The 115,343-nt window shown below is 44.4% G+C and carries 101 protein-coding genes (2 of these 101 only partly in view); 43 read left to right on the top strand and 58 right to left on the bottom strand.

Annotated features, from left to right (window positions below):
• Nucleotides 1-312, bottom strand: partial view of an aerobic respiration two-component sensor histidine kinase ArcB gene (gene arcB / locus OAG1_RS03360; RefSeq protein ID WP_338623942.1) — the 5' portion only. The gene continues 2,031 nt to the left of window position 1, outside the view; 312 of the gene's 2,343 nt are visible here — the first part of the coding sequence; its start codon is at nt 310-312; the stop codon falls past the left edge of the window.
• A 699-nt stretch (nt 313-1,011) separates the two neighbouring features.
• On the opposite strand from arcB, the gene folE2 reads away from it, so the two are divergent.
• A complete protein-coding gene (gene folE2 / locus OAG1_RS03355; RefSeq protein ID WP_338623940.1) occupies nt 1,012-1,935 on the top strand; it encodes a GTP cyclohydrolase FolE2 in 924 nt (307 codons plus the stop codon).
• Here the strand turns inward: folE2 and OAG1_RS03350 are convergent, their stop codons facing one another.
• Both OAG1_RS03350 and OAG1_RS03345 read right to left on the bottom strand, forming a co-directional pair.
• Nucleotides 1,936-3,753, bottom strand: a complete 1,818-nt coding sequence (locus OAG1_RS03350) for a diguanylate cyclase (protein WP_084681997.1) — start codon at nt 3,751-3,753, stop codon at nt 1,936-1,938. It lies immediately after the preceding gene.
• A gap of 92 nt (nt 3,754-3,845) precedes the next feature.
• The gene (locus tag OAG1_RS03345) at nt 3,846-4,769 is read right to left on the bottom strand and encodes a TIGR01212 family radical SAM protein (protein ID WP_338623937.1); all 924 of its coding nucleotides are present in this window, start codon (nt 4,767-4,769) and stop codon (nt 3,846-3,848) included.
• A 215-nt stretch (nt 4,770-4,984) separates the two neighbouring features.
• On the opposite strand from OAG1_RS03345, the gene OAG1_RS03340 reads away from it, so the two are divergent.
• From OAG1_RS03340 to OAG1_RS03290, 11 genes are all read left to right on the top strand, one after another.
• A complete protein-coding gene (locus OAG1_RS03340; RefSeq protein ID WP_016403537.1) occupies nt 4,985-5,362 on the top strand; it encodes a DUF2750 domain-containing protein in 378 nt (125 codons plus the stop codon).
• 125 nt (nt 5,363-5,487) lie between these two features.
• On the top strand, nt 5,488-6,774 hold the full coding sequence (gene tyrS, locus OAG1_RS03335; protein ID WP_016403538.1) for a tyrosine--tRNA ligase: 1,287 nt from the start codon (nt 5,488-5,490) through the stop codon (nt 6,772-6,774).
• A 309-nt stretch (nt 6,775-7,083) separates the two neighbouring features.
• Nucleotides 7,084-8,415: an RICIN domain-containing protein gene (locus tag OAG1_RS03330; RefSeq protein ID WP_338623933.1), complete on the top strand. Its 1,332-nt coding sequence runs from the start codon at nt 7,084-7,086 to the stop codon at nt 8,413-8,415.
• 55 nt (nt 8,416-8,470) lie between these two features.
• The gene (gene aldA / locus OAG1_RS03325) at nt 8,471-9,916 is read left to right on the top strand and encodes an aldehyde dehydrogenase (RefSeq protein WP_338623931.1); all 1,446 of its coding nucleotides are present in this window, start codon (nt 8,471-8,473) and stop codon (nt 9,914-9,916) included.
• A 406-nt stretch (nt 9,917-10,322) separates the two neighbouring features.
• The gene (locus tag OAG1_RS03320) at nt 10,323-11,069 is read left to right on the top strand and encodes a hypothetical protein (protein WP_338623929.1); all 747 of its coding nucleotides are present in this window, start codon (nt 10,323-10,325) and stop codon (nt 11,067-11,069) included.
• 184 nt (nt 11,070-11,253) lie between these two features.
• Nucleotides 11,254-11,682 (top strand): GNAT family N-acetyltransferase, encoded by a 429-nt coding sequence (locus OAG1_RS03315; RefSeq protein ID WP_016403542.1) that lies wholly within the window; start codon nt 11,254-11,256, stop codon nt 11,680-11,682.
• A 63-nt stretch (nt 11,683-11,745) separates the two neighbouring features.
• On the top strand, nt 11,746-12,444 hold the full coding sequence (mtnN, locus tag OAG1_RS03310) for a 5'-methylthioadenosine/S-adenosylhomocysteine nucleosidase (protein WP_220718997.1): 699 nt from the start codon (nt 11,746-11,748) through the stop codon (nt 12,442-12,444).
• Entirely contained in the window at nt 12,444-13,391 is a 948-nt protein-coding gene (locus OAG1_RS03305) for a cobalamin biosynthesis protein (RefSeq protein ID WP_338623925.1), read from the top strand. Before mtnN ends, OAG1_RS03305 begins: the two co-directional genes overlap by 1 nt.
• Nucleotides 13,392-13,425: 34 nt before the next feature.
• Nucleotides 13,426-14,277 carry a cobalamin-binding protein gene (locus OAG1_RS03300; protein ID WP_016403545.1) on the top strand — a complete coding sequence of 284 codons (852 nt, stop codon included), beginning with the start codon at nt 13,426-13,428 and terminating at the stop codon, nt 14,275-14,277.
• Between the two features lie 338 nt (nt 14,278-14,615).
• Nucleotides 14,616-16,274: a peptidoglycan DD-metalloendopeptidase family protein gene (locus OAG1_RS03295; RefSeq protein ID WP_338623921.1), complete on the top strand. Its 1,659-nt coding sequence runs from the start codon at nt 14,616-14,618 to the stop codon at nt 16,272-16,274.
• A gap of 8 nt (nt 16,275-16,282) precedes the next feature.
• Entirely contained in the window at nt 16,283-17,389 is a 1,107-nt protein-coding gene (locus tag OAG1_RS03290; RefSeq protein WP_338623919.1) for an anhydro-N-acetylmuramic acid kinase, read from the top strand.
• Between the two features lie 48 nt (nt 17,390-17,437).
• On the opposite strand, the gene OAG1_RS03285 is transcribed toward OAG1_RS03290, so the two are convergent.
• From OAG1_RS03285 to OAG1_RS03265, 5 genes are all read right to left on the bottom strand, one after another.
• Nucleotides 17,438-20,044 carry a carbohydrate-binding protein gene (locus OAG1_RS03285; RefSeq protein WP_338623917.1) on the bottom strand — a complete coding sequence of 869 codons (2,607 nt, stop codon included), beginning with the start codon at nt 20,042-20,044 and terminating at the stop codon, nt 17,438-17,440.
• Between the two features lie 595 nt (nt 20,045-20,639).
• A complete protein-coding gene (locus OAG1_RS03280) occupies nt 20,640-23,768 on the bottom strand; it encodes an efflux RND transporter permease subunit (RefSeq protein ID WP_338623915.1) in 3,129 nt (1,042 codons plus the stop codon).
• Nucleotides 23,768-24,874 carry an efflux RND transporter periplasmic adaptor subunit gene (locus OAG1_RS03275; protein WP_338623913.1) on the bottom strand — a complete coding sequence of 369 codons (1,107 nt, stop codon included), beginning with the start codon at nt 24,872-24,874 and terminating at the stop codon, nt 23,768-23,770. The genes OAG1_RS03280 and OAG1_RS03275 overlap by 1 nt, the downstream gene beginning before the upstream one ends.
• A gap of 188 nt (nt 24,875-25,062) precedes the next feature.
• Nucleotides 25,063-25,422, bottom strand: a complete 360-nt coding sequence (gene erpA, locus OAG1_RS03270; RefSeq protein ID WP_016403550.1) for an iron-sulfur cluster insertion protein ErpA — start codon at nt 25,420-25,422, stop codon at nt 25,063-25,065.
• Between the two features lie 110 nt (nt 25,423-25,532).
• Complete coding sequence (locus tag OAG1_RS03265) at nt 25,533-26,195, bottom strand: DUF6776 family protein (RefSeq protein WP_338623911.1); 663 nt, start codon at nt 26,193-26,195, stop codon at nt 25,533-25,535.
• A gap of 274 nt (nt 26,196-26,469) precedes the next feature.
• Between OAG1_RS03265 and hemL the strand changes: the two genes are divergently transcribed.
• Complete coding sequence (gene hemL / locus OAG1_RS03260; protein ID WP_338623909.1) at nt 26,470-27,753, top strand: glutamate-1-semialdehyde 2,1-aminomutase; 1,284 nt, start codon at nt 26,470-26,472, stop codon at nt 27,751-27,753.
• Between the two features lie 33 nt (nt 27,754-27,786).
• Here the strand turns inward: hemL and OAG1_RS03255 are convergent, their stop codons facing one another.
• Nucleotides 27,787-28,065, bottom strand: a complete 279-nt coding sequence (locus tag OAG1_RS03255) for a hypothetical protein (RefSeq protein WP_016403553.1) — start codon at nt 28,063-28,065, stop codon at nt 27,787-27,789.
• Nucleotides 28,066-28,122: 57 nt separating this feature from the next.
• Nucleotides 28,123-28,494, bottom strand: coding sequence for a YbaN family protein (locus OAG1_RS03250; RefSeq protein ID WP_220719005.1), 372 nt, complete (start codon nt 28,492-28,494; stop codon nt 28,123-28,125).
• 208 nt (nt 28,495-28,702) lie between these two features.
• Between OAG1_RS03250 and OAG1_RS03245 the strand changes: the two genes are divergently transcribed.
• Nucleotides 28,703-28,906, top strand: a complete 204-nt coding sequence (locus OAG1_RS03245; protein ID WP_338623904.1) for a hypothetical protein — start codon at nt 28,703-28,705, stop codon at nt 28,904-28,906.
• A 202-nt stretch (nt 28,907-29,108) separates the two neighbouring features.
• Here OAG1_RS03245 and OAG1_RS03240 read toward each other — a convergent pair whose 3' ends face one another.
• From OAG1_RS03240 to mrcB, 5 genes are all read right to left on the bottom strand, one after another.
• Nucleotides 29,109-29,303 carry a hypothetical protein gene (locus tag OAG1_RS03240; RefSeq protein WP_016403602.1) on the bottom strand — a complete coding sequence of 65 codons (195 nt, stop codon included), beginning with the start codon at nt 29,301-29,303 and terminating at the stop codon, nt 29,109-29,111.
• Nucleotides 29,304-29,322: 19 nt separating this feature from the next.
• Nucleotides 29,323-29,514, bottom strand: coding sequence for a hypothetical protein (locus OAG1_RS03235; protein WP_016403601.1), 192 nt, complete (start codon nt 29,512-29,514; stop codon nt 29,323-29,325).
• A gap of 25 nt (nt 29,515-29,539) precedes the next feature.
• Complete coding sequence (locus tag OAG1_RS03230; RefSeq protein WP_016403600.1) at nt 29,540-29,731, bottom strand: hypothetical protein; 192 nt, start codon at nt 29,729-29,731, stop codon at nt 29,540-29,542.
• 613 nt (nt 29,732-30,344) lie between these two features.
• Nucleotides 30,345-30,998: a dUTP diphosphatase gene (locus OAG1_RS03225; protein WP_338623896.1), complete on the bottom strand. Its 654-nt coding sequence runs from the start codon at nt 30,996-30,998 to the stop codon at nt 30,345-30,347.
• Between the two features lie 9 nt (nt 30,999-31,007).
• A complete protein-coding gene (gene mrcB / locus OAG1_RS03220; RefSeq protein WP_338623893.1) occupies nt 31,008-33,407 on the bottom strand; it encodes a penicillin-binding protein 1B in 2,400 nt (799 codons plus the stop codon).
• 314 nt (nt 33,408-33,721) lie between these two features.
• Here mrcB and OAG1_RS03215 point away from each other — a divergent pair, with 314 nt between their 5' ends.
• Nucleotides 33,722-34,501 (top strand): IclR family transcriptional regulator, encoded by a 780-nt coding sequence (locus OAG1_RS03215; RefSeq protein WP_338623890.1) that lies wholly within the window; start codon nt 33,722-33,724, stop codon nt 34,499-34,501.
• 114 nt (nt 34,502-34,615) lie between these two features.
• Here the strand turns inward: OAG1_RS03215 and OAG1_RS03210 are convergent, their stop codons facing one another.
• From OAG1_RS03210 to hrpB, 5 genes are all read right to left on the bottom strand, one after another.
• Nucleotides 34,616-36,979, bottom strand: coding sequence for a sugar-binding domain-containing protein (locus OAG1_RS03210; protein WP_338623887.1), 2,364 nt, complete (start codon nt 36,977-36,979; stop codon nt 34,616-34,618).
• A gap of 252 nt (nt 36,980-37,231) precedes the next feature.
• Complete coding sequence (locus OAG1_RS03205; protein ID WP_338623884.1) at nt 37,232-38,494, bottom strand: oligosaccharide MFS transporter; 1,263 nt, start codon at nt 38,492-38,494, stop codon at nt 37,232-37,234.
• A 510-nt stretch (nt 38,495-39,004) separates the two neighbouring features.
• Nucleotides 39,005-40,078: a patatin-like phospholipase family protein gene (locus tag OAG1_RS03200; RefSeq protein ID WP_338623881.1), complete on the bottom strand. Its 1,074-nt coding sequence runs from the start codon at nt 40,076-40,078 to the stop codon at nt 39,005-39,007.
• A gap of 240 nt (nt 40,079-40,318) precedes the next feature.
• Nucleotides 40,319-40,831 (bottom strand): porin family protein, encoded by a 513-nt coding sequence (locus tag OAG1_RS03195; RefSeq protein ID WP_152785954.1) that lies wholly within the window; start codon nt 40,829-40,831, stop codon nt 40,319-40,321.
• A gap of 231 nt (nt 40,832-41,062) precedes the next feature.
• Nucleotides 41,063-43,534, bottom strand: a complete 2,472-nt coding sequence (hrpB, locus tag OAG1_RS03190) for an ATP-dependent helicase HrpB (RefSeq protein ID WP_338623878.1) — start codon at nt 43,532-43,534, stop codon at nt 41,063-41,065.
• Nucleotides 43,535-43,669: 135 nt separating this feature from the next.
• On the opposite strand from hrpB, the gene sfsA reads away from it, so the two are divergent.
• The 11 genes from sfsA (at nt 43,670) to OAG1_RS03135 (ending at nt 52,809) form a co-directional block, all read left to right on the top strand.
• On the top strand, nt 43,670-44,371 hold the full coding sequence (sfsA, locus tag OAG1_RS03185; protein ID WP_338623875.1) for a DNA/RNA nuclease SfsA: 702 nt from the start codon (nt 43,670-43,672) through the stop codon (nt 44,369-44,371).
• Nucleotides 44,372-44,702: 331 nt separating this feature from the next.
• A complete protein-coding gene (dksA, locus tag OAG1_RS03180) occupies nt 44,703-45,146 on the top strand; it encodes an RNA polymerase-binding protein DksA (protein ID WP_016403587.1) in 444 nt (147 codons plus the stop codon).
• A 71-nt stretch (nt 45,147-45,217) separates the two neighbouring features.
• Entirely contained in the window at nt 45,218-46,093 is an 876-nt protein-coding gene (gluQRS, locus tag OAG1_RS03175; protein WP_338623871.1) for a tRNA glutamyl-Q(34) synthetase GluQRS, read from the top strand.
• Nucleotides 46,094-46,253: 160 nt separating this feature from the next.
• Entirely contained in the window at nt 46,254-47,552 is a 1,299-nt protein-coding gene (gene pcnB / locus OAG1_RS03170) for a polynucleotide adenylyltransferase PcnB (protein WP_338623870.1), read from the top strand.
• A gap of 2 nt (nt 47,553-47,554) precedes the next feature.
• The gene (gene folK, locus OAG1_RS03165; RefSeq protein WP_338623868.1) at nt 47,555-48,055 is read left to right on the top strand and encodes a 2-amino-4-hydroxy-6-hydroxymethyldihydropteridine diphosphokinase; all 501 of its coding nucleotides are present in this window, start codon (nt 47,555-47,557) and stop codon (nt 48,053-48,055) included.
• Between the two features lie 55 nt (nt 48,056-48,110).
• Nucleotides 48,111-48,905: a 3-methyl-2-oxobutanoate hydroxymethyltransferase gene (gene panB / locus OAG1_RS03160; RefSeq protein ID WP_016403583.1), complete on the top strand. Its 795-nt coding sequence runs from the start codon at nt 48,111-48,113 to the stop codon at nt 48,903-48,905.
• Nucleotides 48,905-49,753, top strand: a complete 849-nt coding sequence (panC, locus tag OAG1_RS03155) for a pantoate--beta-alanine ligase (protein WP_338623864.1) — start codon at nt 48,905-48,907, stop codon at nt 49,751-49,753. The genes panB and panC overlap by 1 nt, the downstream gene beginning before the upstream one ends.
• A gap of 27 nt (nt 49,754-49,780) precedes the next feature.
• Nucleotides 49,781-50,161, top strand: coding sequence for an aspartate 1-decarboxylase (gene panD, locus OAG1_RS03150; protein WP_016403581.1), 381 nt, complete (start codon nt 49,781-49,783; stop codon nt 50,159-50,161).
• Nucleotides 50,162-50,401: 240 nt separating this feature from the next.
• Nucleotides 50,402-50,851 carry a hypothetical protein gene (locus OAG1_RS03145; protein WP_338623862.1) on the top strand — a complete coding sequence of 150 codons (450 nt, stop codon included), beginning with the start codon at nt 50,402-50,404 and terminating at the stop codon, nt 50,849-50,851.
• A gap of 28 nt (nt 50,852-50,879) precedes the next feature.
• The gene (locus OAG1_RS03140; RefSeq protein ID WP_338623859.1) at nt 50,880-51,971 is read left to right on the top strand and encodes a methyl-accepting chemotaxis protein; all 1,092 of its coding nucleotides are present in this window, start codon (nt 50,880-50,882) and stop codon (nt 51,969-51,971) included.
• Between the two features lies 1 nt (nt 51,972).
• Nucleotides 51,973-52,809, top strand: coding sequence for a nitrate- and nitrite sensing domain-containing protein (locus OAG1_RS03135; protein WP_016403578.1), 837 nt, complete (start codon nt 51,973-51,975; stop codon nt 52,807-52,809).
• Here the strand turns inward: OAG1_RS03135 and OAG1_RS03130 are convergent, their stop codons facing one another.
• Genes OAG1_RS03130 through hpt form a run of 4 tightly spaced genes read right to left on the bottom strand, consistent with a single transcriptional unit; the run spans nt 52,810 to nt 55,748 of the window.
• Entirely contained in the window at nt 52,810-53,472 is a 663-nt protein-coding gene (locus OAG1_RS03130; RefSeq protein WP_338623854.1) for a methyltransferase domain-containing protein, read from the bottom strand. It lies immediately after the preceding gene.
• Nucleotides 53,472-54,245: an ABC transporter permease gene (locus OAG1_RS03125; RefSeq protein WP_338623851.1), complete on the bottom strand. Its 774-nt coding sequence runs from the start codon at nt 54,243-54,245 to the stop codon at nt 53,472-53,474. The genes OAG1_RS03130 and OAG1_RS03125 overlap by 1 nt, the downstream gene beginning before the upstream one ends.
• Nucleotides 54,242-55,159, bottom strand: coding sequence for an ABC transporter ATP-binding protein (locus tag OAG1_RS03120; RefSeq protein WP_016403575.1), 918 nt, complete (start codon nt 55,157-55,159; stop codon nt 54,242-54,244). Before OAG1_RS03120 ends, OAG1_RS03125 begins: the two co-directional genes overlap by 4 nt.
• Before the next feature lie 58 nt (nt 55,160-55,217).
• Complete coding sequence (gene hpt / locus OAG1_RS03115; protein ID WP_016403574.1) at nt 55,218-55,748, bottom strand: hypoxanthine phosphoribosyltransferase; 531 nt, start codon at nt 55,746-55,748, stop codon at nt 55,218-55,220.
• 291 nt (nt 55,749-56,039) lie between these two features.
• On the opposite strand from hpt, the gene OAG1_RS03110 reads away from it, so the two are divergent.
• Nucleotides 56,040-56,657 (top strand): TetR/AcrR family transcriptional regulator, encoded by a 618-nt coding sequence (locus tag OAG1_RS03110; RefSeq protein WP_016403573.1) that lies wholly within the window; start codon nt 56,040-56,042, stop codon nt 56,655-56,657.
• Nucleotides 56,658-56,683: 26 nt separating this feature from the next.
• Here the strand turns inward: OAG1_RS03110 and mpl are convergent, their stop codons facing one another.
• Both mpl and OAG1_RS03100 read right to left on the bottom strand, forming a co-directional pair.
• Nucleotides 56,684-58,033 (bottom strand): UDP-N-acetylmuramate:L-alanyl-gamma-D-glutamyl-meso-diaminopimelate ligase, encoded by a 1,350-nt coding sequence (mpl, locus tag OAG1_RS03105; RefSeq protein WP_338623847.1) that lies wholly within the window; start codon nt 58,031-58,033, stop codon nt 56,684-56,686.
• A 67-nt stretch (nt 58,034-58,100) separates the two neighbouring features.
• Complete coding sequence (locus OAG1_RS03100; protein WP_338623845.1) at nt 58,101-58,433, bottom strand: hypothetical protein; 333 nt, start codon at nt 58,431-58,433, stop codon at nt 58,101-58,103.
• A 49-nt stretch (nt 58,434-58,482) separates the two neighbouring features.
• Between OAG1_RS03100 and OAG1_RS03095 the strand changes: the two genes are divergently transcribed.
• The 4 genes from OAG1_RS03095 (at nt 58,483) to OAG1_RS03080 (ending at nt 61,424) form a co-directional block, all read left to right on the top strand.
• Nucleotides 58,483-58,722, top strand: a complete 240-nt coding sequence (locus OAG1_RS03095) for a Kazal-type serine protease inhibitor domain-containing protein (RefSeq protein ID WP_338623843.1) — start codon at nt 58,483-58,485, stop codon at nt 58,720-58,722.
• An 81-nt stretch (nt 58,723-58,803) separates the two neighbouring features.
• Nucleotides 58,804-59,724, top strand: coding sequence for a hypothetical protein (locus OAG1_RS03090; RefSeq protein WP_338623840.1), 921 nt, complete (start codon nt 58,804-58,806; stop codon nt 59,722-59,724).
• Between the two features lie 77 nt (nt 59,725-59,801).
• Complete coding sequence (locus tag OAG1_RS03085; RefSeq protein ID WP_338623839.1) at nt 59,802-60,344, top strand: YtfJ family protein; 543 nt, start codon at nt 59,802-59,804, stop codon at nt 60,342-60,344.
• A gap of 258 nt (nt 60,345-60,602) precedes the next feature.
• On the top strand, nt 60,603-61,424 hold the full coding sequence (locus OAG1_RS03080; RefSeq protein ID WP_338623837.1) for a TIGR03899 family protein: 822 nt from the start codon (nt 60,603-60,605) through the stop codon (nt 61,422-61,424).
• Nucleotides 61,425-61,478: 54 nt separating this feature from the next.
• On the opposite strand, the gene OAG1_RS03075 is transcribed toward OAG1_RS03080, so the two are convergent.
• Genes OAG1_RS03075 through OAG1_RS03065 form a run of 3 tightly spaced genes read right to left on the bottom strand, consistent with a single transcriptional unit; the run spans nt 61,479 to nt 65,717 of the window.
• Nucleotides 61,479-62,231, bottom strand: a complete 753-nt coding sequence (locus OAG1_RS03075; protein ID WP_016403566.1) for a phosphoadenylyl-sulfate reductase — start codon at nt 62,229-62,231, stop codon at nt 61,479-61,481.
• Nucleotides 62,224-63,927, bottom strand: coding sequence for an assimilatory sulfite reductase (NADPH) hemoprotein subunit (gene cysI / locus OAG1_RS03070; RefSeq protein ID WP_338623835.1), 1,704 nt, complete (start codon nt 63,925-63,927; stop codon nt 62,224-62,226). Before cysI ends, OAG1_RS03075 begins: the two co-directional genes overlap by 8 nt.
• A complete protein-coding gene (locus OAG1_RS03065; RefSeq protein ID WP_338623833.1) occupies nt 63,927-65,717 on the bottom strand; it encodes an assimilatory sulfite reductase (NADPH) flavoprotein subunit in 1,791 nt (596 codons plus the stop codon). Before OAG1_RS03065 ends, cysI begins: the two co-directional genes overlap by 1 nt.
• Before the next feature lie 213 nt (nt 65,718-65,930).
• On the opposite strand from OAG1_RS03065, the gene OAG1_RS03060 reads away from it, so the two are divergent.
• From OAG1_RS03060 to OAG1_RS03040, 5 genes are all read left to right on the top strand, one after another.
• A complete protein-coding gene (locus tag OAG1_RS03060; RefSeq protein WP_338623831.1) occupies nt 65,931-67,733 on the top strand; it encodes an ATP-binding protein in 1,803 nt (600 codons plus the stop codon).
• Nucleotides 67,734-67,747: 14 nt separating this feature from the next.
• Complete coding sequence (locus OAG1_RS03055) at nt 67,748-69,097, top strand: sigma-54 dependent transcriptional regulator (RefSeq protein ID WP_338623828.1); 1,350 nt, start codon at nt 67,748-67,750, stop codon at nt 69,095-69,097.
• A 200-nt stretch (nt 69,098-69,297) separates the two neighbouring features.
• Entirely contained in the window at nt 69,298-70,278 is a 981-nt protein-coding gene (locus tag OAG1_RS03050; RefSeq protein WP_338623826.1) for a TRAP transporter substrate-binding protein, read from the top strand.
• A 69-nt stretch (nt 70,279-70,347) separates the two neighbouring features.
• Entirely contained in the window at nt 70,348-70,884 is a 537-nt protein-coding gene (locus OAG1_RS03045; protein WP_338623824.1) for a TRAP transporter small permease, read from the top strand.
• Between the two features lie 24 nt (nt 70,885-70,908).
• Complete coding sequence (locus tag OAG1_RS03040) at nt 70,909-72,306, top strand: TRAP transporter large permease subunit (protein WP_338623822.1); 1,398 nt, start codon at nt 70,909-70,911, stop codon at nt 72,304-72,306.
• Between the two features lie 55 nt (nt 72,307-72,361).
• Here the strand turns inward: OAG1_RS03040 and OAG1_RS03035 are convergent, their stop codons facing one another.
• Genes OAG1_RS03035 through OAG1_RS03000 form a run of 8 tightly spaced genes read right to left on the bottom strand, consistent with a single transcriptional unit; the run spans nt 72,362 to nt 81,968 of the window.
• The gene (locus tag OAG1_RS03035) at nt 72,362-72,808 is read right to left on the bottom strand and encodes an acyl-CoA thioesterase (RefSeq protein ID WP_152785912.1); all 447 of its coding nucleotides are present in this window, start codon (nt 72,806-72,808) and stop codon (nt 72,362-72,364) included.
• 60 nt (nt 72,809-72,868) lie between these two features.
• Complete coding sequence (gene prsR, locus OAG1_RS03030; RefSeq protein WP_016403557.1) at nt 72,869-74,215, bottom strand: PEP-CTERM-box response regulator transcription factor; 1,347 nt, start codon at nt 74,213-74,215, stop codon at nt 72,869-72,871.
• 39 nt (nt 74,216-74,254) lie between these two features.
• The gene (gene prsK / locus OAG1_RS03025) at nt 74,255-76,294 is read right to left on the bottom strand and encodes an XrtA/PEP-CTERM system histidine kinase PrsK (RefSeq protein WP_338623817.1); all 2,040 of its coding nucleotides are present in this window, start codon (nt 76,292-76,294) and stop codon (nt 74,255-74,257) included.
• 54 nt (nt 76,295-76,348) lie between these two features.
• On the bottom strand, nt 76,349-77,419 hold the full coding sequence (locus OAG1_RS03020) for an XrtA/PEP-CTERM system-associated ATPase (RefSeq protein WP_338623815.1): 1,071 nt from the start codon (nt 77,417-77,419) through the stop codon (nt 76,349-76,351).
• Between the two features lie 2 nt (nt 77,420-77,421).
• Nucleotides 77,422-78,885 carry a TIGR03016 family PEP-CTERM system-associated outer membrane protein gene (locus OAG1_RS03015; RefSeq protein ID WP_338623813.1) on the bottom strand — a complete coding sequence of 488 codons (1,464 nt, stop codon included), beginning with the start codon at nt 78,883-78,885 and terminating at the stop codon, nt 77,422-77,424.
• Nucleotides 78,863-79,756, bottom strand: a complete 894-nt coding sequence (locus OAG1_RS03010; protein ID WP_338623811.1) for an XrtA-associated tyrosine autokinase — start codon at nt 79,754-79,756, stop codon at nt 78,863-78,865. Before OAG1_RS03010 ends, OAG1_RS03015 begins: the two co-directional genes overlap by 23 nt.
• Complete coding sequence (locus OAG1_RS03005) at nt 79,753-81,309, bottom strand: XrtA system polysaccharide chain length determinant (protein ID WP_016404017.1); 1,557 nt, start codon at nt 81,307-81,309, stop codon at nt 79,753-79,755. The genes OAG1_RS03010 and OAG1_RS03005 overlap by 4 nt, the downstream gene beginning before the upstream one ends.
• A 17-nt stretch (nt 81,310-81,326) precedes the next feature.
• Nucleotides 81,327-81,968, bottom strand: a complete 642-nt coding sequence (locus OAG1_RS03000; RefSeq protein WP_194164229.1) for an XrtA/PEP-CTERM system exopolysaccharide export protein — start codon at nt 81,966-81,968, stop codon at nt 81,327-81,329.
• Between the two features lie 283 nt (nt 81,969-82,251).
• Between OAG1_RS03000 and OAG1_RS02995 the strand changes: the two genes are divergently transcribed.
• Both OAG1_RS02995 and xrt read left to right on the top strand, forming a co-directional pair.
• Nucleotides 82,252-83,655, top strand: a complete 1,404-nt coding sequence (locus tag OAG1_RS02995) for a TIGR03013 family XrtA/PEP-CTERM system glycosyltransferase (protein WP_016404019.1) — start codon at nt 82,252-82,254, stop codon at nt 83,653-83,655.
• 3 nt (nt 83,656-83,658) lie between these two features.
• Nucleotides 83,659-85,095, top strand: a complete 1,437-nt coding sequence (xrt, locus tag OAG1_RS02990) for an exosortase (RefSeq protein WP_338623806.1) — start codon at nt 83,659-83,661, stop codon at nt 85,093-85,095.
• On the opposite strand, the gene OAG1_RS02985 is transcribed toward xrt, so the two are convergent.
• The 9 genes from OAG1_RS02985 to OAG1_RS02945 all read right to left on the bottom strand — a co-directional run bounded on the left by OAG1_RS02985 (nt 85,072) and on the right by OAG1_RS02945 (nt 94,958).
• Complete coding sequence (locus OAG1_RS02985) at nt 85,072-86,616, bottom strand: hypothetical protein (RefSeq protein ID WP_338623804.1); 1,545 nt, start codon at nt 86,614-86,616, stop codon at nt 85,072-85,074. The two genes, xrt and OAG1_RS02985, sit on opposite strands and share 24 nt — an antisense overlap.
• 80 nt (nt 86,617-86,696) lie before the next feature.
• A complete protein-coding gene (locus OAG1_RS02980; protein WP_338623802.1) occupies nt 86,697-87,656 on the bottom strand; it encodes a polysaccharide deacetylase family protein in 960 nt (319 codons plus the stop codon).
• Between the two features lie 37 nt (nt 87,657-87,693).
• On the bottom strand, nt 87,694-88,884 hold the full coding sequence (locus tag OAG1_RS02975; RefSeq protein WP_338623800.1) for a hypothetical protein: 1,191 nt from the start codon (nt 88,882-88,884) through the stop codon (nt 87,694-87,696).
• Nucleotides 88,881-90,053: a glycosyltransferase family 2 protein gene (locus tag OAG1_RS02970; RefSeq protein WP_338623798.1), complete on the bottom strand. Its 1,173-nt coding sequence runs from the start codon at nt 90,051-90,053 to the stop codon at nt 88,881-88,883. Before OAG1_RS02970 ends, OAG1_RS02975 begins: the two co-directional genes overlap by 4 nt.
• Nucleotides 90,054-90,578 carry a serine acetyltransferase gene (locus OAG1_RS02965; protein WP_338623796.1) on the bottom strand — a complete coding sequence of 175 codons (525 nt, stop codon included), beginning with the start codon at nt 90,576-90,578 and terminating at the stop codon, nt 90,054-90,056. It lies immediately after the preceding gene.
• A complete protein-coding gene (locus OAG1_RS02960; RefSeq protein ID WP_338623794.1) occupies nt 90,578-91,759 on the bottom strand; it encodes a glycosyltransferase family 4 protein in 1,182 nt (393 codons plus the stop codon). The genes OAG1_RS02965 and OAG1_RS02960 overlap by 1 nt, the downstream gene beginning before the upstream one ends.
• Nucleotides 91,760-91,764: 5 nt before the next feature.
• Nucleotides 91,765-92,397, bottom strand: a complete 633-nt coding sequence (locus OAG1_RS02955; RefSeq protein WP_338623792.1) for a polysaccharide deacetylase family protein — start codon at nt 92,395-92,397, stop codon at nt 91,765-91,767.
• A gap of 97 nt (nt 92,398-92,494) precedes the next feature.
• The gene (locus tag OAG1_RS02950; RefSeq protein ID WP_338623790.1) at nt 92,495-93,622 is read right to left on the bottom strand and encodes a glycosyltransferase; all 1,128 of its coding nucleotides are present in this window, start codon (nt 93,620-93,622) and stop codon (nt 92,495-92,497) included.
• A complete protein-coding gene (locus OAG1_RS02945) occupies nt 93,612-94,958 on the bottom strand; it encodes a phenylacetate--CoA ligase family protein (protein WP_338623788.1) in 1,347 nt (448 codons plus the stop codon). The genes OAG1_RS02950 and OAG1_RS02945 overlap by 11 nt, the downstream gene beginning before the upstream one ends.
• 328 nt (nt 94,959-95,286) lie before the next feature.
• On the opposite strand from OAG1_RS02945, the gene OAG1_RS02940 reads away from it, so the two are divergent.
• Nucleotides 95,287-96,489 carry a hypothetical protein gene (locus OAG1_RS02940; protein ID WP_338623786.1) on the top strand — a complete coding sequence of 401 codons (1,203 nt, stop codon included), beginning with the start codon at nt 95,287-95,289 and terminating at the stop codon, nt 96,487-96,489.
• A gap of 29 nt (nt 96,490-96,518) precedes the next feature.
• Complete coding sequence (locus OAG1_RS02935) at nt 96,519-97,964, top strand: lipopolysaccharide biosynthesis protein (protein ID WP_338623784.1); 1,446 nt, start codon at nt 96,519-96,521, stop codon at nt 97,962-97,964.
• A gap of 50 nt (nt 97,965-98,014) precedes the next feature.
• On the opposite strand, the gene OAG1_RS02930 is transcribed toward OAG1_RS02935, so the two are convergent.
• The 6 genes from OAG1_RS02930 to tviB form a co-directional block, all read right to left on the bottom strand.
• Entirely contained in the window at nt 98,015-98,914 is a 900-nt protein-coding gene (locus OAG1_RS02930) for a glycosyltransferase family A protein (RefSeq protein WP_338623782.1), read from the bottom strand.
• A 21-nt stretch (nt 98,915-98,935) separates the two neighbouring features.
• Nucleotides 98,936-99,823 (bottom strand): polysaccharide pyruvyl transferase family protein, encoded by an 888-nt coding sequence (locus OAG1_RS02925; RefSeq protein WP_338623780.1) that lies wholly within the window; start codon nt 99,821-99,823, stop codon nt 98,936-98,938.
• A gap of 62 nt (nt 99,824-99,885) precedes the next feature.
• Nucleotides 99,886-101,295, bottom strand: a complete 1,410-nt coding sequence (locus tag OAG1_RS02920; RefSeq protein WP_338623777.1) for an O-antigen ligase family protein — start codon at nt 101,293-101,295, stop codon at nt 99,886-99,888.
• Entirely contained in the window at nt 101,253-102,308 is a 1,056-nt protein-coding gene (locus tag OAG1_RS02915) for a GNAT family N-acetyltransferase (protein ID WP_338623775.1), read from the bottom strand. The genes OAG1_RS02920 and OAG1_RS02915 overlap by 43 nt, the downstream gene beginning before the upstream one ends.
• 125 nt (nt 102,309-102,433) lie before the next feature.
• Nucleotides 102,434-103,459 (bottom strand): SDR family oxidoreductase, encoded by a 1,026-nt coding sequence (locus tag OAG1_RS02910; RefSeq protein WP_249483383.1) that lies wholly within the window; start codon nt 103,457-103,459, stop codon nt 102,434-102,436.
• A gap of 14 nt (nt 103,460-103,473) precedes the next feature.
• Nucleotides 103,474-104,742 carry a Vi polysaccharide biosynthesis UDP-N-acetylglucosamine C-6 dehydrogenase TviB gene (gene tviB / locus OAG1_RS02905; RefSeq protein WP_016403871.1) on the bottom strand — a complete coding sequence of 423 codons (1,269 nt, stop codon included), beginning with the start codon at nt 104,740-104,742 and terminating at the stop codon, nt 103,474-103,476.
• 176 nt (nt 104,743-104,918) lie between these two features.
• Between tviB and prsT the strand changes: the two genes are divergently transcribed.
• Nucleotides 104,919-107,678: an XrtA/PEP-CTERM system TPR-repeat protein PrsT gene (prsT, locus tag OAG1_RS02900; protein WP_338623771.1), complete on the top strand. Its 2,760-nt coding sequence runs from the start codon at nt 104,919-104,921 to the stop codon at nt 107,676-107,678.
• A 22-nt stretch (nt 107,679-107,700) separates the two neighbouring features.
• Here prsT and OAG1_RS02895 read toward each other — a convergent pair whose 3' ends face one another.
• The 4 genes from OAG1_RS02895 to OAG1_RS02880 all read right to left on the bottom strand — a co-directional run bounded on the left by OAG1_RS02895 (nt 107,701) and on the right by OAG1_RS02880 (nt 112,080).
• The gene (locus OAG1_RS02895; RefSeq protein ID WP_016403874.1) at nt 107,701-108,657 is read right to left on the bottom strand and encodes a PEP-CTERM/exosortase system-associated acyltransferase; all 957 of its coding nucleotides are present in this window, start codon (nt 108,655-108,657) and stop codon (nt 107,701-107,703) included.
• Nucleotides 108,658-108,813: 156 nt separating this feature from the next.
• Entirely contained in the window at nt 108,814-109,728 is a 915-nt protein-coding gene (locus OAG1_RS02890) for a THxN family PEP-CTERM protein (RefSeq protein ID WP_016403875.1), read from the bottom strand.
• Between the two features lie 426 nt (nt 109,729-110,154).
• Nucleotides 110,155-111,057, bottom strand: a complete 903-nt coding sequence (locus tag OAG1_RS02885; protein ID WP_338623767.1) for a THxN family PEP-CTERM protein — start codon at nt 111,055-111,057, stop codon at nt 110,155-110,157.
• Nucleotides 111,058-111,213: 156 nt separating this feature from the next.
• The gene (locus tag OAG1_RS02880) at nt 111,214-112,080 is read right to left on the bottom strand and encodes a ThiF family adenylyltransferase (RefSeq protein WP_338623765.1); all 867 of its coding nucleotides are present in this window, start codon (nt 112,078-112,080) and stop codon (nt 111,214-111,216) included.
• Nucleotides 112,081-112,204: 124 nt separating this feature from the next.
• Here OAG1_RS02880 and OAG1_RS02875 point away from each other — a divergent pair, with 124 nt between their 5' ends.
• Nucleotides 112,205-112,957: a serine protease gene (locus tag OAG1_RS02875; RefSeq protein WP_338623763.1), complete on the top strand. Its 753-nt coding sequence runs from the start codon at nt 112,205-112,207 to the stop codon at nt 112,955-112,957.
• An 83-nt stretch (nt 112,958-113,040) separates the two neighbouring features.
• Here OAG1_RS02875 and OAG1_RS02870 read toward each other — a convergent pair whose 3' ends face one another.
• The gene (locus OAG1_RS02870) at nt 113,041-113,643 is read right to left on the bottom strand and encodes a single-stranded DNA-binding protein (protein ID WP_338623761.1); all 603 of its coding nucleotides are present in this window, start codon (nt 113,641-113,643) and stop codon (nt 113,041-113,043) included.
• Between the two features lie 52 nt (nt 113,644-113,695).
• The gene (locus tag OAG1_RS02865) at nt 113,696-115,060 is read right to left on the bottom strand and encodes an MFS transporter (RefSeq protein WP_338626411.1); all 1,365 of its coding nucleotides are present in this window, start codon (nt 115,058-115,060) and stop codon (nt 113,696-113,698) included.
• Between the two features lie 171 nt (nt 115,061-115,231).
• Here OAG1_RS02865 and uvrA point away from each other — a divergent pair, with 171 nt between their 5' ends.
• Nucleotides 115,232-115,343, top strand: partial view of an excinuclease ABC subunit UvrA gene (uvrA, locus tag OAG1_RS02860; RefSeq protein WP_338623759.1) — the 5' portion only. The gene runs 2,723 nt beyond the window's last position; only the first 112 of its 2,835 coding nucleotides appear in the window; the start codon lies at nt 115,232-115,234; the stop codon falls past the right edge of the window.

Here is a 115,343-nt window from a genome sequence, read left to right as displayed (position 1 = left end):
AAGCTGCAGGTCTCGAGAGCGCATTTTTTCAAGTTTACGGATCATCTTGCTTAAGCGCTGACGCGAGTCTTCAATTTGCTCTACTACCACCGACATAAAAAACACCGCCCACGGGGTAATAATTAAACCAAAAAACACCGAGCGAACTAAATCCACCGACGACACCTGGCCAGTAAGCGCGAAGGTAACACTCATTTGGATTGCCAAAGCCACTAAAATAATGGCGCTAGCTAAGCTTATGGTAAATTTAACTACGCCCAATCGAGATAATAAATGGACGTAATAGGTGGCAAGATTTTTCAGTGGCGTCATTAAGCCAGGTTCCTTTTATAGCGCGAAGCAAGCTAAGTAAATGTTAGGGTCTGTTAATCTTTGCTGATGGTTTTTGCAGCAATTTATTAGCCATTTAGGCAAGGCAGTGAGTGTACAGTTAAGTGGGCTTAATAATCACTCGCTAACGCTGAATAAATGGCTAAGAAATGCTGCCCGAAGGGTTCGGATAAGCAAACTTTACTCTTTGTTAAGCACTTCTTGCTTAGCCCACTAGGCTTCTAAGTGCTCGCCGCGATTAAAGCCCGCTTATCTCGAACAAAATTTCAACACCAAAGATCAACAGACCCTAGCTAATCCATAAAATAAAGATGGTTAATATTAACCTAGCTTTTGTGGTATAACAGCCCATCTTTTTGTGTCATATAAATGCAATGAGCCCTAGGGGCTGTTTTTCTTTCGAGCTGATTTTTGCAGCCATTTGTGGCTTATTTATACAAGGCAGAAGCTTTAATGTGTAGTTAGTCTACATGAGAAGCTGATAACGCAGTAGAAATAAGCCACAAACGCTGCCCGAAGGGTTCGGCTAAAATCGTTGTATGCTTTGTTAAGGCATGTTTACCTAGAATGCTAGGCTTCACATTCCTTGCCGCGCCTAAAACGATTTTTTCGCGAACAAAATTTAACCTCGAAAGATAAACAGCCCCTAGCTCACGCATCCTGTTGTGGAGTACTAAGTGCATGTCTACTGCAATGCCTGACGTAGCAAACTCAAGCCGTGCCCAAACCGAAGGAAAGCTCGATTGGGTAGGTATGAGCCAAATTGAAATGCCCATAATGCTGGCATTTGAAGCACAAGCAGCTAGCCGCGTGAGTGCTAACATTGAGGCCTTTGTCAGCTTAGATGACCCACAAGCCAAGGGCATTCATATGTCTCGTTTATATTTGATATTGGATCAATTATCTAACGAAGGCGTATTGGATTATGCTGGATTACACCGCGTTTTGGATCAGTTTATTGAAAGTCATCAAGATTTAAGTGAGCAAGCGCAGGTTCGCTTTAGCTTCGACTACCATTTGCGCCGTAAATCGCTGTTATCTGGCAAAACTGGTTGGAAGGCTTATCCTGTTGCAATCACTGCCACTCGTCACCAACAACAAACTACTATTGAGCTTGAAGTTGAGGTTCCGTACTCATCCACTTGCCCTTGCTCCGCCGCACTATCACGCCAGCTTATTCAGCAGGCCTTCAAACAACAATTTGCCGATGAGCAAGTTTCAAGTGAAGCGGTGCATCAATGGCTTGGCAGCAGTGAAGGCATTGTTGCTACCCCCCACAGCCAGCGTAGTATCGCTCAGCTAAAAGTTAAAATTGCCACTGAACATCAGGATATTCCCATTATCAGTTTGATTGATGAAGTGGAAAGTAGTTTAAAAACCCCAGTACAAGCCGCGGTTAAGCGCGAGGATGAACAAGAATTTGCTCGCCTCAATGGGCAAAACTTGATGTTCTGTGAAGATGCCGCTCGCCATTTGCAGCACAGCTTGAATAACCGAGCAGACTTAGTTGATTTTTGGGTAAGGGTAAACCACCTAGAAAGCCTACACGCGCATGATGCTGTATGTGTTGTAACTAAAGGTATTGAGCAAGGTTACAGCGCCTAGCTAGGGCGCTGTTTTTGTATCCTCTATAGCGCTGTCTCCGGCGCTACAGTAGCGGGCTTTACCCTGATGTTTAGCACGATAAAGCTGTAAATCTGCCACCCTTACCAGTTCGCCATAATCCACACCTTGTTGAGGAATAACGCTGGCCACACCAATACTTACCGATACAAAGTCGCTCACATCTGAGAATTCATGAGGAATCTCTGCTTCTTTCATATTGCGCAACACGGTTTCGGCGATTTGCTTAGCACCTTCACAGCCAGTATTAGGTAGCAATATGGCAAACTCTTCACCGCCATAACGGGCCACTAAATCGGAGCCACGTTTCACTGAGCGACTGATTAACTTAGCCACTTGGCGCAAAGCTTCGTCGCCCTGTTGGTGGCCATAGTTATCGTTATATTGCTTGAAGCAGTCAATATCCAGCAATAACAAACTTAGCTCTACCCCTTCACGACGATGAGTTAGCCACAACTGCAATAATTTCTCATCGAAACTACGGCGGTTAGCTACTTGAGTTAGGCTGTCGATAAAGCTGAGTTCCTGTAACTGCATAATCGCGTCGGCCAATTGCTGCTCGGTGGCTTTACGCTCGGTAACATCACGAGTGATGAAGATAATGCCGCGCTCGCCACTCACATCATCAAAATAAGGGCCTTTAATCACCTCATACCAAATCTGGTGACCATCATCCAAGTACACTAATTCTTCATACCGGATCGGCTTGCCATCTTCTAAAATTTGACGGTTTTGCAACTGATGTTGTTCTAACTGTTCTTCACTAAGAACCTCGGTAAGGTGTTTGCCCAGCAACTCATCACTGGTAAAACCAAACATTTTGGCAAAAGGTTCGTTCCCGCCAACAAAGTTACCTTTATCATCAATAAAGCCCAATGGATCGGGGGTTGAGTTAAACACGGTGCGAATAAGGTTATTTTGCCGTCCCAACTCTTTCTCGGAGCTGATTCGGTTTTGGTTTTCATGTTCCAGTTTACGGTTAAGCTCGTGCCACTTGGTTACGTCGTAAGACACGTTAAGCACACCTGTCACTTCGTCTTGTTGGTTCTTAAGCGGATAGACATTGTTTTGCAGCAGGATTTGTCGGCTATCTGGGGCACTAAACCATTCGGTATGTTGGCAAGGCTCGCCTGCCAATACTTGGTTGTCATAGGTTTGGCTGCGCTCTAACTCATTTCGGGTTAAAAAATCACTCAGCTTCTTACCAGCAAGCTCACCAGGCTTTAAGCCATGAAAGCCCGCCCATGCCTGATTACAGCCCAGCAAACGCTCATTAGCGTCTTTAAAGTAAATAAATTCTGGAATGGAATTAAGCACGTTAGCGAACAGTTTTTGCTCTTGCTCAATTCGATTTAAATAAGAATAACCTTGGGCGTTTTCGTAAGCATTAATGAACCAAACCTCTCGGCCATTATGCGCAGTTAAGCTAGCGTAAAGAAGCAAAACCCGAGTTTGCTGGGGGAAATTAACCAGCCAGTGAACACCTTCAATACTAGCCGAAGACTGATGGGGCTTTAGTAGTTCTAACAATTGCTCAAGGTGGGCAGAATCGAAGAACTGCCAATGTTTACCATTGTTAGCAAGCTGCAGTAACTCACAAACACGAGGATTAGCAAAAATAACCTGTTTGGCTTCTAGATCAATCATCAGTTGAGCAGCCGGCGACTTCACCATTGCCGCGCGCTGAGCACGCACCTTTCTGCGAGCTAAGGCCCACATAACAATAACAATGACTAGCAGTATGCTAAGTAATGCTATTGTTGCCTGCATCCAGACTGTTGGATAAAAGTTTTCGTGCATCGATTGTCCATTTTTTCTGCAACCGCTGCTACTTTACCTGATTATATGACATAAGAAAATAATCATTTACTAAACAAGCAATTAGCTCACATTTACTGCATCACATTGTAACTTAATGCGCTGCCTTGGGGGCCATCACTGGCCAACTTTTTAGCAATATCTGTGAGGGCTAACCACTTGTTTTGGCACCAATTTGGCGCCAGCAAAACCGGCGGCCGAGCGTGGGCACTTACACGGTGATAAACCACATGTTCAGGGGTATGGCGAATAAGATTTACCGCTTGTTCAACGTAGTGCTGCTGGCTCATGGTATCTAAGCGGCCTGCTCGCCACGCTTTAGCCATGGTGCTGCCCTCAACCACATGTAAAGGATGCAGCTTAATACCGGCAATATCTTCGGCAAGTACCGCCTTAAGTGATTGCATATAATGTTCAGGCTCTTCGCCCGGTAAACCCAAAATAAGATGGGCGCATACTTTTAAACCGTATTGGTGGGCACGAGCTACAGCCTTTTGAAACGCCGCAAAATCATGACCACGGTTTATTTTCTTTAAAGTTTCATCATGGGCAGTTTGCACACCTAGCTCTAGCCACACTTCTTTACCTTGAGCCTGATACTCTGCCAGCATTTCTAACACCGCTTCGGGTACGCAATCTGGGCGGGTACCAATGCATAAACCCACCACAGACTCATCGGCTAAAGCTTGCTGATACATCCCACGTAAATATTCTACCTCGGCATAGGTGCTGGTATAGGCCTGAAAATAGGCTAAATAGCGGATGGCTTTATGCTTTAGCTCAGCCTTGCGTGCATCCAGCTGCTCGCCAATCGACATCATTTGTTGTTGCGGTTTAACAAAAGCATCTACGTTGCAAAAGGTACAGCCACCTTTACCAATACTGCCATCGCGATTTGGGCAGGTGAAATCACCATCAACACTTAGCTTGCGCACTCGCCCGCTAAAATGTTGCTTAATATGACGACCTAAGGTGTTTACATATAAATCTAGCTGCACAGCTTTCACTCTTAAATAAGGTGGGAAAAACCCAAAACGGCGGCTAGTTTACTGGCAGGAGCCAACTAGGTCTTAGTTGTAGATCAAGAGAGCACAAGATTTAAACATTAGATGATCAACAACAGTGCCCACAATTCCCCTTCAGCAAAGATAAACAGCACCTCTTGAAGCTGCTATACTGCGTGCCGCTAATACAGTCGCACCTAGGAATCAACATGAGCTCTCAAGCATTAATCGACGCAAATGACCGTCTAACCACTAAACAGCGTTATCAAAGCTTTATCGAACAAGCCCGTAAGGCCCAACAGGTTTGGACCTTAAGTGACGAACAGGGTTGTTTGATTATCGAAACCGGTGACGAAAAAGTATTACTGCTGTGGAGCGAGCAAGCACTTGCCGAACACTGGGCCAGTAAAGACCACGCCAACTTTAAAGCCCTCGCCATTAGTTTGAGTGACTTGACCGAGAAGTGGCTGCCTGGAATGGCCAACGATGGTTTTGACCTAGCAGTGGCTCCTAGCTTTGCCGGTGAAGGCACAATTGTTGCGCCCTTAGATCTTGCCGACGAGCTTAGCAGCGGAAAAATCAAGTAAGCCGAGTATTTACCGCGCTTAAGTCCACTAAGCAGTTTTTTTAGTAAGGACTTAAGTGTAGAATCTTCGGCTCGAAAATTGTTCATAGCGCCCAAACGGGTACAGAAATACATACAGGTTAAATTATGACGACAACGGTTAATCCATTATTAGAAGATTTGAAGGCGCGCGGCCTAGTTGCTCAATGCACTGCCGACGAAGAACTGGCCGAACACCTTTCTAGTGGAGCCCGCACCCTGTATTGTGGCTTTGACCCAACAGCCGACAGCCTGCACATTGGTAGCCTAGTGCCACTACTTATGCTTAAGCGTTTCCAACAAGCTGGTCACAAGCCCTTAGCTTTGGTGGGTGGTGCAACTGGTTTAATTGGTGACCCAAGCTTTAAAGCCGCAGAGCGTAAACTAAACAGCGATGACGTAGTTACCGGCTGGGTAGGCAAACTGCAGAAGCAAGTTAGCCAATTTATTGAGTTTGGCGACCAAGCAAATGCAGCCAAGGTAATTAACAACCTAGATTGGATTGGCAAAGTAAACGTAATTGATTTCATGCGTAACGTAGGTAAACACTTTAGCGTTAACGCTATGATCAAAAAAGAATCGGTAAAACAGCGTATCGACCGTGATGAGTCGGGTATCTCGTTCACCGAGTTCAGCTACATGTTGCTGCAGTCTTACGACTTTGCCGAGCTTAGCGACAAAGAAAACACCACCTTACAAATTGGTGGCTCTGATCAGTGGGGCAACATCACGGGCGGTATCGACCTAGCTCGCCGCATGTACAGCAACAAAGTATATGGCCTAACAATGCCATTAGTGACCAAAGCCGACGGCACTAAGTTTGGTAAAACCGAAACGGGTACCATTTGGTTAGACCCTAAGCGCACCTCGCCTTACGCGTTCTACCAATTCTGGATTAACACGGCTGATGCCGACGTATATTCGTTCTTGCGTTACTTCACCTTTATTGACGTAGCCGAAATTGCCGCCATTGAAGAGCGTGATAAAGCCGCCCAAGGTCGCCCAGAAGCGCAAGGTATTTTAGCCAAAGAAGTAACTCGTTTAGTGCATGGTGAAGAAGGCTTAGCCTCAGCAATGCGAATTACTCAAGCGCTATTCTCTGGCGACTTAGCCTCTCTCAGTGAGTCAGATTTAGAGCAGCTAGCCCAAGATGGTTTGCCTACCACTCAACTTGAACAAAGCGAAGCTGGTTTAGTTGAGCTACTTACAGCGAGTGAGCTAGCTAAATCAAATAAAATGGCGCGCGAATTTATTGGTAACGGCGCAGTGTCTGTAAACGGCGAAAAGCTAAACGACCCTCAGCTAACCTTGCAAGCCAGCGATGCCTTATACGGTAAGTATTCAGTAGTTAAGCGCGGTAAAAAATTATTCAGTTTGATCATTTGGGCTAAATAATTTTGCTGTTAAGAGCAATCAGCCACGCTGATTGCTCGATTTAATCCCTTCAACACATTCTCCACCACCTTTGCTGTTGTTATCTGCCAGAACAACCTTTTCTACGTATTCCGATGTCACTTCTTGTTGGCTTCAATCACCCTTCATAAACTCCTCATTGCACTGGTATTTTCCCTAGAAAGCTTTAATTCAAATCTAGCTGCACGAAATTAAGTTATCAACCAATTCAAATAAACGTTAACCAGTTTGCAGTTTAAGTTAAAAATGTCTGGCATAATTGGTTTACAAATTTTTACTGTATGAGCCAAAATGCTGTTTAGAAACACTCTATTACTTGCCGCCACTAGCCTGATTTTTTCCCTTCAAGCCAAAGATTGGGCAGACTACGACGTACCTGCAGACCCTGGATTTGGGAATACTTGGGAGTTAATTGACGCCTTTTCTGACGATTTTAACTACCAAGGAAAAAACCAACAGTTTAGTGAAAAATGGAACGACCATTACCATAATGCTTGGACTGGGCCAGGCTTAACCATATGGAGTTCTGACCACTCTGATGTAGTAGATGGAAAACTGGTTATTAAAGCCGCCAGAAAACCAGATACCGATAAGGTTCACCTAGGTGTAGTAACTTCTAAAACGCCAATCATCTACCCAGTTTACATGGAAGCCAAAATTAAAGTGGCTAACCAAGTGTTATCGTCTAACTTTTGGTTATTAAGTGCCGATGACAAGCGCGAGTTAGATATACTGGAGATATACGGCAGCGATCGCGCCAACCACCACAAGCATTCTCGCCATGCTAATACCAACTACCATGTATTTATTCGTGATGAGGAAAGCAACGAAATTATTCGAGACATTGGCTCTCAACAGCATCATTTTTTACCAAACGAAGCGCCTTATCGCGATAACTTCCATCGCTTTGGCGCATACTGGATAGATCCATGGAATGTCGAGTTTTACATTGATGGACGTTTAGTTCGTCGCTTAAACAAAACTTCACTTAAAGACCCAGAAAATCTAGGCCTAGACCGTGAGATGTTCATGATCATCGACATGGAAGATCACGACTGGCGCTCAAGTGTTGGTCACATCGCTAGCGATGAAGATTTAGCCGATGAAACCAGAAACAAGATGCTAGTGGATTGGGTACGTGTTTACGTGCCAGTAAAAGCCGATGTAAGCCAGCAGGAACTTGGCCCAGTAAAACTCCCGACCGATACAGCTGGTTTAAGCTTGCGCCACAGCACTAAGTGTTTTGAAATTAGAAACCCTCGCTCAGAGAAAGGCGCGCGTTATCGCCAAAGCTACTGCAGCCATCGTGGCCAACAGCAGAAGTTTACTTTTACCGAGCAAGTGAGTGAACAGGGCCAGCAAGTCAGCATCAAAAACACCGCAAATGATTTTTGTGTTGCAGCACGAGAAGGCAAACAAGACTTACGCCAACAACGCTGTGATGAGCAATCGGCTGCCCAGTCTTGGCTATTATCAAACAAAGGCCACAATTGGTTCAGCATTAAAAACCTCGCCACTGGAGAATGCCTAGAAATGGCGAAAGGCTCCAAGAAAAATGGCAAAAACTTGTCATTGGGTGAATGTGATGGCTCAGAACATCAAAGCTTTAAATTCGTAAATTAATGGGAAGGCTAGCCGACCAGCTGGCCATTTACTTCGCTTAAACAATAGGTTGTTCATGAAAAATTATCAGATGTACATCAATGGTAGCTGGCTAGATGCAAAATCAGGAGCACGCGCCGAGGTACTTAACCCTTCAACTGAAGAAGTTATCGCCACTGTCGCGAATGGCAATGAAACCGATGCAGAGCTAGCCATGAGCGCAGCAGTAGCAGCACAAAAGCAATGGCGTAAGCTACCTGCTCGCAAACGCGCCGAAAAACTGTATGAGTTAGTGGCAGAGATTAAAGCTAACCGTGACTTCTTAGCCGAGTTGCTGGTGCAAGAACAAGGCAAGTTACTAAAAGTGGCGCGCATGGAAGTAGACGTAACCTGCTCGTTTATTGAATACGCCTGCGAATGGGCTCGCCACATTGAAGGTGACATTGTTGAGTCTGACAACCCTGACGAGCACATTTGGATCCACAAGGTGCCGCGTGGTGTAGTGGTAGCGATTACAGCATGGAACTTTCCACTAGCGCTAGCTGGTCGAAAAATTGGCCCAGCCTTAGTGGCGGGTAATGCGATTATTGTTAAGCCAACTACCGAAACACCATTAGCAACACTTGAACTAGCAAAGCTGGCCGACAAAGTTGGCTTGCCAAAAGGTTTGTTAAACGTAGTCACCGGTCCTGGTCGCTCTTTGGGCGATGCACTGGTTCGCCACCCAAAGACAGCCATGGTATCAATGACAGGCAGTACTCCTGCTGGCCAAGCCATTGTGCGAGCAGCCTCAGACAACCTAGCTCATGTACAACTAGAGCTAGGCGGCAAAGCGCCCTTTATCGTGCTCGACGACGCTAACATAGATGCGGCAGTAGACGCAGCGCTAAATTCTAAGTTCGATAACTGTGGTCAAGTATGTACTTGTAACGAACGTTTATATGTTCACGAAGCCATCTACACAGAGTTTATGGACAAATTGCTTGCCAAAGTGAAAGCCATAAAGGTAGGTGACCCAATGAACGAAGATAGTGACATGGGGCCAAAAGTAAGCGCTAAAGAGCTAGCCAATATGGAAGCCATGGTTGCTAAAGCCATAGAAGAAGGAGCCACCTTAGTCACTGGTGGTAAACGCTTAAGCGGCGAGGAGTTTGAAAAAGGCTACTGGTTTGAACCCACCGTGTTTACCGACGTAACCCAAGAGATGAGCCTCGTTCACGAAGAGATCTTTGGCCCTATTTTGCCCGTAGTTAAATTTACTGAGTTTGATGAAGTGATTAACTATGCCAATGACTCTGAGTACGGTTTGTCGGCGATGATCTTCACTGATCGAATCAAACTAGTCATGGACTTGGTAAACGACCTTGAATGCGGAGAGATATATGTAAACCGCGGTCATGGCGAGCAACATCAAGGCTTCCACAATGGCTACAAACTAAGTGGTTCCGGCGGTGAAGATGGTAAATATGGTTTTGAGCAATACCTAGAGAAGAAAACCTTCTACGTAGACTTCTCAAAATAACACTCTTTTCTTAGGAAGTGAGCAAGCAACTTATTAGCAGTGAGTTGCTTGCTACCCGCAGTTTTGAAAATGGAGACCGCAATACCCAATAGCAATAATAATTAAACGCAAATACCAAGGGGATACTATGCTCTACATCGGATTCTTTTTAAGCTTAGTAATGATCTATTTAGGCGTGTTAGAAATCATTCAGCGGCAACGTGAACACTCATGATCATGCATCCGCTGCTTTAGGATCGTAGCCAACAACACCGCTATAAAAAGATTAGTGCGGGATAAGAGCAAGATACTCACTCAACTAAATATTAAGGATAGTTGGACAAGCATTACCCTTCTCACTAATTTTACTCTAAGCCCATGATATGCGATGCTTTAATGCGCTGGCATTACCATGGAAAGTTGCTGAATGAATGTGATAGAAAACAACACCCTCGCAGTGATAGTTCCGCAAATTCAGCTACAACTTGGCTACCAAATTATTGAATTTGGTCATTCTTACTTCTCCATCCAAAGCTTGGTCTCAATTGAAGATTTTCATCACCTTGCAGATTTAATGGAAGGAAATATAGAAGGCCCGCTAAGCAGCCATTTTAGCCAAGAATATATGGCTCTGGCCATATTAGGTGCAATTAACTATTGGCTACAAAGCAAGCAGTTAGAGCCTGATGACCTAAATACTGCCAAGCGCTTATCCACTAAGCTAGGTGACTACCTAAACTCGTTAAGCCAAAAACGAAAAGAGAGTGAAAGTCTCGCGCCACCAGCGCCAGATCAGGCCAATATAGGCCAGCATTACTGCCTGTTTGAATTTGCCAATGACTGGCAAGTAAAAGTAGGTAAGTGCAGCTCAAAGCAAGCCTTCGGTATTTACTTTGTTTGCCCGCTAGTCTGCGATGTGGAGCCGCTGTTAGCATATATGCTGCAACAGATTAATGCCCACACTCAAGCTCTCTCCATTGCCCAGCTTAACGAAGCAGAAGTTAAGCCACACTTGCAACAAGCACTTAGCAATTGGCTAGCACAATTTAGCCTGCAGCATCCTCAGGCTGTGCAATTTTATACGGAATGGGAATTTGAAGAGCTGAGTCTCACCGAGCAAGCTTTATGCGAAGTGTATTGCCAAGCACAGTCTTTGAAAGAGGCCATCATCTAACTCGCTGCGTATTGGTTTGTTCGATGAAGCCAGGCCTATTTTGACAACTTAGTTAATATAATCGAACACTTTGTCTTAAAAAAGTCATAAATCTTACCTAAGCTGCTTGCAGTTAACCGCTTAAGTCGGTAACTATGGTTTATTATCAAACCAGTTGTTAGTTCCACTACGATTAAGGAATGCTATGCAAATTCGCCCTATTCATGAAGAAGACGCGGTTGACGTGGCCATGCTGGCAAAGCAGCTAGGCTACAACCCAACGGCACAAACTGTACTACCTAATATTCACGCTATTTTAGAAAACCCTGCCCACCAAGCCTTTGTTTACCTCAACGAGCAAGAGCAAATAGTAGGTTGGGTGCACGTATTTGTTGCCTTGCGTTTAGGCTCGCTCCCCTTTGCCGAGATTAGCGGTATGGTGGTAGATCAAGACTCACAAAATCAAGGCATTGGCCGTGCGCTTGTTAAACAATGCCGTCATTGGGCAACGAGCCGCGGCGTAGGCGAAATTAGAGTACGTTGTGACTCTACCCGCGAACAAGCAAATCAGTTTTACCAGCACATCAAATTTAAACAGCGTAAAACACAACGGGTGTTTGTGCGCGATCTGTAGCTGTTCCTTAAACTAGCTTATGGTAATATTCCGCTGATTTTTCCTTTTGATAAAGAGACGGTTATGACTACAGCTATTATTGGTGCAATGGAACAAGAAGTGGTAGCACTTCGCGAAATGATCGATAACTGTGATACCTATAGTTTTGCTGGTTGTGAATTTTATAGTGGTGAAATTAACCAGCACCCAGTAGTAGTAACCCGCTCTGGCATCGGCAAAGTAGCTGCCGCCATTGCCACTACCGTGTTGCTGCAACGCTACCAACCCACTCAAGTGATCAATACTGGCTCTGCCGGTGGTTTTGACCCCGCTTTAAAAGTAGGCGACGTGGTTATCTCTAACGAATTACGCTATCACGATGTAGACCTTACAGCCTTTAGTTACGAAATGGGCCAACTGCCTGCTAACCCAGCCGCCTATAAAGCTGACGCTAAGCTTATCGAGATTGCCGAACAGGCTGCTAAGCAGCTTTCAGGCCATCAAATTGTGCGTGGTCAAATCTGTACCGGCGACATTTTTATGGCTGATCCTGAACGTGTCGCTAAAGCCCGTGCCGACTTCCCAAATATGACCGCGGTAGAAATGGAAGGCGCTGCTATTGCGCAAGTTTGTCATCTCGCCAAGGTGCCATTTGTAGTGGTTAGAGCGCTGTCGGACATTGCAGGTAAAGAGTCGCCATCGTCATTTGATGAATTCTTAGAAACAGCAGCTAAGCACTCTACTGCCCTGGTACTAGCCATGTTAGAGAAGCTAACTGACTAATGGACGAAAGCTCCTGGCAGTGGCTTAGCCTCAGCCTACCCTTTTTGGGTATAGCCTTAGAACGTTTAATACCAGGCCGCGGATTTGGTCAGGTAATGCTGCTAGTTCGTTGGTTTGCCGAGCAACTATCAATAAAAGTAAATCGCAGCGGCAATGGTCCTCGCCAGCAGCGCATTGCTGGCGGTTTGGCTTTACTGGCAATTTTACTACCACTAAGCCTAGGCTTAGCCTTGTTTAACCAACTTAATCCCCTCACCGTGTTAGTAGACAGCTTGCTGCTACTTTGCTTGCTTCAGTGGCAAGCCCCAATGCACAGTTACCATCGCATTACTCATCTTCTCAACAAACATTTGCACAAACCCGCCCGCAACATTTTACGCCCTTGGGTATTACGCGATTGCGAAAGTTTGTCTGCAGTTGGCGTAGCTAAAGCATCTGCTGAAATGCTATTGCTGAGGCTAGCGGCCAATTGGTTTGGGGTGATTTTTTGGTTTATGTTGGCAGGCATTGTACCGGCCTTAATCTACCGCATCGTTACCGAGTTGCACTTTGCTTGGAACCCTAAACTCGTGCAATTTCGCCAGTTTGGTCATACCGCAAGTCGCTTCTATCAGCTATTTAGCTACCTGCCCTTCCAACTATTAGCCTTGATAATCTGCTGTTATGGCAAACTCTCTCGTAACAGGGCCGCGCTTAGTGAAGGCTTCCGCTGGCCTTATATCGGCAGCGGTAAGCTGATTAGCGTAAGCGCAAGTAGCTTACAGAGTGAGCTAGGTGGACCTCGCCATTACCAACAGCAAAAAGTTGAACAAGCCCGCTTTGGGCCAAGCCAGCAATACCCAGAAGCGGCTGAATTAGACAGACTTGCCTTAAAACTCAATATGAGTGCGCTACTGTACCTACTTATTCTTAGTCCAATCTACCTTGCGCGTGTTATCTATCTTTAAGGCTAAAAGAGCCAACACCGTTAAGCTCATCATCGTGTTGCTAGCGACCTTTTTCAGCACTGCGCTTTACGCTAAACCGCAACGCATTATCTCTTTAGCCCCACATTTAACCGAGCAAGTTTATGCCCTAGGTGCCGGTGATAAACTGATTGCCACAGTAGATTATGCCGACTATCCAGAAGCAGCTAAAGCGCTGCCACGCATTGGCAATTATCAATACATTAGCCTCGAGAGCATCATTTCCTTAAAGCCCGACTTAGTTTTGGTCTGGCAACAAGGAAATCAGCAAAGTTTGGCGCAAAAGCTACGCGCCTTAAATATTCAAGTATTTGTGTCCAAACCCAAACGGCTAGACAACCTACCTAAACAACTGGCAGAGCTGGGTAGTATTTTAGGTGAGCAAGAAACCGGACAACGCTTAAGCCAGTTTGCCGAGCAACAGCTAGCTCAATTGGCGCAGCAGTATCAGTCTAAAAGCAAAGTGAGTGTGTTTTATCAGATGTGGCACACGCCGCTGCGTAGCATATCTGCGAAAAGCTGGATTGATGATGGCATTCGCTTATGTGGCGGAGAAAATATTATGGCCGAAGCGGTGGCACCCTATCCATTGCTGTCAGAAGAGTGGGTACTAGAAGCTGATCCTCAAGCCATTATTATTGCCCAATGGGAATTTGAACACTCTTGGAAGCAATGGCCACAGCTTCAAGCTGTGCAGCAGCAACACATTTACCATCTAGACCCAGATAAGGCCCATCGCTTAACACTTCGCACTCTAGAGAGCCTAAAGCAACTTTGTAGCATGCTGGAAAAAAGTCGAAAAAAAACCCACCCAGATAAACTGAGTGGGACGAGAGCATATACGAGTGAAGAAAAATCTTCGATATAAGTAATGAAAGTGTTGTGCCAGTTTTAAGCAAGCTAAAGATCTTATAAAATTTTCGACAGACAAAACCACCCCTAAAGAGGTATTTGATATTTTATGTCGCTTTACCTTTTTTAAATCCCAAACAAACCAACAAATATGCTTTAGTCATTCGATAAGCCTTCGCACAGCCAAAAGTTGCTTATTCAATCGCTTGCACTACTATTAACCAGCTTGCGCCAATTTGGTCAGCAACTGCTCTGTAGCCTGTTTAGCTCACGGCTTGCGCCGCTGAATCTGGCATTATTACTAGCATCTGGCTACAATCGCGGTAATCACTGTGTTTGTATGTTGGAAGTAGATTGCAAAGCTTATTACCTAAACGTCATCGTCGGCTGTTGTTTGTTGCCATAATGCTGGTAATAGCCGCACTGCTCATCCCGAGTGAAAAAAAGTCGGTGAGTGCTAGCCAGCGACAAACTATCGATCTTTCAGCCAAGGCCAACAACATCCAAGAAGTGCGACCAACAGACTCCACCAGCACCAACGAGCCCAGTTTAGACAAGCTACAATCTACAGCCGCTCAGCTTGAGCAAGTAGAAGAGAAACAGCCAGCTAGCCAACCCGCAGTGGAACAAGTGGCAGAGCTTTCTCCAAACCAAGCGGTTGAGCAAGCTGAAGAGCAACACACAAGCATAGATACTGCTGCTAAATCCCCTGCCGCAGCAACTGATGCAGCAAGCGAAATTACCCAAACTGCTGATGAATCAAGTTCATTAGATCCGCAAACTAGCGCTACCGATAATGCCGTTAAGGTTAGCGATGCCGCCGAGTTAATTGCGCAACTGCAGCAAGGCAAAGAACTTAACCTTGGTGTTCGTTATCCCCTGCAACTGGAGATAGAACCGCAACAAGCCCTTGAAGAACCCGAGCACTTCTACACCCTTAAACGCCAAACCGTTAAATCGGGTGACAGCATGGCGCTTATCTTCTCGCGGGTGGGTTTAAGTGCTCGCACTTTACACGACATAGACCAACTCGGCGGGGAAGCAAGAAAGCTGCGTACGGTTCACCCTGGCGATACGCTGGATTTTTATCTCGATGACCAAGATCGATTAATGGAGCTACATTATCCACAATCGAAACATCAAACACTGATTATTGAGCGAGATAAGCAAGATGGTTTCGCGGTAAAAGTAGATACCCAAGAGCTAGAAGTAAGAACTAACTTTGCCCAAGGCACCATCAATTCAAGCTTCTGGAATGCCGGTATTAGCGCTGAACTCAGTCAGGGCCAAATTATGGCGCTAGCGGCTATTTTTGGCTGGGATATCGATTTTGCTTTAGACATTCGTAAAGATGATAGCTTTATGGTGCTGTTTGAAGAGCACTACATCGACGGTCTATTTGCAGGAAACGGCGATATTATTGCCGCCGAGTTTATTAACCAAGGTGATGTATTTAGAGCGGTTCGTCACGAAGATGGCAACTATTACACCCCAGAAGGCCGCCCAATGCGTAAAGCCTTTTTGCGCGCGCCAGTTAACTTCAAATACATAAGCTCTAACTTTAACCCCCGCCGTTTACACCCAGTAACCGGCAGAGTGCGCGCTCACAACGGCATTGATTATGCGGCCAAAGTGGGAACGCCAGTGCAAGCTGCCGGCGATGGCAGAGTCACTAAATCGGGTTACAGCAAATACAACGGCAACTATGTGTTTATTCAGCACAGCAGCGCCTACGTCACCAAGTACTTGCATTTGCATAAGCGCTACGTAAAAACTGGCCAGCGGGTTAAACAGGGCAAGAAAATTGGCACCGTTGGTGCGACAGGGCGAGTAACCGGTCCACATTTACACTACGAATTTTTAGTGCACGGGGTACACAAAAACCCACGTACCGTGAAACTACCTACATCTACGCCTTTAAAAGGTAAGCAAAAAGACATTTTCTTGCCGATTGCTAAGGCCAGAATCAAGCAGCTAGACAATACCAAGCGAGTATTGCTAGCCATGAATTAGGTAAAGAAATGACAGACATTTATGTGGGCTTAATGTCGGGCACCAGCATGGACGGCGTAGACGCCGTGGTGGTTGATTTTAGCCCGCAAACACCTGCTCTGCTAGCCCATTGCCAACAGCCAATACCACAACCCTTACTTGAGCAACTGCACGGTTTATGCAGCCCAGCAGCCAACGAACTAGCCACCATGGCAGAGGCTAGCGTGGCGGTTGCCCAGCTATTTGCAGCTACCGCAACTCAAGCTATTGCTCAGGCTAAACTCAAGGCTAGTGACATTGCTGCTATTGGCAGCCACGGGCAAACCATACGCCATTTTCCCGAGTTAGCCTTTAGCCTACAAATTGGCAGCCCTAGCCACATTGCAGTGCAAACCAACATTGATGTGGTGGCAGATTTTCGAAACAAAGATATGGCGCTAGGCGGCCAAGGAGCGCCGTTGGTACCTGCCTTCCATCAAGCAATGTTCAGCCATGCTAACGAAGCTCGTTTTATTGTTAACATAGGTGGCATTGCCAATGTTACCCGCTTAGTTCCAGGGAAAAGCTTATTAGGCTATGACACCGGACCAGGCAATACTCTTTTAGATCAACACTTTAAACGTCATCACCCTAATGGCTTGGATTATGATGATAATGGTCAGTGGGGGAAAAGCGGCCGCTGCCAGCAAAACTTACTAGAACAAATGCTAGCAGATAAGTACTTTGCCTTAGCTGCCCCAAAAAGCACTGGTCGCGAGTATTTTCATTTAGCTTGGTTAGATAGCTTTCTTACACAGCCAGACTTTGCCCAAATAGCACCTGTAGATGTGCAATGTACCTTGCACCACCTAAGCGCTCAGAGTATTGCTCAAGAGTTATTTGATGCTGATAGGGGCAAGGTGTATTTATGTGGCGGCGGTGACAAAAACGGCTTTTTATTAGAGTTACTGACCAAGGCATTACCTAAGTTAACACTCAGCCGCACCTCAGAACTAGGCATTCCAGAACAAGCCTTAGAAGCGATGGCTTTTGCTTGGTTAGCACGCTGTTTTAAACTACAACAAACTGGCAACGCCAGCTCGGTAACCGGAGCAAGTCGCCCAGCCATTCTTGGCGCCCTGTACCCCGCAAAATAAAAAGGAGGGATAACATCCCTCCTTCAACATTAAGGTTCGCCCTTAAACCTAGCGCTCAGTGCTCGGTTTATAGGTTCGAATCCAATCTACTTCCATGGTGTTTTTATCGGGATTAAGCAAATCAGCATCAGACGGAACACGGCCTGCAGCAACATGCCAGCTTTGCGATTCAACATTAACGATAATATCCATCGCTTTAGTGAACCCATTGCCCCCTTGATAGTTCTCAGGATCAATCACCGACACATTAGACACGCTGCTCGCTGCTTTTAGCGTTTCAAATGAAAAATCAATACTGTTTTTAGCATGCTCAATCACCGCTTGGTATCCAAATTGGTCAAATGCTAGCTGGCCTTGCGCATCTCGGTAAGGGTAACTATATGTCCAAGTACCATTGATTTTAGTGGCAAAGGCTTTATCAAATAGTACTCTTACTAGTTCACCATCCACATAATACTCAAAGTGTTTCGGCCCTAACCAGTTAACACCTACTTGCACAAACTTGCGGTTTCCAGCATTCCATAAATGCTCACCCCAGCTGTTTACGCCTGCTCGTTCCCACCAACTATTGTTATCACGCGGTTGATAATCAGTAAACGGTGAGCGAACAAAAGAGTGGTGACTTAAGTGAATAAACTTCTCGAAGTGAGCAGCGCCACCATAAGCCTCAATAATATCAATTTCTTGAGTATCGTCAGGGCTTAGTAACCATACGTCTGACGCCAAGGCGATATTAGCAACACTCACGCTGGCTTCTACAAACACTGGATAAATCACCCGCTCATTAGAGGTAATACAACCAGCATTAACACCCGGTACACCCATTTTAACAGTACTTGGGTTGCGCGAAGCTCTAAGTACCAAGGTACCTTTATCTCCATCAACCGACACATGGTTATGTTGCCAGTAGGTCGTACCTGGGCCGTTCCAATTATTGTGGTAGAAGTTGTACCATTTCCCATCTTCACCAAACGAAGCTCGCGCGCTGGTCTCAGCAAAGTTATAGTTAAATGTATCAGATACTTTTTCTTGCTTAAGCCATACCATTCCCTCACCTGCAGGAGCAGGTACTGGTAAATCAGCGACTTGGGCAGGATCTAATGCTTGGGCACTGTAACCGCTTCGAGATACATCGGTTAAGCCAGACACCGAACTTGGTGCATTAGGATCAACAGGTAAATCAGGATCTACTGGCTCGCTCGGTTCTTCAGTTTCTAGCAAAGAAAAACTCGCTAAGTTCCATTGCCAATCCGCACTGCCCACAGCACTTAAACGAAGTGTGACAGCTCCGCTTGGCAACTCAAAGGCAAAGTCAGAGGTTAAGCTTGTAAAACTATCCCAATCATTTCCAGAAACGCTAGAACGCCCAACAGTGTTCCAAGTGTTGCCTTCTTTCACAGCTACCTCAATCGCGACACCAGCTTGCATCGCCGTAGCAATTTGATATTCAATATTGAAGAAACCGGCTTGCTCCACATTTAGCTGATAATCAACATAATCACCGCGATTCACATAATTGATTGCCTCAATACCTGCTGCAGTAACATATCGATTAAGCGCACTTATCTGGCCATCATCAAAAGAGCCACCACTATTTATGTAGTTAACAGCACTTATTGCGCCCTCTGTTGGCGGTAAAGGCTCAACCGGAGGTTCAATAGGTGGTTCAGGGTCTACCGGGTGCTCTATATCTTTGACTTTTTCTAAGGTAAAGCTACTCAGATTCCATTGCCAATCGGCGCTACCAGTTGCGGTTAGGCGCAAGCTGCTTACACCACTTGGCAAATTAACAGTATGCATGGCTTTTTGCGCCACAAAGTTATCCCACCCCCCCGCAACGACAGAGGTGCGGCCTTGTACAAGCCATTGATTGTTTTGCTCTAGCGCAATTTCTACTTCTACATTTTGCTGTTGAGCAGTCGCAATTAGATACTCAAGGCTATACTCACCTGGTTCGGCCAATTCAACTTGATACTCAACAAAATCGCCTCTATTTACATAGTTAATAGCCGAAAGACCACCTGGCGCAATATAGCTACTTACACTACTGGCTTGGCCATCATCGAAGTCACCACCACTAGAAATGTAGTCAACAGCGTTAACTTTTAACATTCCTTCGGGAAGGTCTGGCTCAGCGATATCAGGTAACTCACTCACTTTAATCAATACAAAGCGATCAAGATTCCACTGCCAATCGTCATCCCCGGTTGCTCTTAACTGCAGATGAACACTTCCCGCAGGCAATGCTACAAGGTGATTAGGTTTCAAGGAGTTAAAAGTGTTCCAACCTTCTGCTGGTACAGCAGCACGCCCCTGTGGTAACCAAGAGCCATCGCTATTCACCAGTATTTCGATTTCAGCACCTGCTTCAATAGCGGTAGAAATAAAATACTCAACGCTATAGTTTCCGGGCTCATCAACCACAATGTCGTAGTCCAAGTAATCACCACGGTTTACATAATTAACCGCGGTAATACCATCGAGTTGATATACACTCACTGCAAAGCTTTGCCCGTCTTCAAAGCTACCACCACTCTCTACATAAGCTTCGGCTTCTATCTGCAGCATTTCTTCACTTGCAGCATGAGCAGCTAAGCCCATTACCGAACTTATGGCTAAACACAATGGCGCCATTTTCCTTGTTTTATTCCCCATAAAACATCCTGTTTCTATAAGCTTTTCTAAACACTAGTAGTGCTTAACACGATTAGAAACCTTTGTAATATACAACAACCCAGCAAGGTGTAAACGTAACCACAAACAACAACGAAATATGGAGAACATCACCAAACCAAGCGTTAAAAACATAAGGTTATTTACTATACGTAGTCAGAATGCCTTAATGACAAATCACACACAACTGTCTCAAAAGTGCGACAAATAACGAAATAAGCGACTAAAATCATAAACTTTTCAAAAAACCTGTTAACCAACATTTAAGTTAAACCAAACGAAAAGCCAGCCGTGACAAGCGGGTAAACATTTACAAAAAAAACCAAAAATTGTCGAGATTAACAGTCACGAAGGCACAAGTAGAAAGGAAAATTTTTTACTGCAAGTTTGAATTTATTTGAAGAACTGTCGAGTATTTACTCAACAAAACAGTTAATAGCAATTTAACACGCCGCTTTCGAAACAATACTACAACGCGTTTCGCGTTAATAAAGCGAAGAAATGACGCGCTAGAGGGTAGCCTCTAAAGCCTTGTATTGCACAAAACTTTAGAGGCTAGCAGTATGACGAATAACGTCTATGCCCCCAACAGCTCCTGCTCTTTCGCTTCTTCTATCGCAGCTTGTTTATCTTTGCGGCTAAATTTAGCACCAAGCATTAACAAACACGGCGTAAGAATAAGGGTTAACAGTGTTGCGAAACTTAAGCCACCAGCAACTGCTGTAGCCAGTTGTGACCACCATTGAGAAGAAGGTGCACCTACTTCAAAGCTGCGCTCAAACACATCAATGTTCAGCTCCAATACCATGGGCATTAAGCCTAAGATGGTTGTAATAGTGGTTAACATTACTGGGCGTAAACGCTGTGCACCGGTACGCATAATAGCTTCTTGAGCAGCAATGCCTTGGCGACGCAGAACGTTGTAGGTATCAATCAAAACAATGTTATTGTTCACCACGATCCCCGCTAAGGTAATTACCCCCAAACCACTCATAATAATGCCAAATGCTTGCCCAGCGATTAATAAGCCAAGCAATACACCAATGGTTGAGAACAATACTGCCGAGAGTATTAACAAGGCTTGGTAAAAACTATTGAACTGAGTGATAAGAATCAAACCCATCACAAATAGCGCCACCATAAAGGCTCTGCCTAAAAACGCCATACTCTCTTGTTGGTCTTCATTTTGGCCACGCAGTTTAATATCAACCAAGGGGTCAAGCTCTAGTTGCTTAAGTTGCTCTTGAATCTTAGGTAACTCGATACTTAAGTTTTGCCCAGCCGCTACGTCGGCACTTACCGTTAGTACTTGGCGACCATCCACCTTGTTGATCACATCTTGTTTTGGTTTAGCTTCTAAGCTTACAAAATTAGTAATGGGTACTAAGCCATAGGCCGTTTTCACCCGTAACTCACTCAAGCGGCTAATACTGCGATTCTCTTCTGGAAAACGCACTCGGATCTCTAGCTCATCGTCTACATCATCAGGGCGATAATCACCAATGTTTAGGCCATTAGTCACAAACTGTACGGTATTGCCTAATAACGTAACATCGGCGCCAAAACGAGCAGCTTTGGCACGGTCAACCTTAAGCTGCCACTCAATCCCCGGTTTAGTAGTAGAGTCCTCGGCATTAACAAAATGCGGGTTGTCATTCACCAACTCTCGAATTTTCTTGGCCATGGGTTCTAAGCGCTCGGGAAAGCGAGAGCTCAACTCAAGCTGCAAATCTTTACCCGCCGGCGGCCCCGCTTTGTCTTTGCGAAACTCAATTTCTAAGCCGGCAATAGGTTCTAAGCGTGAACGCATGTCTTCAATAATTTCGTTAGCTGGTCGACGTTCGTTCCAATCTTTAAGATTAACCCGAATATCCCCTAGCTGATCGCCACCTACTTTGGTGTACAAAGTATCGTAGTCTTCTAAATCAATGATGCGGCGCTCAACCTCAAGCATTACCTGTAGCTTTTCATCGGTAGAATAATCACCGTGCGAGCGAACGATAATATTGTAACCCACTGGCTCTACTTCAGGAAAAAACTCGACCCCTTTACCGGCACTGGAATAAGCCATTATTACTGCAATCGCAATAACAATGCCCAAACCCAGCACGCGCAGCGGTGCATTTACCGCTTTGTGCAACACCCGTAAGTAAACACCGGTAAACCCCTCTAGGCCTTGCCATTCGCCTTTATCCGCTTTAATTAGTGCCTGTTGCTGCTTGGCAGTTAATTTACGTGGGCGACCAAAAATATTGCCCAAAGAAGGTACAAAGATTAACGCCATCACCAAAGAAGCACTTAAGGTCGCAATTAAGGTTAAGGGTAAGTAACCCATAAATTGCCCCACCATGCCTGGCCACGCCAATAAGGGAGCAAACGCCGCTAAGGTAGTTGCGGTTGATGCAATAATTGGCCACGACATGCGCTGTGAGGCCAGCGAGTATGCTTGATGGCGAGGAACGCCTTCACTCATTTGCCTATCGGCAAACTCGGTAACCACAATGGCCCCGTCCACCAGCATTCCCACCGCCATAATCAGCGAAAACAACACCACCATGTTGATAGTGAGCCCACCTAAAGACAGCATTAAAATACCAGCCAAAAATGAGCCGGGAATAGCAATTCCCACCAACAGAGACGAACGCACGCCCATTACCGCAATAATCACCACCACCACCAACAAGACTGCAGACAAAATGTTATTTTGAAGCTCTGACAGCATAGTGCGAATATCTTTAGATTTATCACCGGCATAATCAATAATCACCGAATCTGGCCAAAACGCTTGTTCTTGAGCAATTAGCGCTTTTACCTGTTCAATGGTTTCAATCAGGTTTTCGCCGGGGCGTTTGCTCACTTCTAAAGAGATGGTTGGCTTACCATTTACCCGCGCGTAAGTGCTGGCATCTTTAAAGGTACGTCTGGCTGAGGCCACATCACCAAAGGTAACAATGCGGTCACCATCTACCTTAATTGGCAGCTCAATAACATCTTTAACGTTCTCAAATACCGCAGGTACTTTTACTGCAAAACGGCCATTGCCAGTATCAAGTGTACCCGCTGTTACCAAACGGTTATTGCGGCTTACCAAGTTGTAGATATCGGCTTGGTCTAAGCCGTAAGACTCCATCAAAAGCGGGTTTACGGTAATCTCCAAAAAGTCTTCACGGTCTCCACCAATGTTAACTTCTAATACCTGCTTCATGGTTTCCATTTGATCTTGCAGGTCTCGAGCAATCGTTAGTAAGGCTCGTTGTGGCAAGTCACCCGACAACAACACCGTAATAGCAGGCTGTTCTGTGGCTAAGGTTACTTGATGCACCTCTGGCTCATCGCCACCGGCAGGCAGCTTAGGTTTGGCTTGATCCACCTTAGCGCGCACATCTGACAGGGCTTGGTCGATATCAACCCCAACAATAAACTCTAGCACCACCGAGCCATGACCTTCACTGGCCGTGGCGGTCATTTCTTTAATGCCTTCTAAACCTTGTAACTCCTGCTCCATAGGGCGCAGCAACAAGCGCTCAGCATCTTGAGGCGAAATTCCATCGTGTGGGATCGACACGTAAATAACCGGGATCTCTACATCGGGATCCGATTCTTTAGGTATGTTGTTGTAAGTGATAATGCCGGCAACAAACAAGAACAGTAAAATAGACAGTACGGTTCGAGTTCGCGATAAAACGGCTTCAATAAAAGCGTGCATTATTCAGCCCTCTCTTGCGCTAACAACTCCGCTTTGGTGACAGGCTCAACCTTATCGCCTTCGCGCACAAAACCTTGGCCTAAAATAATCACATCGTTGTCACCACTAAAGCCAGATAACCAGGCACCGTCTGGATCTGAGCGCACTAAACTGGCTGGTACAAACTGCACTAAATCATCCACAACAGTTTTAACCCCTAAATTACCTTCTTCATCTAAGGCTAATACTGCAGGGCTAACTTTTATCGCCTCAACCTCTTCAAGCGGGAAACGCACACTGGCACTCACACCGGCCATCAGCTGTTGTTGTTGGTTATCGAGCAACACCTCTACTTTAAAGGTTCGGGTATTGGGATCAGACAAGGTAGCAATAAAGTCGATGCTTCCCTCAACTTCTTCTCCGGTAACCAAGTTTACGTAGGCTTTTTCACCCAAAGAAAGCTGCGAGATATCGCGCTCAGACACATCAGTACGTACCAATAGTTGCTGAGTATCAGCAAGCCTTAAGATTGGGTCACCAATACCTAGATAAGCACCCGCCTCAACAATATTTTCTTCAAAAATACCGTTGTATGGGGCTAATACCAGCGTGTTATCAATGGCTAAATTAAGCGATTTAACATTGGATTCTGCATCCACCAGCGCGGCCTTGGCCTCTGCTAAGCGTGCTTTACCTTGGAAACCTTGCTTGCTAAGAGCCTTAACCCCGGCATACTCAATGGTGCGTTGCTCTAACAAGGCTTCGGCACGCAGTAGCTGTGAACGTCGATCTTGAATATCTAAACGAGCAAGGGCTTGGCCTTTTTTAATTGGCCGACCTTCGGCAACCAAAAACTCCAACAAACGACCAGATACTTCGGCAGAGATAACACTTTGACGGCGTGCCTCTGTTTGCCCGTATAAATGTAAGCTGCGTTCAATGGTCTCGGCAGTGTAGGTTTTCACTTGCACGCGGGTTAGCTTGTGAGCGGCTTTCTCAGGTTCAGCCTTGGCTTCATCTGCATTAGTCATTTGACCAGAGAGCATCCAAAACACCACTACAGCAACAATAAAAATAGAAAGGATATATGGGCGAGCAGCAAAAAACTGTTTTACGGCAACAGACACAATCAAACACTCCCTGTCGATGATTCAAGTAAGTGAATCAGTATACAAGTTAGTGCAAACAATCTATATGCTTTGCCGAAGACTACTGACAAATTTGCTACAAAGCGTTAGCTAAGTATGAAAAATAACGAAGCCACCAGACGGTGGCTTACAAAAAGATACAATTGTATGGTGTTTTGCTAACCAGCTTAGATGCTAAATGATGAACCACAACCACAGGTTGTACTAGCATTAGGGTTGTTCACTAGGAAGCGTGAACCTTCTAGACCGGAGGTGAAATCTACGATACCACCCACTAGATATTGCAAACTCATTGAATCTACAACCATCGATACACCTTGTTTTTCTACTAAGGTATCACCTTCATTTACTTTTTCATCGAAGGTAAATCCGTAAGAAAAACCAGAACAACCACCGCCTGTGACATAGACACGCAACATTAGCGCTGGGTTCTCTTCTTCAGCAACTAGCTCTTTTACTCGCGACGCTGCGGCGTCGGTAAATTGAATTGGAAATGCGGCTTGTTCAGTTACAGCTTGTTCTGACACAATCTATTCCTTAAAAATGTTAACTGGCGCAGATTATCTAATACCCGAGTAATTTGTTCAAGTATTATCCTAAGAGGGTTTATCCATAGCCCTAAGCCGTCGCTAAGTATTTATTCTACAGGCCAATTTTGTTTGTAAATAATCTCGGCTTTTTTGTTCCATTTATTGCCCTTAACTTTGGCGGTAAGCTCAACCCGCTCTGCTTTAAAGCCTTCGGGCAACTTAATGTCGGTATTCACTTCTTGAAAATAACGGAACTTAAACGCTAAAGGAGAGGCCTCACTTTGTAAATCTGCCAAATTATATTGCGCTGGTTCTTGGTTCTGACTACCCACTACCACTAACTGCAGCTCCCCACTTAACCAGCGTTTATTGCGCGCTACTTGCATCAACAATACCTGCATTCGGTAATAGTTGGGGCTAAGCATGGGTTCAATGTTTAGTTGCTCAATTTTCATGCCACCAGCTTGTTGTTCTGGGGCCATGATTTTTCTATACACCAACAGCTCTTCAGTTAAGGCAAGCTTTTGCTCGGTCAGTTGATTAATGCTTTGTTTTAACTGAGCTAACTCTGCCAAGCTGGTGTCTTGCTCTAGGCGCACCATCGATAAACGTTGTTGTAATACCGACTGGCTTTCAAGAGAGTTACTAAGCTGCTGTTTTAATTGGCTAATTAGTTGATCTTTTTCTTCAACAACAACCGATAAACCATACACACTGGTTAAAGCCAAGGCACCGATTAAACTTACAACTAACAACTTTGGCTTTGCCACTTTGTATACACCTGTCGCGAAAAGACGACAGTTTACCCAGATTTCCCCTCGGCAACAAACTACAGTTAGTTCTCTGCGATAGCACTAACTTTCTGCCGGTGAAACGAGTTCGATAACGCTGCCCAATTCTTTAGTTTAAATAGCTACACCCCGCAAGCTGAACCAGCGCCCAAATGCAGCTCCTACGCATTATTACTTGGCTATAGATTATTTGTTATAGTGAGCGCAATTTACTGCCTTTGTGGCGCGTGACTCAGATTTTAAAGGATGCTTTATGTCTCGTTCAGAACAACTTTTTAGCCAAGCCCAGCAAACTATTCCTGGTGGCGTTAATTCACCAGTTCGTGCCTTTAATGGCGTAGGTGGAACACCGGTTTTTATTGAACGAGCCGACAGCGCGCGCATCTACGATGCCGATGGCAACAGCTATATTGATTACGTGGGCTCATGGGGCCCAATGATTTTGGGTCATAACCACCCTGCGATTCACCAAGCTGTTGTTGATGCAGCCGCTAAAGGCTTGAGTTTTGGTGCGCCTACCGCTGCTGAAATCGATATGGCTAATCTAGTGTGCGAGTTGGTGCCATCAATGGACCAAGTGCGCATGGTTAACTCGGGCACCGAAGCCACCATGAGCGCGATTCGCCTTGCTCGTGGCTACACCGGCCGTAACAAAATTCTTAAGTTTGAAGGTTGCTACCACGGCCATGCCGACTCATTGCTGGTTAAAGCAGGCTCTGGTGCATTAACCCTTGGCCAACCAAGCTCGCCGGGTATTCCCGCCGACTTTGCTCAACATACGCTTACTGCCACCTATAATGATTTAGCCTCGGTTGAAGCTTTATTTGCCGAGTACCCAGAAGACATTGCTTGTATCATTGTTGAGCCAGTGGCAGGCAACATGAACTGTATCCCTCCTGTAGATGGTTTCTTACAAGGGCTACGCGCCATTTGTGATAAATACCAAGCGGTATTTATTATTGATGAAGTAATGACTGGTTTTCGGGTTTCATTAGGCGGAGCACAAGCTCATTACGGGGTAAAACCCGACCTAACTTGTTTAGGAAAAGTGATTGGCGGCGGCATGCCTGTAGGCGCTTTTGGTGGCAGCCAAAAAATTATGGATCACTTAGCGCCTGTTGGTCCGGTGTATCAAGCGGGTACTTTATCGGGTAACCCTATTGCTATGGCGGCTGGTTTAGCGGCACTTAATGCCCTAAAAGATCCTGCGGTTCATCAACACCTAAATGTAATCACCGAACGCTTGGCCAAAGGCCTCAAAGCGGCTGCAGATCGCCAAGGCATTCCATTAACCGTTAATCAAGTAGGAGCAATGCTAGGCTTCTTCTTCACCAAAGAAAGCAGCGTGACTAACTTCGCCCAAGCTTGCGCCTGTGATGCAGAACGTTTCAAAAAGTTCTTCCACTTAATGCTGGAAGAAGGGGTTTACTTAGCCCCGTCAGCTTTTGAAGCATCATTCACTTCTTTTGCTCACAGCGAAGCAGATATTGATACCACTATCGCTGCAGCAGAGCGTTGTTTTGCCAAGTTAAAATAAGCTGTATTGCCGCACTTGCCCAAGAGTGCGGCTTTACCTTAGCCATTCAATTTTCACCACCTGGCCAGTTTTTAGATACACCACGTATTTCTTGCCTTTAATGTTATAGAGCACACCTTCTAACTTATTGAAGTTATCGCCGCTTACTACTTCTTCATATTCAGGCTTGCCACAAGCACTAATTAACTCCAGCTTATCGGTACCCGAGCGTATCCAAGTGCCATTACAATTTATATTCGCCACTTCGGTGCCATTACCAGCTTGTACCCCAGCAGCAATAAAGCCTAACAACAAACAAATATGTTTTTTCATATCCAGACTCTTATTGATGATTTTAAAATTCACAAAATGAGTATAGTAAGCAATAACTTAGCGGGAAGAGTTTTTTACTGAAGGTCGAGTCCAAAGAAAAACCATCACTGCTAACAGGCATGTACCTGCGGCAATACGGGCAAACCAAGGGACCTCCATCCACAACATTAAACCCGCCGAAATAGCCACCATAAGGGTAGCACTGCACTTTGCTTTAAGGCTTACCACACCATGTTGCTGCCAATCATTTAATAAAGGACCAAAAGTGCGATGCTGCTCAAGCCAAGCAGCAAACCGAGGAGAGCTTTTAGAAAATAGAATCGCGGCTAATAAGATGAAAGGCGTAGTAGGCAACAAAGGCAAAAAAATACCTACCGTGCCCAGCAATACCGCTAGCCACGCAATTAACAGGTAGAACACTTTTAGCATTAAACAAGCACCTTTAATAAGTAAGCAGATAGTTTACCCTGTGGCGCGATAAATAACTGTTAGTTATGACTTGTAGCAAAATAAAATTAGACATCTAGACGGCCAAATTATAAATTAACTCTGCCGCCGATTTAATCGCCAACTTGCGGGCGGCTAACAAATACCGCTAAAGCGCCCAAGGGCGCGAACTATTAATTAGGAGTTCGTCATGTTTGAAGCCGTCCAAAAAGAAACTGTTTTTCAAAGTAACACTGCCAGCAGCACTAGCAATAACGTTTATCGGTTTACCAGCAAGCGCAATAACCAGCTAAATCACCATCAGGCTGAACTAAGCCTCCCTGTAGAGTACTTTGAGCAAACTCAGTTTAGCGATCGCTGTCGACCAGGTGCTTATGCTAATCGTACTAGCTAACTGTTCATTCTATCTGGTTAAAATACTCGATAACTGCGTTAGAATTTTTGATTGTAAAATAACAACTTGTCGAAAAATCCTGCCTTATTCTCGAGTATTTTTCTGCGTTATTTCTGTTCACTGACTTGGTGTGATTGGTATTAAACTCCCCATTAAAAAAGGCGATGTAAATCTACATCGCCTTTTTTAATATTCTCAGTGCTTAACAAAAAGGTGATTGCACTTCGCCACGCAAGGCTTCACGCTGGCAGGTATGGCGGTCATTACCGCTAGTGCCTATTTGCACACTACCCTGCAAACTACTTGCAGGGGTAAATGAGGCTTGGCTAGCTGCACTAAACATCAAAGCAGAACCAAATACTACACTCAATATTGCTGAACTTAATGCTTTCATCATTCTTCTCCTTCCCTAATTATTAACAAAATGGCGATTGAACTTCGCCGCGCAGCGCTTCACGCTGACAGGTATGACGGTCGATACCGCTAGTACCTATTTGCACACTACCTTGCGCGCTATTTGCTGGGGTAAAAGAAGCCTGGCTTGCTGCACTAAACATTAAGGCTGAACCAAACACTACACTAACTAAACTGGTGGTTAACGCTTTCATCATCATTCTCCTAAAACTTATCTACTTAACAAAACGGCGACTGTACTTCGCCACGTAATGCTTCGCGTTGACAGGTATGACGGTCTATTCCACTGGTACCGATATTAGTGCTTCCTTGCGCCCCATTTAGGGGACCAACCGCCGCCTGACTCGCAGCGCTAAACATTAAGAACGAACCAAAAACTACGCTTAACATTGCTGACATAACGGCTTTCATTTTATTTCTCCTAGTAATGGCTTAACTCTGTATAGCCATGACCAAGAAGACCTAGCTGTCTACTAGGTTATTTCAAAGAAATTTAAATTTTTTTAGAAAAAAGTGAGAGAAAAAGGAAAAGTTACGGTTTTTCTAGCAGTTAGATACAGAAAAAATAAGACACGTGAGATTTAAATGCGGGGTAGAGATTAAGCGCTTAAGATTATTAAGCGCTTTTAAACAACTAAACAATCACTGAATGAAAGATTATTTAGCATTGTTGCGAGTTCGTTTATCGCTCGACTTACTTGGACAAAAACTCGCACCTGATGCACCTCTAAAACTTGAAACAGCCATAATATTTACCTCTACTACTTAAATTGTGAATGTGAAGTTCATCTGTTAACCACACAAATACTAAGGAGCAATAACGAGGCCAATTTTGATATCTTTTTTGATTAGACTAAAAATTCCAGTTTCGAGCTAATGAAAAGCCTACCAATAGCGAAATAATCTAGAAGGCGCGCATAAATTTAGTTTTTTATAAGGAAGTCAGAAGAATGAGAAGTTGTTGCACAATGCGAATGCACTCACATGTGGCGCAAAACTGCGCCACATTGCAGCAAATGCTACATTATTTAGATTGGCCGTAGCGTTGATGTAAGGCTTGATACAAGTCGTTTTGAAAACTTAATGCCGAAGCATCTAAGTTAGCCATTAGCTCAACCAAATGCTCGTTATCTTCTCTGCCATCCCACACTTTGCGGTAAGTACCTTGTTTGTATCCATTATCTTGGCGGAAGAAATTAAGCACGTTTTTGCTCACGTATTGCTGATAAAGATCCAGCCAGCTCATCTTACAATCCACCAACAAAGCCGAGAACAAGCCAATACTGGTGCGCTTAGCGGCAGCTAAACCAATAAGCAATTCAAGCTTTTCTAATAAGTTAAGTTGGCTAAACTGCCACTGTTTGCCATCAAACTGTACAGTGCTTTGCTCGATATTCTCGAAAATATAAGCCTGAGCGGGTGCATGTTCGCCATCTGATTGCAGCAGTAACTCAGACAATACAAAGTGCCAAATATCTACTAGCTCCATTTGTAGCTGTTCTAGGTCGCAGTCTTGTTTCTTCCACCACTTCCAACCGTGATGCTCAATGGCTTCTGCGCCTTCAATAACTACCGCACGCAAAAATGGCGAACGAGTAGTTAGCCACTCTGGGTTCACTTTGGCGTTCATGTTGTCTTGTAGCTGCAACATAATTTGCGCTTGGTTTGCTTGTAACATTCCAGATCCTTAATTAAATAAACTTTGTAGCCACGTTTTGGCCTTTGTTGCACTTTGTTGCACACAGCCTTCGGCTAATTCAGCTTGGCTGCTAGGTGCAGGCAGTAAGCTTGTTTCACCACAGCCGGCAGAAGTTGGATGCCCATTCGCTTTGGCAAAATGTACCCAGCTAAGGTTATCGGGTTGCATGGCTCGTAGCGACTGTGGGTACGAGGTTTTGAGATATGCCGCATACACTGGTAATGCCGCAGAAGAACCGGTAACTGCTGCCGGCTTGTTGTCATCTCGCCCTACCCAAACCGTAACAATCTCTCGCTGGTCTATGCCCACATACCAACTGTCGCGTAAATCGTTAGTGGTGCCCGTTTTGCCCGCCAAATCAACCTTGGGAATGCGCCACTTGAGCGAGCGCGCAGTGCCACTGCGAGTCACTTGGCTCATGCCATACAGCGTGAGAAAGTTGGCCATTTCAGACCAACGGCGCTCTGCGTCATTATCAGTTTTATACAATACGTTGCCTTGCCCATCGTTCACTTGGTGCACGGCATAAAGTGGGCGATACTCACCGTCCCCACCTAGGGTTTGATAAAGCTGTGCCATTTGAAATGGCGACAGGCTTAAGCTTCCCAAAAGTATCGACGGATAAGGGCGAGTATTCTCCTCCAAGCCAGCCAACTTTAAGGTATCAACTACCGAATCGACTCCCACTTCAAGGCCTAAGCGCACCGTGGGTACGTTAAGTGACTCAGCCAAGGCTCGCACTAACATCACAGGCTCACTAAAGCTCTTATCGTAGTTATTAGGCTGCCAATTGGTGCCATCATCTAAAGGCACCGCCAAGGGGCTGTTTTCCAACAACTCGCCTAACTGATGTCCTTGCTCTATCGCGGTGAGGTAGACAAAGGGTTTAACTAAGGAGCCAATTTGGCGGCGCGCATCCAATGCCCGGTTAAACCCTTGGTTATTCTTTTCTCTGCCACCAATTAGCGCGCGGATCGCGCCCGTATGGCGTTCACTAATCACCATGGCTGTTTGCAATTGCTTTTTCGCGCCCTTGTCTAACTGCTCTAAAACATTTTGCGCGGCGCTTTGAGCATGACGTTGTGATAGCGGATCCAGCGTAGTAAATACCTTCACACCATTGTAATTACGCCAGTTGTTAGCATGCTGCTGCAGCTCTCGGCGAACCAGCGATACAAAGCCTGGCGTTTTCTGATAGCCCATACTGCCACGCTTGCTCAAGCCTAATGGCTTTTTCACAGCTAGCTGATAACGCTCGGCCGACAATTCACCTTCTTCGGCCAATATACGTAAAACCAAGTCACGACGATTTACCGCGCGCTGTTCATGACGCCATGGATCGTAATATGAAGGGCCTTTAATAATGGCCACTAACAAAGCCACTTGCTCCACCGATAAATCATTCACCGGGCGGCCAAAATAGAAATAACTGGCGAGGCCAATACCATGCACCGCATTGCTACCATTTTGCCCAAGGTACACTTCGTTAAAGTAGCTCTCTAAAATCTCATCTTTGCTGTAACGAAAGTCTATTAATAGCGCCATGTAGGCTTCTTGCAACTTACGCCATAAGGTACGTTCGCGCGTTAAAAAGAAGTTTTTAGCCAACTGTTGAGTAATCGTGCTGCCGCCTTGTACCGTGCGTCCGGCACGCAAATTCACCACTAAGGCGCGAGCAATCGCCATGGGTGACACTCCGTCATGCTCATAAAACTGGCGATCTTCGGTAAGTATCAAGGCCTGCTTTAAGCTTGCTGGAATATCATTTAAAGGCACAAATAGCCGGTCTTCTTGCTCTGTCACATTCAAGCGCTCAAGCAATACTGGGTCAAGTCGGGTTTGAGCAATCTCTTCACCGGTATCACGGTGCTGAATTTTAGCCAAACGTGAAGGGCTAAAAGTGAGCAGCATCGGCAATTCGGGCTCTACCCCATCGGCAAACTCAAATTGGCGGCGTACTACCTCAATTTTGGTTTCCGATACCGCATATTCACCACCACGTTTAGCACGTTTTACTTTGCGATAATTTAGTAACGCCAACTCATCTTGCAGCTCTTTTCTGCTTAGGCGTAAACCAGGATAGAGCTGTAGCTCTCGGCCATACACCGCTGCCGGCAGTTGCCACTTGTCACCAGTAAAACGCTGCTGAATTTTGCTGTCTAGTACCACACCCCAGGCAACCATAATGACAATGCCAACTAATGCTAGCTTCCAACTAATGCCCCACAAGCGTTTTCCCCATGAAGGCTTAGTAATTTTTTTAGCGCTTGAGCGCGGTTTAGTGGTCTTTTTAGCTGGAGTACGTTTACTTTTGCTAGCCGGCTTTTTTGCCGAGGCTTTTTTGGGGCTTGGCTTTTTGGCCGAGCTATCGGGCTTCTTGGGACTCATACTGCCTTACTGCTTAATCAAACCTTAGGGGATGGCCTGCAATAGATAGTGCGAGAAAAAGGCAGGCCAAAAGTGCTGTTAGGATACTCCCACTAGCCCAATTTTTTAAGCACAAATGTAAGCATGCTGCGCAGATGCTTGTTTCTGGATAAACAAAAGCGAAGCTATTAATTAAACGCGCCTCTCAACGCAATTTAAACAACTCGCTGTTACACAACAAAAATCAGCTCAACGACTAAAGCTGCGATTATTTTTCTTTAAATCAGCTCGCTGTTAACATAGGCAAACTTTGGGTTGTAAAAGTTAAACGACGAATGGATAAGAAATCGCCTGCTACTAACAAATACGCTGTGCCTGCGCTAGATAAAGGCTTAGATATTTTGGAATACATGGTTAGCCAAGAATTGCCAAAATCTCAAACCGAGATAGCCACAGCACTGGCTAGAGGCGCCAACGAAATCTATCGCGTATTGGTTGGTTTAGAAGCAAGAGGCTACTTAATTAGAGATGAAGTATCAGGTAAATATCGCGCCTCGTTAAAAATTTACAACCTGTCTCGCCGCATTTCTCCAATTGATAAAATGCGCCAGTGCGCCCTGCCGCACATGGAAGACTTAGCTTTTTCATCTGGTCACTCTTGCCACCTAAGCATGTTGTATCAAAGCCAAGCCATGGTGATAGTGCATGCTCAAAGCCACGACCCAGTGTCGATTAATATTGCCGAAGGTTCGCTTTTTCCTACCAGCGCCACCGCCTCTGGACGTGTATTGCTGGCAAACAGTAAGCCCGATGTACAAGCAATGATCTTGGAGCGCGACCAGCACTACCAGCAAATGAAAGCCGCGCAACGCAAACTGTTCATTCAGGAACTCGCTTTAATCAAGCAAAACGGAACCTATTCTGCTGCCAATGAGCTCACAAAAGGGGTATATGAATCTGCAGTATTGGTGGGAGAGCCAGAAGGTTTAGTGATCGCCTCTTTAGCCATTACTACGCTCAACTCAACTGCTACAGATGAGCACTCGGAAAGTTCAGAGCTAATAAGCAAAGCCCAGGCGACTGCCAAGCAGATCACTCAGCAATTGGGTTGTTAGTCGCTCGCTAAAACCACAGCGATGAACGCTCACCGCTGTGGTTGTCACTTAGGCTTAAAAAGCCACATCTCTCTCACTAAGAACAGCTAATTTAAGCCCATGCCATATGCGAGCTTATTTAAACTCCCACATCTCTGGCCAGTAACGGTAAACACTGTGGCCATATTTATCTAGGCGCGCTTGTGCCTCGGCTAAATAGGCCAAACTTTGCTGTTTGGCGGCAAGCTGGTCACCCACTAACAAGCGGTAAGCATTGCTTGCTAAACTTTCTCCCTGTTGATTTTTTAGCACCAATCTCACTTCAAATTCGCCGCTAGCATCACTCGGTAAGCGCCATTCCAGCTCAGAAAATTTAGCCGAGCTGTCAGCCAGCACATCCAAGTTAATACAGTTGCTGGCACAAACCTGCCCTTGATAGACAACTTGCCACTCATAACTTAGCTGCTGATAGGCATGTTGGTAATCGTTCACTACCCACAAACTGGCCGAAAATACATCACCCGCTTGCCAACGGCGCTTTTCAAACTGCAAACTTGGTAACAATGGTTGGTAGGTTCGTTGTAGGTAATCAAAACTAATTTTCTTTTCACCATAAAAATCGACCACTCCCCACTTAATATCTGGCACGTGGGTAATAAAGTGACAAATTGCTACCCCGCTCATTTTTGGCTTACGGCGGCGATAGGTTTCTAGCGCAAATTGAATCACTGTCCCTTGGGCAATTTGAGTGGCTTCTACAAACTCTTCCAAAGAGCCCATTTTGTAGTCATTAAACACTTCAAAATTTAGGTTTTTAAGGATATCTATGTCTGCCCAATGGTAGGCCCAGCTAGGGCCCATCGGCCACAGTTCACCTTCTGGGATAAACTTCTTGAGGCTTGGGATAGACGGCGCGGAAGCAGCAGTTAGCTCTGGAATAATCGCGCAATCTAAGGCCGGGTAATACTCCTCCATAAACTCTGCCCCACCTTGATAGTAGTGTTCGTTAGCATGGATAGATTCATTCGGCTTAAAGCCCATATTCACTGCCGATTCTGAGCTAAGTGGTGATGCCAAACCGTAAGGAACATTTGTGTGATCTGCTACCGCTTCGCCAATACGCTCCATTAAAGCTTTGTTACCACTTTCTTCGTGAGCCCCTGAGAAAAAGACCTCTTCTCCGCCCATCCAAAAGATTTGCGACGGATGATTACGGCGCTGCTTAACCGTTTCGATACACTCGTGTAATACCCCACTAATAAACTCAGGATCTTTAGGGTAAGCCTGAGTCGCCAAAGTAAAATTAGTCCAAACGGTGATACCTAGTTCATCACAAATGCGGTAAAAATCCGGTACTTCTGGTGGGTGCCAACCAAAGATACGCAAGTTGTTGATGTTAGCCTGTTTAACCATCGCTAAGCGGTCTTCATATTTGCTTAGGCTATTTTGACCATATAGAAATGAAGGTTGGCCTCCCCAACAAGCCGAACGTAAGAAATGCTTTTTACCGTTGATAACAAAGGTCCATGGAAACTCGGCCTGCTCGCGCGAATAGCCCGGATTAAACGCCATGCTAACCTCGCGTAAGCCTATCACTTCTGCGCAGCTGTCGACGGGCGTATCGTCAATTTGGACTTCCACCTGCAAGTTATAAAGGTGTTGCTGTCCCATATCCCAAGGCCACCATAACTTGGCATCTTCAACCTTGATGGTGTGGCTAAAAGTGTTTATTCCGGGAGCCAGCTGATGAACAGACTGTTGGTATATTGTTTCGGTTTGACAATTTTTGCCCGACAACTGTGAAAGCAAGGTAACTTGCTTAGGCTCCGAGCTGTAATTAGTAACTTCGTAGCTGGCATTAACAAGCGCAGTGTTGCTATTCTCAAGTCGAACATCACTACGGATGCTTGATATTTTAAGCTGTTCAGATGCTACCACTCGCACCGGGCGCCAAATGCCAAATGGCACTAATCCAGAGAAATAGTCGCCCGAAAAGTTAACCTTTTTACCGCCACAATTTCGGTAATTTTTAGGTGGAGGATCAAGCTTAATCATCAGCATATTGGCACCACCACGCCAATCTTCAAAGCTAACCACATCACTTACGTCAAACTCAAAGGCAGAAAACATGCCTTCGTGGCGCCCAAGGTGCGTGCCGTTTAGCCACACATCACAGCTGTAATCTACACCCTCAAACTGCAGTACAATCTTTTTACCTTGCATCGATTCAGTAACCGCAAAACGATGGCAGTACCACCACTCATACTCGGCCACCCATTTAGCTCGATGCATATTGCGGCCAAAATACGGATCGGCAATTTCATTAGCACGCCAAAGATCGGTATAAACATCGCCAGGAACGGTCGCAAAATTCCAGCTAAAGTGCGTACCTTGATACTCAGCAGGTAACAAATGTAAGCCTTCTTTTATACCTTGACCGGGCCGCATTCGCTCCATCTGCCAACGGCAGCCGCTCAATTCAATCACTTCTCTAGTCATTTCGCCCTCAAGCTTCAAATAGAAATAATATATTTATATATAAATATATTATTCACCAAGCAATAAGATCAATTGAAAAAAGCGCCAAATATGATCCTGCTCTAAATAAATAGCGGGTCTTAAGCAAACGTATAAGCCTCTTCAAAGGCTTGGCTTCAAGTGAAAATTAAAGGGGAGTGCGCCAGCTAGCAGCTACAAAAAAAGGGCTCAGCAAAAGCTGGCCCCAAACAAGGAGAACAAAAACAGATAGATTTAATTAGCTATAGCGCTATTGGCTGCGGGCGCTTGTGACTTTGTGCTAAGCGTAAACATGGCTAACACCGTGGCAGCGGCGGCAAACAAACCAAAATAGATATAACTCCAAGGGAAGCCATATTGGTCGTACATGCTGCCCATAACCGGTGACGCAATGGCGGTCATTACATTGTTAACTACTTGAAAACCAAACATATAAGTAAAGGAGTTAACTTTTCTGTCGAACTGTTCGGCAGTGTACGCAAATACCGAAATAATGAGCATTGGATTCACAATACCAAATAGCAATTTAGCCACCAGCGCTAAGTAAAAATTCTTCTCGCCTAAGCCAGCGTAACCAATCATTAATAACACCGCAGAAATGCCCGCAGCAGTTAATACTAAACTGCCTTTTGCCCCCACCTTTTTAATGATCAATGGCACCGCCATACTGAAGAAAAACAAAAAGATCGCGGTTATGCCATCCATGCTAGAACTAAAGGAAATACCTTCTTCTTGGGTGGGAAAGAAGCTTATAAAGTAACGAGTAAACTGGGTCATTGACGTCCAAAACACCACCGAAATGGTGCCTGCATAGGTCATAAAAGCCCACATTTTTGGCTGCTTAAGTAAAGCAATCACATCGGCTTTTTGGATCTTCTCTTGGGAAATAACCTCATTATCCAAGCCGTCTAAGTGGCGCACTTTAAGCAGCAAGGTACACAACAGCATGAGTACTGCAGAAACGCTGCACGCGTGGAAAATAAGATCTGGATTAATGTTATACAAAAAGCCAGCTAACACTGCCGACACGCCCCAAGCTGCAATGCCAAAACCATTCACAATACCAAAGTCACTGGCGTGGCAGCGAGCAAAGCGGTCACTGTAAGAAGCAATCACACCACTTCCTGCCTGAAACAGCATTCCCAAATACACAGAGCCAACCACAATACCAAGTGCAAAGGTTGCGCTGTTTGCCAACAAAGGACCATAGACATAAATATAGAACGGCCCAATGGCTAAACTCAGTACTGCAATAAAATAAATTAGGTGCTTTTTAAGCCCTAACTTATCCAATATGTAACCAAAGGCAGGTTTAAACAATACGGCTATGCCGGTTTGCAAACCAAACAACACTCCTATCTGCGAGCCATCAATACCCACGCGATCATTTAGCCAAACTGAAAACAACGATCCGGAGCTTAAAGACCAGAAAAAGTTGTAGAAGAAATACATTAGGCAGATTTTACCCATGGCAACGCGGTTACTATCGGTTTTCATCGAGACTCCATTTGCTTAGTCGCAACACAGTAAATACTGAATGCCGCGGTGAAATTGATGAAGTTGATACTGCCAATGATGTAAATAATCCAAGCATCCATTTACTGCACTTCCCTGCTCTGCAAACCCAACCTCAAGGATTCATTTGTAAATAAACTATTTATATATAAATATACAATCAACTAGCAAACGCTTAATTTATGATCTCTACCCCATCCCATAGGCAATATTGGCTTAATAATAACTATAAGAGCAATAAAGTGTTCCCAAGGTGAGAGTTAATCCTAGTCAGCGAAGCTTACAAGGGCAGAGTAAAGAGAGGGTGGCACAAGCGCCAGACAACCTTGCCGCAGAATGCAGAGCTAGAAAAACCACTTCATGGGAAAAGCTAGAGGATAACCAAGCTAGTTTTGTCTCGCCGTCAGCGAGCTACCGCATAAATTAGGACGCAGTAGGCATTATACGGCGCGCATTGCATAGCGCGTATTTTTGGCTGGCGCGGTGGCGGGTTTATTGAACATGCTGCAAGCTAGGAGGTACATCTTCCCATAACGATTCAGCCCTGGTTTTCTGGTAGCCGTATTGGTAAAGGCTGGTCATGTACTCTTTGGTAAAAGCTTCATCACTTATTTTAGAAAAGTCATTATCTATATAGGCAAGCCTAAAGCTCATTTGATTGTGTTGAGCAAAGTGATAAATATGCTCTACATCGCCAATTCCTTGATTGCGGATGATAGTTGAAATGGAACGTAAACCGATATCTGTAAGGTTATTATTGGTGACTTGATAATGTGGTTTTAACAAGCCATTGCGAATGACAAAGACATGCTGAGGATTACGTTCAAAGGGTAGGTTATAGTAAGCCCATTGAGGCACCAAAAACACTTGCCGAGATACGCCACCGTCTACGTGTAATTCTTCAAAGCGCTGCTGCCCATCATCAATAACAATGCTTTTTGCTGGAAATGCACCAGGTACAGAACTACTTGCAATAATGATATTTTGAATCAGTGTGATGGCCTCGTCACTGCCTACTTGAGCAATCTTTCCCACATCCCACAAAGACATTTTTTCGTTATCCAGATTGGTTGTTCCAATAACCAATAAACGTCCTTTAGCCCGCTGCTCTGCTAACTGTTTAACAATGTCGGCATCAATGTAACTTCGTACTTGATCCTCAAAGCCTGCGGTATCAAGTACTGCTTCCCCACGCAGTAAGCTCCAAATGCTTTTAACCTGAAACAAACTGCTCATTGGCGTTTCGGTATAATAATTTTTTAGGGTTGAATCATAGTCACTGCCCAAATACGCAAAAACCGAGACAATCGCGCCGGTTGATACCCCAGTCACCAAGTCAAACTCCGGCCTATCACCGTTGGCCGTCCAAGCGTTTAAGACACCAGCCGAAAAGGCACCGTTTACTCCACCTCCCGACAACGCCAAGTGGTAAATGTCACTTCCCACACCGTTATTTCGCGCTCGGCTGTCGAGGATACTTTGATACTCTTGCTCAATATTATGCTCAGTAATTTCGGTGCTTTCGCCATCCCAATATCGCAGCCCAGCGGTGGCTAATGGATACATTAACTCAGATTCTTGAGCAGCATTTCTCTCTGGTGAACTGCAGCCAACGACCATAAATAGCAGTAAAGCTAAGCAAAACCTTGAACGTATTGAAATAAGCGGGAGCGTAGACAAAGAAAAGCACTCCAATTGAAGTAAATGAATAGAATAATCGTAACAGAAAGCAAGACAAATAAATTTAGTTATTACTGTAAATAAGAGCTAGGGCTAACATCCATGCTCAGCCCAAACTGAGCAAAATTAGAAACGGTAATCTACCGACATATAAACTTGCTGCGTATCGTTTATTTTAACTCCGTGCGATTGATAATCTTGGTCTAAGTAACGGTAAGCAAGTTCTGCACTCCAGTTACTATTGATGCGATACATCACACCAGCTTGTCCGCCCCATACAAATTCTGTGGAGCTTTGATTATTAATTTCGCTGTCTGCCGCACCAATAGAAGCACCAGCAAATACACTAAATTTCTCACTAACCGGATGGATGTAATCGTAAGATGCTAAAAAGGTATTTTGACTTAATTCGTCCATGTAAGCATAAGTGCCCATCACACGGTGATTTTCGTTGATGATGGCACCACCACGCAATTGAAACGTTGCGTCATCATCTCCGCCAGTATATTCACCTTTGATATTGTCAGCTTGATAACCAACACCACCACCAACAAACCAATCTACATCTGCGTTAGCTGCGTGAGCGCCTACAGAAACTGAAGAAATAATTAGTGCGCTCAATATAGTCTTTTTATTCATAGTGTTTATTCTCGCCATTTGTAAAGAATCATCATTGGTTAACTCTATTGAGATAACCAAACCGTATTAAGAAGTAACTCTTCCTTAATAACGCGTTAAGCAGCTCGCTGTTGATTGGCGACTGCCGGCACATAATACCGATACAAATTGTTTGGATATAGCATCGCCAACATCACAAACTGTCACGAATAACATTACAATATAGTGATTATAAAATGCTGAAGGTTTTACTTACTTGGATAAATTAAGCTGACGTTTAGTTTTATGAGTGGCTTGCGCACTAACCGGGTCATCAGGCCAAGGGTGCTTGGGGTAACGCCCTTTCATCTCTTTTTTAACTTCTACATAGGCAGACTGCCAAAAGCTGGCTAAATCTTGAGTAAGCTGCAAGGGTTTGCCGCCAGGAGAGAGCAACTCTAAGGTAATAGCAACTTTATTGCCTAGCTGGGGAGACTGCGGTTGGCCAAACATCTCCTGCAGTTTAATGGCCACAACCGGAGCTTGCCCTAGTTGGTAACGAATGGCCGCCCGATTGCCGGAAGGTGCTAAATAGTGGCTAGGCACTAAACTTTCGATTTGTTGCTGTTGCTGCCAATCTAGCCGCGACTTTAAGGCCGCCAACCAATCGATATTTTTAAGCTGCTGCCATGTTCGGCAACTCGCCAAGTGCATAGTTAGCCATTGCTCTGCATCCTCTAACAGCGCTTCTTCGCTAAAATCTGCCATCGCCAGTTCGCTAAACCACTGTTGAGCACAACGCACCCGCTCAAGCCAAGCGTTGGCCTTATCGCCAATTGGCAACCAAGCAAAGCCTTTAACTCGAATCTGCTTAAGCCAAGCACTTACCACTTGTTCTGCTTCAAGCTGCTCAGCTGCTTTGGCACTTAGCACCAACTCACCTAAGCATTGCTGTTTTTCGGCGACGATTCGTTTAGCTGAATCAGACCACTGGCAATGTAACCTGCTAGTAAAGCGCTCTGCTTGTAAGGTTTTTAGTTGCGCTAAATCTAGCTGGCAAGCCAGCGCAACTTTGCCTTGGTTTCGTCCCTCAGGCCAATATAGATCGCACACCACTAAGGCATCACTTTTGCTCAATTGATGTTGCTGCTCGTCAAGTGCTAAACCAAAACCACCACTGCAGGTATAATTACTCCCTTGGCGCTTTAAGGCGATTCTGTCGGGAAACGCTTGAGCCAACAACAAGCCATCCCAATGCTCCGCTACGCCCCCAGTAGCTTTAACTTTAAAACGCTGAGCAAGTTGTTTTAATTGTTGCTGATATTGCTGCTTAGCAAGGTCTTTTAAGGCTGTAAATGCTTGGCTAAGTTGATCACTTTGATGTGAGTTATTGCTATCTAACAAAGCCGCTAACTCACAAGCTCGCCACAACAATCCTTCAACATTGTGTTGCTGCTGCCATTGCTGAGCTTGATCTAACATGGCTAACATTCGTGGCCCAACACCACTGCTATTTAGTTGCTCCGCTCGATCACTTAAACGCCCATCCTTTAGTAAAGCTAAATCACTCAACAATTGCTTGGCTTGCCCAAGGTGAGCACTAGGTGGTATGTCCAGCCATTGCAATTCACTGGCATTGGCTCCCCAATGCAGGAGTTCAATCACTAAACGACTTAACTCACTGCGAGTGATCTCTGGGCTAGCAGCAAAGGGGCGATGATTTAACTGCTCTTCGCTGTAGGCGCGATAACAATGACCAGCTTGTAAGCGCCCTGCTCGCCCTGCCCGTTGTATCGCCGATGCCTTGCAAATCATTTTAGTTTGTAAGCGCGTGGTTCCACTATTGGCATGATAACTTGCTTGGCGCTCTAAACCGCTGTCTACCACACAACTAATGCCATCAATGGTTAAACTGGTTTCGGCAATATTGGTGGCTAACACGATTTTATGTTTACCGTATTGCGCCGGACGAATAGCCGCTTGTTGCTCGGCTAAACTTAGCTTGCCGTAAAGGCTATGTAGCTGATACTCGGCCGACAATAATGGCCGCAAGTGCTGCTCAACTTGGCGAATTTCAGCATTACCCGGCAAAAACGCCAACACACTGCCAGATTGCTCGGCCATGGCTTTTGCCACTAACTGAGCAAAGCGCTCGCTCCATTGCCAATCACGTTTAATGGTGTGATAACTATAAGTAATGGGAAAACTGCGACCTTGGCTTTCTAGTATCTGCGCCTCGGGCAATAGCTTGCTCAAGGCATCACTTTCAAGCGTTGCCGACATAATCATTAGCTTTAACTCTGGGTTAAAAGCCTGCTGCACTTCTAGGCTAAGCGCTAAACCTAAATCGGCATGAATGCTGCGCTCGTGAAATTCATCGAAGATCACCATCGCTACGCCATCAAGCTCAGGGTCTTGCTGAATCAAGCGGGTTAATATGCCTTCGGTTACCACTAATAATTGGGTCTGAGAAGAATGTCGCTTGTCACCGCGCATTTGGTAGCCTACTCGCTCCCCCACCGATTCGCCCAATTGGCTTGCCAAAAACTCTGCGATATTGCGCGCAGCTAAACGCCGTGGCTCCAGCAAAATAATTTTGCCTTTAAGCTTTGCTTGTTGCAGTAACATTAGCGGTAACGCTGTCGACTTACCGGCTCCCGGTGGAGCGCACACTATGAACTGTTGTTTATTGCTCAAACTCGCCAGTAAATCGAGGAATATCTGGGTAACAGGCAATGCGCTCAAAACCGCTCCATTATTGCGAAACACTAAATCCGGCTAGTGTACCCAAAGCGTGAGAGTGACCCAAGTAAACTTATTCTCCAGCTTAGCGCTTAAGTGTTAGCATGCATTCACTATTTACTCGCTTAACAACGCTGTATGTCATTTGAATCACCATTAAAAGCTGCCACCTTAATCAAACGCTACAAACGTTTTCTCGCCGATGTAGTTCTTGAAGACGGCAGTGAAACCACCATTTACTGTGCCAACACAGGCGCTATGACTGGTTGTGCCGAACCTGGCAACACCGTTTGGTACAGTCAATCAAACAACCCTAAACGTAAGTACTCACTTAGCTGGGAGCTCAGCCAAACCAAAGATGGCGATACTATTTGTGTGAATACCGCCAAAGCAAACGAGTGGGTTGAACAAGCTATTCAACAAAACATTATTACCGAGCTAAGCGGCTATGCTCAGCTTCGCCGCGAAGTAAAATATGGCAGCGAAAACAGCCGCATCGATTTTTTGCTGGAAGACCCAAAGCGTGAAAAGTGCTACATAGAGGTGAAATCTTGTACCTTGCTGCAAAACGGTAAAGGCTATTTCCCAGATGCAGTAAGCACCCGCGGTCAAAAGCATTTACGAGAACTTATTGAAATGAAGCAACAAGGTCATCGCGCGATATTGTTGTTTGCCGTATTACACAGCGGAATAAATTCTGTTCAAGCTGCTGCTCACATCGACCCAACTTACGCAGAATTACTAGAATTAGCTAAGCAACAAGGGGTAGAAGTGCTGGCTTACAAAGCCAAACTAAACCCTCAGCAATGCAAGCTAGATCATGCCGTTCCGGTGTACTAGATCGGTCACTGCTATACTGACTTGTACATTAATATTTACATGAAATTGAGCTAAGTTTGACTCATGGCAAACTGGAACATTTTGCAAATAACGGCTAGATGATAGGGATGACGGTGACATTTTTATGACAACATCAGCAAAACATTTACTACTTTAGAGGAGTGGTCAAAAAAACAGCAAACAGTCTAATTTCTTTTACCGAGCTTAGGCAGAATTGGCAAATTCATGGCAATTCATTTGCGGTACGTTAGCCTTTCTGCTATAGATACCCGCCTAATTTACATCCTCGACTGTTTAACGAAAAAAGTCGTACGGAATTTGGGAGAGAAGTATGCCAGACGGCAAAAAGAAAACACTAGGTGTGCTCTCTATCGCAGGGGTTGAACCATATCAAGCTCAGCCTGGCGAAGAGTACATGAACGATGCTCAGTTAGACCACTTCCGAACTATTCTTGAAGCGTGGCGCAACCAACTTCGTGAAGAAGTTGATCGCACTGTAACGCATATGAAAGACGAAGCGGCTAACTTCCCTGATCCAGTTGACCGCGCAGCGCAAGAGGAAGAATTCAGCCTTGAACTTCGTACTCGCGACCGCGAACGCAAGCTGATCAAAAAAATCGAGAAGACCTTACTTAAAATTGAAGATGACTTCGGTTTTTGTGATGCCTGTGGTGTGGAAATCGGCATTCGCCGTTTAGAAGCTAGACCAACAGCTGATCTGTGTATCGATTGCAAAACCTTAGCTGAGATCAAAGAGAAACAACTGGTCGGCTAGTTTTTGTTTAAAGCCAAGGCAGATAAGCTAATCACTCTATCTGCCTAGCTTTATATTGTAAGAATTTTACTATGAGCGCTAAGCCCTACGTAGGCCGTTTTGCCCCTTCCCCTTCAGGCCCCTTACACTTAGGCTCTTTAGTTGCCGCCGTTGGCAGCTACCTTCAAGCTCGTCATCACCAAGGTCAATGGTTAGTTCGCATTGAAGACATCGATCCGCCGAGAGAACAAGCCGGTGCGAGTAAACTTATCCTGCAACAGCTAGAACAGTTTGGCCTACATTGGGATGGTGAAGTCTTATATCAAAGCCAGCGCCTAGAAGCGTACCAAGATCAAATTAACCATTGGCTAAACCAAGACAGTGCTTACTTTTGCCAATGTACCCGCAAACAAATAAAAGCTTCCGGCGGCTACTATCTTGGTACTTGTCGCCATCTACAGTTAACTGGCCAAGATCAAGCCGTGCGATTACAAAGCACGCGGGCCATTGAACAATTTGAAGATGTGGCTTACGGCACAGTAAATATTCCAGCTGCCTTAGCCAAAGAAGACTTCATCATAAAACGCCGTGACGGCCTATATGCCTATAATCTAGCGGTGAGTTTAGATGACGCCGAACAAGGGATTACCGAAGTTGTAAGAGGTGCAGATTTAATTCTTACCACTGGTAGGCAGTTAGCCATTTTTGAGCTTTTAGCTAAACCTGCTCCAAATTATTTGCATCTTCCATTAGTGCTTGATGAAAGTGGCAATAAACTCAGTAAGCAAAACCACGCGCCTTCTATTTCGGGCAAGCAAAATCAGCAATTACTGCTGCAAGCCTTAAGATATTTAGGGCAAACGAGCGAAGCCGACTGGCTTGAACTAAGCTGTGAGCAAATACTAATCAAGGCTCTAGAAAATTGGCGGCTTTCTGTAGTACCAAAAATCTCACTAGACAGCCAGTGAATTAGTTGTATTTCTTTGTAAAAAAGCTATATTAGCGCCTTATTTTTCACCATGTAGATAATGCGCGCTCAAGGGGGCACCCATTTTACGCAAACTCGCCAAAGTATATAAGCGGATCATCAAGCCAAATAGCGCTGAGCCAGTAGGCTTGGAGCAACAGGTGATCCCTCGTGCTGAGCACAATATTTCTCGCCAAGACATCAGCGAAAACGCCCTTAAGGTGCTTTATCGCTTACACAAGTCGGGCTACAACGCTTATTTAGTGGGCGGTGGCGTGCGTGACTTATTGCTAGGCAAGCAACCTAAAGACTTTGACATTGCAACCAATGCTACCCCTGAGCAGATTAAAGCCTTATTCCGCAATTGTCGGTTAGTTGGCCGCCGTTTTCGTTTGGCACACATTTTATTTGGCCGAGAAATTATTGAAGTAGCCACCTTCCGTGGTCATCATGACAACGCCAATGCCAATACCGAATCAAAACGCAGTGAAGAAGGCATGTTACTGCGCGACAACGTGTACGGCAGCATCGATGAAGATGCAGAGCGTCGCGACTTCACCGTAAATGCGCTGTATTACAACATTGCCGACTTTTCCGTTGTCGATTTTGCGGGTGGTATAAATGATATTGCGGAGCGCCGCTTACAATTAATTGGTGATCCAGAAACGCGCTACCGTGAAGATCCAGTAAGGATGCTTCGAGCGGTGCGTTTTGCGGTTAAACTGGACTTTAGCATTGCGCCTGAAAGCTGTGACCCAATTGCACAATACGGTCACCTACTGAAAGATATTCCCGCGGCGCGCCTATTTGAAGAATGTTTAAAGCTATTCTTAGGCGGCGATGGTAAATCTACCTTCAAAATGCTGGCCGATACTCAACTACTTTATCCGCTATTCCCGCTGTTAAAACCCTTGTTACAACAATGGGATGAAGACGCACCAGAGCTACGCTTTATGCTCATGGCCTTAGCCAGCACCGATAAGCGGGTACGTGGCGACCAAAAAGTAACGCCTGCCTTTGTATTTGCAGCACTGCTGTGGCCACTATTAGAAATAAAGAAAGACGAATTACTCATAGAGCTTTCTTTAGGCGAGCATGACGCATCGGCAATGGCGATGAACTGGTTGCTCGACCAACAGTGTAAGAGCGTAGCGATACCAAAACGCTTCACCACTGGCATTCGCGAAATATGGCAGCTACAGGCTCGCCTAGATCGTCGTTTTGGTAAACGCGCCTTCCAAACCTTTGGTCATCCGCGCTTTAGAGCTGCTTTCGACTTTTTAGAGTTGCGTGCTAAAGCCACTCAAGACAAACACCTTGGCGAGTTGGCCCAATGGTGGCAACAATGGCAACGCAGTAACGAGCAAGGCCGCAATACCATGGTTCGCGAGTTAAATAAAAACTCAGGCCGCAGCAAAAGCCGTCGTCGTCCGCGTAAGCCAAAAAAGACTGACAGTTAATAATGACCACTTGCTTCCTGGCCTTAGGCAGTAATTTAGTCAACCCGCTCCATCAAGCCATCGCAGCTAGGCGTGCTCTAGCGGCCTTGGCTGAACTCGATGTTGTTGCTAGCTCTTCACTGTATCAAAGCCGCCCAATGGGGCCACAAGATCAGCCGGACTATCTGAATGCAGTACTCCAGCTAGAAACTGATTTGGCACCACTCGACTTACTCGATCTTTGCCAAAAGATCGAATTAGAACAAGGTCGCGAACGTAAAGAACAACGTTGGGGCCCTAGAACCCTAGACCTCGATATATTGCTTTATGGCAAACAAATCATCGATACACCACGACTAACCGTGCCGCACTATGGAATGAAGCAGCGAGAGTTTGTATTATTACCGCTCGCTGAAATTGCCAATGATTTATGCTTACCAGACGGAAGTTTGGTGCAACAGTTAGCAGAATCTATCGACAGCAACGGCTTACAAGTTTTTAAATGCCCCCAAGAGTGGGCTTAAAGCTAATATTCACTAACAAATTTGCCTCGTAGTTTGAGGCAAACGGTAACGAACTATGAGCAGATTTACAGTTTCTCACTTACAAAAGTTTAAACAAAACAACGAGAAATTCTCCTGTATCACCGCTTACGATGCGAGCTTTGCTGCATTGTTTGATGAGTTAGGCATGCATATGCTGTTAATTGGTGATTCACTAGGCATGGTACTGCAAGGTCACAAAGATACCTTGGCAGTAAGCATTGATGATATTGCCTACCATACTCGCTGTGTTGCTCGTGGCACCGAAAAAACTATGATCGTAGCCGACATGCCTTTTATGTCTTACGCTACTCCAGAGCAAACTTACCAAAACGCCGCCAAGCTTATGCAAGCCGGTGCGCAAATGGTAAAAGTAGAAGGTGGAGAATGGTTAAGCCCTACCATTAAAGGCTTGGTTGAGCGCGGTGTTCCAGTATGTGGTCACCTTGGTTTAACGCCTCAATCTGTGCATTTGTTTGGTGGTTATAAAGTTCAAGGCCGCGGCGAGCAACAAGCTCAAGAGATGTTGCAGCATGCTAAGCAACTAGAAGCAGCCGGTGTTCAATTGTTGGTATTAGAATGCATTCCTACAGAACTCGCTAAACTCATCACGGAAGCCTTAAGCATTCCGGTAATTGGCATTGGCGCAGGTAACGTAACCGATGGTCAAATCCTCGTAATGCATGATGCTTTTGGCATTAGCAAGGGCCACATTCCTAAGTTTTCTAAAAACTTCTTAGCTGAAACCGGCGATATTCGCGGTGCAATTAGTCTCTATTTGGAGCAAGTTGCTTCAGGTGAGTTCCCAGGTGAAGCACAGAGTTTTAGTTAATGCTTAAAGTTGTAGAACAGCCGAGTGAATTACGCTCGGCCCTAGATGCCGCGCGCCTAAAAGGTCGAAAAATTGGCTTTGTTCCCACCATGGGCAATCTGCATGCTGGCCATATTGCGCTAGTTAATGAAGCCCAAAAAAGCTGCGATGTAGTGGTGGTGTCTATTTTTGTTAATCCGCTGCAATTTAACAACAGCAGTGATTTAGCCAACTACCCTCGCACCCTAGAACAAGATATTTCAGCGCTAAACCAAGCTGGTGCTGATTTTGTGTTTACCCCTAGCGCTGAAGTACTTTACCCAAATGGTTTGGAAGCAGAGACTAAAGTAACAGTGCCTGTTCTTTCAGACATTCTGGAAGGCGAATTACGCCCTGGTCATTTTGATGGCGTCTCGACTGTGGTTTGTAAGCTGTTTAATCTGGTGCAGCCACATTTGGCAGTATTTGGTGAAAAAGACTATCAGCAGCTCGCGCTTATTCGCAAGATGACCGCAGATCTGTTACTGCCAATTGAAATTATTGGCCTTGCTACGGTAAGAGAAGCGAGTGGTTTAGCCATGAGCTCACGCAACAACCGCTTAAGCGGCGAGCAACTGCAAACCGCGCCACTATTAGCAAAAGAGATGCGGAACATCGCATCACAGCTAAACCACTACAATCAAGCTGAACTTAGCAAAGCAGCCCAACAAACGCTGGAAAACAACGGATTTAAGTGCGACGGTATCGATATCGTAGACGCCGAAAGCCTAAGCCCCCTATCCCCCCAATCTCGCTCTGCTGTTATTCTAATGGCCGCCTTCCTCGGAGAAGTAAGGCTAATAGATAACTGCGTGATTGAACTACACTAATTTCGTCGATTAAAAGAGAGAACGTCAATGCAAACCACTATGCTAAAAGGCAAACTTCACCAAGCACGCGTAACCCATGCAGAGCTCAACTATGAAGGCTCTTGTGCTATCGACCAGGATGTTTTGGATCAAGCAGGTATTCTCGAATACGAGAAAATTGATATCTATAATATTGAGAATGGCGAGCGTTTTTCTACTTACGCAATCTCTGGTGAACGCGGCTCAAAAATCATCTCAGTAAATGGCGCAGCAGCACGTCGCGCAGCCGTGGGCGACCGAGTCATTATTTGTGCTTATGTTGGTATGAGCAACGAAGAAGCTAAGTCTCATAAACCTTCTTTGGTTTACCTAAACGAGAACAACGATATCGTTAGAACCAGCAAAGATATTCCAGTTCAATTAGCTTAGCACCAAAGCTGTGCAGGCTTTAAAATGGCGCACCATCTACGTGCGCCATTTTTGTACCTTTTGTCATAAAACAGCAAATAAACCCTTACATTTAACCTCATCGCAACATCACCAAAATATCTCTCCAACAATAAAATCAAAACTAGCGATAAGTTTGCCTTATTAAGGACTTACCAAAGCTTTGGTTTGTTTTTTGCTGTAAAGAACTAAAGATTGAAGTTTGTAGCGCAGGGAGCGGTCGTGCTAAGTATTTATCTGGTATTGCTGGTGTTATTTGTCTTAGCATTAATACCTATTCCATCAATAGTATCCAGCCATCGTCGAGCTGATAATCAACAACAGGTTGAACATACACAATTGCTGCAATCGCTCAATCATATGACAAGAAGACATTGGCGAATGCAGGCTCAGAAGCTCTCTGACCCACTGTTTTCGCCTGCTGAGCTAGATGGCACCAAAGAGCAAATTGAAGAAATAATGGTGTTGCTACAAGCTCAAAACAACTACCGCTACTGTGCCAAGGTAGAACAGATTATTTTACATTGGCAAGCACTTGCCCACTGCCAAAACCTAAGCCAACTTCGCCACTATCATCAGCAAATATTGCAACTCACCCAACTGACCACCAGCGACTCTTTTAAACAAAACACTCAAAAGGGAACAGTCTTTGCTTTGACTCCTAATAAGTAAATATGCGGATACGTATAAAGGAGTTTAAATGCGTAGTGCAGCCACTATTTTTTATAGCTTTCTGTTTGGTTTTTTAGTGCTTATAGGATTGAGCATTATTGACCTACAACAGCAGCAAAGCCTCACTAACCTCGCTTTAGTCTGTTTAAGCTTGTGTTTAAGTGGCCTCACCTTAAGTGTGCTCAAACTGTTGATGCAACAAATTGAGCAACCAGACAAGGTACACAGTAAAGGCTTAGCCAGCTACCTATTCCAAGACACTCGTCACCAGCAACTCGAACTGCTAAGAGAACAGCAACGCCGAGTATTAGAACAGCAAGATGCCTTAGACGAAATCAGTCACTGCTCAAAAGAATTGTCATTGCAGGCTCAGTCGGTAGCTTCGGGCGCAGTGCAACAAGCAGATGCTAGCCAAGCCTCTGCCAGCGCGGTAGTAGAAATGAGTGAAAGCATTAAGGATGTTGCCGAGCAAGTTAAGCTGGTAGCGGAAGCCAGCTTTGAAGCCAAGCGCTTTTCGGAATTGGGCCAAGAGGCCGCTTTAGTTGCTCAACAAGGTACCGAAAAAATGGTGGCTAAAGGAGAAGTTAGCCTTGAGAAGGTGACCCAATTACACCAGAAATCGAACACCGTAAGCAGCATTTCAAAAACCATTGAAGAAATAGCTGAACAAACGAACTTATTGGCACTTAACGCCTCCATCGAAGCCGCTCGTGCAGGTGAGCATGGTCGCGGCTTTGCCATTGTGGCCAACGAAGTAAGAAATCTTGCTAACCGCAGTCATCAATCTGCCAACGAAATCAGCGACAGTATGCGTGAAGTACAACGTAACATTAATGAAGTGCTCGAGCACATTACTCAGCTAACCACCCAAGCTCAAGAGATTCAAGACACTGTGGATAATTCACGCCAGCAACTTAAGCTGATTTACACCAAAAACCAAGAGCTTCAAGCCCAAACAGAAATGATAGCGAGCAACAGTGAACAACAACACGCGGCAACTATCGAGCTTTCTGCTCACATCAACCAAGTAGCAGACTCCGCCCGAGAAAACACCGCCAGCGCCGAGCAAAGCGCCGACATTGCCAAACACCTTAGCGTGTTAAGTCAGCAAGGAGCGTAATATGAATACTAGCGTTATTATTGCCACTAGCGTAATTAGCCTACTGCTAATATCAGTTGCTATCTCTTGGTTATTAGCCAAGCGCCGCACTCAACAGCAGTACGCAGGCCTTGCAGCATTAAAGCAGCTAAAGAACTTGGTGGTATCGCTGCAAAAACATCGCGGCCTAAGTTGCGCCATTCTAAATGGCGACCAACAGCAATCTGCCGCATTAAATGCGCAACAAAAGCAAATTGTAAGCGCCCACCTTAGCTTAAGCGAAGACAGCTTTGTATCGCGCCAAGCTCGTTGGGATAGCTTTAATCAACACTGGCCAAGGCTACAGCAAAATTGGCCAAGCAATAACTTAGAGAACAACATTGCTCAACACAGTTTGATGATCAAAAACTTGCTGTTTTTGTCTCAAGACCTAGCCAGCTTTTACTGCTTATCTAGCCTAAGTAAGCAACATAAAAACATCGACTTTTTGTGGTTTGAACTGTTGGAAACAGCTGAATCAATTGGTCAAGTAAGGGCGCTAGGCAGCGGTTTGGCAGCCGCCAAACAAAGCAGCAGTGTTGAGCGAATCCGTTTGGCTTTCTTGCACAATAAAATCGCCCAAATTGATTCGCAATCACTTAACCATTTTGCTCATAGCTTTATTCCCAATGACCCAGCTTATCAGCCCTTGTTGGAACAGCTACTTGATACCATAGAGGTTGAGTTGATCAACAAACCTCAGCCGACTATTTCGGTGAATGAGTATTTTCAGCAGGCGAGTAAAGTACTGGAAGGGCTATACCAACTATTTGATGCTGGAATAGCCCATTTAGAAGCGCAGCAGCACGCTAAACATTAGCTAGTCTAAGTGGCTACGCAGCTGCCAAAGTTGCTGGCCACTGTTTTGATATTTACGTTCAAAAGCAGTAATTGGTGTACCGGTTTTAAAGCTATTTAGCTGGCTTGAATGGCCAGCTAATTCTAGCGCTACTTGAAACTCTTCCAAGTAAGTTTGCCAGTTACTGCGCAGTTCGAGTTGCCCACCAAGCTTAAGCAAATAAGGGAACACGGCACTGCCGTGCCAACGACGCTGCAAGTGTCGCGACTTTGGCCAAGGATTCGGGTATAGGATGTAATGATGACTAGGCTGCCACCCAGCTTCCACGGCCAAACGCCAAAAGTCGTTTAAATCCACTTGCAGTAACAAGTAGTTTTGCCCAGCTTGGTCAAAATGCGCCTGGTGCTTAGTTAGCCGATGGGCAGATTTATCCATGCCAATCACCAGAGCATCAGGGTGCAATTCAGCCAAGGCTGCAGTGCTCACACCCGTACCACAGCAAGAATCAAACACCAGAGGTCGCGCCGCCGCCTCTACCTGCTTTTCTAACTGCAAAAATGCTTCTAGAGTATGCTGGCGATAAGGCTTTTTGAACTCTTCATCAAGGTGGCGCTGTACCACCTTGTTTAAGTTTTCGTGGATACCTTGCTGGTTAGAGCTAACGCTACGAGAGTTGCCTTCCATTATGCTCTCAACCCGTAACCGCGTTTGATCAAGATATACGCCCAGGTATACAAGATGGCGATAAAGCCCAAGATCATGCTAAATGAAAAATACAGCGATACATCGGTTATGCCCAAGAAGCCAAACCGAAAGGCGTTAACCATATAAACAATCGGGTTGATTTTCGACACTCCCTGCCAAAACTCAGGCAGTAAACTAATTGAATAGAATACCCCTCCCAAGTAAGTAAGCGGCGTTAAGATAAAGGTAGGGATGATGCTAATGTCATCAAAGGTATTGGCGTAAATCGCATTAATAAGCCCACCTAATGCAAACAGTATTGAGGTTAACAACACCGTGAGCATAATCGCGGCAACACTGTGTAACTGCAGAGGAACAAAGAATAGCGATACCATTGTTACAATAAAGCCAACACATAAGCCACGAGCAACACCACCACCAACAAAACCAAAAATGATGATGTAGTTTGGTACCGGCGCGACGAGCAGCTCTTCAATGTTTCGCTGAAACTTACAGCTAAAAAACGAAGACGCTACATTGGAGTATGAGTTGGTAATCACTGACATCATAATCAAACCAGGAACAATGAATTCCATGTAGCTATAGCCACCCATTTGACCAATTCGCGAACCAATCAGGTTACCAAAAATAACAAAATACAGGCTCATAGTAATGGCAGGCGGTACCAAGGTTTGCACCCAAATTCGACCAAAACGAATGATTTCTTTACTTAAAATGCTTTTTAAAGCGGTGCCATACAATGCGAGCTTCATGCTTGCCTCCCTTGAGCAACTAAGGTGACAAATAGTTCTTCTAAACGGTTAGCTTTATTGCGCATGCTATGAACCACCACACCTGTTTCATCCAGCAAGCGAAACACTGCATTTAAGCCTTGGCTTTTTTCTACATCAACTTCCAAGGTGTGATCGTCAACTAAGCGTGATTCGAAACCAGCTAGCTCCACCGCTTGCTGGCGGCTTTCAATATCAAAAATAAAGGTTTCTAGGTTTAACTTTGAGAGAAGCTGCTTCATTGAAGTGTTTTCTACCAGCTCACCCTTATCGATAATACCGATATTGCGGCACAGCATTTCAGCTTCTTCCAAGTAGTGAGTAGTTAGAATAATAGTTATGCCTTGGCTATTAAGCTGCTTCAAGAAATCCCACATTGAACGACGTAGCTCTATGTCTACACCGGCGGTTGGCTCATCCAAGATAAGCAACTTTGGCTCATGCATTAAGGCTCGCGCAATCATCAATCGGCGCTTCATACCACCGGATAATTCGCGCGCTCGGGCATTGCGTTTTTCCCACAAGTCCAATTGGGCGAGGTACTTTTCTGCGCGTTGCATCGCAAGAGGCCGCGGCACGCCATAGTAACCTGCTTGATTCACCACAATTTGCAACACTGTTTCAAATTGGTTGAAATTAAACTCTTGGGGAACAAGACCAACATAAGACTTGGCTGCTTCCAAATCGGTATCAATGTCATGCCCAAAAATCTTAACCGAGCCAGCAGACTTATTTACCAAAGAGGTAATCACCCCAATCGAGGTCGACTTACCCGCTCCATTTGGGCCTAACAACGCAAAGAAATCTCCTTGCTCAACCACTAAATCGAAGCCTTTTACCGCTTGCACCCCACCGGGGTAGGTTTTCTTCAAACCTTGAATCGCTAACGCCTGCATAATCACAACTTAAATTAACAATAAAAAAATGGGCCCTTAGGGCCCAATGATTAACCACTTAGTCTAGCGGTATCACTTTGCCCACATAGGGTAGATTGCGGTAGTACTGGTCAAAATCAAGGCCATAGCCAATCACAAATTCGTCAGGAATAGTGAATCCAGCCCAATCAACAGGCACTTCAACTTCTCGGCGTGAAGGCTTATCTAGCAAAGTACAAATAGATACACTGTTTGGCTCACGCAAAGACAGCATTTCTCTCACTTTACTTAAGGTATTACCGGTATCGATGATATCTTCAACGATGATCACGTCGCAGCCTTTAATATCATCATCTAAATCTTTTAGTACACGAACGTCTCGGGTACTTACCATGCTACTGCCGTAGCTTGATACCGTCATGAAATCGAGCGTTAAGCTACGATCAATTTTACGCGCCAAATCAGACAGAAAAATACAAGAGCCACGTAATAAGCCAACCAGTACCAATTTGCGGTCAGATGAGAACTTTTGTTCAATCTCCTTACCAATTTCTGCTACTCGTTGAGCAATTTCCTGCTCGCTGATCATTTCTTCTACGCGATGTTTCATAATGTCGACCTATCAATTGGCTGAGTATCTCAGCAAAAACTTATCTAGCATGAATGAAAAAAGAAAAACAAATATACGAATTATCAATAAATTAACAAACAAATCATTAGTTGTTTATATCAATAGCTATTAATTAGCTTGTAAATACACTATGATTTAATTGAAAGGCATTCGCATGTCGTCGGTTCTTTTTCACTGAACGACACATTTTAGATGATTTTTATCTGAAATGGTAAACAAGAAATGCCTCATAAAAAATAATAATTGAAATAACAAACGCGAGAACAAACTATGCAAACTAGCACCTTAAGACGCCGTACCCGGCTGTCACCAGAAGTTCGCCGTAAACAGCTCATGCAATGCGCTGTTGAAATTTTTGCCCGTCGTGGTATTGGTCGTGCAGGTCACGCCGAAATCGCTGAACTAGCAAACGTATCGGTAGCAACTGTTTTTAACTACTTTAATACCCGCGAAGACCTAGTGGATGCTGTTCTATCTGAGGTAGAGCAAACTATGTTAGGTTTGGTTGAGCAAACTTACCCAACTGATGAAAATGCGATTACAGCTATCCAGCATCATTTGTCAGCTTTGGTAGAACTGGCTTACAGCAACTCAGATGTGACTCACATTTGGCTAGAGTGGAGCTCTTCAGTACGTGAAGACGTATGGCCACGTTTTAGCGCTGTAATGGCTAAAATCAACCAACAAATTGGCGAGAGCATTCAATCGGGCTTCGATAGCAAAGAAATCAGTAGCGCGCTAAATGCTTTACAAGCTGCTCAAGCGATTAACGCAGGATTGTACCTAGCAGTACAAATGATTAATCGACCAGACAGCCCAGAGCGCCAAGAAGTTGTAGATTTCTTGAATGACTTTGTATTGTCACTACTGCGCCCACCGGGTAAATAAGTAGTAAGGGCCCTAAGGGCCCTTTTTTAATGCTCGATTAACGCACTAAGCTTGGTGTGTATACCTTCAAACCCGCCATTGCTCATTACCAAAATCTGATCACCTTCGGCCATCATTTCAGCTACTTGCTCAACTATCTCGGCAACACTGCTAGCGACCTTCGCCTGCTTAAGCGTGGCTGCTGTATTCGCAATGTATTGGTTGCTTTGATCTGGCTGATACAAAAATACCACGTCGGCCACTTGTAAACTCTCGGCTAAACGTTCTTGATGCACGCCCATTTTCATGGTGTTAGAGCGAGCCTCCAAAATCGCAATAATCCGCTGCTTTCCTACTTGGGCACGTAAACCAGCTAAGGTACTACTGATTGCACTTGGATGATGGGCAAAGTCATCAAACAAACGAATACCATTTTTCTCAGATAACAATTCGAGGCGTCGTTTAGGTGGTAAGAATGTTTGTAAGCTATCAATAGCAAGGCTAGGCAAAACCCCAACATGACGAGCTGCGGCTATTGCCATTAAGGCGTTCTCAGCATTGTGCTGACCAATTAAATCCCAACTTAAAATACCTTGGGATTGACCATTTAATACTATATCCAGCTCGCTACAATCACTTTTATTAGCGTGCCACTGCCACGCTTCACCGTCTCCAGTTTGCTCCAGATCAGACCAACAGCCTTGCTTAATAACCTGCTGAATTGCTTCATTATTTTTTGGTACGATAACTCGGCCAGAAGCTGGAACTATTCTCATTAAGTGATGAAACTGTTTTTGAATTGCAGCTAGGTCGTCAAATATATCAGCATGGTCAAACTCTAAGTTGTTTAACACCAAAGTGCGCGGTTGATAATGAACAAACTTGGAGCGTTTATCAAAAAATGCGCTGTCATACTCGTCTGCTTCCACCACAAAAAATGGCGTATCACCTAATCGAGCAGACCCTGAAAAGTTACGCGGAACGCCACCGATAAGGTAACCGGGCGCCATATCGTTATCTTCCAAAATCCACGCTAGCATACTTGCTGTAGTCGTTTTACCGTGCGTGCCTGCCACTGCCAATACCCACTTTTCGGGTAAAATATACTGTTTAAGCCACTCTGGACCGGAGCAATATTTGAGGCCTTTGTCTAAAACATATTCAACACAAGGGTTGCCCCGACTCATGGCATTCCCTACTACCACTAGATCAGGAGCAGGCTCTAATTGGGCAGGATCATAACCCTGAATAAGCTCTATACCTAAGGACTCCAATTGCGTGCTCATGGGTGGATATACGTTTAAATCACTGCCCGTTACACGCATTCCAGACTCACGTGCAAGCATCGCCAAACCACCCATAAAGGTGCCACAAATACCTAAAATATGAATATGCATAAATACAATATGTTTGAAAGCAAAAACCAGCGCCTAGAATAGCACTTAACGCTAGAAATTATTGAAGCTAATGTGTATTTCTGCGGGTTGTTTCTGGATCAGGAATTTGGATATATAACTGCTGTTGCTGGTAACGGTATGGTCGATACCAATTTAAACCACATTGATAGTCGCCTGTTGCGTTAAAAACACAGCCTATGGGCAGCTCTCTTAACCATTGCAGCTGAGCTTGATTGCGCAGCTGCTCCTGCCATAAATGTTGTTCTAGCAGCTCTTTTTGTAGCTCAAAGGCATCAACCTTATTTGGGTCTGAGCTTTTTTGCACAATAATAGGACCAGCAGTGGCAGAAAAAGCCAGCAGAAACATAGTAATAAAAGCGTATTTCAGTCGACGCACCATAAGTTTATCATCTACAATCTAAAGCCTTTAAAAGTTTAGGTGATTGCTCATGATTAAGCACGTTGTTATCGCATTTTTTACTCTTATTTTAATGGCCTGTAGCCAAACTCCAGAGTCAATGCTCAAGGTTGATGGTAGCTGTGAAGAACCTCGTCCACAGATTTGTACTATGGAATATGACCCAGTATGTGGCGAAGTGGATGGTGAGTTGAAAGAGTACGGTAATGCCTGTTCTGCCTGTGGCGATCCTGAGATAAATACATATCAAAAAGGCGCTTGCCCAAAGTAACAAATAATTAACAAAATTTAGCAAACTCGCCAATCAGTGCTATTTACTTAAGGTATAGCTAATTAGCACTGAGAGGCGATTATGAGTCGAACTGCTGCACTAGGCTTGCTTTGTTTAAGCAGCTTAATTTTTAGTAATCAGTCTCTTAGCATTGCTGCCAATGAACAACTTGGTGACAATACATTCTATGGCGAATGGCAATGGTCTGATACCCAAGGTCAATATCAGCAGCTAAAACTACAATTTTCTGAAGATTTAATTCATCAGTCTGAGGTAGAAACCTTTCGGTTAAGTTACAGCCTAACTTACCCATCGCAGGCAATTAGCGCTTATTTAAGCCCACGCTTAGAACATGCTGTTGCAATGATTAATCAGTATGTCGACGACCCCGAAACCCGTTTAGATGACATCCTTCAAGCACTGCGTAGTGACAGTGACAGCCCCTCTTCAAAAATGCTGTGGGATGCCTATGAACAATATACTCACGATGCATTTCGTCACCTAGGGTTACTGCCGTGCTTACATCCACAAGGGGCGCAGTACCCGTGCGTTCGCCCTAATTACTCACAGCTGTTTTACCAAAATCGCGACCGCGTAAATCCAATTATTGAGCACTTCACCCAGCAAGGAGATTTGAATAGATCACTTGCAGAAGCTCAAGCTTGGTTACTTACTATACCCAGCAAACAGGAGAACAATTACAGCTTTACTTCTCCGGTAGATGTATTAAAAGACAACCGAGCCGATAGCGATGAGCGCGCCTTATTGCTCGCGCTAGTATTAAGTGAACTGGCACCCAACTATCCTTTGTATATGGTATATCCGGCAGACAGCGTTGGAAGTGCTTCACCCGCTTGGTTAACCATTGATGCCAGCAGCGGTATCGAAGGACCTACAATAATCATTGGAGATAGTGCTCATACCCTTGTTTCAGGTTCGTCAGAGCTCATAAAAGAGATGTTGCTCGCAGAAGTACAATTGATTAGCGATGCCCTCTATTAAGATTTGTTGATTTTTTGTTATAAATGTTTCACACAGGTCTGATCTGATAAACTCAGCCAAGCATAAAGGATTACCACGTGAAGCATCTATTACTACTTTTAAGCCTACTACCAGCATGGGCGATGGCACTTAACGTAAATACTGGCGGCAACCTACCTAGCATTGATATTGATAACGCAGGGGAACTACAGCTTGCTGGTGACGATATCAGTTATAGCGCTTGGAGTACTCAACAACTTAACGGCAAGGTGATGCTTATTCAAGCAATGGCCGGACGAACGAGTGCTAAAGAACTCAATGCACCAATGATCGAAGCCGTAAAGCAAGCCAAATTTGGCGATGATGTTTACCAAACAGTAACCATAGTAAACCTAGATGACGCCATCTTTGGCACTTCTGGTTTTGTAAAAGGGAAACTAAAGAAAAACAAAAAAACCTTTCCAAAAGCAAGCTTCGTACTAGATAAAAAAGGAGAGCTGTTTAAGCTATGGCAGCTAAAAGCAAAGTCTTCGGCCATTATTCTACTTGATGCCAGCGGCACCGTTTTATTTGCTAAGGATGGAGAGTTAAATCAACAAGAAATCGATCAGGTTATTGGTTTGATTGAGGCGAATATCTAACTTAAGCAACAGTGAAAAGTTGATAGGCGTAAACTTAATTACGCCTATTCAAACATCGTCATTAACACCAACAAGCTAACAACGTAGGCACTCATTAAAACAGTTAGAACTTTATGTCGTTTAGTCCATACGGTAAGGTTTTTTAACACAACCACCTCCCTTATCACCAGTTAACCTAAATTTAACACTTTTAACAATGATTGCAAACTTGCTTTATCGGTGAATCCTCAGTAAAAATGAGGCAGCGAGGAGTAATTCATGTCAGATAAGCCGTTCATCGAGAACAAAAACAGCCAAGTTGAGAACAGTAAACTGCAATTAGCCAAAATAGCTAAGCAGCGCGGTTTAGATGCCCTATTACATAAGGAAAAGGCTGCTTCTACCTGGTCACAACGCGCTAAGGTTAGGACTACCGTTGAACTAGCTACGCAACAAAAAAACCTAGAAAGTATTTTCTACTTTGCCGCACAAAAAACCAGTGAACAAGACGTAGGCAGTGAACCTGACGCCGATTGGTTGACCGAGTTTTTGCACTTAGCTAGCAATACCCAAGTTAAATCAATGCAAATGTTGTGGGCCGATATTCTAAGCCAAGAGCTTGCTACTCCTGGTAGCTTTTCGGTTAAAGCGCTGCGCACCTTAAAACTAATGACGCAACGTGAAGCAATGTGGTTTCAAACCGCCTGTGAATTAAGCTCTAGTGTAGGTGGAGAAACTAACAACAAGATCTTAACCGGCGTTGCAAGGCCAGCTAGTAATTTAGGTTTGGTAAGAGCCAAATTAGACAAAATTAGCTTAGGACAGCATCGCATGCCTTATCACCATGTTTTGCAGTTAACTGACTTAGGGTTAATTTTCGATAAGGAACTCGAGATCCGCCCTTCATCACATCACGACACACCATTGATACATGGGCAAGCACACTATGCCTTAAAGCCTCGCTATAAAGGCGCCAGGCTGCTTTACCATCGCTTCACTCCCATTGGTGATGAGCTAGCTAAGCTGATTACCACTCAGCCTATAGCTTCTTATCAAGAGCATTTAGAACAACTGTTACATAACTATTTTGAGCTTCACTAAGCATTAAAACAAAAAACGCGGCTAAAGCCGCGTTTTGGTTTAACTCTGACAAATCTAAATACCGCTGCCAGCTACTTCTTCGTGTAGGCCACATTCTCGCTTCAAGCCGAAGAAGCGAGTATCTTCTTCACTCATCCCAGCTTGCAAGGGTTGTGAGGTTTGCACATCCCCAACCGACACATAGCCTTGTTCCCACAAAGGGTGATAAGGCAAGTTGTGATCTTTTAAGTAATAGTGCACATCTTTATTACTCCAATCGATAATGGGTAATATCTTGAAAGCACCATTTTGAATTTGCAGCACAGGTAAGTCTGAACGAGAAGACGACTGACTGCGACGCAAACCTGAGAACCAGCTCTTAACTTCTAGCTCTTTAAAAGCGCGCTGCATAGGCTCAACTTTATTCAAGGTGTTGTATTGCTTTAAGCCTTCAACACCTTGCTCCCAAAGCTTACCAAAACGCGCTTCTTGCCATGCGTTAGACTGCTTCGACTTATATACCTGTAAGTTCAGGTTTAAGCGTTCAGTTAGCTCATCAATAAAGCGATATGTTTCAGGAAACAAGTAGCCTGTATCGGTAAGTATCACCGGAATATCGGGCTTAATTTGCGTCAACAGGTGCAAACTAACCGCAGCTTGAATGCCAAAGCTAGAGGTTAATACCACTTGCTGGGGCAAGTTCTCTAGGGCCCAAGCCGCACGCTGTTGTGCACTCATGCCTTCAAGTTCTTTATTTACTTCAGATAACTCAGCAACACGGGCCTCAACAGGGAGTGCAGCCAGTTGCTCCAAATCTAAGTTAGTCATGAAAATCCCTAACGCTTACTTTTACTTCAGCGACAATTCCAGCACGAATTACAAAGTCACCAAAAGCTTCATCTTGCTCACGCTCTTTAGCCCAGCGAGCAATTAAACCGTCTAATTCAGACAAGATTTCTTGCTCACCAATGCCCTCTAAATAGAGTTTTGGAATACGTGTTCCGCTTTGGTTACCACCTAGATATAAGTTGTACTTACCTGGTCCTTTGCCCACCAAGCCTGCTTCGGCAAGCATTGCGCGTCCACAACCGTTAGGACAGCCAGTTACTCGTAAAATAATGTGCTCATCGTTCATTGCGTGCTTAGCCAGCAATTGCTCTACATCGTCAACCAAACCAGGCAAGTAACGCTCGGCTTCAGCCATGGCTAATGGGCACGTTGGGAACGCAACACAAGCCATAGAATTTAGACGCTGCGAACTGTGACTATCATCAATTAAGCCATGTTCACGTGCAAGCTTTTCTATTTTGGCCTTGTCTTTAGCCGCTACCCCCGCAATAACTAAGTTTTGGTTAGCGGTCATGCGGAAATCACCTTTGTGAATTTCAGCAATTTTGGCAACGCCGGTTTTCAAGGCCTTTTCTGGGTAATCTAGCAAGCGGCCGTTTTCAATAAATACCGTTAAGTGGTATTTACCGTCAATGCCTTCTACCCAGCCAATACGGTCACCGCGAGAGGTAAACTCGTAGGGGCGACTTGCTTCGAAACTAATGCCAGCGCGCTTTTCAACTTCTTGCTTAAAGGTATCGCTACCCACACGGTCGAGCGTGTATTTGGTTTTAGCATTTTTACGATTAACTCGGTTACCCCAGTCGCGCTGCGTAGTTACTACTGCCGCAGCTACATCTAAGGTTTTATCAAGTGGAACAAAACCAAAGTCGTCGGCGCGACGCGGGTAAGTAGACTTATCACCGTGAGTCATCGCAAGGCCGCCGCCTACCAATACGTTAAAACCTACTAACTTGCCGTTATCAGCAATCGCTACAAAGTTAAGGTCGTTAGCATGCACGTCTATATCATTGTGAGGTGGGATCACTACCGTCGTTTTAAACTTACGAGGTAAATAATTAGATCCCAAAATTGGCTCTTCTTCGCCACCTTCAACCTTTTCACCATCTAACCAAATCTCGGCGTAGGCGCGAGTTTTAGGTAATAGGTGTTCACTGATTTTAGTAGCCCACTCGTAAGCTTCTTGGTGCAGTTCAGATTCAACCGGATTACTGGTACATAATACGTTTCGGTTAACATCACCAGCGGTTGCAATAGAGTCAATGCCAATACTGTTAAGCGTTTGGTGCATTAATTTAATGTTTGGTTTTAACACCCCGTGAAACTGAAAAGTTTGACGCGTGGTTAAACGAATACTGCCATACATAGTGTGGTCGGTAGCAAACTTATCAATGGCCAACCACTGCTTAGGCTGAATAATCCCGCCAGGCATACGCGCACGTAACATTACATTGTGCAGAGGCTCTAGCTTTTGCTTGGTTCGCTCTGCACGAATATCACGGTCATCTTGCTGGTACATACCGTGGAAACGAATTAACTGAAAGTTATCTGCTGTAAACCCACCAGTGATACGATCACTTAGGTCAGCTTCAATAGTGCCACGCAGGAAGTTACTCTCTCGCTTTAGGCGCTCATTATCTGACAACTTGCCTTCAACAATTAGATCCGAACTCATTAGTAAACATCCTTCTGGTAACGCTTAGCGCTGCGTAACTGTTTTAAATACTCTTCTGCTTGCTCAGGACTTTGTTTGCCTTGCTCAGCAATAATATCGATAAGGGCTTGGTGAACATCTTTCGCCATGCGGTTTGCGTCACCACAAATGTATAGGTGGGCACCTTCTTCTAACCATTGGAAAACTTCTTCAGCATTTTCTCTTAAGCGGTCTTGTACATAGATTTTCTCTGCTTGGTCACGCGAGAATGCTACGTCTAGCTTACTTAACAAGCCTGATTTCAAGTAGCCTTGCCATTCGGTTTGATATAAGAAGTCTTGAGTAAAGGTTTGATCACCAAAGAACAACCAGTTTTTACCTTCAGCATCGCTGGCATCACGCTGTTGCATAAATGCGCGGAACGGTGCAATGCCCGTACCTGGACCAACCATAATTACTGGCGTATCAGGGCTGCTTGGCAAGCGGAAGTTGTCATTATGTTCAACAAATACTTTAACTTGAGCGCCTTCTTCAGCACGTGCGCCTAAGAAACCAGAAGCGCCACCCAAGCGCTGTTCATCACCTTGCTGGTAGCTCACTACACCAACCGTTAAATGAACCTCTTCTTCTACCTCTGCTTGTGCAGAGGCAATAGAGTAAAGTCGCGGAGTAATTTTACGCAAAGCATCAACAAAATCTTGTGCAGCCACTTTGGCTTTTTTCTCTAGCAATACATCAATCACTTGATGATTAGCGGCGTACTCTCGCAGTTTGTCTTTATCGGCAACCACAGTTTGTAGTTTTTTGCTGGCAGACCAATTAGCCCAAGCTTCAACAAACGCGCCACTAGTTTGAGTAATTTCTAACTTTTCAGTTAGAGCGTCGGCTAAGCTAAACTCTTGCTCGTCAATGCTAACGGTTTGGTCTTCTTTTAAACCTAAACGCGCGATAATTTTAGCCACCAACTCACGGTCATTTTCAAACCATACACCTAAGGCATCACCGGCTTGGTATTGAATGCCTGAATCAGCTAAATCGATTTCAACATGGCGAACATCTTTCGCTGAATCACGACCAGTGATCTTCTGGCTTAAGCTCAGCTCAGCAGCATAAGGGTTCTTTTTGTTGTATTGACTAACTGCTGGAGCGTTTACCGGCAAGCTAACTACCGAGCCAGTCGCTTCTGCGCTTAAGGTTTGCTTAACTTCGGCTAATGCTTGCTCAGTCCAGCTTGCAGCGTCTTTGTCGTAATCAACATCACAATCAACACGCTCACATACACGCTCTGCGCCTAGAGCCGCTAAACGCTCATCAAAATCTTTACCGGTTTGGCAGAAAAACTCATAACTTGAATCGCCTAAAGCCAATACACTGTATTTCAAGTTATCCAGTTTAGGTGCTTTTTTAGAGGCTAAAAACTCGTGGAACTCGATAGCATCATCGGGTGGCTCGCCTTCACCATTTGTACTGGCAACAATTAACAGGTGGGTTTCATTCTTCAAGCTTTTTGCTTTGTAATCAGCCACATTAACAACTTCAGCATTAATGTCTTGAGCTTGAGCAGCAGCATGCAACTCTTCGGCAACACCTTTGGCATTACCCGTTTGAGAAGCATAAAGAATAGTTAGTTTGCCTGCAGGTTGTGCTTGCGCAAGCGGTGCCAATTGACCCGCGTTTTGTCCTACGCCCGCCAGGTAACCACTTACCCAGGCGAGTTGAGTTACCGACAGCTCAGCCGTAGCCTGTTGCAGCAGGCTAACCTGTTGCTCAGACAATGGACTAGCCAATGACGAAAGTTCCTTTAACAGCATTTTATCGCACCCTAGATTCACAATTGCAGCTAGTCTACCCAAGCACGACCTAAGACAATAAAGAATAAAACGGGATTTTTTATAACCGTAGGTAATATATGGTCACTTAGCAGCGAGCATTTCGTTCACAATTTGCACTATGTGACTGAACAACCAGCAATATCGGCAATTGTTATATAAGCTTATTTTATTCCCTTGGTTAATTGGTTCGCGATGGAACAGCGTTCAAAAAACAACATTCCTTTAAGGCAAAAGCTGCTGCTAGTGCTAGCTTGGTTGCTACTGTCATTGCTGGCGGGTGTCACTGCGCAATACCAAGCTAAGCAGCAACAGCAAAGCCAACTACTTGAAGAAAGCCAACGTTTACAACGCAGTATTCAGCATGAGCTGGATAGATTTCGCAACTTCCCCAAGGTGCTGGCGATTCAGCAGCAACTGTCCGAGCCACTTAGTCTTAACGTTACCAGCCAGCGTCGTCACGCTCTTAACCTCTACCTGCAACATGTCAACGATCTACAAGGTAGTGATGTTACCTACTTACTCGACCCTAGCGGCACCACCTTGGCCTCGAGTAATTGGCAAAGTGCCCGCTCGTTTGTGGGAAGTAACTATAGTTACCGTCCCTATTTCCAAACCGCTATCTTAGGTAAATACGGGCAATACTTTGCCTTAGGTTCTCGCTCCGGCATTCGCGGCTATTACTTTTCTGCGCCAGTAAAAATACAACAACGGGTAGTTGGGGTAATAGTGGTAAAAGTCGCGCTAAACATTATTGATAAAAGCTGGCGAGACCCTAACTTTGAGTACCTACTCACCGACAAACACGGTGTGGTTTTTTATGCCTCGCAAGCTCACTGGCTTTACCGCAGCATTAAAGCTTTGCCAGAATCGTTGCGTCAGCAGCTAATTAACTCTCGCCAATATGGCGAACACCAGCTAAAAAATATGGCGCAAGACTTACGCCCAAACAGTATTAATTTGCCCAATTATGGTGGCCAACGAGTAGACTACATTAGCACCAACCGAGTATTACCCACCGCCGGTTGGCGTTTATATGCTTTATCTAAAGATAGTGGTTATATAGGCGATATAGCTGAAGCGCTATTTTTAAGTTCGCTATTTTATCTTGGCTTGGTATTGCTTTATTTATATTGGCGACAGTTACAACTAAGCCGCGCAATGCAAGCCCAGGCCAACCATCAATTAGAAGAAAGAGTTACGCAACGCACCGCCGAGCTTACTCAAAGCAATCAACAATTACAGCAAGCTATTGATGACTATCGTCGCACCGCCAACACCCTTAAAAAAACTGAAGATGAACTGGTGCAAGCCGCTAAGCTTGCCACCCTAGGCGAGCTCTCTGCGGGGATAAATCACGAACTAAACCAACCCTTAACGGCAATGCAAAGCTATGCCGAAAACGCCCTGCGCTTCCAACAAAAACAGCAACATGAACAAGTGACTCTCAACTTACAAGACATCATTAAACTCACCTCAATGATGAGTAAAATGATTGCTAAATTTAAGATTTTCTCGAGGAAATCCAGCGGACAAACCAGTGCGGTATCTAGCGCAGTTTCGATTAACGCTGCCCTATCCATTCTCGCCAACCGAATTGTCGCCAATAACATTAAAATTGAATTTAGCGGCCAAGATGAGCAATGGGTAAAAGCCGACGCGATTCAACTAGAGCAAGTACTGATAAACCTTATTAACAATGCCATTGATGCCCTAGAAGGTATTCAATCTCCCCTACTAGGCATTAGACAATATCAGCAAGACAACTGGCAGTGCATTGCTATTTGGGATAACGGGCCGATGTTGAGCGAGGAACAGCAGCAACGCATATTTGAGCCCTTTTTCACAACCAAAAAACAAGGCTTGGGTTTAGGCATGGCAATATCTAAACGTTTAATCGAGTCTTTTGAAGGCGAACTGAGCGTGAGTAACTTAGCGGATATTGGCCCTGAGTTTGTTATTCGTTTACGCACTCACACCCCACCTGCTAATAGTTAACACTAGAGGTAACTGTGTATACACCGGTAATAATCATTGATGACGATCCCGATATTTTGCGCTCTCTGGGACAAACTTTAGAGTTAGAAGACTACGAATGTCTGCGCTTTGAAAATGCCGAACAGGCATTACGGCAAATTAAACCTACCTGGCCAGGCGTGATCATTTCAGACATCAATATGCCAGGTTTAAGCGGCTTAGAGATGATGCAACAAGCCCATCAAATTGATGCCGATTTACCGATTATTCTACTTACCGGCCATGGTGATATATCTATGGCCATTAAGGCGATACGCGATGGTGCTTATGATTTCTTAGAGAAGCCTTTTTCCACCAGCCACTTGTTAGATGTTCTGCAAAGAGCCATAGAAAAACGCCGCCTCACCTTAGAAAACCGCGAATTAAAAGCTGAACTGGATGCTCAAAGTGGCCCAGGGCCACGGATACTTGGCTCAACGCCCGCAATCACCCGCATGCGCAAAATTCTTAGTCATATTAAAGATACCCCGGCAGATGTATTAATTCATGGTGAAACTGGCACCGGTAAAGAACTGGTTGCGCGCTTTTTACATGACCATAGCGTGCGCGCCAAACAGCCTTTTGTGGCAATCAACTGTGGTGCAGTGCCAGAAACAATGATTGAGAGCGAGTTATTTGGCCACGAAGCCGGCGCATTTACTGGAGCACAAAAAAAGCGCATTGGCAAAATTGCCTTTGCCAATCACGGCACCCTATTTCTCGACGAAATAGAGAGCATGCCAATGGCGCTACAGATTAAGCTGCTAAGGGTGCTGGAAGAGCGCAGCGTAGAGCCACTAGGCAGTAACCAAGCCACTGCGCTTAATATTCGCGTTATTGCCGCCACTAAAAGTGATTTAAAAGATCTGGGCGAGCAAGGAGAGTTTCGCAGCGATTTGTATTACCGCTTAAACGTTGTTGAGGTGCACATACCCGCTTTACGTGAACGTGCTGAAGACATTCCATTACTATTGGAAAACTTTCTGCGGGTAGCTGCTGCTCGCTATCAGTTAAATAGCCCCGAAGTCTCGCCGTCACGTTTAGCCGAATTAGTTAACCATGACTGGCCCGGCAATGTTCGCGAGCTACGTAACCTAGCTGAGCGTTGGGTATTGATGGGCGAAGATGCGGCATTTAGCGAGAGTCAAAACCACCAGCAGTCACTGAGTTTAATGGAACAGCTTTATCGTTTTGAACGCACCTTGCTGCAAGATGCACTACAGCGCCATAAAGGCCATTTAAAGACCGTGCAGGAAGAGCTACAAATCGGCCGAAAAACCCTTTACGAAAAGATGAAAAAGTATCAATTAGACAAGGGCGACTACAAACAAGTCGAACCCGAGTAATGGGGTGAAACCGACCCATTTTCCATTATTAGATGGGGGCGAATCCCCCCATAACTTTAGCTGAAGATAGATTTACCGATTAAGAAGAAATCAACTAAGCCCATTTATTCAACCACTTAGAGCCAACCTGAAAACTTGGCTTACTGCTTGCTCTAAGGTGTAGCGTTGTAAACAACCAACCCTACACAAGGAAGAATAAAATGAAGCTATTAGCAAGTACGCTCACCGCTTTAAGCATTGCATTTGCCAGCGCTGTAAATGCCGCCCCCATCGAGCTGAAATTCTCACATGTTGTTGCAGAAAATACTCCTAAAGGCCAAATGGCTTTAAAATTTAAAGAACTCGTCGACCAACGCTTACCCGGAAAAGTAGAAGTTAAGGTTTATCCTAACTCTCAGCTATACGGAGACGGGAAAGAGCTAGAGGCCCTGCTACTGGGCGATGTTGAGCTGATCTCACCTTCGCTGTCTAAATTCAAAAAATACACTAAAAAACTACAAGTATTCGACCTTCCTTTCCTATTCCAAGATATGGCGGCCGTTGAGCGCTTCCAAGCCAGTAGTGCCGGACAAGAGTTGTTGTCTTCACTTGAAAGTAAAGGCTTAGTAGGGCTAGGTTACTTACACAACGGCATGAAACAGCTATCGGCTAACGAGCCGCTTTACACCCCTGCCGATGCAAAAGGCAAAAAGTTCCGCATTATGTCTTCCGATGTATTAGCCGCTCAGTTTGAAGCCGTTGAAGCTGTGCCGCTTAAAAAGCCCTTTTCAGAGGTTTTTACCCTACTACAAACCCGCGCCATTGATGGCCAAGAAAATACCTGGTCCAACATTTATTCTAAAAAATTCTTTGAAGTACAAGCCAGCATTACCGAGTCAAACCACGGTGTATTGGACTACTTAATTGTTACTTCAGCGGAGTTTTGGCATGAGCTACCGGACGACATACGCAGTGAGTTAAAGGCAGCTCTAGACGAAGCGGTTGCACACGGTAACCAAATAGCGGCGCAAAAAGCTGAGAAAGACAAGGCCAACATCATGGCTTCAAACCGTTCAGAAATTATTTCTCTAAGCCCAGAGCAACGTCAGCAATGGGTAGAAGCAATGAAACCGGTTTGGCAGCAATTCGAAAGTGAAATTGGCAAAAACATTATTGATGCTGCGGTAGCTGCTAACCAATAAGTGAACAAGCGCAGAGTCCCCTCGCTCTGCGCTCATTCATTGACTTACGCTCTTGGATAAGGACATCACATGAAGTTTGTTGCTTGGTTCCGCCGCTTTGAAGAAAACTTCATCGCATTATTGTTGGTTACCATGACGCTACTGGTATTTGTAGAAGTGATCATGCGTTTTGTATTCAACGCCGGCATTCACTGGGTACAAGAAGTCACCTTGTATTGCTCTGCATGGTTAGTATTACTGGGCGCGAGCTGGGGCGTACGAGAAGGCGCTCATATTGGCGTAGATGCCTTTGTTAAGGTGTTACCGCCTAACCAACGCAAGTGGCTTACCTTAATAGCGCTAAGCCTATGTTTGTTTTATTGCAGCCTATTTATGTATGGCTCTTGGGTTTACTTAAGCAAGCTAGCGCGCATTGGCATTGAAATGGAAGACCTACCCATAGAAAAGTGGAAAACCATGAGTGTGTTGTTTATTGGCTTTGTACTGTTGGTCATTCGCTTCCTAGAAGTGGGCTGGAAGGTACTAACCAACCAGCAAGACGGCTTTCACCTGGCCGATGAAGCCAAAGAAAGCATGCAACTCGCCGACGAACTAAAAAAACAATAAGCACTTGCGGCAAAGGAACTGACCATGACAACTTTTACTCTGTTTATTCTACTGTTTGTTTGCATGATTATTGGCATGCCTATCGCTATCGCGCTTGGCTTTGCTAGCATGACAACCATTCTATTGTTTTCTAACGACTCTTTAGCTTCGGTAGCATTAAAACTATTTGAAGCCACCTCTGAACATTACACTTTGTTAGCCATCCCCTTCTTCATTTTGTCATCAGCCTTTTTATCCACAGGCGGTGTCGCGCGCAGGCTAATTAATTTTGCCATGGATAGTGTGGGACACATTCGTGGGGGCCTAGCCATGGCCTCGGTATTGGCTTGTATGTTATTTGCGGCAGTATCTGGCTCTAGCCCTGCTACCGTAGCCGCCATTGGCTCTATTGTAATTGCAGGCATGGTGCGCTCTGGTTACCCGGAATCACTAGCAGCTGGCGTGATTGCCAATGCCGGTACGCTTGGCATCTTGATCCCACCTTCTATTGTGATGCTAGTTTACGCCGCCGCTACCGAAGTATCGGCTTCGCGGATGTTTATGGCAGGGTTTATTCCTGGGATCATGATGGGCACCATTTTAATGATTGCCATTTATATCGTTGCGCGAGTAAAAAACTTGCCTGCTCAAGCCTATCCGGGTTGCAAAAAATGGGCGATTTCGGCACTTAAAGCCACAGGTGGCTTGATGCTGATTGTGATTGTTCTTGGCTCAATTTATGGCGGGGTAGCTAGCCCAACCGAGGCTGCATCAGTGGCAGCAATTTATGCCTTTTTAGTTTCGGTTTATGGCTATCGAGATATTGGCCCAATTAAACACCAAGCTTGGCAGAATGAAGGCGAAAACATAGGCGCGGCCGTTGCCCGTAACTTAATGCTATTCCCGGTTAGTATCTTTAAGTCAGTTAGTGATCCGGAAGTGCGCCAAGTACTTAAAGACGCGGCAAAAGTGAGCATTATGCTGCTATTCATTATTGCTAATGCAATGTTGTTTGCGCATGTATTAACCACCGAGCGCATTCCTCACATGATTGCCGAGTCCATTGTGGCCTATGGTCTTCAGCCTTGGGCATTTTTGGTAGTAGTGAATATCTTGTTGCTGATTGCTGGTAACTTTATGGAGCCTTCCGCCATTTTGCTTATCATGGCGCCCATCTTGTTCCCTATTGCGACACAGCTGGGCATAGACCCCATTCACCTCGGGATCATTATGGTAGTGAATATGGAAATAGGAATGCTTACGCCACCAGTTGGTTTAAACCTCTTTGTTACAGCAGGGATAACTGGAAAGAGCATGGGTTGGGTGATTAAGGCATGCTTACCTTGGTTAAGCCTATTATTGTTCTTCCTGATCTTAATTACTTACATACCGCAAATATCGCTATTTTTGCCGGAGTACTTCGACCGACTAAACGGCTATTAATCTCCCCTCCAAACAAGAAAAAGGCCTGCAAAATATAGCAGGCCTTTTTAGTTGTTTATGCTTTCTCCATGCGCCGCTGACGACGGCGCAATGCATCATTAAATCGGCGTTTGGCTACTTCTGTGCTTGGTTCAAGCGGCGGCACTTCTGCAGAGTTGCCTTGCTCATCAACCGCTACCATAGTGAAAAAGCAAGAGTGAGTATGGCGTACAGTTTGCTCTTTAAGATTCTTAGCAACCACTTTAATGCCAATTTCCATTGAAGTTCGGCCGGTGTAATTAACCGAAGCTAAAAAAGTAACAAACTCACCAATCTCTACCGGGTTTTTGAACAATACTTGGTCTACCGATAGCGTTACTGCGTAGTTCCCACAATATTGAATAGCGGTGGTGTAAGCTACTTCATCCAATTTTTTTAACATGGCTCCACCATGCATCTTACCGGAGAAATTGGCCATCTCAGGGGTGACCAATATATTCATTTCTGTTTGTGACTTGTCCATGTGGGGCCTAATTGAGTAACTACAACAAGCGGCTCTCGCCACTTTACAAATAAACCGACCTTAATCAGTTTTTAAACCGTATTTATCAAGCAAAGAATACAAGGTTGGGCGAGTAACACCAAGCAGACCAGCGGTATTAGAAATATTACCATTGCTTAGCGCTAAGGCCTTATTAATTGCTTGCTTCTCAGCAGCTTCGCGCACATGGCGAAGATTTAGCGCCAGTTTAACTTGCTCTTCATCGCCAATCGGCAAGGCCAAGTCATCGGCAGTAATCTGCTTATTGTCGGCCATGATAACTGCCGACTTCACCTTATTTTGCAGCTCGCGAATATTGCCTGGCCAACGGTGATTGCTTAAAGCTGTAATAGCGTCATCACTAAAGTTATTAATGTTACGCTGCATTTGCTTGTTATAGTTTTGCAAGAAAGCACGCGCTAACAACACCACATCTTCACCGCGGTCACGAAGCGGCGGGATATTAATGGTGATCTCACTGATTCGGTAAAATAAATCTTCACGAAACTCTTTTTGCTCAACCATGTTTTGCAAGTTTTGGTGGGTTGCACAAACAATTTTCACATCCACGGCGATTTCTTTACGTCCGCCTACTCGCTCGACCACTTTCTCCTGCAAGAAGCGAAGAATCTTAGCCTGTAATGGATAGGGCATATCGCCGATTTCATCTAAGAATAAGGTACCGCCATTGGCACACTCAATCTTACCTTCGGTAGTTTTATGTGCCCCAGTAAATGCGCCTTTTTCAAAACCAAATAGCTCGCTTTCAAGCAAGTTTTCTGGGATAGAGGCACAGTTAATAGCGATAAAAGGTTTATCTTTACGTGGGCTTTGCTGGTGAATAGCGCGAGCAAGTACTTCTTTACCCGTACCACTTTCACCTAACAACAGTGTGGTTACCTCGGTAGGGGCAATACGCTCCACCATACGGCAAACTTTTTGAACTTGCGGAGAGTTACCCAAAAAGCCGTTGTTATCTAACGATGCCCCCTTCAGAGTCTCGTTTTCTAACTCTATATTGGCAACCCAGAAGGCTCTAGCGATAATCACCGACATGGTGTCATCATCAATCGGTTTTTGATAAAAGTCGTGTGCCCCCATGGCAATAGCACTTAGAGCGTTTTCTTTATCTTCGTTACCGGTAATAACAATAACTTTAAGCTTTGGGTTTAACTCCAGCATTTCTTTTAGCGTTGCCAAGCCTTCACTGGCATTGGCCTCATCTGGCGGTAAACCCAAATCTAAAGTCACCACTTTAGGCTCATAACGACGTAGAGCAGTGATGGCTTCCTTTCTATCACCAGCAATAATGACTTCGTAGTCGCTAAAGCTCCACTTTAACTGTTTTTGAATACCTGGGTCGTCTTCAACAACCAGTAACGTTTCCATGTTATTTCTTCCATCAGCTTTGCTGGCGCATTAGGCCAGCTAAATTTTGTGAATGGGCAAGTACAACTTAAATAAGCTTCCCTCGCCAACATTACTCGTAACTTGTATATGCCCACCAAGTTCTTCGACAAATCGCTTCGCGTCATAAGCGCCTACACCCATGCCAGCATTGCCCTTGGTAGTATCAAACGGCTTAAATAAGCGTGTATCAATAAATTCTACGCTCATTCCTTCGCCGTTGTCTTGTATTTCTATTAAACACTCATTGGCTTGCTTGCCAGCACGTATACTGATCAAGCCGTCTTCTGCCGTAGCATCTTGCGCATTTTGCACTAGATGCGAAACCACGTTTACAAAGCGCTCTTGGTCACCCACCAGTTCAAAGTTCTCACTTAAGGTGAACGCTAACTGCGGAATAGGCTTACTAATAGAACGCGATTGCGCAACCTGCTCAAGTGCCGCTTTTAGCTGAAAAGGAGCCACTACCGTATCCACTCGTTGCTTCTTGCTGAGGTGTGCCACAACTTTAGCCAAACGATTGGCTGCAGAGTCTACCGTTTCAAACGCGTCATCAATAAATTCAGGGTTATGTTTATGCTTAACCGCATTTTTCGACATCAGCTGCAATTGTGCCAAAACATTTTTAAGATCATGCACCAGATAAGCAGACATGCGATTAAAGGTATCAAACTGTTGGCTTTCGGCCAACGCCAAGTTAGAACGGTGTAAATTAAGAAATACCGCCAGTTGGCGACTAATCGCGCGCATCAAATCTCGGTCTTCCCAATTTACACTATGGATAGCAGAGGGTGCAGACAGCAAAATCACCCCCTTAAAGCCAGCACTGGTGCTCATTGGAATGACATAACAAAATTTTGTGATTTGCTGTAACTGGCTAGTGGAGACTTGAAAAGGCACCACACTGGTATCTTCTTTCAGCTCTTCAATATCGACAATCCATTGGTGCTCGATGGCTTGCCCAGCCAAGTGGTCTAAACATAACTGAGCCTGAGAGTCATCATCTCGAATGTTATAAGTGGCTTTAACCACATACCGGCCGTTTTCTACGATAGCCAAGCCAGCATACTGACAATCGAAAGGCTGGTTAATTGCCTTAAGTGCAATGCTATAAGGCGAAACGCCGTCTTCTTCAAGCACTGCTGCAAACTTCATCCACTCTTCACGGTATTCATATTTATTGGCGAAAAAGTGTTTAGTGATTTGCACTTTTAAACGCTTGCGTAAGCGTTCAGATAAAAACAAGCTGACTAGAATTAACGCGCTTAAGGCAAAGAAGCCATTTTGCGCCATGCTGCCCCAGTCACCACCAGCATACCTGATGTAATAACCAACTAAGGCCATTACCAGTAAATAGCCGCCGGCCACTAACAACAGAGTGCTATGGTAAATGACATCACGTGACACATAGATTTTGGTGGACCAACGCTTGATCCTGCGCGCACTTAATAACACCAGCGGCGCAGCCAAAATAGCGACAAATCCACGTAGGCTCCAAAAATCAAAAGAGATCCCCGAAGTAATTAAGGCGTTGGCATACAGCGCAAAGTCGAAAGCAAACATGCCGCCCAAACCAAGGCACATAGGTTTAATAGTGGGGCGAGCACTAACATCAATGCGTCGATACAGCTGCTCTATTAACCACAGACCAATAACAGTTTGTGATAGCTGCGTTACTAACCAGAACTGATTTAACTGCTGGCCTGCCAAAGCAGTGCTGACTTGTAGACATGCGATACATATCAGGCCAAGCAGCAAGCCTTTTTTTCGCCAAGGGCCGCGGACAAAATTACTAAGCTCGAAACGTGGAGCTATGGTGGCATAAAGCAATAAGAACCACAGAGCATTACGAAGGCTCTCGATACCAAACAAATAGCCAAGAGGAAGGGCTATCCACATTTGAGCAACCCCAGCGCTAGCCCAAAGCAGCGTGAAAAACACCACCAAGCTCAATGCTTGGCGCTGGAAGCCGCTTTGTTTAGTGGTGAGCAACAGTAAACTGAATAGCAGGTACACCACCGCTGCAATGCTGTAGCCTAATAAACCAACAATAATACTCAAACGTGACCTTCCATTTCCAAGCTAGGCTTTGTGACAGCGGGTAATGAGAAATACTTAGCTATTTTCGCTTAACTCGACGATTTCTTTGCGCTTCTTCTCTATCATTTTATCTAGATAGCGAATGATTTTAATTTTTCGCAACACGACTTCTTCTAGGTAGCTAGACACATCTAGTAGTTTTGCTTTTAACTGACTATCACCAATAGCAGCATTACCAATACTGGCATTAACACCGGTACCGTCTTCATATTGGCGTCCCAACACCGCATCAATATCCGAGACACCGTGCTGTTCTGGTGTACCTTGTAAAGAGCCAGAAAGCTCACCGCCCATCTCTTCAATAACTGCAGCTACGTCGGCTTGGCTAATCGCGTGTAAGTCTTCCAAAAACGCATATAAAAACAGTCGGTCAGCAAAGATATTAATCTTTCGTGGGATACCTTTAGTAAAGTCAGCAATTTGCTGGAAAATATCATCATCTAACTTAGGGTTTTCATTCCAACCCACCTGCTTGAGGCGGTGCAATATATAACCTTGGGTTTGCTCTGCATCCAAGGGTTTTAGGTGACAAGAGGCGATAATCCGTTGCCTAAACTGCTCCATTTCTGGCAGTTCAATAATCGGTTTTAGCTCTTCCTGCCCAAGTAAGAAACTCTGAAAAAGAGGTTTGTCGTTGAGTTGAAAGTTAGACAGCATTCGCAGTTCTTCAACGGTTTCTGCTGGTAAATTCTGTGCTTCATCTACCACTAATAAGGCGCGTTTGCCTTGCTTATTTAAAGTAAGCAAATATTGTTCAAATCGCTTTAGAATATCGGCCTTATTTAGGCCCTCAACATCAATACTAAACTGGGCTGCAACTAAGCGAACTAATTCGTCGGGGTTAAGTTTAGTTGTAGCAATTTGAGCAGCCACAATTGAGTCGTCCACCGAGGCTAATAAGCTTCTGGCGATAGTGGTTTTTCCGGTACCAATTGGCCCCGTTACAACAATAAAACCTTCACCTTGAGACAAGCCATAACGCAGATAAGACACGGCGCGATCATGATGAGGGCTAGCAAAAAAAAACTTAGGGTCGGGGCTAAGCTTAAATGGTTTATCACTTAAGCCAAAAAATGATTCATACATACTTAAAACTGCTTAGTCGCGTTAATCGATACTCGGTTTTCGTCATAGGTTCTGCCCACTATATTGGAGCTACGATGAGTAAATTGGTAGCGATAAGTGAGGAAGAACCCTTCGATGAGGTCTTGATTTAGTGACAGATCATAGCGACTGTACTTATCCACTTGGTCGATGCCATTGAGGCGATCAAATGTGTAGTGGTCGTAATCAAATGCAAAGGCAATGATCAGCTTACGACTCAACTTATGGTCTAAGCTAACTCCGCCACCATAAGTTGTGTCTTTGACAAAATCCGTTACGTCACGCAAACCTTCACGGGTTTGGTGGCGTAACTCAAAATCGAGCCCTGAGCGGCGAAGGTCTAAGCCAGTATTCCATCTAAAGGTTTTATCAAGCTTTTGCTCTTCTACACTATCACCTTCAACAAAGAAACGGCGATCGAAGCTAGTGGGCTCTTCAATGTAGCTAATGTCGGTACTAATACGGCGCTTTTGGTGGAAGAAGGTGAATTCATAGGCATCACCATAAAAACGCTTACTATATTCAAAGAACAATTTGGTGCGGCGGTTCGGCTCGAGATTAACCGCAGCCCCCACATAATCTTCGTTTTTATCTTTATCTAGAGAAAAGTTATAGCTCAGTTCGAAGTAGCTTAAACGAGAGCGAAAGTAACGAACTGCTGGTCCCCAGCTTTCTGACTCCCCTACCTTTTCCGATGAGCTAACACCTTGCAAGTAACTCTCTGCATAGTAGCGAATAAAAGGGCTGAAGCCTGAACGCTGCTGCAAACCCAACTCACCTTTATATTTAATATTTTCAGTTTCTGAAGAGTTCCCCCGCGCTTCACGGCGAATGTAGCTAGAATCAATTAACCAAAATACTGAATTTACTTTTTGACCATTTTTAAACAGCAATGACGCGTCATAGTCGTTGTTATTACCGCGGTCGTCTTCATAACGATACAAGCTACTGGCAACTCGAGCGTTTAGATCTACCCATTTACGGGGGTTTGATTGATAGTTTAAACCTAGGCCTAACTCGCTGCCTTGAATCAAGTCTCCAGAAATCACATCGGTAATAGCATTGCTACTTACCTCAGCAGGCAGAATATCAACAGATGCAACAGCATCGACACTAAAGCCAGATTTCCCCAGTTTTTTATCACCAGTAAAATCTAGCTCGTGATAAAGCTTATTTTTTTCGGAATCGTAAGAGTGGTAGGTTTGCCTTGCCCGATAATCTAGGGAGAGCTCACCGTCTTTACCAATAACTTCAGAGACAATGCCCGCTGACAACACGCCAATTTCACCAGACTCTGGCGCTTCTTCGGTAAGACCTGCATTATCGGTATAAACTAGCTCCGCACCGATTTCTGGACGAAACTCTACCTCTGCGGCATTAACCGAGCTTGATATTCCAACAGCAATAGCAAGCGCAACAACTGCTCTAGGCGCTGCGTTCTTCCTCATAACCATAGCCATATCCGTAGCCATATCCGTAAGTCCCTGTTTTGCCGTGTACTGCTTTATTCAATACATATCCGATCGCCAGCTCATCGCTAAATTGCGATACAGCAGATCTAATCGCAGCGAGCTTGGTTCCGTCTTGTTCAACTACCACCACTGCTTGCCCAATGAAGTTAGACAATACTACCGTTTCGTTTACCCCGAGTACCGGTGGGCTGTCGAACAATACGACGCGGTCGGAATAACGGCTATTTAGCTCTTCAGTAAGAGAGCGCATTTTGTCACTGGCCAACAACTCATTGCTCAAGTGATGCGGCATGCCTGCCGGCATAATTCTTAAATTAGGTATATTGGTGTGATAGATAACATCAGCAATGTCATCAGTTTCACCTAATAGATACTCCATCAAGCCCATGTGTTGACCAATACCCAAGGTTTTACTCACAGTTGGCTTTAACACGTCAGAATCAATTAACAGTACTGTTTTATCCTTTTCCAAGGCTAAGCTCAGCGCTAAATTAATTGAAGTGAATGTTTTACCTTCCCCGGGGTTAGCACTAGTAACCATGATCAAGTTACTTTTATTTTTCGGTATTAGACCTGGCTCAAATGCATTTTTAATCAGCTTACGTTTAATGCTTCGGTACTCATCACTGAGCATTCTGGTTTCGCGAGAGCGAATATCTGACAACATGCCTAAACGTTTTAACACTGCGGAATCTATTTGCAAGACCGGCTTTTCACGCTTTTCTGTAGAAGGCACACTGCTAGCCGCAGCTTGGTTTGACTCAGCAGCTTCAGGCTGTTCACTACCCTCTTGCTTGGCTTGGGCTTGTTTAGCAAGCTTGCCCATTGCTTTTTCTATGGTACTCATAGCAATCCACCTAAACCGGTAATAATTTTACTGTGTAAGTTCGGCAATAGGTTGATCACCATAAAGCCAACAAAGCCACATAGTAAAACCGCGTTAGACAACACAAACACTCGCATCTTACGTTTTTCTACTTTCAACAAACCAGAGCTTTCCGTGGCAGATACCACTCCTAGAACAGGATAGCCAGTTTGCTGATATAATTGCTGAATACTTGAAACCACTGGGTTCACTTGGCTAAAGGCCAGCGACAAACCAACCCCAACAGCTAGGGCAAAAATCAGCACCCCGGCAATTAATAGCGGACGTTTCGGACCAGAAGGTTCAATGGGAACCCTTGGAGCATCAATAACCCTAAACTTAATGTCGTCGGTAGTTTTGCCTGCACTTTGTGAAATAAGCGCGCTCTCTCTACGCGATAACAAGTCTTCATACTTAGACTTGGTAATCTCATAGTTACGGTTAAGCCCAGTAAGCTTTGCTTCTACGTCAGGCACCTGGCGTAGCTGCTCCTCTAAGTTATCAACTTTCTCTTTGTGTCTTTGCTCACGAACTTTAAGCGAAGCAACATCGTTTTCAATTTGACTAACAGTAATCTTGAGATCTTGATAGATCACCGATTCCGAGGCGAGAGCTGCAGGCGTTTTTGCAGTGGTTAAGGCATTTTCTTTTTGCTTTTGCAAAGAAGCCAATTGACGCTGCACTTCCACCACATCAGGGTGACGCTCGGTATAGCGCAACAACAAGTCGTCTAAGCGCGTTTGCATTGCCAAAATACGATCATCAAACTCAGTTCGAACGCGCGCGGTTTGTTGGGAGGCCAATACCTCTTCACTAGCCAATTGCGCTCTGGCTGAGACCAATTTGGTTTCGGCCTCACTAAGTTGTAAGCGAGTCTCTTCTAACTGCTTTTTAACGTTCTCAAGATTACTGTAGTAAGTAGACTCTTTACCAGGCAAAAAGGCTGTGTATTCCTGCTTGAAAGAAGCTAGGCGTTTTTCCGCTTCAATCAGGCGCGTCTCATACTCTTCAATCTGCTGATTAATAAATGAGTTGGCGGTATCAGTATCTTGGCGCTTTTCACCTAGAGTATTCTCAACAAATACGTCCAATGCCGCTTGCACTACATCACGAACGTACTGTGGTGAGTCGGCTTCGAAACTAATGGTATAGAGATTTTCTCGACGCGTTTTGTCGATCTCGATAGTCTCTTTTAGGCTATCTAGCAATGCGTCATATTCAGTGCTGTTATTCACCCTAACGTCAGCATCACTAGCCCGAGCAATTTTTTCCAGATTGCTACGACTTAGCAAAGTTTTAACCATCATCGCTAACTCTTGACTGGGGTCAGTCTGAATGGCTAAACCTTTAAGTAGAGGCTGCAATAATGAGCGAGTATCTGCGTAAACCCGAGCCTCGGCAGTGTATTGATTTGGCATCAATGTCACAGCTATCCAGCCAATAGGGCAAATAATCCACAGTGCGATTAAAATATAACGGCGCTTTAACCATACCCCTCGCAGGTATTGCAGAAAGTCCTCAATTAAATCTTGCATTTATACGACTACTCCGACTAAAACCATGCTTCTGGGATAATGATAATATCACCAGGAAGAACGTCTACATTGGCTTCAATCTCACCGTCTTGAATCAATTTACCAACAAGTACTTTATATGAACGCTGCTCACCGCTAACCACTCGAACTAAGCGGGCGTTATCGCCATCAGCGTATTCTGTTAGACCTCCTACCTGAATCATCACATCCAGCAGCGTCATATCTTCGCGATAGTTAATTGCTTGAGGCTCGAAAGCTTCACCAATTACTCTAACCTGCTCGCTAAATGGTCCAATAAAGCCTTCAACAGTAACAGTTACGATCGGATCACGAATAAACTCCGCTAATTCTGATTCAATCAGACGAGCTAATTCAGTTGGTGTTTTACCCGATACCTCTAAGTCTTCAACTAGTGAGGTAGACACCATGCCGTCTGGACGCACAATGAAGGTGCCCGATATTTCAGGGTTACGCCATACAAAGATGTTGAGTTCATCACCTGGGCCAATCAGATACTTGTAATCAGCTGGGTTAGCAGTAAGCGACGGATGAACCGACGCGCCAGGTAAAGTAGGTAGGTTGTTCGAGCAGGCGGTTAGGAAAAGCCCTATCGCCATAAACGAGAGCAATTTAATTACTACTTGGTTGAGTTTTTTCATAGCACTGTCCATTTCGCTGAGAGTCCATCAAAATAACATTGATTGAGGTGGTCCTTTTTTCCATGATAGTGTGCGAGCGCGCATGTTGTAAATCTCTTGAGCTAAATAGTTTTAATATATCGACATTTATCTACTGGCTGTTGGAAATGTAAAGTGCAGGTAACAAACTTAGGTTTAACTAGCTGGGCACAAGTAACACCGATTTTTTGTGGCTCTGCGTTTAAATCTCGGTATACTGATTAGTCTTAAAACTATATTTAATATCTTGTTTCAAGGAAGAAGCGTGGCTGGTTCGAAATTTCATAATCTAGATCCCGGTAGTAGAGCGATCATTCTTGCCGAATTTTTGGTGCTCATCGGGGTTTTTGTCATTGGTGTTGAACTTCTCCGCTTTAGCGGCTTTGAAGGCATCCCCGCCTATGGTGAAGGAATACTGTTATTACACTGTTTGGCATTTACCTTTCCAATACAACTGTCAATATTGTCAGTTGGCTTATATAACCAGAAAATTCGTGAAACCTTTCGTGGAGTAATACGCCGTTTATTAGTAAGTATTGCCTTAGGTTATTTCATATCTTCGGTTATTTATGTACTTACGCCTTTAGATGTTCTTCCTGGTAATTTCCGCGAACTGCTATATGCCGCAGTCATGATGGGCTTAACCACTATTCGCTACTTTGCGCTTAAAATGCAATATGAGCATATGGGCCGCAAACGAATTTTGGTGTTAGGAGCCGGTGAACGCGCCAGCATTATTGAAAAACGTATGCGCCGTAAATCTGACCGCGTAAGCTTTGAAATGGCTGGTTTCATTCGTATGCCTGGTGATTCTGATGACGGTATTCAACGCGAAACTATTCTCGAGCTTGATCAACCCTTAGAGTCATTTGTACTGGCCAACGGCGTAGAAGAAATAGTGATTGCAGCCGATGAGCGGCGCGCCAACTTGCCGGTAGATAGTTTATTTTTATGTAAACTGCGTGGAGTTGAAATCACCGATATTATCGACTTCATCGAGCGCGAATCAGGGCAAATTGCAGTAAACCTTATTTACCCTTCATGGGTTATTTACAGCAATGGTTTCCATTCTACCAACTATTTACGTAGCTCTTTAGATTGGGTATGTAACACCTTCTTAGGCCTGATCGTATTGTTCCTCACTTGGCCATTGATGCTAATTACCGTCATCATGATTAAGTTAGAGGAAGGCATTCGAGCCCCCGTGCTCTACTCGCAAGAACGGATTGGTTTAAACGGTCAACCATTTAACATTTACAAGTTCCGTAGTATGCGCACCGATGCTGAAAAAGATGGGGCTAAATGGGCGCAAAAAGAAGACCCTCGGGTAACCAAAGTGGGTAACTTTATTCGTAAATACCGCGTCGATGAGCTGCCGCAAATTTATAACGTATTGGTGGGCGATATGGGTTTTGTTGGGCCTCGTCCTGAGCGCCCTGCGTTTGTAAAAGAGTTGGTATTATCAATCCCTTATTACAACCAGCGCCACAACGTTAAACCAGGTTTAACTGGCTGGGCACAGCTTAAGTACCCTTATGGAAGCACTGAAGCGGATGCACTTGAGAAGCTAAAATTTGATCTTTACTACATCAAGCACCGAAGCTTCCTACTCGACCTTTTGATACTAGTGCGCACTGCAGAGATTATTTTGTTCGGAAAAGGGCGTTAATCTTTGGTAGCAACAGAGTCAAGCAACAAACTAAACAACAGCGGCTTACTTCAAGCCGCTGTTGTTCTTGGTACTACCGCCTTAATTGCCTTGCTCTTTTGGCCGGTAGTATTAGATATTTGGCGCTATAGCTTTGATGATGGCACCTACTCGCATGCATTCTTGATCCCAATTGTTGCTCTGTATGTGCTTTACGATTGCCGTCAACAACTGCAGTTTCGTCAAGGTGCTAGCTTGTGGTTGGTATTGTTAATTGCCAGTTTAGCCATAGAGTTGCTGCTTTACTTAAGCCAAATTAGCTTGCCCGTTAGAGCGCTGTTACCCTTTGTTTTGCTATTTAGCTTATTGAGTATCTTCAAACACCACAAAAGCCTTTATGTGTATGCCTTGGTGCTCCTGTTTGCCACTCCGATTTGGGGCATTTTGTCACCACCTTTACAAAGCTTATCTACCACCGTTGTAGAGATGGTTATGGCCTATACCCATGTTCCTAGTTACTTTGAAGGGAATGTAGTGTCAATTCCTTCAGGGCAATTCGAAATAGCTAACGGCTGTAGTGGCTTACGCTACTTTATTACTTCTTTGTTTTTGTGTTTGTTATATATCTATTTCAATATTCGCAGTGTTAAAAATGCTTTAATCTTTTTTGCTATTTGCATGTTTGGCGCGTTAATCGTTAACTGGGTTCGGATCATCACAATCATTTTGATTGGCCATGAAACTCAGATGCAAAGCGAAATAATTTATGATCATAACAACCTTGGCTGGTATTTATATATCCCATACTTGTTATTAGCTTTTTACGTTGGTGGGAAGTTGTCCAGCGAGTTAGTAGCTCAAACCAAAGTAAAGCAAACAGAAGGCCCTTCAGTTCGCGGTTTAGCCTTTGTTATTTTGGCGCTATTGATTTTTTCACCCAGCCTAATTGATTGGCCAGTATGGGATGCCAATAAATTAAACACCCAAGATACTAAAGCAACAACCAGTTACCACCCAGCCCTTCAGGTAGCTCAGTACCAATCTGTTGAGCAACAAAGCCTTAGTGTTAATCAAGTAGAGCTCAATCATTGGGTGTTTTTGTTTAGTGGCTTAGGCTTAGACAACAAAGCCTCATTTTACTTAAATGAAGTAGTACCTGAGAATCTGCGAATTGATAGCTCAGAGACAGAACAAGCAATTAACTTCGTTTACTTCCGCTCTGCAGCCAACCGCCCTGGCGTGTTAGCTTATAGCTATGCAGGCGCTAAAGGCATGGTATCAAATCGTTCTGCTCTGCGAGCTCAACGTTTTAGCGAGATACTCTCAGGGCAACGCCAAAGCGCAATTGTGGCCGCTTCTGCCTTGTGTGTCGACAACGACTGTCGTGAAGCCAAACAGGCGCTCTCGATGCAATTACTTAAATACCAAGACACCCAATTATTGTTTCAACAACCAGGTTAACGAGCCATTGCTGGCAAACCACCAGTTAAACTTTCTAAGAGGTTTTAGCGACCAGTTGGGATTACTCATGGCTTTTTTCCCTTTCTTGTCCATTGTGCCCTCACAGGTGTTCAGCAATTCTTGAGCAAGCAGCTCTAGCAAGAACTCATCTTGTTGACGCTGTCGTTTTAGATACACCCCTTTGTAAACCATACCGGCTACATCGCAAGCATGTTGTCGCTCGGTCCATGAGTTTCTATCTTGAAAAATAGACTGCTTAAAAAACACCAAGTAATCCGGAATGTACAAAGTTTTACCTTTGTACTCCACTGTATATAAACCGTGATGTAGCAGCATGTCAGAAAAGTCGATAATCATATCCGCTGCTCTTTGATCATCAGTCATCCAAAAGTAACGCCACAGCTGTTCTACCACCAATGCCGACATCCACGGAGAACACACCATGTCTTTACTGTTTTTATTAGAATGGGCTTTTAAACTGTGCTTTATACAACCACCTTGCCCCGGAGCGCTCACCCATAAATCCTCGCGGATACCTTCAAGTAGCTGTTCTACCCGCTTATAGGACTGCTCATCGCTATGTAACTCCCATTGGTTTAACGCCAAACTTAAAGCAACTGACAGATGACGTTCTGTCCAAAAGCCTAATTGAGTTGAATAGCGGGCTGGCCAAGCCAGTCCTTTTTGAGTCATTTTTTCAATTGCCAGCTTGGTCGACCGATGTGGATAGAAAAGGTAGTCAATTAGCAGGCCACTACTTAACATGTATTTAAGATCGGCCGAGCCTTTTAGTGCAAAATCACCATTGTCATCGAGCTGACTCATAAAAAACTGTGCTTGCTGGTGAGCTGTTTTCTTCCAAACTGGGTCTGCAGTCTTAAAATACAGCTGATAGAAGGTGAATGGTCGGTCATACAACCAGGGCGCTGCACTATTAGTGGGTAATGTGGTTTTCTTAGCGGGATCTTTAGGTTTACTCACCTGCTCAATAATAGCTTCATCGGCACTGTAAGCCGCGTAACGCCAATAGGCATTGTCTAACCAACCCCAATCAATATTATTAGCGTTATAAATTAGCGGGGAGTACAGCGCCTTATTGAGCCAATTTTCTGGGTAGTGCAGCTCTGCTAGCTGAGCTTCTTCAAAGCTTAGGGCTTGGTCCGGCTTCGCCAAACCTTCTCCCCAACTGAGCTCTACACTGCCTTGTTCCAAACCTTCAACTTTAAACAATACACCTCGATAGAATGCAGTGCTTTTAAGTTTTGGCCAAAGTAAATGGGCATGAGCGGTAAACTTAAGGCTTACCCCCTGCTGCTTCAGAGTAAAGCCCTGTTGTTCTGAGACGGTAAAATTAGGAAATGGAATAACGATGTAATGGAACTTATTCGTGCTGGGGAGAGTTTTAACATTTAGCTCAACACTTGCTTTTGCCACATTGCTAACAGCAGCCACCAAAATCAGTAAACAAACAACTAACGGCCGCCAGACTATGCCTGAAGCATTAATAGCAAATCCTTGCATATTCCATATCCTCTATGTGAAAAAGGCGTTTACAATTGCTTATTCAGTTAAGTGCAAATGTACGGGTTGAGCAAGCCTAGTTAAGCTCGATGCTTGGTATTTAACTCCATAACTTGTACTTTCAGCGAATCAACTTCTTTATTGCCGTCTACTGAGATCCGCTTTAACTGGTAAGCACTCTGCGCATCTAGTTGAGTATTAATGCCATTCATAAAGGAGAATGCCAAACGGTAGCCACACTCTTGTGCAAGCGCTTGGGTTTGCTCAGTAAAACTGTCAGTTCGCCCTACTGGATAGGCAAGCATAGAAACCGCAGTACCCAGTTTGCTTTCGATGAAATCTCGCGATTGGGTTAACTCTTCGCGCTGCTGCTCTAGTGATAAATGCGCTAAAATCGGATGGCTGCGGGTATGAGAGCCAATAGTCATTCCACCCTCTGCCATTTCCTTTAGCTGCTGCCAGTTTGCAAACAAGCTATGTGAGCTGGGCATTGGAGGCGCTTTGCACTCTGCTTTTAACATATCTAACTTCTCTTCCATGGAGAAACTATGGTCTTCCTTGAAGGCATAAAGCAGTTTGCGAATATTTTGAGTTTGGTTTTTGCCACTTAAGTCCACTGCGTGGGACCAGTGCTTTAGTTTTAATGTAGTAGACTGACAGTGCTTAACTAACCAAGCGACCTCGTCCCACCAGGCAAAAATGCCACCATTGGTGTATTCAGTCACCACAAAAAACACTGCGCTAAGCTGATGTTTTGTTAATAAAGGAAAGGCATGCTGGTAGCTATCGATATAGCCATCATCAAATGTGATTAAGGCATAGGGTTTGGTAATTGCTTCACCCGAGTCCAATAAAGCGATTAACGCGGCTTCATCTAATACTTCAAACTCTTGTTTATAAAACAGCAAATGTTGTTCAAATTGCTCTGCGGTACAGCTAAAAACGTTAGGGTCAAACTCACTAAAGCGTGCATCGCCAATTCGATGATAATTGAATACATAAATGCCAGGCACACGTTGCTGCCAGCGCTTTTGAGACACACTACGCTTACCGAAAAAAAATTGCCGTATCTTGGCTTTATTCAGCATCCGTATGCTCATCTAAAGTTTTATAATTTGGCGCTTTAACTAGATAGTCTCGATACTGATTTGGGTTACCCGACTCACCAGCTTCGGCAGCTTTAGCCATGTTGTACATTTCACGCGCCGACACATAGTGCAATACGTAGTTTTCACCATCGTTATACTTGCTTTCCAAGTAACTACACATGTCATCGAAAGGTTTACCTAGCAAAGTGGGCATGTCTGCTTCTTGGGTACCATGGGTATGGATCTTAATGAAGCGCCACTCAGGTCGACCTTCGACATGAATATTTGCCTTAACCCACAAATCAACACGATCTTTAGTCGGCATCATACTGGTGCGAATATCCGAGTTTTCAATTTGTGGGAAGATGCCTTTTTTACGCGCTCTCCAGTTAAGGTCTAGCGGGCCATTAATTAGCATTAAATCACCCCACATTTGACCGCCTACTTTGACCATTTTCCCAGTATTGTGAGACTTTGGTGCATGGGGATCATCTTTAGCATAATAAATCGCGTTCACCGTCGCGGGCTGAGTAACACTTGGCGCAGATGGGAAGGTATAATCAACAAAGCAACCTGTTTCCCGTAGCACAATCAACTCATCATTTACGCCACATAATTTCCCCTCAGGGTGGGAGTTATCTAAGGTCCAGTTTCCGTGAATAAACGCGTATTGCAGCTTGCCAGTCTCTTCACTGCGTACAAAGGCACCGTGTTTTTCATGCAATAACTCGGTGAAGCCCTCCAAGGTTTGACGTAAATTATCACTGGTATCGTCTTCATGGTGCAGGTGAACTTCAATTTCCCCAAAACCACGCGCACAAATATCGGCTACCTTTGCTAAGTGTTCATAGCGATACTCTTCTTCTGGGTAGAAGAACGAATGTTTAGGGTGACAACCATCTGCATCTTGGTGTTTACCAGCCACTACCGGGTATTCATTAAACCAGCGGTCCACACGCGCTCGCTCTTGCTCAAGGCTAATATTTTTGCCCCACTGCGGCTCATAGTGATCGACAAAACAAAACAATACGTGGGTTGGCCCTTCAAATTTTGCCTTAGCTCTAAACTTTTGTTTTAGGTAATGAGGTAACCATAAATGCATGTGCTTCTTTCGAATAATTAAGGTTACCGCTGCTGCGCCAACTAGCAGCAATACTATTAAAGCTAAAAAGATTATCACCGTGATGTCCTTTGCCATGTGCCTTGCACATTTTTAAACAAGAATGAGTAGAAGCCTTTTAATAAAGCCATATTCATAGATACAAAAAAAGTTAGAAACGCAATGCTGCCAGGTACGCTTTTACCCCGCTTACTGCGACTGTTCCCCCAAGCTGCCACCAAGTAGCCGGCCAATTGAACGGCCAACAAGCTGGCATACAAAGGCTTAGCCACCAGCATTAGGTTACACAGCAAGGCAATCAGCATTAAATGCGGGGTAAACCAGCGCAACACTTTATGGCTAAGGTAAGCAAAAAAGCGTGCTCCTTGCAGTGGATTTAGTGCCCACAAACAACGAGTAAAAGCTTGGTAATTACCAGTACCAATACGAATTCGACGTTTTTCTTCATCCTGTAGTGAAGGTGCTACTTCTTCAAACGCTACCGCGTTTGGTTCATACAAAACCTTTTTCCCCGCCTTAGACACGTTCATCACAATCATGAAATCATCAACAATGGTGTTGGCAGGTAGCGCCTGATATAAGGGTTTAGCAATAGCGTAAATAGCACCATTAGCCCCGAGTAGAGCACCTAAACGCGACTCATGAAACTTAAGCATTTGTTCATAACGCCAGTAGATGCCGTCTTTGTTATCAGCTGACTCCGAATCAACTAAATGCAGTTCCCCACAAACAGCCCCAATGTCGTCACTATCAAAGTGCCTAACTAGGTTTTCGATAGCGTCATCTTCAAAATGGGTGTTGGCATCAGACATTACTAAAATCGGGTCTTCGGCCAATTCCACCAAGTCATTAAGTACATTTATCTTGCCGCGATTTTGCTCAAAGATATGGGCTTTAAAATTACTCGCCTCCACCGCTTGTAAAATTTCTGCAGATTTATCCGTGCTGCCATCAGAGCCAATGTGAATGGTAAGTTTGTCTTTGGGGTAACTAAGTTGCAGTAAATTGTCTACCCGTTGCTGCAAACAACTCTCTTCATTATAAGCGGCAATAATAATTGAAACAGACGGCCACTCTTTAGCTTCTAGTGAACGGCGTTCTCGGCGACGCCAGAGATAGCGGGTATCACGAACCGCTTGTTTAATACCGCTAATCATTAGCAATACAACTGGATAAGCAGCATAACTGTAGCCAATTAAACCCACTGCCAACCAAAATAACAATTCCATTTACTGCTCCATCTCGGCTGACTTTCGGAGATATGCTTTAGCGGGAATACCTAACATGGTTGCGCCTTCTTCTGCAGATTTAGTTAACACAGCATTGGCGCCAACTTTTACCTGGTCGGCAACATCTAAGTCACCAATAATTTTGGCGCCGGCACCGACAAATAGCTCAGAGCCTAAACGCGGTGATTTGCCCTTTTCATCACCAATCACCACACCACTTTCTAAAGTAATGTTACTACCGCCCTTTACCTTAGAATTAATCACAATGCCTACTGGGTGCATAATCACAAAACCTGGGCCAAATTCCGCACCAGAGCCAATTACGCAACCATTCATAAACTTATTCAGCCATTGGAAGAAATAGGCAAGCAAGCCCAAGTTATGATTGGCGCACCAACGCATCCAGCGATAAATAATATTGGCGCTAGAACCATCTGCCATCACTATCCTCAGCATGCTTACAGACGCACCATCTAATCTGAAGATTTCTTGCTTACGACGAAAATCAGCTTTGATATTTTCCATCACTTCACCAAGGTTAATAGTTGTTCAGCATTATGACGCCACTGTCTTTCTCGCTCGATATAAGCCCTAGCTTGCAGACCAACTTGCTGCTGTTGTTCCACTTGAGAAGAAAGGCTGAGCACCTTTTCTACGCAAGATTCGCGGTCGTTTGCTTTAAACAACCAACTGGTTTCGCCGTCGGCTACAACTTCAGCAATAGGCGTAAAGTCAGGAGCAACCATACCTTTGCCCATAGCCATAAACTCAAACAGTTTCATCGGTGAGCCATAGTCATTTGAATCCGGCAAAATGCCAAAGTCCATGGCAGATAAATAGGTCGGCACTTGGTCATGGGCGACTCTGCCGGGCATAATAATTTGCTTCTCTGCCCCTGCATCAGCAATGCGTTGTTTAATACTTTGATAACAAACGCCATCGCCTACCAACAATAAAACAATGTTGGGATAATCTTTTAGGCGCTCAGCGATCAAATCAACAAACCAGTCGATACCGTGCCAATGTACAAAAGCACCAACGTAGCCAACGACAACTTTATCTTCTACCTCTAGCTTTTGGCGTAAGGCTAAAGCAGCAGCATCATCGATAATAAACTGATCTAAATCTGCAGCATTTGGCGAAATCACTGAGGGAGCAATATTTGGGTAAGCATCTTGAGCAACTTGTTGAAAGCGACTAGAAATAAACACTAAACCAGTAGCGTTACTAAAAATCCACTTCTCAATTGAGCGAGCAAAACGTTGAAAAAATAGTTCACGAACACGATGCACTAAACAGGAGTCATTAATTTCCAACACAATCGGGATGTTATGGCGCTTTGCCCACCACACACTGGCAAACATAAACAATGAATAGCGCTCATAAACAAACTCTATTTGCTGCTCTTTAACCGCTTTACGTAAGCGCCACCAAGCCAACACATTAAAAGCCAGCTCAAACAGTTCAAACACAAATTCCGGGGTATGTTTGGTTAACTCAGCTAGGCGAGAAAATAAGCTCTTTTTAGCAGGCGGTTTAGCCGCTTGCTGCTGTTTCGGTACCGCCAGCTCTTCTTCCGGATCAGCACCAGGCAGAGATAAAATGCTTACCTTGTGGCCTAGTTCACGTAGACCTTTAACCACACCACGAATATGTACACCTTCGGCTCCTCGGCCACGTGTTCGGTGGTGGAACAAAATGTTCATTTAACTCAGCTCTCCAATGCTTTAAGTTCAAAACCTTGCGCTTGCCACTTGGGAATCAATTCCGCTAGAGCGTCAATGCAAAGGTTGTTGTCATCATGAAATAAAATAATATCGCCTGCGCTTACTGGTTGCTCGTTAAAGCGTTTTATTAGTGTTGCACTAGGCTCTTTTTTGTAATCTAAGGAGTCGCGACTCCAATGCACCGCAGTAATCCCACGCCGAATCAAATAAACCAGTATAGAACTGCTCCAACGTCCTTGCGGGGAGCGGAATAAGCGACACGGTTGCTGAGTAAGATTTTGAATAGCGTTATTGGTCTGTTCTATCTGCAACTTGCGCTCAGCGGCACTGATATGATCAAAGCGGGGATGATTGTAAGAATGGTTGGCAAGGCTATGACCTTGCTCAGCAATTTGGCGTGTGAGCTCAGGAAATTTTTCTGCTCGCGCCCCTAATACAAAGAAAGTTGCTTTAGCTTGATGCTTAGCAAGCAGCGCCAATAAAGCGGTGGTGTACTCTGGATAAGGTCCATCATCAAAGGTTAAATAAAGCGCAGCCTCGCGTGGGCTTCTTTTAATCAGAAACCAACTATCAGGCAGAACTTTACTACGTATAAGATATTTGATCTTATTCAACATTAACTACAAATCCATTTGTGCCAATACTAAGAGCTTAAGCAAGCTTGTTAGTGTAACAAAATACCTGCTTAGCCCCAGCAAATTATTAACTTATCTTTTAAACTTCACCATTTTTCAACATTGCGAGAAATTGTTGTTGATTAAGCGACCAAGAAAACTGACTAGCATGCTGCTTAATCGCCTGTTTATCCCACTGTTTATCCAGTATCAGCTCTAGCCCCTCAGCCACCGCCGACGAACTCTTCGGCGGGATAAGCACGCCACAACAGCGAGTATCCATCACCTCGGGAATGCCCCCGACCTCAGTAGCTAATACTGGTGTGCCAGCCGCCATCGCTTCCAATACAACATTAGGCACCCCTTCTGCGTAGCTAGGCAAGGCGAGAAGTTCAGCATTGCCTATCCAAGCTGGTAGATCGGCGTGGGCAACAGAGCCCAAAAATGTCACTCGCTCTGTTAAGCCATCAGCTTGCGCTTGTTGCTCAATGGTCGCTCGTTTGGCACCAGTACCAGCATAAACCAGGTTTAATGCCGGCTGTTTAGCGGCAATTTTAGCAAAGCCCTCATAGAGCTCTACAACGCCTTTGTCTGGCTTTAGGTTCCCTACATATAAGATGTAGTCTTGCGCTATTGGTTTGTCACTTTCACCACCAAACTTTTGATGATTGACGCCATTATAGATAACAGAAACCTTGGATTGCTCTATCCCTAGCCGCTGCATTTCCTTAGCTAAAGCTTTCGATACAGACAAGATACCCAATGCACTTTGACTGGCATTTTTTATTTGTTTTGCACGTGCAGGATCTTTTGCTAACTGGTTAATATCACTGCCATGTACCTTAAAGAAAAAGCGAGCTTTAAACAGTTTAGCTAACCAACTAGTTGCAACTGCTTCTGGGAAAGCCCAGCTTGCCATTAAGATTTTGACTTGCTTGCGTTTTAACCACAATCCAGAATGCAATAACAAAGACAAAAACATCATCACGCTATAGAAACGACGCCCCACTTTTGGTGTGTAAAAATACGGAGCGTAACGTAACTCTTCTGATTGTTTAATCTGCTTACGATGTTTAAACCATTCAGGAAAGGCTACCGGAACTAACAGGCTTAACTGATACTCAGACTTTAACAATTCAAATTGCTGATGATTAAACTTAGCGCGATTAGGTTCCCAAGGGAGAGGGTATAAATTGGTGATAATCACCATTGCTGGCTTAGACTTCACAAATAGTTACCCTGTGTTTGCCGCTGGCTGTTAACGGAATATCATCCACTAACTCAAAATTAAGCATCAGTTCACCATTGCTATATTTGTTTATTTCATCACTAATAGCGGTTTTATCTGCTTCGCTAAATTGCTCATTAGCTACAATTTTTAGAGTGACTTGCTCAAGTTGCTGTTGAACAACTTGAAAGCGCGAAATGCCGACAAACTCTTTAAATAAATGTGGAAACAGCTCGCCAGGAATACTGCCACCCGACGGCGTTTTTATAATGTCTAGCTTACGCCCGTCAATGCTAGACATAATTGGTAAAGGGTTTCCACAACTGCAGGCCTGATGGTTAATCGTTGCGCGATCGCCATTTACATAACGAATCAAGGGCATCCCATAGTTATAGAGATCGGTAACTAAGAGATCTCCACTGGTCTCTGTTACCACCTGTCCTTGGCTATCGATTGTTTCTATCACTAAGTGGTCGATGTTCATATGCAAATTGCGTTGTTCTTGGCAATCTGCCGCCATCAACATAAATTCTCGACAACCAAAAGTGTTGTACACCGGCGTTTTAAAAGCTTTCTCTATCTCTTCTCGTTGAAAGTCATGTAAAGGTTCAGCCCCAGTTAAAATAGTGCTGGGGCGCCACACTTTTATTCCTTGATCGTTAATATAACGAGCCAGCTCATAAAGCGGGTTTACGTAAGACACCATAGCTGTTGGCTTATAGGCATTAATATCATCAACATACTCTTGTTTGTTTTCTTGAGTCATAGCAAAAGAATTGAGCATTTTTCGATTATAAAAGCCGTGGTAAAGCGCATTTTTAATGGTTTTAAAGCGCGAAGGCTGGCCTAAGTCGGCCCCCCATAGGTACAAGGTTTTCTGACCTAGTCCTGCGCCTAGCCAGCCATAACCTCGCCACATAACAGCTTCTCGGCGAGTATTGCTGTTGAGGTCCAGCTCAAAGTGAAAAGGCTGTCCGGTAGAGCCACCGGTGGACTTACGGATATTGTTTGGATGTTTGCTCGAAACAAACTCAGCATAGTGCTGCTTAATATCGTTTTTGGTGACTATCGGCAAAGCCTCAAAGTCACGCATGTTGCTAATATCACGCGGATCTTTAATGCCTGCTTCAGCCCAAACCCGAGGATAATACTGAGTATTGTGGTAAGCATGCTGCAGCAGTTTTTGTAGCTCTTGCCATTGATGAGCTAACAACTGCTCTTTAGTCCATGAAAGGCGTTGCTCATAAGCACCTAAATGCTTTAACAAGTCTTTGCCTTTAATCGCCTCGTAGGCGGGCATTAAGCAGCTTCGTAAAAAAGATGGGTAAATGGCCATCGTTGACTTCCATATCCGTATGATAACTAATGTGTACAAGGCTCAAAGTATTGAACAGGCAAGTTGCTTACTCGCTTTTCTCAAGCGCTGTTATTAACTACGTTCAATGAAACACCTTTGCTACTTACCCTAACATTTAAGTAAACAACAAACATCTACTACTGGGTTGGCGAGGTCTTCCATTAATCGAGCAATTCCTTTTACTTAGGCATTATAGTAACGCTAAACAGGCGTGAATTTAAACGCCAAGATTACTACTAATTTGTTGTTTTATACGTTAGCCTAATCAGCATTGAGCTTGGTGATGTAGTGTTAAGGAAAACGCGATATGGACATCGGTCCAGTTACTATTGTGGCGAAAGGCAGTGCGCTTGTTTATCAAGTGGACTTCGACCTAAAAGGAAGTCATCAACAACTTTGGTTTGAAGTTGACAACCTTGCCCAACAAGAACTGTCGAGTAGCAGTGACACAGCCTTAATGGCTTTATTACTTCCAGCAATGTTAGCCAATGAAAACATTCATGTTAAAGGTAGCGTGTCTGAGCGTTTACTATTTAGTTTAAATGGCGCTTACCAAACTATACTGACCCAAACCATTCCTTATTTGCAGCGAGTGAACATTACCGCCGAGCACTGCAATACACAAAGCTCGTCAGCTACCGGCGTTATCACTGGCTTTTCTGCGGGCGTAGATTCGTTTTGCACCATTACCGACTACTTTTCAGATAGCCCTCCTAAAGCGCTCAAGATTACTCATCTACTTTACAATAATGTGGGTTCTCACGGGCCGGGAGAAGAACGCCTATTTCGCGAACGCTACCAACAATTAAAAGAAACAGCCGATACTTGGCAGCTTCCGTTCATTACTGTTAACTCAAATATGAATGACTTCTATGGCCGTAGTTTGGATTTTCAGTTAACTCATACTCTGCGAAATGCCGCTATCCCGATGTTGTTTCAACAATTCATTGGCCACTTTTTATATTCATCCGCCTACAGCTATCAAGATTTATTTGTTGGCGAGAGCTACGACATGGCATATAGCGACGCTTTTAGTATGCCGCTCTTGGCTACTGAAAGCTTGCAATGTCACTCGGTGGGTAGCGAGCACTCGCGCGTAGAAAAAACCCTGCGTATTAGTAGCAACCCAGATTCATACAAAGTATTAGATGTTTGCGTGAAAGGTGATAGAGCGGGCAATTGTTCACACTGCGATAAGTGTTTACGCACCCTGCTGACCTTAGATTTGGCCGGTAAACTTGAGCTATATAAAGATAACTTTGATTTAGAGGTTTACCAGCAACACAAGCAAGCATTCATTAATGAAGTTCTAATTAGCAAGGACCCACTGCTAAAAGAAATAGTGGTTTGGGCTAAACAGCGGGGATATCGCTTTGCTGCTCATCACTACCTTTCGGCCACTATGTTGTTCCTCAAACGTTCACCGGCCAAAGTCTTTTTGCTATTTAAAAACCAGCTAAAAAAACTGTTGTCTAGCTTAGGTTTATATCATCCCAAGCAATACCACTAATTTGTTCCTCGCGAGCCAAAAGCCTTAACATGACCAAAGATTCCAAGCTAAAAAATCAAGTTCTATCTTCCTTAAAATGGGTAGCCATGGGGAAAATTGTTACCCAATTACTGCGCTGGGCTATGACTTTTTGGGTCATTCGCTTATTAAGCCCAGACGACTATGGCCTGGTTGCTATGTCGGACGTACTGTTTGGTTTTCTTAACTTATTGCTAGGCTCCTTATTCGCTTCGTCAATTATTCAAGAGAAGAACTTAACTAAGCAGAGTTTAAAGCAGCTATTTGGCGCTATTATTATTAGCCACCTTGGCTTTTTCGCACTGCAGTATTCCTTAGCTGATGTGGCCGGCAGCTACTATAAATCAGACATAGTAAGCCAAATTTTAAAAGTGAATGCTTGGTGTTTTATTATCTTAGCTTTAGAAGTGATTCCTGCCGCCTTACTAGCTAAGAACATGGAGTTTAAGCGAGTATCGATTATTGCCGCTATCTCTAATATCGTAGCGGCAGTGTCAACCTTAGTGATGGCTTATTTGGGCTATGGATTTTGGTCTTTGGTCATTGGCGAGATAATCTTTATTGGCTTGCGAGCCGCGCTGACCTTTGCAGCCAAACCGATTGATTTTCTACCTAGCTTTAAGATAAACGATATAACCGCCATGCTTAAATTTGGCGGTATGTTGTCTATTCAATCGGTATTATTTTATGTATTCATGCATATGGATGTAGCAATTGCCGGTAGGATAATGACGCCAACCGAGGTGGGCCTGTATGCCATTGGCTTGCAAGTAGCACTAATGCCGCAGAAGAAAATCATGCCCTTACTTCGACAAGTGGCCTTCCCTGCATTTTCTCAAATACAAGATCAACCAAAGCTCATCGCCAACTATGTGCTGAAGGCACAGCGTTTATGCATTAGCTTAACCTTGCCCATTTTTTGGGGCTTGGCTTCAGTCACCGATTTGGTGATTCCGCTGCTACTCGGCGAAAAATGGTTAGGCGCAGTAATACCAACCACCATTATGTTAATGATTATGCCACTTCGCTTCAGTGAAGAGTTATTTAACCCCGCTCTTAAAAGCTTGAAGAAAGTGAACCACATGCTGGTGAACTTATGCTTTATGGTGGTGATTATGTTTATAAGCATAATGATCGCAGCTCGCTATGGTGCAACTGGCTTAGCTTTAGCGTGGTTGTGTGGATTTCCAATTGCCTACTTAATCGTAGCTTGGCGAAATAGCCAAACCTTAAATACGCAATTCAGCCAATTTGTAAAGTTGCTGTTAGCCCCAATGCTATCGGGCGCAGCAATGTTTACGGTGGTTTATGGTGCTAAATCATTTATTGAAGCAGACATCGTAGTGGCGTTGCTGCTGCAAATCACTTTGGGTGGGATAACTTACTTGGGCTTGATGCTGCTATTAGATAGGGCTTCGATTAAAGAAGTACTTAGCATGCTTAAACGTAACGGCTAAAGTCTGTTGCACTTCTGCGGTTAAGTACAACAGACCCAGCATAGGGTATGTTACTTCGAGCCCCGCAGCGGGCTCAGCGCTGCTTTAATAAGCGCTTTTATCATTAGCCAAACGGTAGCACCAGAAAACTTCAAGCTTAAAGACTGAGACAATGCTTTAAAGGCAGCAAAGCATTGCTCATTCCATAATAAGTCTTTCCCCCAATCTAGGTAGATCTTGGCCTTCACTTTACCAACCAGATCCCCCCAACTGGCGCTATTACTACCTTGTCGAGCTAAGAACGCATCTACAACATCAAGGTTGTCTTGATAAGACGATAACAAACTGCCTAAGCTTCCCTCTATATCGGCTTTCCACACTAAGCTTTTTTGCAATAAACCGATTAGCCCTTGCTCTGCAATCCGTAGGTACAAGTCGATATCCTCAGCGGTTTTTAAGCTTTCATCAAACAACCCCACCTTATTAAGCACTTCTCGGCGCACCATAAATGAAGATGTCACCAAATAAGGATGTAAAAAAACTTGTTGTAAGTCCTTAGAGACTAACTCCGGAGCTTGCTCACTTTGTGCGTTGAGGGTTTCTTCATCGGCCTTGTAGGATGTCTCGGTATAACAGGCCACCCAGTCAGGCTGTGCACGCATAGCGTTAACTTGATCCATCAACTTCTGTGGACGCCATAAGTCATCAGAATCGAGAAAGGCAACAAACTCTCCTGTTGCCGCTTGAATACCGGTATTTCTTGCCTTAGACGCGCCACCATTTTGCTGGCTGATTAATTGTATCTTTGCCCGATACTTTTCCAAGCTCGCAACGGTATCATCTTTAGATCCGTCATCTACAACAATGATTTCATAGTCATCAAAGCTTTGCGCCAAGATAGACTCGATGGCTTTGTCGATAAAAGCCGCCGAGTTATAGGCAGGAATGATAATGCTGACTGCAACTGTCATCGCTTATACCCTCCTGGTTAGCTACGCCTGTAAAGCGTCTAAGCTTTGATTAAGTCTAAGAATCAACTGGTTCTGGATAGCCTCACCACTTAACTCCCCTTGGGCGCTATTAGCAATAGCACTCAGTTGAGAACAAACTTCAGAACGAACCTTAGCGCTCGAGTTGCGCGGCTTGGGTTTATACCAACTTTTGCCAAAACCGACACTTTGTAGTTGGCGCTTCACTTCATCTTTAATGGCATTAACCGAGCTCGTGCCAGCACTATAAAAGTAGTTAGGCACACTTTCCGGTTGATACTGCATATCCACCGTTGATAGCCAATCCTGCCATTTAACCTGATTGACATGGTCACCCAAGATAACCGCCTTCCAAGGAAGGCGTAGCGCATCGGCAACAATAGCACCGTGCATCGCTTCTGTTAGCATCAATCGGCATTGCGCCATCTCTGCAAACACCTTGTCTACCGACCACTCAGGAGAAATAAACCTAAAGCCACAAGCTTCGGCAATATTCTCCCAGTCGGCACTACGACAACTCAAGTAATGCGGCATAAAGCCAATATCACCGTTTTCTTTATGAGTCGGTTCCATCACATTGCGAAGTAATAAGGCTGAGTCTGTCACAATGGTACTAGGGTCAAGATCTAAAGCTTTAGCACTGTAAGGCCCACGAACAGCGTGAACCTTCCACTTATCGGTAACCGCTGGCAGTTGACCATAGCCCACACCAGAGCCGACAATGTGTAAGGTTTTGTCATTGGGTAACCGGTGGTTCAACAAGGTACCAATGCCCACCAGCAACTCTGAAGAATCGTCATTAAAAAAGTCAGGAAGTAACTTGGGCCATAACCATGGGTTAAGGTCATCACCAAAATTGCCCACTTCATCCTTGTAGTAAAATAATTGCATTTTTAACCTAGTTAATCCTTTGCCTTCGGCCGTGTTCAGCCGAGTTATTCAATTTGTGGTGGCTATAAACCAACCTTTAAGGTCATGTAAACAGCAACGATTACCGCCCAGCTATAACCCATACATCGCCAAACCATTTTGGCTGAAAACATTTCTTCTAAATCTGGGCGCAACTTCATCAAGCGTAAATGACTAGCGGTTTGCATCCCCATAAAAATAAACATCAGCAGAGTGAACTGACGACTTAAGAAAAAGGCAGTCACCATAAAACCAATCATCGAATAAAATAACGCTTTATTCAGGTTAGCTTCTTCTTTGTACTGCTCTGATTTCTCTTCGCTTACTTCTAAGTCTTGCGGATCATCGTCGTTGGGATAACGATTGAATCGCTTCAAAATCGCGTAACCCACCAGCATATTAAGAATTAGCGCACCGCCCCATAGGCTATAGCCAGGCACACCTAATTCCGCAGCCACATGTACATAAGAGTTATGAGCCACTTTGCCGTGATGATCCATAAAGTTACCCATACCTACCCCAAAAACAGGGTTATGGATAAGCATTTGAATGCCATCGTACCAAGCGTCTAAGCGCCCAGCAGCAGAGGACTCAGTCGATGACAAGCCACCAAACGATGCCAATAAGGTGGCAGCAATTGGCGCGCTTAAACATGCAAATAAAATAAGCCGCGCACCAGCATTACTAATAAGGAAATACAAACCAATTACCGCAACAGAGCCCAGCAATGTGCCCCGAGACCCGGTCATATATACGCCGTAGCCAAACGCCACTAAAATAGCCAGCATTGCTATTTTTACAACCGCACCACCTCGACCAAAAAAGTAAGCGACAAAAGGCATATTCATTACCAAGAACATGCCTAAATCGTTAGGGTCACTAAAGAATCCGAGGTAAGTGATGCGCATCTCTTCACGGCCAACAGTAATACTGTCGCCAATGCCAATACCATACTTACCGTTAAATGAGGCTTGTTGAATATGTCCGTTGTATACCATCACCAAGGCTGCAGCGATGCATATATACATGAGTAAGCGCTGCCTACCTGGGGTAGCGATTAACGCGCTGTAAAGGAAAAAAGGAATAATGGAGCTTACAAATAGGCGCTGCGCCTGAAAAATCCCCCCGGTGCCCCAACCATTTAAAAATGCCGACATCATAATCAATGGCACTAAGCCCAGTAACAAATAGTGTTGAGGCTGCAGCTTTATTGGCCTTAAGGTAATCAAAGTAAAGCCAAAGGAAAGAATGGCAAATACCTTAATGATGATGAAATTAGCCGTTGATAGCGAAAATTCATGCGGCCGAATCAGCACAGCAATGCTGTATAGGCAAAGGAAAAAGAAAGCCAAAGGTGCTGTTTTTTCCTTAATGGGTAAAGGCCTTCTACCTAGCGGTGTTACGTCTGCCGCTAAAGGATTTTGTCGACGAGCTTGAATAGTCTTACCCTCCATGGGGAATTAATCAGCGACAGATTAACCAAGTTGGTTTCGTCACATGAAAACTTTGCTTTATAGCTTTGCGCGGTGGCGCCCATCATAAAGTCATAAAGCACAGCTTTGCTGTTTAAAATACTCCATACATGAAGTGCGAATCCGGGTGAACATTGCGAAAACTGTTTTTCATCCCAGCCAGATTGATAAAAATGTAACTGCTGCTGTTCTAGCAAATAGAAGTTTAATGCTAAAGGCTGCTGCTTAATAAACACACCACTCATAGCGACTGAATCAGGGTGCTGCTGGCGAAAGTGCTGATGAAATTGGCTAAAACGCTGATCGGAAAATGCACCAAGCTTGCCTTTGTTTTGCCACCTCGCCTGATGAAACGCCACCAAGCTTGGCCAATACTGTTCAATTTCAGAGCTTGTTAACCACCTAAACTCTGCCCCTTTCTCAGCTAAAGCTTTATCTGCTCTGCGCCACTGCGAGCGAGCATTGCGGCTAAGCTGCTTTATAGACCACGGTTTTACTTCTAAAGAATAGCGACGAGCCTCGGCAAGCTGAATGTTAGGCACGCTGTTAAGCAGCTGATGCAAAAAGCTATGCTCTATTACCGCGCGAGCAACAAACACATCAAAGCTAATCTTAGACAGCCACGCTAACAAAACCTTTAAGGCCTCTGCCTGATAGTCTTGATTTAGCAGTACATCAGGGTATTCAGATGCTACCTCCGCGTGCTCAGGTTCTCCCTGACCAAGTAAAAATAGCTGTTTTATCCCCAACAGCTTAGCGCTGCTCCGTGTGTAAAAAGGCGCTAATACCACCAGCTTCTCATTGGCAAACCCAGCCATACAATAAAGCTCACAGTGCTTGTCCCAAAACTGATTAGTCCAATGTACTAACCAACCAGGACAGTTAAACATGTCTGCTTGGCATAACTGACAAAGGGCCTGCCACTGCTCTTGTATAGCAACAAGTTGGTCTAGTGAGCGAATTTCACGCCACTGTAAAGTATCGGCATCTCTCATTTAGATATGCTAAACAACCTCAGCAAATGGCTAAAATAAAGAAACCAGCATCAAGCTTACTGCTGGTTTCCACTATTTAATCTTTTCTTCCTTAAAAAGATCTTCAGCGCTGTCAATCTACGGCTTTAGTTCGCTTTAGATTGCTCAATATACCAAGGCATGGCGATAGCTAAGCCCTGGCCAATAGTGAACTCTGGCGCATATCCCAACAATTGCTCAGCCTTACTAATGTCAGCGCGCGAATGACGTACATCACCAGCCCGAAAATCGCGATACTCCGGCTTGGCAGAGCGCACAACCCCGTACTTAGATAGGTTTTCACACAGCAAGTCATAGAGTTGAGTTAAGCTGGTTTGGTCATTCAGAGCTACATTGAATACTTCACTGCTTTCTAAACCGGCAGTTGCAGCCAAAATGTTCATTTGCACTACATTGTCAATGAAGCAAAAATCTCTGCTGGTTTCACCATCGCCATTAATGAATACCTGCTCCTCGTCAATCAGTGCCGCTGTCCACTTAGGAATAACCGCCGCATATGCGCCATTTGGATCCTGGCGAGGACCAAACACGTTAAAGTAACGCAAGCCAATAGATGGGAAATTGTAAGTACGTTGAAATACTGAACTATAGAGCTCGTTAACATACTTGGTAACGGCATAAGGCGATAAGGGATTACCAATTTTATCTTCCACTTTAGGTAAATCTGGGTGATCGCCATAAGTTGAACTAGACGCAGCATAAACAAAGGCAGATACCTGTTGCTCTTTAGCAGCCTGCAACATATTCAAGTAACCAGAAATGTTTACTTCATTGGTGGTAATAGGGTCATTTATCGAGCGAGGAACCGAGCCAAGGGCTGCTTGGTGCAACACAAAATCAGCACCAGACAGAAACTCCTGACAAGTTGCTTGGTCTCGAATGTCGCCTTCTACAAAGCGAAATTGCTGCCATTGTTGCTCACTTACCAAACCTTTTACTTCGTCTAGGTTATGCTGATGCCCAGTGGCAAAGTTATCTAAACCAACTACCTTTTGGTTTAACTTTAATAAGGCTTCTAATAAGTTAGAGCCAATAAAACCCGCCACACCGGTAATTGCCCAAACTTTAGGCTCGGCTTTAAGTTGCTCACACACTTGTTGAAAACGCTGCACGGTATCAGTCCCCATTACAAACGCAAATCACTGGCGCCAACTGGCAATAGATATTTAAGATCGTAAAGTACGTGGTCTTTTTTACCAAAGGCACGTATTTGTTCTACTGACATATCTTTAAACTGCTGGTGAGCAACGGCTAAAATGATTGCGTCGTAATTACCGGCCTGTGGGCTTTCTACTAAATCAATACCGTACTCTTCATGGCATTCTTCTTTGTCTGCCCATGGGTCGTAGGTGTCGACTTGAACACCGTAATCTGCAAACTCGTGAACAATATCGATAACTTTAGTATTTCGAATATCAGGGCAGTTTTCTTTAAAGGTTAAACCTAAAATCAAAATCTTACTCTCTACCACCGAGATATTACGTTTCACCATTGACTTAATGCACTGTGATACAACATAACGACCCATATTGTCGTTAATTCTTCGACCTGCAAGAATCACTTCCGGGCGGTAACCAATAGACTCAGCTTTATGCGTTAAGTAGTAAGGGTCGACACCAATACAGTGACCACCAACTAAGCCCGGGCGGAATGGTAAAAAGTTCCACTTAGTGCCGGCGGCTTCTAGTACTGCTTCGGTATCAATATCTAAGCGATTAAAGATGAGCGCCAATTCGTTGATAAGCGCGATATTTACATCACGCTGAGTATTCTCAATAACTTTAGCCGCTTCTGCCACTTTAATGCTGCTAGCTTTGTGGGTGCCCACAACCACTATTTCAGCGTAAAGATCATCGACGATAGTGGCGATTTCTGGGGTTGAGCCAGAGGTGATTTTTTTAATTGTAGAAACACGGTGAGTCTTATCGCCTGGATTGATACGTTCAGGGCTGTAACCAACATAAAAGTCACTATTAAACTTAAGGCCCGAGTTCTTCTCTAAAACAGGCACACATTGCTCTTCAGTAGCACCTGGATACACCGTAGATTCGTAAATAACAATGTCATTAGGTTTAAGTACTTTAGCAACTGTTTCGCTGGCGCGTACCAAAGGTGTTAGATCTGGCTGTTTATGCTCAGTAATTGGAGTAGGAACGGTCACAATGAACACGTTACATTTTGCTAAGTCTTCAATGTTGCAGCTGTAAGACATATTGCCAGCAACGTCTTGTAGCTCTTGATTACTAACCTCTTGGGTAAGGTCTTCACCTTGCTGAAGCTCAGTCACTCGTCCTTGATTAATATCAAAACCAACCACACTGCGTTTTTTAGCAAACTCTACAGCCAACGGCAGGCCAACATAACCTAAACCAATTACGGCAATACTCACGTCCATGTATACATCCATTTAAATTTGAAAACAGTTTTCTAATGCTAATTAAACCGCATATTGGAACAGAAAGTAAGGGTCAAAATCCACATAAAAACAAAACACGCTACAAAGTAAGACATCGGGTTAATTAAGCTGTATTATTTTAATGTGATTTATCAATCCAACAAACAGGGAATAATATGAGTAATCATAGGTTTGGAATGAAGAAAATTCTGGCAGTTAGTGCCTTAACCATCGCATTAACTGCCTGTGGTGGGGACACCGCAGAACAGCACTTATCTAAGGCTACCGAATACTTAGCAAAAAATGATCAGAACGCTGCAATCATCGAACTAAAAAATGCCATAAAAAAAGATGCCTCATTGGCACAGGCACGCTTGAATTTGGGTGGAATTTACCTAGAACGTGGTAACTATCCAGCAGCAGAAAAAGAGCTACTTAGAGCCTTAGACTTAAACGCTGAAAAACAGCAACTCATTCCCCTACTAGCTAGAACCTATCTAAATCAAAATGAGCCGGAAAAAATAGGCGAATTGATTACTCAAAATAGACCTTTTGAGGCCGAGCTAGAAACCGAATTACTGGCAATTCACGCCCTTTCGCTATTTAGAAATGGGCAATTTGATCCGGCTAAAACCACCTTAAACCAGGCCCAAGAGCTTGGCTTTGAAGGTACCTACTCGCGGATGGTAAAGGCCAGTATCTCAGCAGCAGATCAACAATTTGGGGCTGCCAACGAAACACTGGAACAACTAAGCCAAGAAGTACCAGACAATACCGATGTATGGCTGCTAAAAGGCCACCTTGCGTCTATGTCTAATGACACAGAAGTAGCAGTAGAGTCATATAGCAAAGCAGTGGAACTGGCCCCAGATGCTGCTCAGTTCACTTTGTATTTAGCACAGGCTTTGGTAAAAAATAAGCAATTTAGCGAAGCGGAGAAATACTTAGACAGTATTTTGAAAATCGCACCAAACCACATGCTTAGCAATCAACTTAAAGCTTATGTACGTTTTCAAGATGAAGATTTTGAGAATGCATTTACCTTATCAACTAAAGCCTTGCAAAGTGGTTCTCATAACACTGCTACCCAAATTGTTGCAGGTATCTCTGCTTACAAATTACAAAAGTACGAACAAGCCTTAACTCAACTAGAGAGAGTGATTACTAAAGATCCACAAAATGCCCTGGCACAACGTTTATACGTAACCACTCAATTTAGGATTGGCCAATTAGATAACGCCTTCAATCAGCTTAACCAAGCATCGGTTGCTGAGGGCCAAGACAGCGACTTCTTAAGCACAGTGAGCATGCAGCTCAACCGTTTAGGCCGCACCGAAGAAGCAGTACAAATTGCCGAAAAAGCAGCAAGTTCAGGAGGCTTATCAGAAAAAGCCAAATTGGGTTTACTTAAGCTTAAACAAAATGATTTAGATGGAATTAGCATACTCGAAGAGGTGCTAGCTGAAGATCCTGCTCATGCCCAAGCATTTTTAGGTTTACAGACTCATTACTTCCGCCAAGGAAAAGCTGATGAAGTGCTAAAGTCTCTGGATAGCTGGATAGATGCTCACCCAGAAGATCAAAGTGTAAAACTATTTAAAGGTGCCATTCTTGAGCAGCAAGAGCGCTACGATGAAGCTCTCGCAGCTTATCAATCAATATTAAAAGACCAACCTGATGACCTAGCAGCAAAGCTATTTAGCTCATCGGTTTATGTGCAAAAAGGCGAAGTAGAAAAAGCCTATGAGATAACCTACGAGGTTAAAACCGAGCAGCCCGAAAACTTACGTGTTTTTGAGTTTCTAATGAGTCACGCTTCTCAGATAGAAAAGACTGAGGAGGTAAAGGCACTTCTTGATAAACAACTTGCCGAGGCTCCAGATTCTTCATTGTTGAAAGAACAGTTAGGCCGATACTATTTGTTTACCCGAGAGTTTCCGAAAGCCATTGAATCTTTTGAGCAAATTGATGCTTTAACCCGCGAAGACAGAGTTTGGCAATTGATCGGTGATTTGTACCTAGAAACGGATAATCAAGAGAAGGCCATTTTAAGTTATCAAGCTTGGCTAGAAAACTCTCCTCTCTCGCTACCGGCGTATGTTAAGAACATCAACATCTTAGAATCTTCTGGTAACTTGAAAGAAGCCGTCGCCTTAAGCAATAGAGCAGTAAAACTATATAAAAATAACCAACGTTTATTGTTTGTTCATTCTGTATTGCAGCTAAAAGCGGGTGATGCCGTAGCCAGCCAAGATGCTCTAAACAACCTTGATGCGAATCAAATGAACACACCTGCGGTTTTGCAGCAGCAAGGTTACATTTATCTAGTTCAAGAAAACTGGCCTGCAGCAACGGATACTTTCAATAAACTATATGAAGCTTATCCAAGTACCCAAACCGCCAACCTGTTGATCAAATCATACAAAGAAGCAGATAAAATCGAGCAAGCTGTTGCTTTCATTAGGCAAGCTATCGATGTTCATGGCGAAGCGGCAAAACCTCTTCAACTGCAACTTGCAGAGCTGCAAATGAAAGCTAACCCGCAGCAAGCAATTGAGGAGTACCAAGCGATCATTAAAGATCAGCCAGATAACTTTGTAGCCTGGAACAACCTCGCTTGGGTTTACCATGACTTAAACGAATTTGAAGTAGCCTTAACTTACGCCAAGCAAGCCCACCAGCTAAAACCGGATATACCACAGGTAAAAGACACCTACGGCTACATGTTGCTTAAGTCTGGGAAAGTAGTAGAAGCAACTAAAGCGCTTGAAGATAGTTACAAGCAAGATGCTAGTAATGAGGTAGGTTTGCATTTAGCAGAAGCACTAATTGCAAATAAGCAAACCAAAGAAGCTAAACAGCTACTCGATGGATTAATAAATATTGAGCCAGAGTTAGCCAATAAAAAAGCTGAACTAGAAGCTCAGCTAAATTAATCTATATAGCCCTAATAAGACTTTATTGGGGCAAATATAAACCTTTAGATTCACACCATTTATGGCTCTCTCGTAACGATATGTTCGGAGAGTCATTTTTATAGAAACTCGGTGAATACATTTTTTTAATATAGTCATCATTGTCATCATTGTTTCTAGCTGCTAGACAACCCTTTTCTACTTCTTTATCAATGTTACGCATCAAGACTTGAAAGCCTACCGGTAAAGTACGTGTAAGTGTTCCTGCACTAATGTAGTAAGGCGCGCGTAAGCCATGATACTCAATAGCTGGACCAAGCTGCTCAAACTTAATACCTAAAAAGCTCATACTTCTAGCAAGACGCGGCTCCATCATAACAAACGCGTGATGGGTGCCAGCTCGCACAGCTAGAGCGGCAATAGACAAATACAAACCAATAGCTAAAAAAGGAAAGCAACGTAACTCTTCCTCAGAATAGGTTTGCTCATTGATCGCACCAGAGGCAGCACCATCAAAGTTATCCGCTTTACGACGTCGGAATTGTGGGCGAACCGCTAAACGCGATATTTCACAAATTTCGCTTCTAGCAAATTGCGAAGGGTGATATTTAGCACCTTCAATAGCATTAGAACAAAACTTCTCGATGGGCAGTAACTCATCTTTACTAGAAGGAGATACTATTCGCACACAGCCTGCATAGTTGGTACTAGGTTTGTGCTCGATTAAACAAAAGCGAGAGTATTCATCAAACTCATCTTGTTCCATACCGTTTTCACGGACTGGCTCAAAATTAAGTTCCTCACAGTATACGTCATGACGAATTCGAAATGCTTCTTGTACGGTATCGGTTTTATAAGCAACTACCGGGCGAAGATACTCTGCAAAGTGCTGAGCAATTAGCTTAGCTTCTCGCTTAACCAATAACGAAATGCCACCTCTCACAACAGCCCCAAGATAAGGGATACTTGCTAGGTTTTTCACATGTTTGTTTCGGATCATAAAGCGCTCTCAAAGCTTCAAACTTTCTAAACATAACATTTAGATTTTAGAAACAATTTAGAATTATAAAAGGCAGGCTTGCAGAAAAAACAAAGCGCAGAACTAGGCTGCGCTTTGGATGTACAATGCTAAAACTTAGCGACTTTTAATTAAGCATTATGCGCGGCGACGAACAGCTGCCAAGCCTAATAGACCTAATCCAAAGATAGCTAATGTTCCTGGCTCTGATACTTGTGCAGCAGAGATAGCGAAACCAGCTTTCAATTCGTTAGTTTTATCTTCTTCTGTAAGGAAGCCAATACAAGTTGCGTTTGGTCCACAATCAATATCACCTAATACTTCTAAACCTTGTAGGCGAGTAGTTAGGGTGTATACATAGTCATCGTAACCTGGAATTGGTAGTACGAAGCTATTTGTTAAGTAAATGTCATCACCCACTTCTGTGTATGTAACATCTGGACCCAACACGATAGTGAATAAGTCAGAACAGCCTTCTTGGTTAATACCGGCTTGTCCTACCAACTGAGTTGGCTCGTACTTACAAACATTGTTAGTTGGCGTGTTGTAGGTTTCTTCAAAAATCACACCGAACTGAAGTACAGGTGCTGGAGCTAATGGGAAAGCAACAGGTGCTGTAGGTGCAAGGAACAAACCATCAAACAATGTAGCTGCTACTAGAGTATCACCGGTTACACCCCAGTTTTCGTGTACAAGGCCAGTACCTTCTGAAAATGCTAAAGCACCAACACCATCTACAACACTGGTAGTCACAGTACCTGATTTAGAATCTTCAATATTCAAAGCACTTTTCTTAAGATCTGGGTTTTCAGCAGCGTACGGGTCACCCCAAGCAAGAGACTTAGGAAGCTCGCCACCAAAAAGTGGGTCAAAATCATCTAAAGTTTCGCCAGTTGCATCAATACCCGTTGGGTCAATTGAACCAGCATCAGAAGTCCACTGATCGAAACCAGCTTCGTTTAGGTAATCCCAGTCAGTGATAAGAGCAGCGTTAGCAGAGATGCTTGCAAAACCTAAGCTAGCCGCCAAGCATGTAAGTTTTAATTTGTTCATGTCACCCATCCATTTGGTCAGTACGATTCGAAATACAAGTCATACAAAGCAATCTAGGTGCCAACTTTAAAAAACCTTTAAAAGCAGTAGCTTAAGAAATAACCAAATCATTGAAGTAAATAGGATGTAAAAATTACTGACACAAAAACCCATTATGTTTACCACCGTAAAAGATCCTTAAGATCCTTGTTCTAAAGCTTAATGTATGAAGATTTCCCTTACTAAATCCAATTAACGATTTACCTTGGACCAACAAACAACATTCTGGTGTTAAGTTGCTAAGCACTATAAAGGTAGATGAGAAAGCAGAACCTTCGAACAAGACAGTTACGATTGAGAATTTGAGCTTTGGAAGTGAGAGTTTCTTGAAGGAAATAAAAAATTACTGCTGCGAAAGCGCAGCAGTAATTATATAAGAGCAGCTAATTAAGCGCGGCGACGAACAGAAGCCAAACCTAGCAAACCTAAGCCAAAGATAGCTAAAGTACCTGGCTCAGTTACTTGAGCAGCAGAAATAGCGAAAGCTGCCTTTAATTCGTTCTTCTGGTTTTCTTCAGTTAAGAAACCAATACATGTAGAGTCAGGACCACAATCTAGATTATCTAATACAGTTAAGCCTTGAAGACGAGTAGTTAAGGTATACACGTAATCGTCAAAACCAGGAATTGGTAGAATGAAGCTGTTCTGAAGGTAGATATCATCGCCAACTTCAGTAAACGTAACTCCGTCATCTAGTACCAATGTGAATAAATCAGCACAGCCAGCTTCATTAATGCCAGCTTCACCTACTTTAGTATCACCGTATTTACAGATGTCATTAGTAGGAGTGTTGTACGTTTCTTCAAACAATACATCAAACTCAAGAACCGGCGCAGGTAGTGCTGGGCCAACAAAAGGAGCTAGAGGTTGCAGGAACAAGCCATCAAACAAAACTGCTGAAGACAAAGTATTGCCAGTTACACCCCAGTTTTCATGGGTAAGGCCTGTACCTGTTACGAAATCCAATGCACCAACACCGTCAACTACACTTGTACTTACTTGACCAGACTGAGCGTCGTCAATCTCAAGTGAACTTTTGATAAGTTGAGGGTTTACAGCGCCGTATGGTGTACCCCATGCAAGGCTTTTAGGTAACTCACCACCAAAAAGAGGATCAAACTCATCGGCTGTTGCGCCGCCGGTATCAATACCTAGTTGGCCAGCGTTTGAACTCCACTCTTTAAAACCCGCATCATTCGAGTAATTCCATTCAGTGATTAGTTCAGCGTTAGCAGAAATACTTGCAAATCCTAGGCCTGCAGCCAAGCAAGTAAGTTTCAATTTATTCATTTCACCCATCCAATTTGGTAATAGCGTTTAGATATAAAGACCGTGCATAAAGCAAAACTCGGGCCAAATATAATTAACCAATATTAACAAAGAGTTGCGTGCTAAAAATAAATAAATCAATTATGATGTGTAAAACTTACTGACATAAAAAAGCGCTCAGCTTTCTTCTTTTAAAACTATTTTTTTGGCTATCTTAAATACCATTCGCTGCAAAGGATTACGATTACCCATTGGTCGCCACGTTTTCTTAAATCGATTTCGATAAGCATCAAAATGCAAGCCGTAAGGTGCGGTAATTAGATCTCCTCGATTAAGTAGGATTTTTAAAACATACGTACCCGCTATACCACCACACATCTTCACCGCCATAGGCATCGATGGTCCTTTTTTAGCGTGAAAATCTGCTCGACTCGGGTCAACTAGATAAGGGCGCTGCAACATCGCGGGGGATAAACCAATTAGGAACTTAATATATTGCTCGTTTTCACTAGTGGCATCTTCAAATCGAAAATACTCTTCGTAACTCATACTACCAGGCATAAAACACAAAAATGCACAGCCCATACCTAACGGTGCAGCAGTAACTAAGGGGATCTTTTTCTCTAAACACTTTTGAAAGACCAACTTTCGCGCAGACAAGGCAAAAAAGTCTAGGCTATCTACATATACGTCCACACCTTCAAGGAACTCATCAACATTGTGCTCAAAAATACCTTCAGGGAAGGACTTCACCTCCGCTTCAGGGTTTATATCTAAGCAGATGTTTTCCATTACTTTTACTTTGTCTTGGCCAACGGTAGACATAAACGCGCCAGCTTGACGATTAAAGTTGTGAACTTCATATTCGTCAAAATCAGAAATGTGAAACTTGCCAACCCCCAAGCGCGCCAAGGTAACAATGTGCTCACTGCCAACGCCCCCGGCACCCGCCATTGCAACACGCTTTCCACGTAACACCTGTTGCTCTGCTTCCGTTACCCAACCGATATTCCGAGAAAAAGCATCTTCGTAATTAAAACTCATAACTAGTTAGCCTTATAAGATTGACGACATCCATTCGCCTGCATATAACCACGAACAACATAGCAACTTGCTCTAATGCATAGTAAAAATTAAGATTAAAAGGTCATTCAAGGAAGAATATAGTATGAAACTCGCCTTCATCGTAATCCTAGCCTCTTTTTCATCTCTGTTTAGTGTAGAAGCTTCCAGCGCACTTGCAGACACTATAGAAAAAATCAAACCATCTGTTGTAGGAATTGGTACCTACAATAAACTAAATTCTCCTAGAGCCAGCTTGCGCGGTACCGGATTTGTTGTTGGCTCTCACCTTATCGCCACCAATGCACATGTGATCCCCAAAAGCCTAAACCAACAACAGAACGAAAAACTAGTTGTATTTGTTGGCCAAGGTCGCTCGCCAGAACTGCGCATTGCCAGCGTAGTGGCTAGCATTGAACAACACGATTTAGCCATACTAAAAATTGAAGGCAAAGCCCTAAAGCCGCTAACGCTTTCGAACCAAAAAGTTCGCGAAGGAGAACTATATGCTTTCACCGGCTTCCCAATAGGTGCTGTATTAGGCCTATATCCAGTTACGCACCGCGGGATTATCTCAAGTATTACACCCGTGGTTATACCGGCGAGAAATGCCAGCGAACTAAACCTTGCTCAATTAAAACGTCTCAAATCACCCTATAATATTTATCAACTTGATGCCACTGCCTATCCCGGTAATAGTGGCAGCCCCCTCTATCACCCAGAAACAGGCGAAGTTATCGCCATCATCAATAAGGTTTTTGTCAAAACGACCAAAGAAGCCGTGTTGGCTGACCCAAGCGCGATCAGTTATGCCATTCCGGTAATTCATCTAAAGCAACTTCTCAGCAGCCTGAAGTAGTGTTTTGAAAACTTACGGATACAAAAAAGCCCTTAAAAGTAAGGGCTTAATTAGTATTCGTACACTTCTAAGAAATCCTGTTTTTAGAACGGGATATCATCATCGAAGTCCATAGGAGGCTCGTTAAACTGCTGAGTTGCCTGCTGTGGAGCTTGTTGAGGTGCCGGAGCAGGTTTAGGCTGTTGCTGATAACCACCTTGCTGCGGAGCTTGTTGCTGGAAACCGCCTTGCTGAGCAGGGGCTGCTTGAGGCGCAGCTTGTTGCTGTTGACCGCCCCAGTTACCTTGTTGCTGCGGAGCACCACCACCCATGTTTTGCCCTTGGCCACCACCTTGACGTCCACCTAGCATCTGCATCACGCCATTAAAGCCCTGCACAACCACTTCGGTAGAGTAGCGATCTTGACCACTTTGATCTTGCCACTTACGTGTTTGTAATTGACCTTCAATGTAAACTTGCGAACCTTTCTTAAGGTACTCGCCTGCAACTTCGGCTAACTTGCCAAACAACACTACACGGTGCCATTCAGTACGCTCTTTTTGTTCACCACTTTGCTTGTCTCTCCAGCTTTCTGAAGTTGCAATAGTAATATTGGCGACGGCCCCTCCGTTTGGCATAAAACGAACTTCAGGATCTTGCCCTAAGTTACCAACCAAAATTACTTTATTAATGCCCCGAGTGGCCATGTATATCGCTCCTATGTTCTATCTGTTGTGGCGAGGAAGACCCGCTATCATACTAGGCTGCACGCACCAAATCCAATGCTCTAGCCAATTCAAATTCTTTTGTTTTAACTTTAAGGTAAACAGTATTGTCACTTGCAATAACAACTGCTTCTACAACCCCAGGTAAAACCTGCAGTTTTTCTAAAATGCTAGCAGGTTGATCGGGAGATGATATCGTTAATGAATAACTTTTTATGCCACTTTGCGCACGCAATCCTAAACTCACGACGATCCAAATAATCAATAAAGCGATCGCAAACCAACTTACTAAATTTGCCCCGCCAGCCGTGTACAAAACGCCAGCACTAGAGCCACCTATAAATGCCCCCAAAAACTGACTAGTAGAAAATACGCCAAGTGCCGCGCCTTTGTTGCCCGGAGGGCACAAATTAGAAATTAGCGCTGGTAAACTGGCTTCCAAATAATTAAAGCCAACAAAAAACACTGCCAAAATTACTCCCAACCCCCAAACCGAGGAACCGTTAATCAATAACAAAGCGTTGGCAAATAACAACAAACTAATAGCAAATATGAAGAAAGCACGCTGCTGATTGCGCTTCGCTGCAATGATCAACAAGGGCACCATCAATACAAAAGAAATAAGAACAGCTGGCAAATACACTTGCCAATGATTTTCGGCATTTAGGCCTGCGTCAAGCAAACGAAACGGCATTACAACAAACAAAGCGGTAAGCACTAAGTGTAAGGTAAACACCCCCCAATCTAAACGCAGCAACTGAGGGTGTTTAAGCAACTCAAGCATCTGTTTAGAGTTAGCACTTACTTCACCACTAGGCGCTTTAGAATCGCCACTTGGTACAGCAAACTGCACCACAAACATCGCGAACACGGATAACACAGCAATCAACCAAAACAGACCCGACAAACCAAGATAAGCCGAGAGAATTGGCCCTAAAACCAGTGAGGCAGCAAACGATAAACCAATGCTAACACCAATAAAGGCCATTACTTTCGCACGCTGGGTTTCTCGGCTTAAGTCAGCAGCTAAGGCCATTACCGTGCTAGCGATAGCGCCCATGCCTTGCAAGGCACGCCCTAACGCGATGCCATAAATAGAATCAGCAGTAGCAGCCACTACTGAGCCAAGCGCAAAAATACTTAACCCCAGGAAGATAATCGGCTTACGGCCAACTTTGTCGGACAACCACCCCATGGGGATTTGAAACATTGCCTGGGTTAAGCCATAGGCACCAATCGCAAAACCAACCCATAAAGGCGAAAAGCCCACAAGCTCTTGGCCATAAACGGCTAATACTGGCATTAACATAAACAAACCGGCCATGCGCAAGGCAAATAACAAAGCCAATGAATAGGCCGCGCGCTTCTCTGTAGGGTTTAATCGTTCGTCTAGGTTCATAACCATCAAAAATACGTCATTAAAGAACCGGCAATGCTATCACAAGCAGCAAGCCGCAAACCAGCGCAAGATGGTCAGCAAGTAATAAGTTAGCGCTCGGCTTTTCAACGGCGCATTTCAATAAATTATGTGTAATACTGGGCGATTTAGTGCAGCAGTGAACAGCTAACAATGGACAGTATTGATATTCGTGGTGCCCGCACCCACAACCTTAAGAACATTTCGCTGACCCTCCCTCGCGATAAGCTAATTGTTATCACTGGCTTGTCGGGTTCTGGGAAAT

The sequence above is a fragment of the Agarivorans sp. OAG1 genome, from assembly GCF_037076485.1.
GTDB lineage: Bacteria > Pseudomonadota > Gammaproteobacteria > Enterobacterales > Celerinatantimonadaceae > Agarivorans > Agarivorans albus.
The sequence above is the reverse complement of the archived record's forward strand: the minus strand, read 5'-3'. Positions and strand labels throughout refer to the sequence as shown.

Excerpts from the sequence above, each read along its gene's own strand:
- folE2 (WP_338623940.1), top strand. The coding sequence starts at position 1,012 with ATGTCTACTGCAATGCCTGACGTAGCAAACTCAAGCCGTGCCCAAACC.
- OAG1_RS03350 (WP_084681997.1), bottom strand. The coding sequence starts at position 3,753 with ATGCACGAAAACTTTTATCCAACAGTCTGGATGCAGGCAACAATAGCA.
- OAG1_RS03340 (WP_016403537.1), top strand. The coding sequence starts at position 4,985 with ATGAGCTCTCAAGCATTAATCGACGCAAATGACCGTCTAACCACTAAA.
- tyrS (WP_016403538.1), top strand. The coding sequence starts at position 5,488 with ATGACGACAACGGTTAATCCATTATTAGAAGATTTGAAGGCGCGCGGC.
- OAG1_RS03330 (WP_338623933.1), top strand. The coding sequence starts at position 7,084 with ATGCTGTTTAGAAACACTCTATTACTTGCCGCCACTAGCCTGATTTTT.
- aldA (WP_338623931.1), top strand. The coding sequence starts at position 8,471 with ATGAAAAATTATCAGATGTACATCAATGGTAGCTGGCTAGATGCAAAA.
- OAG1_RS03320 (WP_338623929.1), top strand. The coding sequence starts at position 10,323 with ATGAATGTGATAGAAAACAACACCCTCGCAGTGATAGTTCCGCAAATT.
- OAG1_RS03315 (WP_016403542.1), top strand. The coding sequence starts at position 11,254 with ATGCAAATTCGCCCTATTCATGAAGAAGACGCGGTTGACGTGGCCATG.
- mtnN (WP_220718997.1), top strand. The coding sequence starts at position 11,746 with ATGACTACAGCTATTATTGGTGCAATGGAACAAGAAGTGGTAGCACTT.
- OAG1_RS03305 (WP_338623925.1), top strand. The coding sequence starts at position 12,444 with ATGGACGAAAGCTCCTGGCAGTGGCTTAGCCTCAGCCTACCCTTTTTG.
- OAG1_RS03290 (WP_338623919.1), top strand. The coding sequence starts at position 16,283 with ATGACAGACATTTATGTGGGCTTAATGTCGGGCACCAGCATGGACGGC.
- OAG1_RS03285 (WP_338623917.1), bottom strand. The coding sequence starts at position 20,044 with ATGGGGAATAAAACAAGGAAAATGGCGCCATTGTGTTTAGCCATAAGT.
- OAG1_RS03280 (WP_338623915.1), bottom strand. The coding sequence starts at position 23,768 with ATGCACGCTTTTATTGAAGCCGTTTTATCGCGAACTCGAACCGTACTG.
- hemL (WP_338623909.1), top strand. The coding sequence starts at position 26,470 with ATGTCTCGTTCAGAACAACTTTTTAGCCAAGCCCAGCAAACTATTCCT.
- OAG1_RS03255 (WP_016403553.1), bottom strand. The coding sequence starts at position 28,065 with ATGAAAAAACATATTTGTTTGTTGTTAGGCTTTATTGCTGCTGGGGTA.
- OAG1_RS03250 (WP_220719005.1), bottom strand. The coding sequence starts at position 28,494 with ATGCTAAAAGTGTTCTACCTGTTAATTGCGTGGCTAGCGGTATTGCTG.
- OAG1_RS03245 (WP_338623904.1), top strand. The coding sequence starts at position 28,703 with ATGTTTGAAGCCGTCCAAAAAGAAACTGTTTTTCAAAGTAACACTGCC.
- OAG1_RS03240 (WP_016403602.1), bottom strand. The coding sequence starts at position 29,303 with ATGATGAAAGCATTAAGTTCAGCAATATTGAGTGTAGTATTTGGTTCT.
- OAG1_RS03235 (WP_016403601.1), bottom strand. The coding sequence starts at position 29,514 with ATGAAAGCGTTAACCACCAGTTTAGTTAGTGTAGTGTTTGGTTCAGCC.
- OAG1_RS03230 (WP_016403600.1), bottom strand. The coding sequence starts at position 29,731 with ATGAAAGCCGTTATGTCAGCAATGTTAAGCGTAGTTTTTGGTTCGTTC.
- OAG1_RS03225 (WP_338623896.1), bottom strand. The coding sequence starts at position 30,998 with ATGTTACAAGCAAACCAAGCGCAAATTATGTTGCAGCTACAAGACAAC.
- mrcB (WP_338623893.1), bottom strand. The coding sequence starts at position 33,407 with ATGAGTCCCAAGAAGCCCGATAGCTCGGCCAAAAAGCCAAGCCCCAAA.
- OAG1_RS03215 (WP_338623890.1), top strand. The coding sequence starts at position 33,722 with ATGGATAAGAAATCGCCTGCTACTAACAAATACGCTGTGCCTGCGCTA.
- OAG1_RS03210 (WP_338623887.1), bottom strand. The coding sequence starts at position 36,979 with ATGACTAGAGAAGTGATTGAATTGAGCGGCTGCCGTTGGCAGATGGAG.
- OAG1_RS03205 (WP_338623884.1), bottom strand. The coding sequence starts at position 38,494 with ATGAAAACCGATAGTAACCGCGTTGCCATGGGTAAAATCTGCCTAATG.
- OAG1_RS03200 (WP_338623881.1), bottom strand. The coding sequence starts at position 40,078 with ATGTATCCATTAGCCACCGCTGGGCTGCGATATTGGGATGGCGAAAGC.
- OAG1_RS03195 (WP_152785954.1), bottom strand. The coding sequence starts at position 40,831 with ATGAATAAAAAGACTATATTGAGCGCACTAATTATTTCTTCAGTTTCT.
- sfsA (WP_338623875.1), top strand. The coding sequence starts at position 43,670 with ATGTCATTTGAATCACCATTAAAAGCTGCCACCTTAATCAAACGCTAC.
- dksA (WP_016403587.1), top strand. The coding sequence starts at position 44,703 with ATGCCAGACGGCAAAAAGAAAACACTAGGTGTGCTCTCTATCGCAGGG.
- gluQRS (WP_338623871.1), top strand. The coding sequence starts at position 45,218 with ATGAGCGCTAAGCCCTACGTAGGCCGTTTTGCCCCTTCCCCTTCAGGC.
- folK (WP_338623868.1), top strand. The coding sequence starts at position 47,555 with ATGACCACTTGCTTCCTGGCCTTAGGCAGTAATTTAGTCAACCCGCTC.
- panB (WP_016403583.1), top strand. The coding sequence starts at position 48,111 with ATGAGCAGATTTACAGTTTCTCACTTACAAAAGTTTAAACAAAACAAC.
- panC (WP_338623864.1), top strand. The coding sequence starts at position 48,905 with ATGCTTAAAGTTGTAGAACAGCCGAGTGAATTACGCTCGGCCCTAGAT.
- panD (WP_016403581.1), top strand. The coding sequence starts at position 49,781 with ATGCAAACCACTATGCTAAAAGGCAAACTTCACCAAGCACGCGTAACC.
- OAG1_RS03140 (WP_338623859.1), top strand. The coding sequence starts at position 50,880 with ATGCGTAGTGCAGCCACTATTTTTTATAGCTTTCTGTTTGGTTTTTTA.
- OAG1_RS03135 (WP_016403578.1), top strand. The coding sequence starts at position 51,973 with ATGAATACTAGCGTTATTATTGCCACTAGCGTAATTAGCCTACTGCTA.
- OAG1_RS03130 (WP_338623854.1), bottom strand. The coding sequence starts at position 53,472 with ATGGAAGGCAACTCTCGTAGCGTTAGCTCTAACCAGCAAGGTATCCAC.
- OAG1_RS03125 (WP_338623851.1), bottom strand. The coding sequence starts at position 54,245 with ATGAAGCTCGCATTGTATGGCACCGCTTTAAAAAGCATTTTAAGTAAA.
- OAG1_RS03120 (WP_016403575.1), bottom strand. The coding sequence starts at position 55,159 with ATGCAGGCGTTAGCGATTCAAGGTTTGAAGAAAACCTACCCCGGTGGG.
- hpt (WP_016403574.1), bottom strand. The coding sequence starts at position 55,748 with ATGAAACATCGCGTAGAAGAAATGATCAGCGAGCAGGAAATTGCTCAA.
- OAG1_RS03110 (WP_016403573.1), top strand. The coding sequence starts at position 56,040 with ATGCAAACTAGCACCTTAAGACGCCGTACCCGGCTGTCACCAGAAGTT.
- mpl (WP_338623847.1), bottom strand. The coding sequence starts at position 58,033 with ATGCATATTCATATTTTAGGTATTTGTGGCACCTTTATGGGTGGTTTG.
- OAG1_RS03100 (WP_338623845.1), bottom strand. The coding sequence starts at position 58,433 with ATGGTGCGTCGACTGAAATACGCTTTTATTACTATGTTTCTGCTGGCT.
- OAG1_RS03095 (WP_338623843.1), top strand. The coding sequence starts at position 58,483 with ATGATTAAGCACGTTGTTATCGCATTTTTTACTCTTATTTTAATGGCC.
- OAG1_RS03090 (WP_338623840.1), top strand. The coding sequence starts at position 58,804 with ATGAGTCGAACTGCTGCACTAGGCTTGCTTTGTTTAAGCAGCTTAATT.
- OAG1_RS03080 (WP_338623837.1), top strand. The coding sequence starts at position 60,603 with ATGTCAGATAAGCCGTTCATCGAGAACAAAAACAGCCAAGTTGAGAAC.
- OAG1_RS03075 (WP_016403566.1), bottom strand. The coding sequence starts at position 62,231 with ATGACTAACTTAGATTTGGAGCAACTGGCTGCACTCCCTGTTGAGGCC.
- cysI (WP_338623835.1), bottom strand. The coding sequence starts at position 63,927 with ATGAGTTCGGATCTAATTGTTGAAGGCAAGTTGTCAGATAATGAGCGC.
- OAG1_RS03065 (WP_338623833.1), bottom strand. The coding sequence starts at position 65,717 with ATGCTGTTAAAGGAACTTTCGTCATTGGCTAGTCCATTGTCTGAGCAA.
- OAG1_RS03060 (WP_338623831.1), top strand. The coding sequence starts at position 65,931 with ATGGAACAGCGTTCAAAAAACAACATTCCTTTAAGGCAAAAGCTGCTG.
- OAG1_RS03050 (WP_338623826.1), top strand. The coding sequence starts at position 69,298 with ATGAAGCTATTAGCAAGTACGCTCACCGCTTTAAGCATTGCATTTGCC.
- OAG1_RS03045 (WP_338623824.1), top strand. The coding sequence starts at position 70,348 with ATGAAGTTTGTTGCTTGGTTCCGCCGCTTTGAAGAAAACTTCATCGCA.
- OAG1_RS03040 (WP_338623822.1), top strand. The coding sequence starts at position 70,909 with ATGACAACTTTTACTCTGTTTATTCTACTGTTTGTTTGCATGATTATT.
- OAG1_RS03035 (WP_152785912.1), bottom strand. The coding sequence starts at position 72,808 with ATGGACAAGTCACAAACAGAAATGAATATATTGGTCACCCCTGAGATG.
- prsR (WP_016403557.1), bottom strand. The coding sequence starts at position 74,215 with ATGGAAACGTTACTGGTTGTTGAAGACGACCCAGGTATTCAAAAACAG.
- OAG1_RS03020 (WP_338623815.1), bottom strand. The coding sequence starts at position 77,419 with ATGTATGAATCATTTTTTGGCTTAAGTGATAAACCATTTAAGCTTAGC.
- OAG1_RS03015 (WP_338623813.1), bottom strand. The coding sequence starts at position 78,885 with ATGAGGAAGAACGCAGCGCCTAGAGCAGTTGTTGCGCTTGCTATTGCT.
- OAG1_RS03010 (WP_338623811.1), bottom strand. The coding sequence starts at position 79,756 with ATGAGTACCATAGAAAAAGCAATGGGCAAGCTTGCTAAACAAGCCCAA.
- OAG1_RS03005 (WP_016404017.1), bottom strand. The coding sequence starts at position 81,309 with ATGCAAGATTTAATTGAGGACTTTCTGCAATACCTGCGAGGGGTATGG.
- OAG1_RS03000 (WP_194164229.1), bottom strand. The coding sequence starts at position 81,968 with ATGAAAAAACTCAACCAAGTAGTAATTAAATTGCTCTCGTTTATGGCG.
- OAG1_RS02985 (WP_338623804.1), bottom strand. The coding sequence starts at position 86,616 with ATGCAAGGATTTGCTATTAATGCTTCAGGCATAGTCTGGCGGCCGTTA.
- OAG1_RS02970 (WP_338623798.1), bottom strand. The coding sequence starts at position 90,053 with ATGGAATTGTTATTTTGGTTGGCAGTGGGTTTAATTGGCTACAGTTAT.
- OAG1_RS02965 (WP_338623796.1), bottom strand. The coding sequence starts at position 90,578 with ATGGAAAATATCAAAGCTGATTTTCGTCGTAAGCAAGAAATCTTCAGA.
- OAG1_RS02960 (WP_338623794.1), bottom strand. The coding sequence starts at position 91,759 with ATGAACATTTTGTTCCACCACCGAACACGTGGCCGAGGAGCCGAAGGT.
- OAG1_RS02955 (WP_338623792.1), bottom strand. The coding sequence starts at position 92,397 with ATGTTGAATAAGATCAAATATCTTATACGTAGTAAAGTTCTGCCTGAT.
- OAG1_RS02945 (WP_338623788.1), bottom strand. The coding sequence starts at position 94,958 with ATGGCCATTTACCCATCTTTTTTACGAAGCTGCTTAATGCCCGCCTAC.
- OAG1_RS02940 (WP_338623786.1), top strand. The coding sequence starts at position 95,287 with ATGGACATCGGTCCAGTTACTATTGTGGCGAAAGGCAGTGCGCTTGTT.
- OAG1_RS02935 (WP_338623784.1), top strand. The coding sequence starts at position 96,519 with ATGACCAAAGATTCCAAGCTAAAAAATCAAGTTCTATCTTCCTTAAAA.
- OAG1_RS02930 (WP_338623782.1), bottom strand. The coding sequence starts at position 98,914 with ATGACAGTTGCAGTCAGCATTATCATTCCTGCCTATAACTCGGCGGCT.
- OAG1_RS02925 (WP_338623780.1), bottom strand. The coding sequence starts at position 99,823 with ATGCAATTATTTTACTACAAGGATGAAGTGGGCAATTTTGGTGATGAC.
- OAG1_RS02920 (WP_338623777.1), bottom strand. The coding sequence starts at position 101,295 with ATGGAGGGTAAGACTATTCAAGCTCGTCGACAAAATCCTTTAGCGGCA.
- OAG1_RS02915 (WP_338623775.1), bottom strand. The coding sequence starts at position 102,308 with ATGAGAGATGCCGATACTTTACAGTGGCGTGAAATTCGCTCACTAGAC.
- tviB (WP_016403871.1), bottom strand. The coding sequence starts at position 104,742 with ATGGACGTGAGTATTGCCGTAATTGGTTTAGGTTATGTTGGCCTGCCG.
- prsT (WP_338623771.1), top strand. The coding sequence starts at position 104,919 with ATGAGTAATCATAGGTTTGGAATGAAGAAAATTCTGGCAGTTAGTGCC.
- OAG1_RS02895 (WP_016403874.1), bottom strand. The coding sequence starts at position 108,657 with ATGATCCGAAACAAACATGTGAAAAACCTAGCAAGTATCCCTTATCTT.
- OAG1_RS02890 (WP_016403875.1), bottom strand. The coding sequence starts at position 109,728 with ATGAACAAATTAAAACTTACATGCTTGGCGGCTAGCTTAGGTTTTGCA.
- OAG1_RS02885 (WP_338623767.1), bottom strand. The coding sequence starts at position 111,057 with ATGAATAAATTGAAACTTACTTGCTTGGCTGCAGGCCTAGGATTTGCA.
- OAG1_RS02880 (WP_338623765.1), bottom strand. The coding sequence starts at position 112,080 with ATGAGTTTTAATTACGAAGATGCTTTTTCTCGGAATATCGGTTGGGTA.
- OAG1_RS02875 (WP_338623763.1), top strand. The coding sequence starts at position 112,205 with ATGAAACTCGCCTTCATCGTAATCCTAGCCTCTTTTTCATCTCTGTTT.
- OAG1_RS02870 (WP_338623761.1), bottom strand. The coding sequence starts at position 113,643 with ATGGCCACTCGGGGCATTAATAAAGTAATTTTGGTTGGTAACTTAGGG.
- OAG1_RS02865 (WP_338626411.1), bottom strand. The coding sequence starts at position 115,060 with ATGAACCTAGACGAACGATTAAACCCTACAGAGAAGCGCGCGGCCTAT.